Source organism: Xanthomonas vasicola (genome assembly GCF_000772705.2).
Taxonomy (GTDB): Bacteria; Pseudomonadota; Gammaproteobacteria; order Xanthomonadales; family Xanthomonadaceae; genus Xanthomonas; species Xanthomonas vasicola.
In genome coordinates, this window is the sequence record NZ_JSBW02000054.1 from 1 (window position 1) to 115,343 (window position 115,343).

The 115,343-nt window shown below is 63.8% G+C and carries 82 protein-coding genes, 4 other RNA genes, 4 pseudogenes and 1 riboswitch (1 of these 91 running past the window's edge); of the genes and pseudogenes, 45 read left to right on the forward strand and 45 right to left on the reverse strand.

Annotated elements, in window-relative coordinates:
- Positions 1–370: 370 nt before the first annotated feature.
- The 6 genes from NX05_RS15400 to NX05_RS15425 form a co-directional block, all read right to left on the reverse strand.
- A complete protein-coding gene (locus NX05_RS15400; RefSeq protein ID WP_039434282.1) occupies positions 371–1,972 on the reverse strand; it encodes a rhamnogalacturonan lyase B N-terminal domain-containing protein in 1,602 nt (533 codons plus the stop codon).
- A gap of 360 nt (positions 1,973–2,332) precedes the next feature.
- Positions 2,333–2,686 (reverse strand): hypothetical protein, encoded by a 354-nt coding sequence (locus NX05_RS15405; protein ID WP_039434285.1) that lies wholly within the window; start codon positions 2,684–2,686, stop codon positions 2,333–2,335.
- Positions 2,687–2,797: 111 nt separating this feature from the next.
- Positions 2,798–3,214, reverse strand: coding sequence for a ribosomal maturation YjgA family protein (locus tag NX05_RS15410; RefSeq protein ID WP_039434287.1), 417 nt, complete (start codon positions 3,212–3,214; stop codon positions 2,798–2,800).
- Positions 3,215–3,277: 63 nt separating this feature from the next.
- Positions 3,278–3,793, reverse strand: a complete 516-nt coding sequence (locus tag NX05_RS15415; protein ID WP_230597628.1) for a hypothetical protein — start codon at positions 3,791–3,793, stop codon at positions 3,278–3,280.
- 140 nt (positions 3,794–3,933) lie between these two features.
- Positions 3,934–5,214 (reverse strand): amidohydrolase family protein, encoded by a 1,281-nt coding sequence (locus NX05_RS15420; protein WP_039434290.1) that lies wholly within the window; start codon positions 5,212–5,214, stop codon positions 3,934–3,936.
- On the reverse strand, positions 5,211–6,620 hold the full coding sequence (locus NX05_RS15425) for an amidohydrolase (RefSeq protein ID WP_039434293.1): 1,410 nt from the start codon (positions 6,618–6,620) through the stop codon (positions 5,211–5,213). The genes NX05_RS15420 and NX05_RS15425 overlap by 4 nt, the downstream gene beginning before the upstream one ends.
- Before the next feature lie 131 nt (positions 6,621–6,751).
- On the opposite strand from NX05_RS15425, the gene NX05_RS15430 reads away from it, so the two are divergent.
- Positions 6,752–7,318 carry a DUF924 family protein gene (locus NX05_RS15430; RefSeq protein WP_010377852.1) on the forward strand — a complete coding sequence of 189 codons (567 nt, stop codon included), beginning with the start codon at positions 6,752–6,754 and terminating at the stop codon, positions 7,316–7,318.
- A 155-nt stretch (positions 7,319–7,473) separates the two neighbouring features.
- Here the strand turns inward: NX05_RS15430 and NX05_RS15435 are convergent.
- Both NX05_RS15435 and grxD read right to left on the reverse strand, forming a co-directional pair.
- A pseudogene (locus tag NX05_RS15435) lies at positions 7,474–8,342 on the reverse strand (hypothetical protein).
- 166 nt (positions 8,343–8,508) lie between these two features.
- Entirely contained in the window at positions 8,509–9,435 is a 927-nt protein-coding gene (grxD, locus tag NX05_RS15440) for a Grx4 family monothiol glutaredoxin (protein WP_017121288.1), read from the reverse strand.
- 45 nt (positions 9,436–9,480) lie between these two features.
- Here grxD and NX05_RS15445 point away from each other — a divergent pair, with 45 nt between their 5' ends.
- Complete coding sequence (locus tag NX05_RS15445; RefSeq protein ID WP_172645715.1) at positions 9,481–10,278, forward strand: polysaccharide deacetylase family protein; 798 nt, start codon at positions 9,481–9,483, stop codon at positions 10,276–10,278.
- 149 nt (positions 10,279–10,427) lie between these two features.
- Here the strand turns inward: NX05_RS15445 and NX05_RS15450 are convergent, their stop codons facing one another.
- From NX05_RS15450 to NX05_RS15460, 4 genes are all read right to left on the reverse strand, one after another.
- Positions 10,428–11,099, reverse strand: a complete 672-nt coding sequence (locus tag NX05_RS15450) for a methyltransferase (protein WP_039434301.1) — start codon at positions 11,097–11,099, stop codon at positions 10,428–10,430.
- Positions 11,100–11,407: 308 nt separating this feature from the next.
- Positions 11,408–11,476: non-coding RNA, sX9 sRNA (locus NX05_RS22825), on the reverse strand.
- A 67-nt stretch (positions 11,477–11,543) separates the two neighbouring features.
- Positions 11,544–12,194, reverse strand: a complete 651-nt coding sequence (locus NX05_RS15455) for an SGNH/GDSL hydrolase family protein (protein WP_039434304.1) — start codon at positions 12,192–12,194, stop codon at positions 11,544–11,546.
- Positions 12,194–13,465: a pyridoxal phosphate-dependent aminotransferase gene (locus tag NX05_RS15460; protein WP_039434306.1), complete on the reverse strand. Its 1,272-nt coding sequence runs from the start codon at positions 13,463–13,465 to the stop codon at positions 12,194–12,196. The genes NX05_RS15455 and NX05_RS15460 overlap by 1 nt, the downstream gene beginning before the upstream one ends.
- A gap of 153 nt (positions 13,466–13,618) precedes the next feature.
- On the opposite strand from NX05_RS15460, the gene rsgA reads away from it, so the two are divergent.
- The 3 genes from rsgA (at position 13,619) to NX05_RS15475 (ending at position 16,805) form a co-directional block, all read left to right on the forward strand.
- Positions 13,619–14,710 carry a ribosome small subunit-dependent GTPase A gene (rsgA, locus tag NX05_RS15465; protein ID WP_039434309.1) on the forward strand — a complete coding sequence of 364 codons (1,092 nt, stop codon included), beginning with the start codon at positions 13,619–13,621 and terminating at the stop codon, positions 14,708–14,710.
- Positions 14,710–15,972, forward strand: a complete 1,263-nt coding sequence (locus NX05_RS15470; RefSeq protein ID WP_039434313.1) for a flavohemoglobin expression-modulating QEGLA motif protein — start codon at positions 14,710–14,712, stop codon at positions 15,970–15,972. Before rsgA ends, NX05_RS15470 begins: the two co-directional genes overlap by 1 nt.
- Before the next feature lie 152 nt (positions 15,973–16,124).
- A complete protein-coding gene (locus tag NX05_RS15475) occupies positions 16,125–16,805 on the forward strand; it encodes a type 1 glutamine amidotransferase domain-containing protein (RefSeq protein WP_039434316.1) in 681 nt (226 codons plus the stop codon).
- A gap of 170 nt (positions 16,806–16,975) precedes the next feature.
- Here NX05_RS15475 and NX05_RS15480 read toward each other — a convergent pair whose 3' ends face one another.
- Positions 16,976–18,892, reverse strand: a complete 1,917-nt coding sequence (locus NX05_RS15480; protein ID WP_039434319.1) for an alpha-amylase family protein — start codon at positions 18,890–18,892, stop codon at positions 16,976–16,978.
- A gap of 34 nt (positions 18,893–18,926) precedes the next feature.
- Entirely contained in the window at positions 18,927–21,383 is a 2,457-nt protein-coding gene (locus tag NX05_RS15485) for a TonB-dependent receptor domain-containing protein (RefSeq protein ID WP_039434322.1), read from the reverse strand.
- Positions 21,384–21,652: 269 nt separating this feature from the next.
- Between NX05_RS15485 and NX05_RS15490 the strand changes: the two genes are divergently transcribed.
- Positions 21,653–22,972 (forward strand): MFS transporter, encoded by a 1,320-nt coding sequence (locus NX05_RS15490; RefSeq protein ID WP_039434325.1) that lies wholly within the window; start codon positions 21,653–21,655, stop codon positions 22,970–22,972.
- A 120-nt stretch (positions 22,973–23,092) separates the two neighbouring features.
- On the opposite strand, the gene NX05_RS15495 is transcribed toward NX05_RS15490, so the two are convergent.
- From NX05_RS15495 to NX05_RS15515, 4 genes are all read right to left on the reverse strand, one after another.
- Positions 23,093–24,124, reverse strand: a complete 1,032-nt coding sequence (locus NX05_RS15495; protein WP_017121777.1) for a LacI family DNA-binding transcriptional regulator — start codon at positions 24,122–24,124, stop codon at positions 23,093–23,095.
- A gap of 249 nt (positions 24,125–24,373) precedes the next feature.
- Positions 24,374–25,114: an acetoacetyl-CoA reductase gene (gene phbB, locus NX05_RS15500; RefSeq protein ID WP_039434328.1), complete on the reverse strand. Its 741-nt coding sequence runs from the start codon at positions 25,112–25,114 to the stop codon at positions 24,374–24,376.
- 118 nt (positions 25,115–25,232) lie between these two features.
- A complete protein-coding gene (locus NX05_RS15505; protein ID WP_039434330.1) occupies positions 25,233–26,561 on the reverse strand; it encodes a CitMHS family transporter in 1,329 nt (442 codons plus the stop codon).
- 231 nt (positions 26,562–26,792) lie between these two features.
- Positions 26,793–27,986: an OprO/OprP family phosphate-selective porin gene (locus tag NX05_RS15515; protein ID WP_017118234.1), complete on the reverse strand. Its 1,194-nt coding sequence runs from the start codon at positions 27,984–27,986 to the stop codon at positions 26,793–26,795.
- 272 nt (positions 27,987–28,258) lie between these two features.
- Between NX05_RS15515 and NX05_RS15520 the strand changes: the two genes are divergently transcribed.
- From NX05_RS15520 to NX05_RS15860, 5 genes are all read left to right on the forward strand, one after another.
- Entirely contained in the window at positions 28,259–28,960 is a 702-nt protein-coding gene (locus NX05_RS15520) for a response regulator transcription factor (RefSeq protein WP_039434336.1), read from the forward strand.
- On the forward strand, positions 28,953–30,338 hold the full coding sequence (locus NX05_RS15525; protein WP_010365499.1) for a sensor histidine kinase: 1,386 nt from the start codon (positions 28,953–28,955) through the stop codon (positions 30,336–30,338). The genes NX05_RS15520 and NX05_RS15525 overlap by 8 nt, the downstream gene beginning before the upstream one ends.
- Positions 30,338–31,387, forward strand: a complete 1,050-nt coding sequence (locus NX05_RS15530) for an ABC transporter substrate-binding protein (protein WP_010365498.1) — start codon at positions 30,338–30,340, stop codon at positions 31,385–31,387. The genes NX05_RS15525 and NX05_RS15530 overlap by 1 nt, the downstream gene beginning before the upstream one ends.
- 39 nt (positions 31,388–31,426) lie before the next feature.
- Positions 31,427–32,065 (forward strand): response regulator transcription factor, encoded by a 639-nt coding sequence (locus tag NX05_RS15535; RefSeq protein ID WP_010365497.1) that lies wholly within the window; start codon positions 31,427–31,429, stop codon positions 32,063–32,065.
- Positions 32,066–32,348: 283 nt separating this feature from the next.
- A non-coding RNA gene (locus NX05_RS15860) (sX9 sRNA) lies at positions 32,349–32,424 on the forward strand.
- Positions 32,425–32,436: 12 nt separating this feature from the next.
- On the opposite strand, the gene NX05_RS15540 is transcribed toward NX05_RS15860, so the two are convergent.
- From NX05_RS15540 to NX05_RS15550, 3 genes are read right to left on the reverse strand one after another with little or no spacing between them, the layout of a single operon-like run.
- Entirely contained in the window at positions 32,437–32,805 is a 369-nt protein-coding gene (locus tag NX05_RS15540) for an Atu4866 domain-containing protein (RefSeq protein ID WP_039434447.1), read from the reverse strand.
- An 11-nt stretch (positions 32,806–32,816) separates the two neighbouring features.
- Positions 32,817–33,362: a nuclear transport factor 2 family protein gene (locus tag NX05_RS15545; RefSeq protein WP_010365495.1), complete on the reverse strand. Its 546-nt coding sequence runs from the start codon at positions 33,360–33,362 to the stop codon at positions 32,817–32,819.
- A 16-nt stretch (positions 33,363–33,378) separates the two neighbouring features.
- Entirely contained in the window at positions 33,379–34,449 is a 1,071-nt protein-coding gene (locus tag NX05_RS15550; protein WP_039434340.1) for an aldo/keto reductase, read from the reverse strand.
- A 300-nt stretch (positions 34,450–34,749) separates the two neighbouring features.
- Here NX05_RS15550 and NX05_RS15555 point away from each other — a divergent pair, with 300 nt between their 5' ends.
- Positions 34,750–35,652, forward strand: coding sequence for a LysR family transcriptional regulator (locus NX05_RS15555; protein WP_039434344.1), 903 nt, complete (start codon positions 34,750–34,752; stop codon positions 35,650–35,652).
- Here the strand turns inward: NX05_RS15555 and NX05_RS15560 are convergent.
- From NX05_RS15560 to NX05_RS15575, 4 genes are all read right to left on the reverse strand, one after another.
- Positions 35,644–36,411 (reverse strand): substrate-binding domain-containing protein, encoded by a 768-nt coding sequence (locus NX05_RS15560; RefSeq protein WP_207895311.1) that lies wholly within the window; start codon positions 36,409–36,411, stop codon positions 35,644–35,646. The genes NX05_RS15555 and NX05_RS15560 overlap by 9 nt on opposite strands.
- A gap of 8 nt (positions 36,412–36,419) precedes the next feature.
- Positions 36,420–37,769: an MFS transporter gene (tcuC, locus tag NX05_RS15565; RefSeq protein ID WP_039434352.1), complete on the reverse strand. Its 1,350-nt coding sequence runs from the start codon at positions 37,767–37,769 to the stop codon at positions 36,420–36,422.
- A gap of 313 nt (positions 37,770–38,082) precedes the next feature.
- Complete coding sequence (locus NX05_RS15570; protein WP_039434354.1) at positions 38,083–40,728, reverse strand: hybrid sensor histidine kinase/response regulator; 2,646 nt, start codon at positions 40,726–40,728, stop codon at positions 38,083–38,085.
- A gap of 319 nt (positions 40,729–41,047) precedes the next feature.
- Entirely contained in the window at positions 41,048–42,220 is a 1,173-nt protein-coding gene (locus NX05_RS15575) for an OprO/OprP family phosphate-selective porin (protein ID WP_039434358.1), read from the reverse strand.
- A 283-nt stretch (positions 42,221–42,503) separates the two neighbouring features.
- On the opposite strand from NX05_RS15575, the gene NX05_RS15580 reads away from it, so the two are divergent.
- On the forward strand, positions 42,504–43,877 hold the full coding sequence (locus NX05_RS15580) for a dicarboxylate/amino acid:cation symporter (RefSeq protein ID WP_039434361.1): 1,374 nt from the start codon (positions 42,504–42,506) through the stop codon (positions 43,875–43,877).
- A gap of 199 nt (positions 43,878–44,076) precedes the next feature.
- Positions 44,077–46,386 (forward strand): NADP-dependent malic enzyme, encoded by a 2,310-nt coding sequence (locus tag NX05_RS15585; protein ID WP_039434364.1) that lies wholly within the window; start codon positions 44,077–44,079, stop codon positions 46,384–46,386.
- Between the two features lie 356 nt (positions 46,387–46,742).
- Here the strand turns inward: NX05_RS15585 and NX05_RS15590 are convergent.
- Positions 46,743–50,106, reverse strand: a pseudogene (locus tag NX05_RS15590) (GH92 family glycosyl hydrolase).
- Positions 50,107–50,413: 307 nt separating this feature from the next.
- Here NX05_RS15590 and NX05_RS15595 point away from each other — a divergent pair.
- From NX05_RS15595 to NX05_RS22830, 4 genes are all read left to right on the forward strand, one after another.
- Positions 50,414–50,611 (forward strand): zinc-finger domain-containing protein, encoded by a 198-nt coding sequence (locus NX05_RS15595; protein WP_010364353.1) that lies wholly within the window; start codon positions 50,414–50,416, stop codon positions 50,609–50,611.
- Between the two features lie 10 nt (positions 50,612–50,621).
- Entirely contained in the window at positions 50,622–51,734 is a 1,113-nt protein-coding gene (locus NX05_RS15600; protein ID WP_039434366.1) for a glycosyltransferase, read from the forward strand.
- Complete coding sequence (locus NX05_RS15605; RefSeq protein ID WP_039434369.1) at positions 51,715–53,049, forward strand: O-antigen ligase family protein; 1,335 nt, start codon at positions 51,715–51,717, stop codon at positions 53,047–53,049. Before NX05_RS15600 ends, NX05_RS15605 begins: the two co-directional genes overlap by 20 nt.
- Before the next feature lie 75 nt (positions 53,050–53,124).
- Positions 53,125–53,191, forward strand: a non-coding RNA gene (locus NX05_RS22830) — sX9 sRNA.
- A gap of 80 nt (positions 53,192–53,271) precedes the next feature.
- On the opposite strand, the gene NX05_RS15610 is transcribed toward NX05_RS22830, so the two are convergent.
- Positions 53,272–54,192, reverse strand: coding sequence for an LpxL/LpxP family Kdo(2)-lipid IV(A) lauroyl/palmitoleoyl acyltransferase (locus NX05_RS15610; protein ID WP_010364362.1), 921 nt, complete (start codon positions 54,190–54,192; stop codon positions 53,272–53,274).
- Between the two features lie 76 nt (positions 54,193–54,268).
- On the opposite strand from NX05_RS15610, the gene waaA reads away from it, so the two are divergent.
- Positions 54,269–55,585, forward strand: a complete 1,317-nt coding sequence (gene waaA / locus NX05_RS15615; protein ID WP_039434373.1) for a lipid IV(A) 3-deoxy-D-manno-octulosonic acid transferase — start codon at positions 54,269–54,271, stop codon at positions 55,583–55,585.
- Positions 55,586–56,074: 489 nt separating this feature from the next.
- Here waaA and NX05_RS15620 read toward each other — a convergent pair whose 3' ends face one another.
- From NX05_RS15620 to NX05_RS15630, 3 genes are all read right to left on the reverse strand, one after another.
- Entirely contained in the window at positions 56,075–57,457 is a 1,383-nt protein-coding gene (locus tag NX05_RS15620) for a TolC family outer membrane protein (RefSeq protein ID WP_039434376.1), read from the reverse strand.
- A 20-nt stretch (positions 57,458–57,477) separates the two neighbouring features.
- Positions 57,478–58,134: a protein-L-isoaspartate O-methyltransferase family protein gene (locus NX05_RS15625; RefSeq protein WP_010364369.1), complete on the reverse strand. Its 657-nt coding sequence runs from the start codon at positions 58,132–58,134 to the stop codon at positions 57,478–57,480.
- A 127-nt stretch (positions 58,135–58,261) separates the two neighbouring features.
- Complete coding sequence (locus tag NX05_RS15630) at positions 58,262–58,915, reverse strand: TetR/AcrR family transcriptional regulator (protein WP_039434379.1); 654 nt, start codon at positions 58,913–58,915, stop codon at positions 58,262–58,264.
- A 215-nt stretch (positions 58,916–59,130) separates the two neighbouring features.
- Here NX05_RS15630 and NX05_RS15635 point away from each other — a divergent pair, with 215 nt between their 5' ends.
- Positions 59,131–62,133: a two-component regulator propeller domain-containing protein gene (locus NX05_RS15635; protein WP_039434382.1), complete on the forward strand. Its 3,003-nt coding sequence runs from the start codon at positions 59,131–59,133 to the stop codon at positions 62,131–62,133.
- Between the two features lie 345 nt (positions 62,134–62,478).
- Here the strand turns inward: NX05_RS15635 and NX05_RS22835 are convergent.
- Together NX05_RS22835 and NX05_RS15640 are read right to left on the reverse strand one after the other, a co-directional pair.
- Positions 62,479–62,555: non-coding RNA, sX9 sRNA (locus tag NX05_RS22835), on the reverse strand.
- A 61-nt stretch (positions 62,556–62,616) separates the two neighbouring features.
- Complete coding sequence (locus NX05_RS15640) at positions 62,617–63,501, reverse strand: LysR family transcriptional regulator (RefSeq protein WP_010364377.1); 885 nt, start codon at positions 63,499–63,501, stop codon at positions 62,617–62,619.
- Between the two features lie 120 nt (positions 63,502–63,621).
- Between NX05_RS15640 and leuC the strand changes: the two genes are divergently transcribed.
- The 4 genes from leuC (at position 63,622) to leuB (ending at position 67,667) form a co-directional block, all read left to right on the forward strand.
- Positions 63,622–65,061 (forward strand): 3-isopropylmalate dehydratase large subunit, encoded by a 1,440-nt coding sequence (leuC, locus tag NX05_RS15645; RefSeq protein WP_010364379.1) that lies wholly within the window; start codon positions 63,622–63,624, stop codon positions 65,059–65,061.
- Between the two features lie 66 nt (positions 65,062–65,127).
- The gene (gene leuD, locus NX05_RS15650; protein WP_010364381.1) at positions 65,128–65,775 is read left to right on the forward strand and encodes a 3-isopropylmalate dehydratase small subunit; all 648 of its coding nucleotides are present in this window, start codon (positions 65,128–65,130) and stop codon (positions 65,773–65,775) included.
- Positions 65,772–66,557 (forward strand): class I SAM-dependent methyltransferase, encoded by a 786-nt coding sequence (locus NX05_RS15655; RefSeq protein ID WP_039434385.1) that lies wholly within the window; start codon positions 65,772–65,774, stop codon positions 66,555–66,557. The genes leuD and NX05_RS15655 overlap by 4 nt, the downstream gene beginning before the upstream one ends.
- A 36-nt stretch (positions 66,558–66,593) precedes the next feature.
- Positions 66,594–67,667, forward strand: coding sequence for a 3-isopropylmalate dehydrogenase (gene leuB / locus NX05_RS15660; RefSeq protein WP_039434387.1), 1,074 nt, complete (start codon positions 66,594–66,596; stop codon positions 67,665–67,667).
- Positions 67,668–68,574: 907 nt separating this feature from the next.
- On the opposite strand, the gene NX05_RS15665 is transcribed toward leuB, so the two are convergent.
- From NX05_RS15665 to ilvC, 5 genes are all read right to left on the reverse strand, one after another.
- Entirely contained in the window at positions 68,575–70,137 is a 1,563-nt protein-coding gene (locus tag NX05_RS15665) for a 2-isopropylmalate synthase (RefSeq protein ID WP_039434390.1), read from the reverse strand.
- Positions 70,134–71,258, reverse strand: coding sequence for a threonine dehydratase (locus tag NX05_RS15670; RefSeq protein WP_039434392.1), 1,125 nt, complete (start codon positions 71,256–71,258; stop codon positions 70,134–70,136). Before NX05_RS15670 ends, NX05_RS15665 begins: the two co-directional genes overlap by 4 nt.
- Positions 71,259–71,333: 75 nt before the next feature.
- On the reverse strand, positions 71,334–71,591 hold the full coding sequence (locus NX05_RS15675; RefSeq protein ID WP_010364392.1) for an ACT domain-containing protein: 258 nt from the start codon (positions 71,589–71,591) through the stop codon (positions 71,334–71,336).
- Entirely contained in the window at positions 71,575–73,296 is a 1,722-nt protein-coding gene (ilvG, locus tag NX05_RS15680) for an acetolactate synthase 2 catalytic subunit (protein WP_039434395.1), read from the reverse strand. The genes NX05_RS15675 and ilvG overlap by 17 nt, the downstream gene beginning before the upstream one ends.
- A 43-nt stretch (positions 73,297–73,339) precedes the next feature.
- Complete coding sequence (gene ilvC, locus NX05_RS15685; protein WP_010376783.1) at positions 73,340–74,341, reverse strand: ketol-acid reductoisomerase; 1,002 nt, start codon at positions 74,339–74,341, stop codon at positions 73,340–73,342.
- A gap of 657 nt (positions 74,342–74,998) precedes the next feature.
- Between ilvC and ggt the strand changes: the two genes are divergently transcribed.
- Both ggt and NX05_RS15700 read left to right on the forward strand, forming a co-directional pair.
- On the forward strand, positions 74,999–76,708 hold the full coding sequence (gene ggt, locus NX05_RS15690) for a gamma-glutamyltransferase (RefSeq protein ID WP_039434397.1): 1,710 nt from the start codon (positions 74,999–75,001) through the stop codon (positions 76,706–76,708).
- A gap of 77 nt (positions 76,709–76,785) precedes the next feature.
- Positions 76,786–78,619 (forward strand): annotated as a pseudogene (locus NX05_RS15700) (methyl-accepting chemotaxis protein).
- Between the two features lie 168 nt (positions 78,620–78,787).
- Here NX05_RS15700 and NX05_RS15705 read toward each other — a convergent pair.
- Positions 78,788–79,779, reverse strand: a pseudogene (locus NX05_RS15705) (TonB-dependent receptor domain-containing protein); the annotation flags it as partial.
- Positions 79,780–80,169: 390 nt separating this feature from the next.
- Positions 80,170–80,267: riboswitch (TPP riboswitch) on the forward strand.
- Between the two features lie 91 nt (positions 80,268–80,358).
- On the opposite strand from NX05_RS15705, the gene thiC reads away from it, so the two are divergent.
- From thiC to NX05_RS15725, 4 genes are all read left to right on the forward strand, one after another.
- The gene (gene thiC, locus NX05_RS15710) at positions 80,359–82,236 is read left to right on the forward strand and encodes a phosphomethylpyrimidine synthase ThiC (protein WP_039434404.1); all 1,878 of its coding nucleotides are present in this window, start codon (positions 80,359–80,361) and stop codon (positions 82,234–82,236) included.
- 421 nt (positions 82,237–82,657) lie between these two features.
- Complete coding sequence (locus tag NX05_RS15715) at positions 82,658–85,012, forward strand: winged helix-turn-helix domain-containing protein (RefSeq protein WP_039434407.1); 2,355 nt, start codon at positions 82,658–82,660, stop codon at positions 85,010–85,012.
- Positions 85,013–85,122: 110 nt separating this feature from the next.
- Positions 85,123–86,016, forward strand: a complete 894-nt coding sequence (locus NX05_RS15720) for a helix-turn-helix domain-containing protein (RefSeq protein WP_039434411.1) — start codon at positions 85,123–85,125, stop codon at positions 86,014–86,016.
- A 47-nt stretch (positions 86,017–86,063) separates the two neighbouring features.
- A complete protein-coding gene (locus NX05_RS15725; protein ID WP_010377176.1) occupies positions 86,064–88,949 on the forward strand; it encodes a TonB-dependent receptor plug domain-containing protein in 2,886 nt (961 codons plus the stop codon).
- Between the two features lie 474 nt (positions 88,950–89,423).
- On the opposite strand, the gene NX05_RS15730 is transcribed toward NX05_RS15725, so the two are convergent.
- Positions 89,424–90,572 (reverse strand): HDOD domain-containing protein, encoded by a 1,149-nt coding sequence (locus NX05_RS15730; RefSeq protein WP_026112542.1) that lies wholly within the window; start codon positions 90,570–90,572, stop codon positions 89,424–89,426.
- 112 nt (positions 90,573–90,684) lie between these two features.
- Positions 90,685–91,221 (reverse strand): inorganic diphosphatase, encoded by a 537-nt coding sequence (gene ppa / locus NX05_RS15735; protein WP_010364408.1) that lies wholly within the window; start codon positions 91,219–91,221, stop codon positions 90,685–90,687.
- 198 nt (positions 91,222–91,419) lie between these two features.
- Here ppa and NX05_RS15740 point away from each other — a divergent pair, with 198 nt between their 5' ends.
- Positions 91,420–91,902 carry a hypothetical protein gene (locus tag NX05_RS15740; RefSeq protein ID WP_010364412.1) on the forward strand — a complete coding sequence of 161 codons (483 nt, stop codon included), beginning with the start codon at positions 91,420–91,422 and terminating at the stop codon, positions 91,900–91,902.
- A 290-nt stretch (positions 91,903–92,192) separates the two neighbouring features.
- Here the strand turns inward: NX05_RS15740 and NX05_RS15745 are convergent, their stop codons facing one another.
- The gene (locus tag NX05_RS15745) at positions 92,193–94,220 is read right to left on the reverse strand and encodes a sodium-translocating pyrophosphatase (protein ID WP_039434417.1); all 2,028 of its coding nucleotides are present in this window, start codon (positions 94,218–94,220) and stop codon (positions 92,193–92,195) included.
- 247 nt (positions 94,221–94,467) lie between these two features.
- Here NX05_RS15745 and NX05_RS15750 point away from each other — a divergent pair, with 247 nt between their 5' ends.
- Positions 94,468–94,992, forward strand: a complete 525-nt coding sequence (locus tag NX05_RS15750; protein ID WP_126922748.1) for a hypothetical protein — start codon at positions 94,468–94,470, stop codon at positions 94,990–94,992.
- A gap of 250 nt (positions 94,993–95,242) precedes the next feature.
- Here NX05_RS15750 and NX05_RS15755 read toward each other — a convergent pair whose 3' ends face one another.
- Positions 95,243–96,499 (reverse strand): 6-phosphofructokinase, encoded by a 1,257-nt coding sequence (locus NX05_RS15755; RefSeq protein WP_039434423.1) that lies wholly within the window; start codon positions 96,497–96,499, stop codon positions 95,243–95,245.
- A gap of 158 nt (positions 96,500–96,657) precedes the next feature.
- Here NX05_RS15755 and NX05_RS15760 point away from each other — a divergent pair, with 158 nt between their 5' ends.
- The 4 genes from NX05_RS15760 (at position 96,658) to NX05_RS15775 (ending at position 100,604) form a co-directional block, all read left to right on the forward strand.
- Complete coding sequence (locus NX05_RS15760) at positions 96,658–97,221, forward strand: adenylate kinase (protein WP_010364422.1); 564 nt, start codon at positions 96,658–96,660, stop codon at positions 97,219–97,221.
- Positions 97,222–97,607: 386 nt separating this feature from the next.
- Complete coding sequence (gene mpl, locus NX05_RS15765) at positions 97,608–98,975, forward strand: UDP-N-acetylmuramate:L-alanyl-gamma-D-glutamyl-meso-diaminopimelate ligase (RefSeq protein WP_172645697.1); 1,368 nt, start codon at positions 97,608–97,610, stop codon at positions 98,973–98,975.
- Positions 98,975–99,571 (forward strand): LON peptidase substrate-binding domain-containing protein, encoded by a 597-nt coding sequence (locus NX05_RS15770; RefSeq protein ID WP_017119549.1) that lies wholly within the window; start codon positions 98,975–98,977, stop codon positions 99,569–99,571. The genes mpl and NX05_RS15770 overlap by 1 nt, the downstream gene beginning before the upstream one ends.
- Positions 99,572–99,719: 148 nt before the next feature.
- On the forward strand, positions 99,720–100,604 hold the full coding sequence (locus NX05_RS15775) for a bestrophin family protein (RefSeq protein WP_039434425.1): 885 nt from the start codon (positions 99,720–99,722) through the stop codon (positions 100,602–100,604).
- A gap of 654 nt (positions 100,605–101,258) precedes the next feature.
- Here the strand turns inward: NX05_RS15775 and NX05_RS15780 are convergent.
- A complete protein-coding gene (locus NX05_RS15780; protein ID WP_039434427.1) occupies positions 101,259–103,346 on the reverse strand; it encodes a bifunctional DedA family/phosphatase PAP2 family protein in 2,088 nt (695 codons plus the stop codon).
- 150 nt (positions 103,347–103,496) lie between these two features.
- Between NX05_RS15780 and NX05_RS15785 the strand changes: the two genes are divergently transcribed.
- The 3 genes from NX05_RS15785 (at position 103,497) to NX05_RS15795 (ending at position 106,439) form a co-directional block, all read left to right on the forward strand.
- On the forward strand, positions 103,497–104,156 hold the full coding sequence (locus tag NX05_RS15785) for a serine/threonine-protein kinase (RefSeq protein ID WP_010364430.1): 660 nt from the start codon (positions 103,497–103,499) through the stop codon (positions 104,154–104,156).
- A 135-nt stretch (positions 104,157–104,291) separates the two neighbouring features.
- Positions 104,292–105,107, forward strand: a complete 816-nt coding sequence (locus tag NX05_RS15790; RefSeq protein WP_039434429.1) for an SDR family oxidoreductase — start codon at positions 104,292–104,294, stop codon at positions 105,105–105,107.
- A gap of 378 nt (positions 105,108–105,485) precedes the next feature.
- The gene (locus tag NX05_RS15795; protein ID WP_039434430.1) at positions 105,486–106,439 is read left to right on the forward strand and encodes a YiiG family protein; all 954 of its coding nucleotides are present in this window, start codon (positions 105,486–105,488) and stop codon (positions 106,437–106,439) included.
- A gap of 286 nt (positions 106,440–106,725) precedes the next feature.
- Here NX05_RS15795 and NX05_RS15800 read toward each other — a convergent pair whose 3' ends face one another.
- Complete coding sequence (locus tag NX05_RS15800; protein WP_039434432.1) at positions 106,726–107,598, reverse strand: ion transporter; 873 nt, start codon at positions 107,596–107,598, stop codon at positions 106,726–106,728.
- 72 nt (positions 107,599–107,670) lie between these two features.
- On the opposite strand from NX05_RS15800, the gene NX05_RS15805 reads away from it, so the two are divergent.
- A complete protein-coding gene (locus tag NX05_RS15805) occupies positions 107,671–108,897 on the forward strand; it encodes an acetylornithine transaminase (RefSeq protein ID WP_039434434.1) in 1,227 nt (408 codons plus the stop codon).
- A 275-nt stretch (positions 108,898–109,172) separates the two neighbouring features.
- Here the strand turns inward: NX05_RS15805 and NX05_RS15810 are convergent, their stop codons facing one another.
- Positions 109,173–109,790, reverse strand: coding sequence for an HAD-IA family hydrolase (locus NX05_RS15810; protein ID WP_017112966.1), 618 nt, complete (start codon positions 109,788–109,790; stop codon positions 109,173–109,175).
- A 293-nt stretch (positions 109,791–110,083) separates the two neighbouring features.
- On the opposite strand from NX05_RS15810, the gene NX05_RS15815 reads away from it, so the two are divergent.
- From NX05_RS15815 to NX05_RS15835, 5 genes are all read left to right on the forward strand, one after another.
- Positions 110,084–112,366: a TonB-dependent receptor gene (locus tag NX05_RS15815; protein ID WP_026113180.1), complete on the forward strand. Its 2,283-nt coding sequence runs from the start codon at positions 110,084–110,086 to the stop codon at positions 112,364–112,366.
- Positions 112,367–112,435: 69 nt separating this feature from the next.
- The gene (locus NX05_RS15820) at positions 112,436–114,043 is read left to right on the forward strand and encodes a flavin monoamine oxidase family protein (protein WP_039434438.1); all 1,608 of its coding nucleotides are present in this window, start codon (positions 112,436–112,438) and stop codon (positions 114,041–114,043) included.
- Complete coding sequence (locus NX05_RS15825) at positions 114,040–114,465, forward strand: c-type cytochrome (protein ID WP_017112969.1); 426 nt, start codon at positions 114,040–114,042, stop codon at positions 114,463–114,465. Before NX05_RS15820 ends, NX05_RS15825 begins: the two co-directional genes overlap by 4 nt.
- Positions 114,466–114,489: 24 nt before the next feature.
- Positions 114,490–114,993 (forward strand): RidA family protein, encoded by a 504-nt coding sequence (locus tag NX05_RS15830; protein WP_026113179.1) that lies wholly within the window; start codon positions 114,490–114,492, stop codon positions 114,991–114,993.
- A gap of 29 nt (positions 114,994–115,022) precedes the next feature.
- A protein-coding gene (locus tag NX05_RS15835) for a pyridoxal phosphate-dependent aminotransferase (RefSeq protein WP_017118858.1) crosses the window boundary here: on the forward strand, positions 115,023–115,343 show its start. Its footprint extends 882 nt past the window's final position; only the first 321 of its 1,203 coding nucleotides appear in the window; its start codon is at positions 115,023–115,025; the stop codon falls past the right edge of the window.

Genomic DNA, 115,343 nt, shown 5'->3' on the forward strand with positions numbered 1-115,343 from the left:
ACCTCACGCCGCGTCCGCTTGCGCTTGCCGTTGTACTCCGCATCGCCGAAGGTCAGTTGCATCGTCGTTGTCCGTTGCGTCTGTGTGATTGTCGCAGGATCAAGGGGAGTTGTTCAGAGTTTCCCTAATGTGCGGGCCTGCACCGCGGGCATGACATGCGAATAGCATTTTTTTCTTGATTCGGCCAAGTGCCATGCAGCGCGCGTCATCAAGCGAGGTGCATGGCGCGTGGTGATTTGGAGTTGCCAACAAGCGTCGCTGTGGTGCGATGCTGGCTCGGAGAACTTGGCAATGGTCAAGCACTGCATACCGATGCAGCGCATCAGCAGCACATTGCCTGGCTAATGCACGGTCGTGTTGCCGGTCGCTGTCACAACGCGACCAGCTGGATGCTGTCGAACACGATTGCCGGGCTGAGGTAGCCGTTGTCCGGGGAGCCGGAGGCAATGCCGATCTCGATGCGGTTGCTGCCGGCCTGCAAGGCAGATGCGGGAATGTCCACTTCGTACAGGGTGTTGTTGCCGCGCGTCGTGCCGCGCGTGATACCGCGTGTCTTTGGTTGCGTGGGGGCAGCAGGCACCGGGCCGTTCCAGTGGTCATTCACGCTGATTTGTGGGCGTGCGCTGACCTGTGCCAAGGGCACGAAGATGCGCAGGCGATAGCCGCGTACCTCGGTGGCGGCCAGGCTGAAGTCGATCCGGCTAGGGGTATTGATGCCGCGCCACTGCACCGCCGGGAAGCTGCTTAGGCTGCTCGACCCGACGGTGTAGGTCGCCGGAGACCAGCGCATGCGCGCATCGGAAGGGTGCGCATGCGGTAACAAGTCCGCGTGCAGAAACCCCGCCGGTGTGCCATCAGGAATGCCGATCTGCCATTTCAATGTGCCGGGTAAGGCGACCGCCTGCAGTGTGGCTTGTGCGGTGGCATTGGCGAAGATATCGATATCGCCCTGCGTCACTTCCAGTTCGTTTTGGTAGAGCGTCATGCGATAGCGCCCTGGGCGCACACCGGCAACCTGATAATCGCCGCTGCCATTAGCGGTAGCCCAGTATTGCGCCTGCGCGTTACGCAAGCCGATGACGGCAGGCTGGCCGGGCAGCACGCCGCTCACGCGCCCACTTACTCCACCGCGCCCGCTCGCTGGCAGATAGCCGCTCAGGCCTAACGTGGCATCGACGAAATCGGTATTGAGCTGCGCATTGGGCGGCACGCCGCCATCGGTGAACAACAGCCCGTACACGCCATGCAGGCCGCCACGAAACGCTTCGGTCTGGGTGTGGTCGGAATACATGTAGTTGTAGAGCTCATGTGTCACGCTGGTCTTTTGCGTGGCGATGTCCTTGAAGAATGGCCCGCCCGCGCTGTGCTCGCGGTTGCCCATCAGCATAAACACGGCAACGCCGGAGCCGCTGACGCCATGCACCTGGTCATCCATCATTCGACGTGCGGAATAGAATTTGGAACTGGTGCGCCCATCCGGCAGCAGAAAGACATCCTTGCCTTCGATCGCTGTGCCGACGTTGGAATCTGGTTCCTGCTGCGCATTCGGTAACTTGGATACATTCAAGCGGGCGACGAAGCGCAATTCGCCTATCGGCAGCAAAGTTGGCGCATAGGTGGCCATGTAGATCGCGTTGCGGCCCTTGCGCACGATGTAGTACTGGATCAGATCGCCGGCCTTTGCCGACACTACAACCGTTCCACCGACGACGCGTGCGTCCACGCTGGCATTGCCGAGCCCCGATGCGATGTGCGAGCCCTTCGATTCGGTTGTCTGCAGTTCGTTGTCGCGGTAGCGCATCGACACGATATCGCCATTATTTGCATTGACCGAAAACACCAGCTCGGCGCCGCTGTCGACGATCACGCGGTCGCCGCTGCGCGTGACTCCGAATTCGGCCAGCGCAGGTGCGCTGACGCCGGCATAGAGCAATAGCGTGCAGGCAAAGCTGCGCAGGCGATTACGCGGCATGGTGGTTACCGTGCGGAAGCAGGACATCGTTGCGATGCATGCGCGCAATGCTAGGCGAGCGTCGGAGACAGAGAACGTGCGCACTGTTCGAAATTCCAGCAATCAAGGTTGGAGGGGTTGGCCCAATGCGGGCATCGCTGACCGATTGTACGTTGCGCAACTGCAACTGGGACAAGTCGTACACGCAGTTGGAGAGGCCACCAAAAACATAGCGAGCCATTGCCAGATAGGAGTGCATAGTGCGCGGCAATCGAAGTGCACGCGCTGTACTGCCGCACCGAGCACCGGCCGCTCCCGGCTGGCGGTGGTGACGGTCGCTTTGCTGATTGTTCCTGTGACGCGCCGGTTTCATGACACCGCTCAGCGCAACGCATCCCGCACCGAGGCGATGTCAGCCATCCATTGCGTGCGCTTGCCGATCGCGAAGCGATATTCGTTTCCGTCGCCCAACCGCACCGCCAACGATGTGGGCGCGACCGGCAGCAAGCCGAATAGGCGCGTCCAGCAGGGCTGCATCGCCACGATCTGCTGCAGAGGTACGCTCAGCGACTGGGTCTGCACATTGAACGCATGTGGCTGAAACAGCAGCGCATCGGCGGTGAGAATCAGACGCCCGCCCACCGCCTCCATTCCGCGCTGAAGATTGGCGGGTGCCTGACGCAATACGTCGCGATCAATCGAACGTAAGCCGCCACCTTGGAAGAGCGAGCTCACGGGCGTGCAGTGGCGATGTGGGCACGTGGCATCTGCCAGGGCGAGACGCCGCGGCTGCCGAGCGGTGCCAGGAATGAAACCGAAAACATGCGATAGGCCTGATGGGCTACATCACTGCAGCGAACGCCGCCGGCAAGACGTGGTAGCACACCATGACATCACATCGCTTGTGTACGCCAGGCTACCGCCGATCAAGTACATCAACAGATCGTACAGGGTGGCGGTATTGCCGAGCGCAATGTAGCCCGCGCTGCCAGGGCGCAGCCCCAGGCGGTCGGCCAGGTGGATCGCCTGCAGGCCCTCGATCAAGCACCCGGTAGCCACGGCCAGCACGCAGGCCCAGCGTGGTGACAGCGCCAGCAATCCACGCAGCCCGCAGTAGACCGGGATCACCGCCAGCACATCGCCCAGGCTGCCGCGCACCCACAGACCGCCAAGTTTGCCGGCGCCGATCGCCACTTCGATGGCCAACACGGCGAACGCCAGCAGCAGGTAGAGCGTGCGGACACGCATCGAAAGACGGCTCATCGCGCTTTTGCACGCCTGCGTTGGCGGCCCTGCGTATAGGTGGTGCTGGGCGGGATGCTGATGCTACGGTGGCGGTCGGTGAACGTAACCTTGCACCTGCCAACGGCCCGGCGGCGCGCTCGCCTCGGCCCGTGCGGTCATACCGACGTGTGCGAGGAAAACATTGCGCGGATTACCGCTGATTGATCCTTGTAGGCACGGTGCATCAACTGCGTTTTGCTCGGCATGTTCGGTGGGGTCGATCACCCGGATGCTGCATACCACATCGGCGCGCTGCTGCGCATCCAGGCCAGGATTGGAGAGAAACATCAGCGGGAACAGCGAATCACCGGCGCTGACATGATCCACTTCGCTGAAGTGCGGCGTGGTGTCGCTGGGCGTGTTCCACTTTGCCGCCCAGTCGGCATCCGAGGTCAGCAGCAGGCTGGCGCCGAGTCCCTGGACCATCTTGCGGCTGGGCGAATCCGCAATCGCCTCGCCCTGCTGGTTGATCCATCCCGATTGGGCACGGGCCGATAGCGGCAGCAACGGTAGCGATACCGCGAATAGCGACGACAGCAGGGTATGTGGCAGGCGCATGAGCAATCCTTGGCGAGCGCGTTCCGCTGAAACGGCAGCGGAGCCGTGAAGCAGTGTGCCTGCACGCACTGGGCGCCGGCATATCAATGATGAAGCGCGATTCTGACGAGCCCAGCGTACACAGGGCACGCCGCAGGCCCTTACTTCAGATAGGCACGCGGCAGCGGGCCGGCTTGCTGCATGTAGCGGTCGCGCAGCTCGCTCTGGCGCGAGCGCATCGGCATGTCGCGACCGCCAAGCCAGACCTGTTCGGCGTAGTGGGCAACATCCAGCGGGTCGCCTTCCCACAGCACTAGATCGGCCTGCTTGCCCACCGCAATGCTGCCGATGCGATCGCCCACGCCGAAGATGTCCGCTGGCACGCGGGTCACACCGGCCAGGCCAGCTTCCCACGGCAAGCCGTTGGCGACCGCGTTGCCTGCCAGCTGGCGCAGCTTGCGTGCGTTGTGCGAGGCATCGCCGTTCTGGGTAAAGCTGACCTCCACACCGGCGGCACGCAGACGTGCGGCGTTTTCCAGCGTTGCGCCAATCTGGTCGAAAGTGGATGGCAGATCCGCCAATGCATCCACCAGCACTGGCACCTTGGCCTGCGCCAGTTGTGGCGCGAGCTTCCAGGCTTCGGCGCCACCGGCAATTGCGATGCGCACCTTCTCACGCTGCGCCCAGCGCAATAACTGGCGGATGTCGGCGGCGCGTTCCACCTGCACCACGATGCGGCCCTGGCCGGCCAGATACTTCGCAAGGACGCCGCGGCCGACCGGGGTCAGCAATGCGTGCGGTGAGTCTGCCGGGATGCGTCCACGCGCCTCGGCGACCAGTTGATCGAGCAGCATCCACTGCGCCGCACGCGAGCTGCCGGTGAGGTCGGATGCCGCCGCGCCGATGCGGAGGAACAGCGCATGCGGGCCTAACGGATCCGGGCTGCCATCCAGCCGTACGATGCCGCCCTGGCCAGCGATAAACGCACCGCTGGTGGTCGCACCCAACGCGGTAAAACCAATGCCTTCCACACGCGCCACCGGCACCAATACCGATTCGGGGTTGTAGGCCAGGGTGACGTCGAATTCCGGGCGCATCGGTTGGTCGGCCAATTTGACGCCGCTGTCTACCGTGGTCTCTTCGCCGGACACTTCTTCGATGCCGATCTCGGTGATGCCGCCGAACAAGGCCGGCGTCAGCGGGCGGCCTTTTGCCTCGACCACACGGCCATCGCTAGGTGCCGCCAAGTTGCGGCCGATGGCGCGGATCACGCCGCCCTGCACCAGCACGTCGGTGTTCTGCAGCGTGCCCTGCGCGGTGGCGGTGTGCACGGTGGCGCCGCGAATCAACACCTGCTGGCCGAACGCGGGAAACGCCAGCGCGGCGGTAATCAACGCCACGATCGCGCGCAAACGCGGGCGCACAGCAGTTTCGCGGCTCATCGTGCCACCTCCTGGCCGAGCATGAAATCCGACACCGGCTGCAGTGCGCGGTGATGCCGGTCGTAAACCTGCGCGCCGTCGATATACACCTGCTCGGCCAGCGCATACGAGCTGAAAGGGTTGCCGTTCCACACCACCACATCGCCCATCTTGCCCGGCTCCAACGCGCCAGTCTGCTGTTCGATGCCGAGCGCCTTGGCGGCATTGCTGGTGAGCCAGCGGATGGCACGTTCGGGCGGGATTTCCATGCCGCTGCGGCGCGCGTTGGCGATCACCTTGGCAGCTTCCTGGTTGAGCCGCTGGATGCCTTCTTCCGAGTCCGAATGCACGATGGCGCAGCTGTTGGCCGGGCGATCAACCAGTGCGATGTTTTCCTGGATGCCGTCGAAGGCTTCCATCTTGAAGCCCCACCAATCGGCCCACAGTGCCCCGCAGATGTTTTCCTGCGCCAGGCGGTCGGCCAGCTTGTAGGCCTCCACGCCGTGATGGAAGGCGGCGATGTGGAAGCCGAATTCCTTGGACAGATCCAGCATGGTCGCCATTTCATCGGCGCGGTAGCAGTGGATATGCACGCGGATATCGCCGTTGATGGCGCCGGCCAAGGTGTCGAGCTTGAGATCGCGCTTGCCGCGGGCATCGCCGCTGCTGTCGTTGTCGCCGCCGCTGCTCCACCAATGACGCTTCTTGGCGTCCTTCTTTTTCGGTGCGTTCTTCTGCAAGTACTCGGCTGCATCGATAAACGCAGCGCGGTAGCCGGCCACGTTGCCCATCCGAGTGCCGGGGCCACCTTTCTCGCCATACACCCGTTTGGGATTTTCGCCGCAGGCCATTTTCAGGCCCCACGGTGCGCCCGGGAATTTCATGCCTTGGTAGGTAGTGGATGCCACGTTCTTGAGCGTGACGCCGCGCCCGCCAATCAGATTGGCCGAGCCTGGCAGGATCTGCAGCGAGGTGATGCCACCGGCCAACGCGGTGCCGAAGCCGGGGTCCTGCGGCCAGATCGAATGCTCTGCCCACACGTTGGGCGTGACCGGTGCGGTCATCTCGTTGCCATCGCTGTGCGCGCTGACGCCCGGGCTGGGGTACACGCCCAGATGTGAGTGCACATCGATGATGCCGGGAGTCACCCACTTGCCGGTGCCGTCGATGCGACGCACATCCGCGGGCGCCTCGAGCGCCTTGCCGACCGCAGCCACCTTGCCGTCGCGCAGCAGCACGTCGGCATCGTCCAAGCGCTCGCCGGTGCCGGTGAGTACGGTGGCGTGCTGGATCAGCACCGGACCGGACGCAAGCGCGCGGTAGGTGCTGGGGTAGGGGTCTTGCACGAAGCGCGATGTGGTCGACGCCGCAGACGCAGGCCCGCACAGCACCGCCGCGCCCAGCGCGGCGAACAGAATGGAACGCATGGATTCCCCGGTGAAACGAAAACGTCAGCGGCAAACCTAGCCGTCGGCGGCGTGCTTGCCAAGTGCGGAACGTCGTGAGCGGCGGCCTCATCACACGCGCCAGTGCATGCTACGCAGAATTCGTCAGGGGAATGCCGATGATTGCCAAAACAGAGCGCAACAAGCAGGCCGATGTGGTGCTGGCTTTCTGGGAACTGGCCGGCTCGGCTCGCTGGTTCACGCACAACGACGCGTTCGATGCCAATGTTCGCCAGCATTTCAGCGAGCAGCATTTTGCCGCGGCGCGTGGCGAATACACGCAGTGGATGGCGCGCGCTGAAGATGCGCTGGCTTTGCTGATCCTGCTTGATCAATTTCCGCGCAATGCCTTTCGCGGCAGCGCGCATGCCTATGCCACTGACGGCCTGGCGTTGCGGCATGCAAAGCAAGCGCTCGCCAGCGGCTTCGATCAACAGGTGTCGGCGCAATTACGCTTGTTTTTCTATCTGCCATTCGGGCATGCCGAAGACGTCGATGAGCAGGCGCGTGCGGTGCAGCTGATCACTGCACTGGGCGATACCGAGAGTACTAACTCGGCGCTGGAGCATCAGCGCATCATTCAGCGCTTTGGCCGGTTTCCACACCGTAATGCGGTGCTGGGACGTGAGACCAGGGCAGAAGAACAGCAGATTCTGGATGAAGGCGGGTTTGCTGGTTGAAGACCGGCATCGGTGAGTTGCATGACGGCGGTTGAGGTCTGTCGTGCAGCGTCTGCAACGGCTGCGTTATCGTCGAACACGCGCATGCATTGCAGAAGGGGGAGGTGTGCCACGCGCGATGCCGCAACAGCGATCGCGCATGTACCTAAAACCGATCAGCAGCCGCCCGGCAATGCTTGCGAACGCCATGTTGCGCCTTCGCCGAGCAGCAGAGAGAACCCGTAACTTTCATAGCCGCTTTCCGACAGCACGAAATCGAGCGTGCCGTTGCCGTCGATATCGCCGAACTGCAACAGATGCGTGCGCAGCGGCAGGTCTTCGCAATCGTCGCAGCCACTCGCAGCGTGGCCCTTGCGGAACTGCCAGCGGCCGCCGTCATGTTCGAAGATCGCAAGCACGACCAGCACGCCGGTCGGGTTCTCTGCGTTGCCGGTCTTGATCGGGTGGTTGGAGGTCAGCACGGCCACGCGCCGCTGCGGTTGCTGCGCGTCGGTGATGATCTGCAGCGCCGCCAGATCCTGTGCGTGGTCGGCATTGAACGCCGCCAGTGCCTGCGTCAGTGCGCCCGGTTTGACGCTCTGGCGTAGCTGGGCGGTATTGCTCACCTGAGCAAACAACTCGGTCTGTTCGCTGGTAGTTGCTGCCCGGCCGGCGAAGCGCTTGCCGGGGTTTATATCCACCGTCGACAGTAATGGCGAATTGGACAGCGTGGGGTTGCCTTGATGCGCAGCTTGGCGGTGCCGCCACACATGCTGTTGTCGTCCACCGTCAGCGCCGCAAGCCGCACGTTGCCGGTGGAAACGCCTGCGTTGAAGACCTGCAGCGGCTGGCTCAGCAGCGCCTTGGGCAGGGTCGATTCCTCTGCCACGCCTTTGCCGAGCCAGACCGGGACGTATTCCAGCGGATCGTCGGTTGGCTGGTTGTCATAGGTCTGCACCAGCAGTACCGCGCGCGACGGTTCTGCAGCGTGTGCGGCCAGCGGCAACAGCGCGGCCAGGGCGAGAGAGAGCAGGCGGGTGTGCATTGCAGCTGTGTCCTTGTGCAGGTTGATCCATGAAAAAAAACGGACGCTCCAAGGAGCGCCCGTTTCGGTATGCGGTGTGCCAGGGAAGCTTACATCTGTGCAAGCCGTGGGCACACGGGTGACGCGAGCGCTGCACTCTACATGTGCGGCCGCCGCTCGGTGTTGCTCAGTATTTCGCCACACCGTTGTCCACTTCGTCCGACCACGCATCGATGCCGCCGGTGACGTTGTAGACGTTGGTAAAGCCCAGGCTGCGGAAATGTTCGGCCGCCTGCAGGCTACGGCCGCCGCGGTGGCACAGGAACGCCAGCGGGGTGTCCTTGGGCAGTTGTTCGATCGCGGCACGCTCGTGCGCATCCAGGGTGCGGAACGGCGCAGCCACGGCAGCCAGCGCACGCTCGTCGGCCGGGCGCACGTCCACCAGGGTGATGCTGCCGGCCTTGAGGCGGTCGTCGGCATCGCGCACCGACAGCTCCTGCACCGGCTTGGGCGCATTGGGGTTGTCGATGGCCAAGCCACGGCCGCGGATATCGTCCACCCAATCGATGGTGATGCCGTCGGCGCGGCGCGCGCTGGCCAGGTCGAACTGCACGCGCAGACCGTTGGATTCAGCGGCAATGGCGTTCGGATTGGTCGGTGCCAGTTGGAAATTGGGCTGGAAGTTGGCATCAATGGACAGCGTCAACGAGGCATCCGGCGCGTCAGCCAGCGCACCCTTGAGCATCTCGACTGCGGCCGGGGTAATTGTGATCTTGGGCGGGCTGCGGTCGGGCGCCTGCAGGCCGAGCATGCTGCTCAGCTCGCCGCTATCGGCCATCTGCAGGATGATGTCGCTGCCGCCGATCAGCTCGCCGTCCACGTACAGCTGAGGAATGGTCGGCCAGTCGCCATAGGCCTTGATGCCCTCGCGGATTTCCTGGTCGGCCAGCACGTTGACGTGGGCATAGTCGATGCCTAGACCGTCCAGCACGCCGACTGCCTTGGCAGAAAAACCGCATTGCGGCATGCCGGGCTGGCCTTTCATGAAGAGCACCACGCGGCTGGATTGCAGCAGCGTATCGATACGGGAACGCAGGGCGGGATCGAGGGACATGGCGGCACTTCGGTGGGGGCGTAGAGGGCGTTCATTCTACGCCGCATGGCATCATGCGGCATGACCACGCCGGAAACGCTGTATCGCACCCCTTCGCACCCGCACCGCTGGGTAGGCCTGTTGGCCCTCTCGCAGGCAGCGGTGGCGGTGCTGTGGTGGCACCTGGGCTGGGCCTGGGGGCTGTTTGCGCTGCTGCTGTCGCATGCGCTGTTCGTGGTGCCGGTGTTCCTACCGCGCGCGCGGCTGTATGCGCCGGTGCTCGCGCGGTTACCCGGTCGCATGCCGCATGTCTGGCTGACGATCGATGACGGCCCGTCCGACGACACCCCGGCCATCCTCGACCTGTTGGATGCGTACGACGCCAAGGCCACGTTTTTCGTGGTCGGCGCACGTGCCGAGCAGCGGCCCGAGCTGGTGCGCGAGATGGTGCGCCGCGGGCATGGCATCGGCAATCACAGCCACACGCATCCGCAGGCTTGGTTCTGGGCGCTGGGGCCGCGCCGCATGGCGCAGGAAATCGGCCAGGCGCAGCGCGTGCTGGCCTGCATTACCGGCCAGGCGCCACGGCTGTACCGCTCGGTAGTGGGCATGACCAATCCGTTCGTCGCCTCGCCGCTGCGTGCGCACGGCCTGACGCGCGTGGCCTGGAGCGTGCGCGGTTTCGACGGCGTGCGGTGCGAGCCGGACACCACCATCGCCCGTATCGTGCGCGACCTGCGGCCCGGCGCCATCGTGTTGCTGCACGATGGCGCTGCGCATGGCCACAACCTCACCATCCTGCGCGGCGTGCTGGAGGCGATGCAGGCACGTGGGTTGGTGGGGCGACGGCCGGATTCAGAATAACCACGAAAACGACCGCGCTCACTGCAAGGTGGTCAGTGTTGGTGACGGCATGTACCGCCTGTACACGCCAATTTCTTCGCGCTCCATGTCTGGTCGACGATTGCTAACGAAGGGTAGCGCGTCGCTCGTAGCGCAGTGCTTAGCGCGGCTCAGCCACGATCAGCCACGATCAGCCAATTGTTGAATGGCGTGTTGCCGTACAACGGTGCAAACGTGGCGCGCAGACCGGCCGCCTCCAGATGCGCTTGCAGACTGTCGCGGGTGGGATAGCTGCGCGGCATGCGCTGCATCCAGCCACTCAGATGCGCCAACACGTCTGTGATGCGGCTGGCGCGACCGCGGCTGCTGGCATCGCCCAGTGCGCTGCGGATCACCAGCTTTGCGCCGGGTGTGAGCATCTGCGCCACGCTACGTAGCAGGCTGGCCTGCATGTCCGACTGCAGATACTGCAGCACATCCAGAATGGTGACGCTGCCCTGATGCTGCGGCCACGCCACGCTCAGATCGACCACGTCGAACTTGGTGTTGCCCAGGTTCGAACGCTGCGCAATGTGCTGCGCGCGGCGGATCTTGGACGCATCCACATCCACACCGTGATACGCCAACGCCTGAGCATCGGCGCGCAGTGCATGCGCAAGCAGGCCCAGCCCGCAACCCAGATCCAGCACCGGCGCAGTGGTATTGCGCAGCTCGGCCAGCACGCCGGGGTACAGCGGGTCGGTGCGCAGTTTGGCTTGCGTGTAGTAGTAGTCGTAGCGGTTACCCAGCGGATGCGGCGGCAAAAACGCGCTTGCAATTTTCAGCGCCTGCGCGCGGCTCATCGGTTGGGTGGCAGTGGTGTGCAATGTCGTTCCTTGGCAATCAGGCGTGCTGCGCGGCTAGCTTAGGGCCTGTCGGGCTGATTGCGGTAGGGCCGGATGGCACCTTGCGATGCGCGGCTGCGGATGCACTGTTGCCGAGTGGCCACATTGCGCGTGTTGATGAGAGGCTGCGGTGCGTGCGTCTGCGCAGCGACGCACAAGACGGCTGGCAGATAGCGCGTGCAGCATCTCACGCTGCAGGCCAGGTTCGGAGCCGCATTCGCGAAGACATCACACAGATGGGCGCCGAACAACGCTGCGACTCAGGGAGCTAACAAAACGTAGCGAGCAGTGATCAGATGGATGTGCGCCGCGCAAGAACCGCAGCGGACACGCGTAGTGAATGCCGATTCCGGGCAGCGGACACGCCCGCCTGACAGCTTCGCAGTCGTCTGTTAGCTACTCTCAGGCGATCGTATCCACAGATCCAACCGCCCCGAGCGCATCACGCGCCGCCGGCAATGCCAGTGCTGTCCAACGTGCATACATCGCGCCGGAGGGATGCACGCCGTCGTCCACCAACATATCTACGGAATCACCGCCATCGCGGCTGGTGGCGGTGATATCGACAAAGCGCACGGCATGCGCGCTGCAGCGATCCGCGGCGATTGCGTTGAAGGCATCGATCTGCGCGCCGATCAGCGCGGCATCGCGGCCTCGCGCACGCGCAAACGGGGTCAGCCCCCAATCGGGAATCGACAGCACGAACACGCGTGCGGCATGGCCGCCTGCAAATGCAATTGCACGCAGCAACAGCGCATCGAATTGCTGGCAGTACTCATCCAGCGAGCGCCCGCGATATTGGTTGTTGGCGCCGATCAACAGGCTCACCAGCGCGAACGGGGCTTGCGGTGCGGCAGTGTCGATACCGGCCTGCAATTCGTCGGTGGTCCAGCCGGCGGTGGCGATGATCTGCGGCGGCGCCACGTCCCAACCGTAAGCGCGTAAGCCGTCGACCAGTTGCAATGGCCAACGCTGGGCAGGCGCAACGCCTTCGCCGATGGTGTACGAATCGCCGAGCGCCAGATAGCGCAGCGGCGTGCCAAGCGCAGCCATCAGGCCACGCTGCGTGGCTTGAGTGGAACCACCTTGGTGACGGCCTCGGCGCGGCGCGCCAAGGCACGGTCGATGCGCGCAAACACATCGCGCATCACACTGGCTTCCGGCATCAAGGTCACGCGGAAATGATGGCGATACGGCACGTTGAAACTGGAGCCGGGGACCACCAGCACGCCTTCTTCATTTATCAAATCAAGTGCGAACTCGTGATCGTCGAAGTTGCGCGCCGCCGCACCCACCACTGCCGGGAATGCGTAAAGCGCACCGGCCGGTACCACCAGCGACAAATGCTCGCTGGCCGCGCAGGCGTCGATCACTGCGCGGCGGGTTTCATACAGACGCCCGCCAGGCGCGCATAGCGCCGAGATGGTGTCCGGCCCGTTCACCGCCGCATCAATGGCGTACTGGCCCGGGACGTTGGCGCACAGGCGCAGCGCGCCGAGCAGGTCCATCGCGTTGCGCAGGTCGTTGATGCGCGCCTGGTCGCCCGACAGCAGCGCCCAGCCCACGCGCCAACCGCAGGCGCGGTGCACCTTGCTCAGCCCGCTGAAGGTGATGCACGGGTGCGCGCCGGCCAGCGGCGCGACTGGCACGAACGCAGCGCCGTCGTACAGCACCTGGTCGTAGATCTCATCGACCATCAGCAGCAGGTTGTGCTTGGTGGCAATCGCCACGATGCGCTCCAACAGCTCGCGCGAATAACTGGCGCCGCTGGGGTTGTTCGGATTGATCAGCACGATGGCGCGGGTGCGCGAGGACACCAGCGTCTCGATCTCCACCGGGTCCGGCTGGAAGCCGTTTTCCGGGGCGCAGCGGTAATACACCGGGCGGCCGTCATTGAGAATGGTCGCGGCCGACCACAGCGGATAGTCGGGCGAGGGCACCAGCACTTCGTCGCCGGGGTTGAGTAGCGCACGCAGCGACAGATCGATCAGCTCGCTGACACCGTTACCGATGAAGATGCGGTCCGGATGCGCGTCGGGATGTTGGCGCCGCGCGTACGCCTTGGCGACCGCTTCGCGCGCCTCCGGCAGCCCTTGCTGATGGGTGTACGGGTCGGTGCGACCCATGTCGTCGGCAATCGCTCGCTGCAGATGCTCCGGCGCACGGAACCCAAACGCACCCGGGTTGCCGATATTGAGCTTGATCAGCTTGCGGCCCTGCGCCTCCAACTCCCGCGCTCGCCGCGCCAGTTCGCCCCGGATTTCGTAGCGGACTTCGGACAGACGCTCGCGGATGGCGAGCGGCTTTTGCGGGGCAGTGGACATGCGACGGGCCGGTTGTAGGCGTGAGACTTGGCATGGTATCGGAAATATGACAAGCGGACATGCTTGCATCGGTAACGATGTCAAGTGGCACGTGAGCCGCCCGGCAGGACCCGACTGCACGAGCCGTCGCGGCCAGCCAGCTAGAATCCCCCCATGAGCGACACATCCCCCGATTACCCCACCCTCCAATCCATCGGCTGGCCCTGGCCGGGGCCGCCTGAAGAGGCTGCCTGGCAGGCGGTCTTGGCCGCGCATCCGCAGGCGTTGCCGGCGCGGGTAGTGGAGCAGCACCGTACCGGCTATGTGGTGGCCGATACGCCGGAGGCCAGCCTGAAGGCCGAGTCGTTGCCGGAGTGGCAGCGGCCGCGTTTCCCGAGCCATGAGCGGGCGGCGGTGGGCGATTGGGTGTTGATGGAGGGCAAGCGCATCGTGGCGTTGCTGCCGCGGCGTACTTCGATCAAACGCGGGGCGGCCGGCGAGCATTACCACCAGCAGGTGATCGCGGCCAATATCGATACGGTGTTCATCGTGTGCGGGCTGGATGCGGACTTCAATCCGCGCCGCATCGAGCGCTATCTGTTGCTGGTCGGTGGTGGCGGTGCGCAGCCGGTGGTGGTGCTGACCAAGGCTGATCAGACCGAATACGCCGAAGACGCGTTGGCGGTGCTGGAGGAACTGGAGGCGCAAAACATTCCGTTGCGCGCGGTCAATGCCAAAGATCCAGAGAGCGTGGCTGCATTGCGGCCGTGGCTGGGCGATGGCCGCACGGCGGTGTTGGTGGGCTCGTCCGGTGCGGGAAAATCGACCTTGACCAATACCTTGCTCGGTACGCAGAAGATGAAGACCAACGCGGTGCGCGAAAACGATTCGCGCGGCCGCCACACCACTACGCATCGCGCGTTGATTCCGTTGCCCTTCGGCGCATGTCTGATCGATACACCCGGCATGCGCGAGCTCAAGCCAACCGGCGAAGAAGATCTGGCCGAAGGCGGTTTTTCGGACGTGGAAGCCTTGGCGGCGCAGTGCCGCTTCAATGATTGCGCGCATATCGCCGAGCCGGGCTGCGCGGTGCAGGCGGCAATCGAGGCGGACACGCTGGACCCGGAGCGCGTTGCCAATTACATGAAGCTGCGGGTGGAAGTGGCTAGCGCTGCCGAAAAGCTCGCCACCCGCGTTGCGCAGAACAATCGCGGCAAGGGATCGGGCAAGCGGCCGGCCAGCGTCGATCGCCCCGGACGGCGCTGATGCCATCGCGCAAGGGGCCGCCGGACATCGTCCATCACGCGGCGCTGGATGCGCGCCTGGTCAAGGCCGTACGCGGTGTGCGCCTGCTGGCTCTGGCCAGTTGGCCGTGCTCGCTGCAGGAACCTTTTTTGCACAGCGTGGCGCGCGGGCAGCCGGAATTGCCGCAGGTCGACTACCCAGCACTGGATTTCGGCGACACCCGGCGCGAGCTGGCCGCCATTGCCAAGGACGCCGACCCGCATCATCCCATCGGCGCGTATCTGATCGATTCGGCGCACAGCTGGAGCCTTGCGGCCGGCTTGCTGGAATCGTTGGGCACCCGCGCGGTCAGCGATTACTCGGCGCAGTTGTTCGGCGTGCCCGACGACCCCATGCCCGGCAATGGCCCGACCACGCGCGAAGCGGCGCGGCATTTCATCCAGATTGCGCAGGAACTGGATCGCGAGCTGATGGCGCCGGAAGAGCAGGTGCCGGTGTCGGCGACGGAATTGCGCATGCAGTTGCAGAACGATCTGGATGCGTTTTTCGAAGGGCGCGTGATCACCGTCGTGCTCGATCCGGATTTGCTCGCCAAGGCGGCTGCCGGCGCGCACCGTATCCGCTTGCGTACCGGTGCGACATTCAGCGATTACGACCGGGCGCAACTGTTCCATCACGAAGCGCTGGTGCATTCGCTCACTGCGCTCAACGGGCGCGCGCAGGTGCGTCTGCCCAGCTTAGGGATTTCCTCGCCGCGCACTACCGCGACGCAGGAAGGCTTGGCCACGTTTGCCGAGCAAATCACCGGCAGTATCGATATCGAACGCATGAAGCGTATTAGTCTTCGCATCGAAGCGATTGCGATGGCACGCTCGGGTGCGGATTTCATCGAGGTATTTCGCTATTTCACCGCAGGTGGGCAGAGCGCTGCAGAAAGTTTTTCGTCGGCGCAGCGCGTGTTCCGCGGCGTGCCGACCAGCGGCGGCGGAGCCTTCACCAAGGACGCGGTGTATCTGCGCGGCCTGGTGGCGGTGCACACTTTCTTCCGCCACTCATTGCAGCGTGACCAGCTGCAGCTCTGCCGTTATCTGTTCGCCGGCAAGATGGCGCTTGGCGATGTGGCGCGCTTTGCGCCGTTGTTCGACAGCGGCGTGCTGGTCCCCCCACGCTGGTTGCCGCCGTGGGTGAGCCGCGTCAGCGGGCTGGCTGGCATGCTGGCGTTCTCGTTGTTCGCCAACCGCATCCGCATTGATCAGCTGCAGCCGCCGGCAATGAATGTGTAAGGCAAGCCGCGGCCCGCAGCTGTACCGAATTGCGACGCACACTACATTTGTGAACAAATTCACTGCACGCCGCGCGCCCTACACGAGGCTGCAACGGGCTGGACTGCACACTCGCTGCCTTGCCCAATCGGGCCATGACACGAGGCAATGCGATGAAGGTTTTGATGGTGCTGACTTCCCACGACCAGCTCGGCGACACCGGCAAGAAGACCGGCTTCTGGCTGGAAGAATTCGCCGCGCCGTATTACGTGTTCAAGGATGCGGGCGCTGACATCACCCTGGTCTCGCCCAAGGGTGGCCAGCCGCCGCTGGACCCGAAGAGCGACGAGCCCGACGCACAGACCGACGCGACCAAGCGCTTCAAGCAGGATTCTGAGGCGCAGAAGGCGCTGGCAAGCACGCAGCGCCTGGCCGACGTCAAGGCCGACGATTTCGATGTGCTGTTCTACCCGGGCGGCCACGGCCCGCTGTGGGATCTGGCCGAAGATGCGGATTCCATCGCGCTGATCGAAGCGTTCGCCAAGGCCAACAAGCCGCACGGCCTGGTTTGCCATGCACCGGGCGCGCTGCGTCGGGTCAAGGGCAGCGACGGCAAGGCGCTGGTCAACGGCCGCCGCGTCACTGGTTTCACCAACAGCGAAGAAGAGGGTGTGGGCCTGACCAAGATCGTGCCGTTCCTAGTCGAAGACGTGCTGAGCGAACTCGGCGGCAAGTACGAAAAGGGCGCAGATTGGGGCGTGCATGTGATCACCGACGGCACCCTGGTCACCGGCCAGAATCCGGCGTCGTCGGAGAAGACCGCAGAAACCTTGCTCGAATTGGCGAAGCGCTGATTTTGCAGGCTTACTGATCCTACGAAAGCGCTTCTCCCGGTAGGGAGCCAAGCCCCGCACGCGCGCCACTACTGGCGCGCGTGCCGTGGTGCATCGCGGGGTTTGGGGCGCGGGTACGATTTGCCCGAAACGCTGCAAATTACTGCGCAGCCCATCACCGCGCGTACGCCTTAGGCCCCACGCTCCAACCAACGCACGCCGTAAGCCGGCATCACAAGCGATACGCGATCACTCGATGCGGCGGACTCCACATCATCGTCAATCGCCAACAGCTTCCAGCCACCACCGATCGTCGCAAGCTCCACTTCAAGCCGTTGATCGCTGAAGTTATGCACTGCGATAAAGCTGTCGCCACGCGTCAACACGAACAAGCGCGGATCGCTCAACGCGATGCTGCCCAGTGCCTGATCTGCTGCTAATGCGCCTAACTTGGCACGCTGCTGGATCAGTCCACGCAAACGGTGGTAGACCGTGCCGCTCAGGCTCTCTGCAGCGTGCCGTTGCGCAGCAAGCTGCCAATCCATCGCCGGCCGATGCAACCAACGGCCTTCGTGCTGGCGATGCGGATCGTCGCGATAGCCGGTGTCATTGAGCATCGCCAATTCGTCGCCCATGTAGATCAGCGGCACACCTGGCATGGCAATTGCAATGGCATACAGCAGCACCAGCCGATTCACCGCAATCGCCAGCGCTGCAGCATCGCCTGATTCCTGCGCGGCCTGGATACCGGACAGTGCGGCAGCCATGCCGTTGGTGCCATGCACACCGTCGCCGCTGCTCTGGAAACTCTCGCCGCGCGCGTAACTGCCCGGCACGTCGTTGGCATAAAAACGTGCCACATCGCGTAGCGAAAACGGCGGTTGCGACGCACTGCCCGAAGCTTCGTGCTGCAGCACATTCCAGCCGATATCGTCGTGGCAACGCACATAGCTCAGCCACGCACAACCACGCGGCAACGGCGGGCTGTGGGCAATGACGTTGTGCAGGATATCGCCGCGTTGCAATGCCAGTGCCGACCAGCCCGCCGCCATCAAGGTGCTGTGGTACGCCAGATGGCATTCGTGGCCCTGGTCTGCGCCGCTGCCGAAGTACGGCGGCAGTTGCGTCATCGGCACGATGGCTTCGGCCTTCATCACCACTGATGGCGTGACGATATCGGTGACCGCGCGCAACGCCACCAGCAAGGTGTGCGCCTCGGGCTGGTTCATGCAATCGGTGCCGGTGCGCTTCCATAGATACGCGGTGGAATCCAGGCGAAATGCTTCCACGCCCAGATTGGCCAGCCGCAACATCGCCAGCGCCATCTCGCCAAATACAGCGGGGTTGCTCCAGTTCAAATCCCATTGATACGGATAGAACGTGGTCCACATCCACTGTGCGGTGTCACCCACCCAGGTGAAGTTGCCGGGCGCAGTGTGCGGAAACACCTGCCGTAAGGTGCTTTCGTACTGGTCGGGCAGTGTGCGGTCGGCAAAGTGCTGGTAGTAATCCAGATAGCGTGCATCGCCGGCGCGCGCGGCCAGTGCCCAGGCATGATCGTCGGCGGTGTGGTTGAGGACGAAGTCCGCGCACAGGCTGATGTCAGCCTCGCGCAGGCGGGTGGTGAGTGCGACCAGATCGTCGTTGGTGCCCAGACTGGGTTCCACTTGGCCGTAATCGCTGACCGCAAAACCGCCGTCGTTGTCACCGGCACGTGCGCGCATGAATGGCAGCAGATGCAAATAACGCACGCCCAGTTCCTGCAGGTACGGCACGCGTTCGGCCACGCCTTGCAGCGTGCCGGCAAAGCGGTCTGCGTAAGCGCTGTAGCCAAGCATGTGCTGCGCACCGAACCAACCGGCCTGCCGTGTGCTGTCGAGCGTGTGCAGCGCGTGCGGGCGTTGCCGGGCAATGTTGCCCAGTGCGCCCAGCCACTGCGTCAACCACGTCGCATAGTCGGCACGCTGGCCGTACAGCGTCTGCAAGGCATCCAGCAGACGCGGTGCGTGCTGGTCGTAGCGCGACATCACAATGGCGGCGCGTTGCGGATCCAGCGGCGCGGCAAAGGCCGCGCGTAGTTCAGTGGAATCTATGGGGGGGGTGCTCATTAGAAGCCGCCGGGCAGGACCCGGCGCGGGGTCCTTAAAAGTCGTAACGCAGGCTGACGCTGGTGGTGCGGCCGGCAATCGAACGCGCGCGGATGATGCCATTGGCCGGAATGGTTGCTTCTTCTGCTTCGGTCAGGCCAAAGGTGTTGAACAGGTTGTTGACGTTGAGCGCTACGGTGAGCGCATCGGTCACGCGGTAGTCGCCGAACAGGTTCACCTGCGTGTAGCCGGGCATCTTCAGCTGATTGGAATCCTGCGTGTAGGCATCGGTAGTGCCGATCAGGTTGACGCCAAATTGGTAGTGATCGCCGCGGTAGCTGGGTGTGAGCTGCCACACCACATCGGCCTGCCGACGCGGCACATTGCCGCTGTTTTCCGGGGTGATCTGGTCGCGGGAGATTTCTGCATCGGTCCAGGTCAGGCCGCCGTTGACGGTGAAACCTTCGTAGCGGTAGCTGGCTTCCAGCTCCACGCCGTGCGCTTCGTAGCTGCGGTTGAAGAAGCGCTGGCTGGTGATTTCGAAGTTTTGTTCCTGGGTGCGTGCAGAGAACGCGGTGGCAAACAGGCTCAGCCCGTCGCGGCGCCACTTCAGGCCGGCTTCGGCCTGGCGCACCACGTTGACGCCTTCCTCGGCAGACACCGAGCCGTCGTCGCGGACCACGCCGAACAGCAACCGGTCTGCGTTGGCGCGTGCGCCGCGGCTGATGCGTGCAAAGGCGCCCAGGTCATCGGTGATCAAGTAGTTGCCGCCCAACGAGTACGACAAATAGTTCCAGTCGTAGTTCACCGGGCGTGAGTTAGCGGTGTCGACGGTGGCCACGCGCTGTTCCACCGGTTGGATCACACCATCGCCGTTGACGTCCAGATTCTGCGCGATGGCGGTGCCGTTATAGCTGCCGCGCGCATCGCCCATGTCGTAACGCAGGCTGCCATCGACGCTGAACTTGCCGCTGTCGAAGGTGAGCGCAACATAGGGCGCGTTGACGTCGTAACGCACGTCGTAGCTGCGGGTGACGCAGCAGTCGCCCCAGAACGGGGTGCCGTAGGCGTACAGGCCGCCACGCGACAGCGAAGTGCCGTTGGCATCGACGACATTGAGCAAGCGCGACTCGCGGCCCAGGCTCTGCACGTACGAATCCCAGGTCCAGTCCATATCGATGGTTTGGCGCGATGTGTAATAGCCCATGCGCAGATTCAACGTGCGGCCATCGCCACCGAATTCGCGCGAGATGCTCAGGTCGTTGACCACGTTGCCCAGGTCATTGATCGCCACGTTGAACAAGTGTGTGCGCACGGCCAATCCGGAGTAGGCCTGGCCAACCTGCGGGCCGGTGGCCTGGATCAGCTGCGCACCGCTGCCGCCAATGGCGGCTGCCAACGTTGCAGCGTCGCTGGCTTCGACCGGGAAGGGGCTGACGAAGCGGCCACTGTTGTCGGCGATGCGGAATTTCTCGCTCAGGTTCCAGCCGTTGCCAATGTCGAACCAGGCTTCGGCGCCCAGCGTGCGCGAGATGGGATGCATGCCATCGCTGAGGTTGGTGCTGCGTGGCCCGTTGTTGCCGTCCAGGCCGATGTCACTGCGGAAATTCGGGCTGTACAAGGTGTCGCGGCCGGGATCGAAGCCGGGCAGGCGGCCCAGGTCGGGCGAGCCGTCGCTGCCGCGCACCGAGGTTGGCGCCGGCAGGTAGGCGGCGGCGCGATCGTTGAGGTATTTGCCGTATAGGCGCACGTAGCCGTTTTCGAATAGGCGGGTGAGGTTGGCCTTGAGCTGGCCGCCTTGGTCGGTGCCGTAGCCGGCGTCGCGAATGCCGTCGCCCTGGCGAAAGAAGCCGCCGACATTGAACTGCCACTGCTCGGCGAACGGGGCGCCGTAATCGAAATCGATGCGGGTGTTGTCGTAGTCCAGGCCGCGGCTGACGCCGACGCTGCCGCCTGCGGTGTCGCCGGTCTTGCTGATGAAGTTGATGATGCCGCCGGGCGCATTGCTGGTGAAGGTAGACGCTGAGCCGCCGCGGATGGCTTCGATGCGGTCCAGGGTGAAATCCGAACGCAGGAAGATGTCGGAGTTGCCGAAGGCGATATCGCCGAACTCCATCACTGGCAGACCGTCTTCCTGCAACTGCAGGAACTTGGCGCCACCGGAGGCCACCGGCAAGCCGCGCACGGCAATGTTTGCATTGCCTTCGCCACCGCTGGATTCGGAGCGAATGCCGGGAATATTGCGGAAGATTTCTGCGGTACTGCGCGGCGCCGATTGTTCGATCGCCTCGGCGCCGACGGTGCTGACCGAGACGCTGGATTTCAGTTTGGTCGTGGCGGTGGAGGTGCCGGTGACGAACACCGAATCCAGGTTGACCGCGGCGCTGTCGGCAGCCGGCGGCGTGGCCGGCGCAGCGGCGGCGGTGTCCTGGGCCAGCGCGGCAGGCGCACACAGGCAGGAAACGACCGCACAGGCCAGGGCATGCAGGCGCAGGGTGTGCAAGGTGGACATTGCGATTCTCTCTCTCACGGATGGTGGTGTACCGACGCCTGCATCGTCCCCTCCCGGGGAGGGGACGTATGGCCTGCAGTGGGAGCGCAGTAATACGCGGCAATACAATCGATTGCAATCTTGCATTGCAGCATGCACGTCGCGCGAATGGGCCAGCGACGAGAGGAGTACTGCAATGTGCTGCGGTGCAGCGTTACAATCGATTGCAATAACGGCAGGGTACAGTGCGATGCGGCCACTGGGAGCCGCATCGATGCCCAGGGCTCTGCATGTCGTCGACCGTTCCTCCGCTTTCTTTCGTGCGCATCCTGGCGCTGAACGCCGGATTTTTCGGCGTGCAGTACAGCTTCGGGCTGCAGCAGAGCAACATGAGCCCGATCTACAACTACCTGGGCGCCGATCACGCCAACCTGCCGTACCTGTGGCTGGCCGGGCCCATTACCGGCTTGGTGCTGCAGCCGTTCGTGGGGGTCTGGAGCGACCGCTCGGTGACGCGTTGGGGCCGGCGCATGCCGTACATGGTGCTGGGCGCGCTGGTATGCAGCCTGTGCCTGCTGGCGATGCCGTTCAGTACCGCGCTGTGGATGGCGGTGTGCCTGCTGTGGGTGCTGGATGCGGCCAACAACGTGGCCATGGAGCCTTACCGTGCGCTGGTGAGCGATGTGCTGGCACCGCCGCAGCGGCCGCTGGGCTATCTCACGCAAAGCGCGTTCACCGGCCTGGCGCAGACGCTGGCCTACCTCACACCGCCATTGCTGGTGTGGATGGGCATGAACCAGGATGCCGCCAACGCGCATCATATTCCTTACGTCACCATCGCCGCGTTCGTGATCGGCGCGGGTTTTTCTGCAGCGTCGATTCTGCTCACTGCGCGCAGTGTGCGCGAGCCGGTGATCCTGCCCACCGAGATCGCACGCATGCGTCACAGCGGTGCCGGCCTGGGCGCCGTGGTGCGCGAGATCGGTCGTGCACTGCGCGACATGCCGCCGACCATGCGCCAGTTGGCACCGGTGATGCTGTTCCAGTGGTACGGGATCTTTTGCTACTGGCAGTACATCGTGCTGTCGCTGTCGACCACGTTGTTCGGCACCACCGATGCCACTTCGCATGGTTTCCGCAAGGCCGGTCTGGTCAACGGGCAGATCGGCGGTTTCTACAATTTCGTCGCGTTCTTGGCGGCATTTGCGATGGTGCCGGTGGTGCGTCGCTTCGGCCCCAAATACACGCATGCGGCGTGTCTGGTCGCCGCCGGCATCGGCATGTGGCTGCTGCCGGGCATCGAGAACCGCTGGCTGATGTTGCTGCCGATGATCGGCATTGGCTTGGCCTGGGCCAGCATGATGGGCAACCCCTACCTGATGCTGGCCGACAGCATCCCGCCCGAGCGCACTGGCGTGTACATGGGCTTGTTCAACCTGTTCATCGTGCTGCCGATGTTGATCCAGATCGTCACCTTGCCGCTGTATTACGACCTCCTGCTGCACGGCGACCCGCGCAACGTGATCCGCCTGGCTGGCGCACTGATGCTGGCAGCGGCATTGGCGATGCTGTGCGTGCGCTTGCGTAGGCCGAAGGCAGTGGTGGCGTAGTCACCACGACTACGTTGCTGCAAACCAGGGTGCCGTCGAGTACTAGAGCGACAACGCTTAGCTGCGAGCGGTTGCGCTCAGCTCGCCATCACGCACGATTCTCAATTCCCAATTCCAGCCTCACGCCGACTCGCGCACCACCAGCTTCACCGGCATCTCCACCGATTGCACTGGCTCGCCGGCAATCAGTGCGAGCAGGCGGTCCACCAAGAGTCGCGCGGCCAGCCCTAGATCTTGCTGCACGGTGGTCAATGGCGGCTGGCTGTGCGCAGCCAGCGGGATATCGTCGAAGCCCACCAGCGAGATGTCCTGCGGTACGCGGTGTCCGGCCTCGACCAGGGCGCGGATCGCGCCCACCGCGATCACGTCCGAGGCAGCGAACAAGCCATCGGGCGGGTCGGCCTTCTTGAGCATCGCGCGGGTGAGGCGGTAAGCATCTTCGCTGACGAAATGGCTGCGTGCATGCAGTCGCGTGTCGAATACCAGCCCGTGCCGTTCCAGCGCGTGACGATAGCCGGCAAACCGCGGCGCCACTTCCGGCAATTGGTCATCACCCAGGAAGGCAATGCGCTGGCGGCTGCTGGCGATGAGATGTTCGGTGGCGAGCACGCCGCCCTGAAAATTGTCACTGCCCACGCTGATGTATGACTGCCCATCGATCCGGCTGCCCCATACCGCCATCGGCAGGCCATCGCGTGCGGCTGCATCCAGCGCGGCATGTTCGGAACTTTGCCCCAGCACGATGACGCCATCGGAGCGGCTGCCGCGCGCAAGTTGTTCTACCCAGCCGTCCTGATGCCGGTCCAGTTTGGAGAGCAGCATGCTGTAGCCGCGACCGGTGAGTTCTTCGGCCAGCAATGCCAGCATGGTCATCAAGAACGGGTCCGAAAGCGGCTGATCCAGCGCATGCATCATCGGGACCGCCACGCTTACCGTGTTGGAGCGTTTGGCGCGCAGGCTGCGTGCCACTGGGTCGACCTGGTAGCCGGCATCGGCGGCAATCTGCTTGATGTAGGCACGCGTGCGTTCTGCCACGACCGGGCTGCCGGCCAGTGCACGCGACACGGTGGATTCGGAAACACCGGCCATGCGCGCGATATCGGCCATCTGCGGACGGGCAGTGAGCGTGGTGCGTTCTGAAGGTTTGGCCATGGCAGCGCGCTGCGGAAAAGCCAGAGTGTAATCAGTTCGCACTAGAGGCGGGTTGTTCGCGCGGTGGCGGCCGCTTGTGCGCAGATGCGCTAAGCCATCGCGCAGCTGCGGGGGGGGTATGTGGCGTGATGCTTGCCGCCGTGCGACGGTCGCGCCGGCTGCGCAAGCCCGGCGCTTTGATGCTGGCGTGACGTGGCATGCATGGCCCATGACGTCTCATGTCAGAAAGTGCGCAGCCGTGCTGGTACTTCAGCCCATGTAGAGCCCGCCATTGACCGCGTAATCGGCACCGGTGATATAGGCAGCCTCATCAGAAGCAAGCCACGCACATAAGCCGGCAACTTCGATGGGCTTACCGAGCCGGCGCACCGGCACCGAGGTGGCCAGGCGATCGAGCACATCCGGTGGAAAGCTGCTGATCGAGGCGCTGGCGATATAGCCCGGCGAGATGGTGTTGACGGTGACCCCGCGCGAGGCGACCTCTTGCGCCAACGCGCGACTGAAGCCGTGCATCGCCGCCTTGGCAGTGGCGAAATTGATCTGCCCGACCTGGCCCTTGTGCGCGCTGACCGAGCCGATGTTGACGATGCGCCCCCAGCCACGCGACGTCATGCCATCGACCACCTGCTTGGTGATGTTGAACAAGGAATGCAGGTTGCTGGCGATCACCGCATTCCAGTCGTCGCGTGTCATCTGCCGAAACAAGGTGTCGCGGCTGCCGCCGGCGTTGTTCACCAACACATCGATCTCGCCCACTTCGGCCTTGACCTTGGCGAAAGCGGCCACGGTGGACTCCCAATCGGCAGCATTGCCTTCCGAGGCCACGAAATCGAAGCCCAGTTCGCGCTGCTCGCGCAACCATGCCGCCTTGCGCGGCGAATTGGGCCCGCAACCGGCAACCACGGTATGCCCGCTGCGCGCCAGCTTCTGGCAAATCGCGGTACCGACACTGCCCATGCCACTGGTGACGTATGCGATGCGGAGAGTCATTGGGTGGAACTCCTTTGGAGTTGGGATTTGGGATTGGGGGGTGGGGGGGGCGCAACAGCGGTCATTAGCGTTCGCTTTTGCGAATCACCAATCCCGAATGCAGAATCCCGTCGCGCGGCTAGCGCGCCAAAGGGAAGAGACCAAACAACAGCCCGCCGCCCAGCATCACCAGCGAAATCAGCACCGCCCATTTCAGCGTGAAGCGTTGGTGGTCGGCGAAATCGACCTTGGCCATACCGACCAGCAGATAAGTCGATGGCACCAAGGGGCTGAGCAAGTGCACCGGCTGGCCGGCGAGCGAGGCGCGGGCCATTTCCACCGGCGTAATGCCGTAATGGCCGGCGGCTTCGGACAGGATCGGCAGAACGCCAAAATAGAACGCGTCGTTGGACATGAAAAACGTAAATGGCATGCTGACGATCGCCGTGATCACTGCCAGATACGGGCCCCAGCTGTCGGGAATGACGGCCAGAAAACTGCGCGACATCGCGTCGACCATGCCGGTGTTGGACAAGATGCCGGTGAAGATGCCTGCAGCGAAAATCAGCGACACCACCGAAAGCACATTGCCGGCGTGGTTGACCAGGCGGCGGCGCTGCTCGGCCAGATTCGGGTAGTTGATCATCAGTGCCAGCGCGAAGCCGATCATGAACAACACTGGCATCGGCAGCACGCCCACTACCAGTGCGCCCATCAAGGCCAGCGTCAGCAGCAGGTTCACCCACAGCAGCTTGGGCCGCTTCATGTCCTCGGTGTCTTCCACGCGCGGCAAGGCGTCGTTGTCTTCGGGGATGCTGGTCTCCAGCCAGTTGCCGTCGACCGGCAGGCGCACCACGCCGAGGCGGCGCCGTTCGCGCATACCCAGGTACCACGCCAGCGCCAGGATGCCGGCGATCGCCAGCAGCATGGCCGGCACCAGCGGCACGAACACGTCGGCCGGATCCACATGCAATGCGGTGGCCGCACGCGCGGTGGGGCCGCCCCACGGGGTCAGGTTCATGACGCCGCTGGCCAGGATGGTGACGCAGGTGAGGTTGAGCGCGTTCATGCCCAGGCGCTGGTACAGCGGCAACATCGCAGAGACGGTGATCATGTAGGTGGTGGAGCCGTCGCCGTCGAGCGAGATCAGCATCGCCAGGACCGCGGTGCCCATCACGATCTTCAGCGGGTCGCCCTTGACCAGGCGCAGGATGCGGCCGACCAACGGATCGAACAGCCCGGCATCGATCATCACCCCGAAATAGAGGATGGCGAACATCAGCATCACGCCGGTGGGCGCGATCTTCTTGATGCCTTCGAGCATCATCTCGTTGATGCCGGTGCCGAAGCCGCCCAGCAACGCGAACACGATCGGCACCATGATCAGAGCCACCAGTGGCGACAGCCGCTTGCTCATGATCAGGTACATGAAAGTGATCACCATTCCGAAACCGAGCGCGGTCAGCATGCGGGCAAATCCTTTGAGACGTACAGCAGGGGGAGGGTGGAGCTCATCGCTACGCAGGGTGTGCAGCAGTGACGAGGCAGGTATGCAGTTGCGATAGCTGCTGCATGCGTGCGATGTCGCTGAAGCGGTGCGCTACGCCGGTGAATGGCGAAGAGGCGGCATGTCGCACCATGCGCACAACCGATGTGCGTGCATCAGTCTCGCTAGCCGCACGTGCAGCGCAGCTGCGCATCAGAAGTCGTATTGAAAGCGGCCGGTCACCGCCTGCGTGTGATCGACCACTGCGTCGGAGATGCGGTTGCGATTGTGGCTGTCGATCAGGTTGAGCATCACGCGCAGGTTCGGCTTGAAATACCAGTTGCCGCCCAGCGTCCACGATTGCGTGCTGGCATTGATGAAGTCCGGTTGCCCATCCAGATGCTGGTCGCCGCGCATGTAGTCGTAGCGCAATGCCAGCTCGAACGCACCGGAGGGGCGGTTGGGCGTGGCGATGCGGCTGAAGCGGCCGGTCTTGCGGTCGTAACCACGCGATTCGCCGGTGACGAACCAGCTGACCAACCCGTAGCTGGCCAGCACCTTGGCGTGCTGCGCGCCATCGTCGAGCAGGCCGCCACTGAATTCACTCTGCCACGACCATGGGCCGAGCACTTCGGCATATTCCAGCGACCATTTGTCGAAATCGGTGTCGCGGCCATCGGCAAAGCGCGCCAGGGTGATGCGGCTATTGTTGGCTAGATCGTTTTCCGGACGCGGGCGGATCAACAGCGATGCCGCGCCACCAGTGCCGGGATGCGAATAGCGCTCATGCGCCAACGAGATGCCTAGGTGACGCAAGCGCGCCTCGCCCATTTCGGGGGCGTAGGTCAGACGCGTACCGAGCGCACCGCCCTTGGTCGACGAATTGTCGATGCTTTCCAGGCTGTAGGCAGACGTGGACCAGGTCGCATCCGGGCGATTGGTCTGCCACGAAATGGCCTTGCGGTAGATCGGCGCCAGCGTGGTCGAGGCGTAGCCGCGTTCCAGAAACGGCCCGTAGTTGGAGCCAGTGCGATCGTCCAGCGAGAAGTACTGTTTGAACTGGCCAACAGTCAGCGTGCCGGCCGAAAATTTCTTGGCGATATACACATCGCGCGCCAGGATGCCGCGGCTACCGGCTTCGTACTGCAGGCCGGCGAAATCTGCCTCGGCCTTGTAATTGAACCCGTAGAACTTGCCGGACACATCCAGCCATACGCGGCGGAACTGGGTGTCGTTGGGCTCGCGCGCGCCGCGGTCGTCGTTGCCGAACACGGTGAAGTCCCAATGCACACGCCCGCCTATTTCGGCAGTGATCGGGCCGGCTTCATCGGCTGCATAGGCCGTTGGTGCCAGGCAGATCGCCGCGCAGGCGCCGAAGGCACGCAGACGCAAAATGTCGTTGCTCACAGACCCTCCCAGGTACATGTGTGAATCACGTTAGCGATGCACCGCACAACCGCCGCGGCGCGTTGGCAGCAGCCTATTCCCGGGAAGCTGTCATGGACCTGTCAGTACGCGGGAATCGGGAATGGGGAATCGCAACAGCGGGATCGCAACAGCGGGATCGCGGCAGCGGAATTGCCGAGGCGGAGAAGCTTTTGTTCGTGAGGCCTGTTACCTTCCGGCCGCGACCCACCGCCGTTCCGATTCCCCATTCCCCATTCACGATTCCCATCCCAATGCGCCTTCTGCTAGTCGAAGACAATGCCGATCTCGCCGATGCCATCGTGCGGCGCATGCGCCGTAGCGGGCATGCGATGGATTGGCAGGCCGATGGGTTGGCGGCGGCCAGTGTGTTGCGGTATCAGAGTTTCGATCTGGTAGTGCTGGATATCGGCCTGCCCAAGCTCGATGGGTTGCGGGTGCTGGCTGGCATGCGCGAGCGGGGCGACACCACGCCGGTGTTGATGCTGACCGCGCGCGATGGCATCGAAGACCGCGTGCAAGCGCTGGATGTCGGTGCGGACGACTACCTGGGCAAGCCGTTCGACTTTCGCGAGTTCGAGGCGCGTTGCCGCGTGTTGCTGCGGCGCAATCGCGGCCAGGCCAGCGAGGTGGTGCAGATTGGCGGCTTCGTGTTCGACAACGCCGCGCACACGTTGACGCTTGACGGCGTGCCGATCGAGCTACCCAATCGCGAATATCGCCTGTTCGAAATTCTGATCGGCCGGCTCGGGCAGGTGGTTGGCAAGGACGAGATCGGCAACGGCTTGTTCGGCTTTGACGACGATGCCGGCCCCAATGCGATCGAGTTGTATGTCGGCCGTCTGCGACGCAAGTTGGCCGCAGCGCCGTTGCGTATCGTCACCGTGCGCGGCGCCGGCTACAAACTCGAAGAAGCCGACCCGCATGCGCCGGTGGAGCCAGGCATCGATGGCTGAGTCGCTGACGGTGGCACCGTCGATCCGGCGCACCTTGCTGCTGTATCTGGGCAGCCTGTCGCTGCTGGGCGCGGTGGTGCTGTTCTTTGCCGCGCGCCATTACGGTGAACGCGCGGCCAATCGCTCCTACGATCATCTGCTGGTGTCCTCGGCCTTGTCGATCATCGACAGCGTGGCGTTGGTCGGCGGCGATTGGCAGGTGGACTTGCCATACGCCTCGCTGGATCTGCTCGGAATGGCGCCGGAAGACCGTGTGTTCTATCGCGTGTTCGATGCGCAGGGCCGCACCATTACCGGCGAAGACACGCTGCCGCTGCCGCCGCGCTCGCCCCGCGACGAGCGACCGCTATTGTTTGATGCGCAATACAGTGGCGAGCCGGTGCGCTTTGCGGTGGTGATGCATCGGGTGGCGTCGGCATCGGAGCAGGGCGAGGTGCGCGTGCAGGTTGGCCAGACCCGTCGCGCACGCGATGACGTCGCGCGCGACGTGGTGCTCAACGCCCTGGTCGCGATCGGCGTGCTGTCGCTGTTGGCGCTAGGGCTGGTGTGGCTGGGGGTCTACCGCGCGTTGCGGCCATTGCAGCGCATCGAACACGATCTGTCGCGGCGCGAACCCTCCGACCTCAAACCACTCAACGTCCCAGCACCGCAGGAGATGCAGTTGATGGTGGCTGCGCTCAACCGTTTCATGGCAAGGTTATCGTCCAGCAATGAAACCCTGCGCGCGTTCATGGCCGAGGCCGCGCACCAGATGCGTACACCGCTGGCGGCCTTGCGTGCGCAGGCGCAGCTGGCGATGGACGATGACGACCCGTGCGAGATGCAACGCAGCCTGGTGGCGATCGAGCGTAACGCCAACCACATGAGCCGGCTGCTCAACCAGTTGCTCAGCGACGCCAGCGTGATCCATCGCTCCAATCTTCAGCGCTTTGCCACCGTGGACCTGGCCGAAGTGTTGCACCAGGCCTTGTACGAAGCGCTGCCGCGCAACGAGGGCGCACCGCGCGTGCAACTGGCGATCGACCCGCAGCCGGCGCTGCTGCGTGGCGATGCCTTGCTGCTGCGCGAGGCGCTGAAAAACCTGATCGACAATGCCTGCAAATACGGCGGCGGTGCACCGCTGCAAGTGGCGCTCACCAGCGACGGCAACCATCATGTGCTGACTATTGCCGACCACGGCCCCGGCATTCCGGCTGCCGAAGCCGAGCGTGTGTTCGAGCGTTTCGTGCGTGGCCCGGATGCGCCTGCCGGCGGCGCGGGGCTGGGGCTGGCTATCGTCAAGCGCGTGGTGGAAGCGCATGGCGGGCGTATCGATCTGGCCAACCGCATCGGCGGCGGCTTGATCGCCTCGCTGCATTTTCCCGGAGGAACTGCGTGATGCGGCTGATGTGGATGCTGGTAGTGCTGCTGATCCATGGCAGCGCTTGCGCGGAGCCCGGCGAGGTGCGCCGCTTTCCTGCGCAGGGCCCCGTGCAAGTGCAGTTGCGCGTGCAGGGCTCCACCGATCTGGAAGTGTTCGGCGCCGTCATCCAGGACTACCAACGGCTGAATCCGGGCACCGAGGTGATCTACGAAGACGTGATTGCCTGGGATATCTACGATCACTACGTGCACCCTGCCCGGAATGCGGTCAAGGCAGACATGCTGATCAGCGCCAGCATGGATCTGCAGACCAAGCTGGTGAACGATGGCCACGCGCTGGCGCATCGGTCCGCACAGACCGAAGCATTGCCGGCGTGGGCGCAATGGCGGCATGAAGTGTTCGGCATCAGTTACGAGCCGGTGGCCATCGTCTACAACACGCGCAAGCTGGATGCCGCCCGCGTGCCGCGCACGCGCCGACAATTGCTGGCGTTGCTGCGCGCCCCCGATGCGCCGCTGCGCGGCAAGGTGGGCACCTATGATGTCGAACGCAGCGGTGTGGGGTATCTGTTCGCCACGCAGGATGGGCAGGTGGGCAGCATCGCCGGTGCGTTGCTGGCTGCGCTGGGCGCCAACCGGGTGGCGTTGGAAGAGCGCACCGGCACCTTGCTCGACCGCGTCAGCCGTGGCGAATTGTTGCTGGCCTACAACGTGCTCGGCTCCTACGCGCAGGCGCGCATTGATGCCGGCGCACCGCTGGGCATTGTGCAGCCGCAGGACTACACGCTGGTGGCGCTACGCACCGCGGTGATCCCCAAGACCGCGCCGCACGCGCTGGAAGCACGCAGATTTCTCGACTATCTGCTCTCGCCGAGTGGCCAGCAGGTGCTGTCGCGCGAGGCGCGGCTGATGCCGATCCTGCCGGCCGCCGGTGGCCGCGGTGGTTCGGCGCAGCCACCGTTCCGCCCGATCCCGCTCGGCCCCGGTTTGCTGGTGTATCTGGACAAACTCAAACGCCGCCAGTTTCTGGATGCCTGGCGTGCGAGCACGCAGCCGCCGCACTAGGGCAAGGCTGCGGCGGCGGCCATGTGCCAGACTTGGCGCATGGCCGATCTCACCATTCTCGTCGCCGACGACCACCCGCTGTTCCGCGCTGCCGTGATCCACGTGCTGCAGCAGACTCTGCCGCACGCCAATGTGGTGGAAGCTTCCAGCGCCGCCACCTTGAGCGCGATGCTGCGTTCGCACCCGCAGGCCGAGTTGGTGCTGCTGGATCTGGCCATGCCGGGCGCACGCGGTTTTTCGGCGCTGCTGCATGTGCGTGGCGAGCACCCGGACATCCCGGTGGTGGTGATCTCCTCCAACGATCATCCGCGCGTGATCCGGCGTGCGCAGCAGTTCGGCGCGGCCGGTTTCATTCCCAAATCCACCCCGGCCGAATCGATCGGCACTGCGGTGGCGAGTGTGCTGGAGGGCGGTACCTGGTTCCCGCCAATGACCGCCGAGCGCTCCGAGGCTGACGCGCAACTGGCCTCAAAACTCGCTCAGCTCACGCCGCAGCAGTTCCGTGTGTTGTTGAGCCTGGCCGATGGCCTGCTCAACAAGCAGATCGCGCACGAACTGGGCCTGGCCGAGAACACCGTCAAGGTGCACGTCACTGCGATCCTGAAAAAGCTCGACTGCTACAGTCGCACCCAGGCTGCGGTGCTGGTCAAGGCGCTGGAGCCGGAAGGCGAGGGTTGATCCAGCGTTGAGCTGCCGGTTGCTGCGCATTGCCGTGTGCAGCACGCATGACACACCTCGCGCAGACATAACGCATGCCGGTGTTGCGCCTGCTCATTAAGAGCGACTACCAAACGTAGCGCGTAGTCGTCAGGCGAGCATGGATGGGCGTGCTCAGAATTGCGATGGAGGCGCGGGTAACTGCCGTGCCGAGCATCGTGGCGCCTGCGCAGTCGCTGCTTAGAGCGGCTAACAAAACTACTGCGCAGCCGCCAGGCGGGCGCGGCCTGTGCTCGGAATCCTCATGTACCACTCGTACACTCCGGTTCCTGTGCGCCGTCCGCACCCACCTGACGACTGCTCGCTACGTTTTGTTAGCTGCTCTTAGTCGCTTAAGCAGACGGCTGCCGATAAAACACCATGCCGCCATGATGCAACTCGTCGTCGGTGACGAAGCGACCATCGGCGGTAAATCCGGTGTCGTCCCAGTACTCAATGTACTTGCCGGTGATTTTGTAACGGCCCTGGTAGGCGCTCTGGCGTGTGCCGCGCGCTTCGTCGTAGCGGCCATTGGGCAGTAGTTCCTGCCGGATCCGTCCGTCGCCGGTGACCCACATGCCGAGATAGGGATGCGCTTGCATGGGATGTCCTGGTTGCTGTGTCGATACGGTGGTGGGGGCGCTGGAGCGCTGCGCAGCCGCCGCGAGCGGACAAGCGAGCGCCGAGCCTGCGCCAAGTGCGACCGCGATGGCGGCTCTCATCGGCATCTCGCTCATGGGCTGGCTCTGCGTTGCATTTGGCTGCGACCGCGCTGCAGCACGGCGTCGTAGGCGGGCAGGTCCAGGAACGCATTGACCTCGACCGCCTTGCCGTCGCGCATCCGCATGATCCATGCGTAGCGATTGCGATAGCTGCCGCCATCGCGCAGCGTTGCCACGCCTTCCCACTGCACGATGACGTGATCGCCATCGGCCCAGATGCGGTGCTGCACCGGCCGCAGTGGCGAGGCCAGGCGCTCGCTCAGCGGGCGCACCGCGGTGTCGACCAATATATCGCGACCACGCAAGGTGCCGGCGCTCGGGCCGGAGCCTTCGATGGTCCACACCACCTCGGGCGACAGCAGGGTCTCGAAGATGCCGCTGCCACCGGCCTGCCATTGCGCAAAGGCCGCTTCGACGATGCGCTTGTTGCAGGCGGGCACCGGTTGCTCTGCACAGGTGTCTGTGGATGCCGTGTCTTGTGATGTGGCACCGGTGTTGCCTGCGAACGCTGCGGCGACAAGCAGCGCTGTCGCTGCGATGGTTGAAAGTCTGGTCATGCGTGCTCCGTGGTGATCAGCTGCGCAGCCGCACGTGGTGGGTGCCGTAGATCAACTGCTGCGCCATCGGCCTGCCGATGAAGCGTTCCGGGAAAATCGGCGCCACTGCGCTGGCGGCATCCAGGCGCGCGAGTTGGTCGTCGCTGAGCACGATCTCCAACGCGCCGAAGTTGTCTTCGGCCTGTTGCAAGGTGCGTGCGCCCATCACCGGCGAGACCACGGCCGGGTTGCGCAAGGTCCAGGCCAGCGCCACCTGCGAGCGCGACGCGCCCAGTTCATCGGCGACCGCACCGACCACATCCGCAATCTCCAGCGAGCGCGCATTGAGATGCCCGGTCGAGGCGATCACGCCCTTGCGGCTGCTCGATACCTCTGCCGCATTGTCGTCGGAGAGATCGGCGCGGCTGTACTTGCCGGTAAGGATGCCGCCGCCCAGCGGCGACCATGGCAACACACCCAGACCGAGTTCGCGTGCCATCGGCAGCAGCTCATGTTCGACGCTGCGTTCGACCAAGCTGTACTCGATCTGTAGCGCCACCAACGGCGACCAGCCGCGCAGATCGGCCAGGGTCTGCAATTGCGCCACGCGCCAGGCCGGCGTGTTACAGATGCCGAGATATAGCACCTTGCCCGATTGCACCAGGTGCTCCAGCCCGCGCATCACTTCGTCCGGTGCGGTGGTGAAATCCCAGGCGTGCAGGTAGAGCAGATCGATCCGGTCGGTGGCGAGCTGGCGCAGGCTGGTTTCCACCGAGCGGATCAGGTTCAGGCGATGATTGCCGCCGGAATTGATGTTGTCCGCATCGCGCGCCATGGTGAATTTGGTGGCCAGCACGAAGCGTTCGCGGCGGTCCTTGATCAACTCGCCGAGGATGCGTTCGGAGCCGCCGTTGGTGTAGTTCACTGCGGTGTCGATGAAATTGCCGCCGCGGTCTGCATAGGCATCGAAGATGCGCTTGGCTTCGCCTGCGTCTGCGCCCCAGCCCCATGATTCACCGAAGGTCATGGTGCCCAGCGACAGCGGCGAGACGCGCAGGCCCGAGCGGCCGAGCAGGCGGTAGTGGTCCAGTGAGCGTGGCTGATGCATGCGTGCTATCTCCCGGTAGTGGCGTGGTGCGTGTTGCTAGCCACTGTGCCGCGGCGGGGGGAGGGGGCGTGAGCCCGGTTATCCGGCATCCTTGCCTGATTGTCCGAATGGTCGATGCAGCGCCATCGCACAAAGCAATGGCTTGCATGGTGTGGTGCAGCGGCGCGTGCGATGTCAGTGGCGGCTCTGCCAATTCATACGCACGCACGACACCCAATGACGCTTGCAGCGTCATACGCAGCGCAACAGGCAAGGGTCTATGCTATGGCGACCGCCATCGAACACTGAAGCTGCGGCATCGTGACCATCAAATTCGACCTCAACGATCTGCAGGCATTCCGTGCAGTTGCCGAAAACGGCAGCTTTCGCCGCGCTGCCGAACGTATTCGCATCACGCAGCCTGCGCTAAGCCGCAGGATCGACAAGCTCGAGTCGGCGTTGAACGTCAAGCTGTTCGAGCGCACCACGCGCAAGGTTTCGCTCACCACCGTCGGCCAGGCCTTCATGCCGCAAGTCGAGCGGATGCTCGACGATCTGGATATGGCGCTGATGAGCATCGGCGATGCAGGCTCCAGCAGGATGGGCGCGGTGACCGTGGCGTGTGTGCCATCGGCGGCGTACTACTTCATGCCGCAGGCGATCCACGGGCTGCATCAGCTGTTTCCGAAAATCCGCATCAGGCTGCTCGATGGCAGTGCCAGTCACGTCAGTGCAGCAGTGGCCTCCGGCGAAGCGGATTTCGGCGTCAGCTTCAGTGGCAACCTGGCGCCGGAGGTCGAGTTCGAGCCATTGCTGCAAGAGCGCTATGTGATTGCCTGCCGCCAAGACCATCCCTTGTCCGGGCGCGCACAGGTCAGCTGGCAGGAAGCGTACGGTTACGACTACATCACGCTGGACAAGACATCGGGCAACCGGCTGGTGCTGGATCGGGCGCTATCTGCATTCACGCCGGACAAGCCGAGCATCTGCGAGACCCGGCATGTCACCACGTTGCTGGGGTTAGTGGAGGCCGGCGTCGGTATTGCCGCCGTGCCGTCGATCGCGATGCCGTCCGGCCCGCATCCGGTGCTGGCGACGGTGCCGCTGGTCGAACCGGAGGTGTCGCGCAACGTGGGAATCCTCAAACGTCGCGGACGGACGCTGACACCGACCGCGCTGGAACTGGCGGAGCTGGTGCGACGGATGCCCGCACGCTCAGGGTGAGACTGGGTCCAGGCCAGTCGCGCGCGCAGCCGCCTGCGCATTACCCGACTGCAGGTAGGCAAGCAGGCGCTTGGCCGCCTCCGGATGCTCCGCGTTGACCGGAACACCCGCCGCATAGCGCGTGATCGACTGCAGCGGTTCGGGGATCTTGCCAACAAAATCCACGCCTGCCACCGGAAGCAGTTCGGCCACCTGCTGAAAGCCGAGCTGGTAGCTGCCATCGGCCACTACAGTGCCCACCGGGATGCGCGGAATCTTCTTGCTCTTGGCCATCATCGGGCCTTCGATCTGCAACTTCTTGAACAGCGTGGTTTCGATGTAGACGCCGCTGGCGCTGTCGGAATAGGCCACCGAATCGGCGTGCAGCAACGTCTGCTTGAAGTGCTCGACGCTGTCGATCTTCGGCTTGGGTGCACCGCTGCGCACCACCATGCCGATCCTGGAATCGGCCAGCTCTACCCGCGATGCCGGGTCGACCACGCCTGTGTCGATCAGCTTCTGCAGCGCGCTGCCGACCATGATCACCACATCAGCATGCTCACCGTGTGCGAGCCGGTTGGGAATGGCTTGTGGCGTCTCTCCCATCGAAGGACCGAGCAGGGTGGTGACCTTCTCCCCGGTCTGCTTGGTGTATTGCGGCGCCAAGCGTTCAAAGGCCGCCGTGAAACCGCCGGAGGTCATCACGGTCAACGCCTGCGCGCTTGCCGCTGTGGGCAGCAGCGCCGTTGCAACAATCGCAGCCAGTACTTTTTTCCATATTTTCCGCATCATTTCGTGGCTCCTGCAGCAGCCTCAAAACCGGTCGCCGTCGCTGCGTTGCTTTGGCGGCGATACAAAAACAACGTCGCCATCAGCGCGCACACCGATGCGAAGATCAGCCAGTAACCAGGCGCCGCCTTGTCGCCTGTGACATGGATCAGCCAGGTGGAAATCACCGGCGTAAAGCCGCCAAACAGGGCGGTCGCCAGGCTGTAGGCGAGCGAGAATCCTGCCACCCGCACATGCGCCGGCATCCGTTCGGTGAGCGCAGGAATCATGGCGCCGTTGTAGATGCCATAGATAAAGGACAGCCACAGCAGCGCCTGCAACATGTGCGCAAAGCTCGGCGCGGCCGCAAGAAACGCAAGCACCGGATAGGCGGTCAGGATGCACACCACCGACATGGTCACCAGCAGCGGCTTGCGGCCGAAGCGGTCGCTGAGCGCGCCGCCGATGGGGAGCCAAATGAAATTGGACACGCCCACCAGCAGCGTCACGATCAATGCATCGCCGGTGCTGAGTTTGAGCACGGTCTTGCCGAACGTCGGTGCGTACACGGTGATCAGATAGAACGCGGTCGTCGTCAGCGCGACCATCAAGCCGCCGGCAATCACGATGCCGGCATTGTTCGCCAGCCCACGCATCACCTGCTTCATCGTGACCGGCTGCCGGCGCTGCGCAAACTCGGCAGTCTCTTCCAGGCTTCGCCGCAGCAAGAAGATGAAGGGAATAATGGCGCAACCGATGCCGAAGGGAACCCGCCAGCCCCATTGCGCCAGATCCTGCGGCGCCATGAGCTGATTGAGCGCAAACCCGATCGCTGCCGCAGCGACGATGGCGAGCTGCTGGCTGGCCGATTGCCAACTGGCATAGAAGCCGCGCCGACCCGGCGTCGCCATCTCAGCCAGATACACCGACACACCGCCCATTTCGGCGCCCGCCGAGAAGCCCTGCAGCAAGCGGCCGAGCAGGACCAGTGCCGGTGCCCACAAACCGATGCTGGCATAGCCTGGCACCAGCACGATCAGGACAGTGCCGCTGGCCATGATCGCCAAGGTGACGATCAAGCCTTTACGACGTCCGACATCGTCGATGTAGGCGCCCAGGATCACCGCGCCCAGCGGCCGCATCAAAAAGCCCGCGCCAAACACGGCGAAGGTCATCATCAGCGACGCGAATTCGTTGCTCGCCGGGAAGAAGGTCGCGGCGATCTGCGTTGCGTAGAAACCGAATAGGAAAAAGTCGAACTGCTCAAGGAAGTTGCCCGAGGTCACCCTCAGCACCATCCCAAGTTTCGACTGCTTTTTTGCCTCAATGCGGGAAGTCTGCATCAATCGCCCTCCACGATAGGTATGCACGAACGGATGACATCCGAGGCACCCGATTCTGGTCGAGATGGTCGATGTTGATAATTGCTGCTTTCTCATCAACTGATGTGGATTGAACATCAGTCGCGCTGAAGCCGTGCTAGCGCTCAGTCGCCTGGCTACCGCAGGCACGACGCGCGTGCTGGCTACCGCTCGAGTTCCTTGACCGGCGTAGCGGCTGATCGGTCTGCGCTACTGCCGCAAGCGCTCTCTCGTTTTGACGATACGCCGATCAACCTGGATCAGTGCATGCGCTGCCGGTGTCGTGTCAGTGCGGCCAGGCAGGTAGCGCTGGCCGCTGCGCCTATCCGCGCCGCATCAGCATCTGCGTCACCAGCGCACGCAGGGCGGGGGGGCGGACCGGTTTGGACAGGAAGCCCCAGCCCAGGTCCAGCGCACGCTCACGCAGGGCGGGGTCGGGTTCTGCGGTGACCAGGATCACGCGCGGTTCGCGTTGCCAGCGTTCCACCAACTGGGGCAGCAGCATGGGGCCGTCGTGCGTGCCCATGCGCACATCTAGCAGCAGCAATTCCGGTACCTCGTCGGCATTGGCAGCGTTCACTGCCTCCTCCGGGCCGCCGGCAAAATCCACGCGGCATTCCCAGCGTTCCAGCAGCGTGCGGGTGGCCTCGCACACCAGTGGCTCATCGTCCACGCACCACACGCGGCAGCCATGCAGGATTGGATCGTTGCCGTGTTCGGCCGTGCTGGCAGGCGCTGGCAACTGCCGCGCGATTGCGGCGCGTTCGCCCAGCGGCACAGTCACTGAAAACACGCTGCCACTGCCAAGCGTGGAACGCAGCCCGATGCGATGGCCGAGCAGACGGCCGATACGCTCGACAATGGCCAGGCCCAGACCTGCGCCGCGGTCGTTGGCCACGCCATCGTCCAGGCGGCGGAATTCTTCGAAGATCTCGTGCTGCAAGGCATCGGGAATGCCGGGGCCCTGGTCGTGCACTTCGATGCGCAGCCAACCGCCGCGGCGACGGCAACCGATCAGCACGCGTCCGCGCGGTGTGTAGCGGATGGCGTTGGAGAGAAAGTTCTGCAGGATGCGGCGCAGCAGGTTTTCATCGCTCAACACCACTGCCGAGGTAGGCACCGATTCCAGCACCAACCCGCGGTCTTCGGCCAGGATGCCGAACTCGCGCGCCAAGGTGTCCAGCAAGGGCGCCAGTGCAAAGTCGCGCACCTGGGTCTTCAGGCTGCCGGCTTCCAGGCGCGAGATATCGAGCAAACTGTTGAGGATGGCGTCCTGTGCCGCCAGCGCGCCGTCGATGCTGTCGACCACGCGCGCACTGCCGGGCTCATGCACCTGCCCACGCAAGACCGAGACGAACATGCGTGCTGCATTGAGTGGCTGCAGCAGGTCGTGCACCGCCGAGGCGACGAAGCGGGTCTTGTAGCGGTTGGCGCTTTCGGCCTCGCGCTTGGCTGCCGCCAGATCGCGGGTGCGCTCGGCCACGCGGTGTTCCAGCGCATCGGCCAGCGAGCGCAGTTCGCGTGCGGCATTCTTGTAGCTGGTGATGTCGGCATAACTGGTGACAAAACCGCCATCGGGCAGCGGGTTGCCGCGGATTTCCAGCACGGTGCCGTCTTCTTTTTCGCTTTCGCGCATATGCGGTTTTCCGCTGCGCAAGTGATTCAGACGCCGCTCGATTGCTGCTTCGATCGGGCCCGGCCCCAGCAAGCCGCGGCGTGCATTGAAGCGGAACAGGTCTTCGATCGGGCGGCCGATCTTGAGTAGTTCCGGCGGGAAACGGAACAACTCCACATAGCGCGAATTCCACGCCACCAGATTGAGCGCCTCGTCGATCACCACCACGCCTTGTGGCAGATGTTCCAGGCTGCGGCTCAAGCCGGCATTGGCCTGCTGGGCGGCGGTGACCACGCCGTCCTGCGCGGTGCGCAGTTCTTCGGCGTGCTGCTGCAACAAAGTTTCCAGTTCGTGCCGGCTACGCTGGCGCAACGCCGACAGCCGCCGCCGTTGCTGCACGAACAACCACAACAAGGCCAGTGCCAGCCATGCGCCGGCGGCAGCGATTGCCGCGGCGCGGCCGGCAGCGGCACTGGCGCGGGTGTCGTGCAGCAGATGCAGGCGCCAGCCGCTTTCGGGCACTTCCAGGGTCTGCCACAGCACCTGCGCGCCGAGCGGCGGGTCGCGGATGTCGGCCAGCACACCGCCGTAGCCGGTCTGCTCGATCAGCCGGCGCCGCAGCGGCAGCAGCTCCTGATCGGCGTACTGGCGGGTGCTCTGCAGTTCGCGACGATCGCGGTCGCTGAGCGGGGCCAGCACGCGGTAGCGCCATTCCGGCCGGCTGGCCAGAAACACCACATCGTGTGCGTCCGACGCCAGCACGATATCCGGGGTCTGCAGCCATTCGCGTTCCAGCGCGGCCAGCGCAATCTTGATCACCACCACGCCCTGCACCTGGCCGGCGCCGTCCACAATGGCCTGTGACAGAAAATAGCCTGGCTCGCTGGTGGTCATGCCGATGCCGTAGAAGCTGCCGCTGCCGGTGGCCAGCGCCTGCTGGTAATACGGACGGAAGGCATAATCCACGCCGACGTTGCTGCGTGGCGCCCGCCAGTTGCTGGCCGCCAGTGCCACGCCATCGCGGTTGATCAGCGTGAGCGTGGACGATTGGGTGACGTTGTTGGCGCGTTCGAGCTTGCGATTGAGCCCATCCACCTGTGCCGGCGACAGTGGGCCGGACACGGCGGCGCGTAGCTCCGGGTCCACCGCCAGAATCTGCGGCAGCGTGCGATAGCGGTCGATGCGCTGCTGCAGCGCCTGCGCGTACAGACGCAGCTGGCGGCGCACGGTGGCACTTTCATCGTGCAGCGCGCTTTGCTCGACGAAGTGGCCGGCCGCAACCATGGCCACCACCATGCCGCCCAGCACGATGGACAGGGTGAGCAGCAGACGGCGGCGTTGCGATGCGTACATGGCCGCAAGTATGGCGGTCTGCCGGCGGATCGCGCAGCCATCACCTGAGAGCGGCTAACAAAACAACTGTGCTCATCGCCGATGGGCCGGCCGGTGCTTGGTGCGGCAGGTGCCACTCCGACATTGCAGTTCCAGCGCGGTCCACACCCGCCTGACGGCTGCTCGCGACGTTTGATTGGTGGCTCCCATCGCACGTAGGCAAACGCCAAAATGACAACGGCCGCACCCCTGAAGGATGCGGCCGTGTCGAACGCCTGTTGCGGTCGCTGCAGTTGGCGCCGGACCAAATCGCTGGCGCGCTGCAGTGCCTCAGCGCTGCTTAGAACTGCACCTGTGCACGCAGTTCCATCACGTGCGGGGTTTCATGCACGCCCCTGCGCGAGGAATCCACCCAGCTGTAGTTGGCCTGGAATTTGAAGTGGCTGGTGAGGTACCAGTTGGCGCCGATGGTGGTGTCGTGCTGACGGCCACCGTGCACATTGTTGTCTTCCAGGTTCAGGCGGCTGTAGCGGGCGGTCAGCTCGACTGCGCCGTAGTCATGCGTCGGCTTGATGTTGCCTGGCACGCCGCCGGCATAGCTGCGCGACTCGCCGGTCAGCGTCCAGGTGCCGTAGATGTACTGGCCCTGGGCGATGAAGTGCGGCTGGTCCTCGTTGCGCGCCACTTCGGCACGCAGCGCTTCGCTCTGCAGCGAGAACGGGCCATGGATCCAGACCGCTTCCACGCCGGTGCGGATCACATGGTCCACGTCGAGGATGGTGCCAGTGTCGATCAGACGGATGTCGGTCAGGCCGGCTTCCGGGCGCGCACGCAGGCGCACACGTGGGCTGAACGACACGCCGCGGCCGTCGCTGTAGCCGCGCGGGTTTTCGATCGAGCCGGCGATGCCCAGGTGCAGCACGTCGCCTTCGGCCTTGAACGGGGTCCATGCCACGTGCACGGCCTGGGTGGTGCCCGGGTTGTCACCCTGCAGATCCTTGCCGCCGTAAGCGCCGGCCTGCAGCAGGTACTGCTGACGTTCCAGCGTCCATTCTGCGCCGGTACGGCGACCCTGGAACACCGCCTGGATCGGCAGGCCCAGTTCCATGAAGCTGCCCGCACGTGAGCTCTGCACCGCTTCCAGACCCACCGGCACCTTCATGTAGCCCAGGCGCACGCGGCCGTAATCCTGGCCGAACAGGGCCTTGGTCTCGAACCGGTAGAACACGTCCAGCCACAGCTTGGACTCGAAGTCGTAGTACACCATGGCGTCGTAGACGCCCTTCTTCTTGATGGTGGCGCCGAATTCCTTGCGGCGGAAATCGGTGCGGTCTTCCAGACGGTCGTCGCCGGAGAAGTTGTTGTCGTCGTAGGCGTAGTTGCCGGTCAGACCCAGCTCGGTGCCATCACCGAAGGTGTACTTGGTCGGCCAGTTTTCGATCGAGGTTGCTGCATTGGCAGCGGCGGGGATGATGGCAGCAGCCAACGTCAGGACAAGCAGATTGAGGCGCATAGGTATGGTCTTCGGCAGTGAGAGGGGCCGGGCGTCCTGCCATGGCGTTTGCAATGAATGTCTTCAGCAAGCGCGCAGGGTCCGGACGACGGCAGCACAGAAACGGTGTCTGCGTTAAACGGAATTAACGGCCGGCGGCGGCGCGGCTGAAGTGTAAGCCGACGTTTAGCTGCTGGACATGAGGTAGTACCAATGGGCTATCGGCCAGGGCTGTGACGTACGGCCAGAATGCGTGCAACGGGTACCTGCTCAGGCACCCCCTCTCGTCCCTCGGAGTGGTGTCATGCACATCAGCAAACCTGCCGGCCCCCTGCCGGCGTCCGTCCCCTTCTATCGCCAGCTGTATTTTCAGGTGGTGGTGGCGATCGTTCTGGGTGCCCTGTTGGGCCATTTCGAGCCCGCCTTCGCCGAAAGCCTCAAGCCGCTAGGCGACGCCTTCATCAAGCTGGTGAAGATGATCATCGCCCCGGTGATCTTCCTGACCATCGTCACCGGCATCGCCAGCATGACCCACCTCAAGACGGTGGGCCGGGTGTTTGGCAAGGCGATGGCCTATTTCCTGTTCTTCTCCACCTTGGCCTTGGTGGTCGGTCTGGTCGTTGCCCATGTGGTGCAGCCCGGCGCCGGCATGAACATCAACCCGGCCGATCTGGATCAGAGCGCGGTCAAGAGCTATGTCGAGAAGTCGCACGACCTGACCCTGGTCGGCTTCCTGATGGACATCATCCCCAACTCGCTGATCGGCGCGTTCACCGGCGACCAGGTGGTCAACGGCAAGCTGACCGGGCCGAACATCCTGCAGGTGCTGTTTGTGGCGGTGCTGTTCGGTGTGTCGCTGGCGTTGGTGGGCGAGCGCGGCAAGCCGGTGCTGAACCTGCTGGAAGCGCTGATCGCCCCGGTGTTCAAGCTGGTGCACATCCTGATGCGTGCTGCGCCGATCGGCGCCTTCGGCGCGATCGCCTTCACCATCGGCAAGTATGGCGTGGAGTCGCTGGTCAATCTGGCCTGGCTGGTGGGGTCGTTTTACCTGACCTCCTTGTTGTTCGTGCTGGTGATCCTGGGCGTAGTGTGCCGGTTGTGTGGGTTTTCGGTGCTCAAGCTGATTCGCTATCTAAAGGCGGAACTGCTGCTGGTGCTGGGCACGTCCTCGTCGGAGTCGGCGTTGCCATCGCTGATGGAGAAGATGGAAAAGGCCGGTTGCGAGAAGTCGGTGGTGGGCCTGGTGGTGCCGACTGGGTACTCGTTCAATCTGGACGGCACCAACATCTATATGACGCTGGCGGCGCTGTTCATCGCCCAGGCGACCAATACCGAGCTGACCCTGGGCCACCAGATCGCGCTGCTGGCTGTGGCCATGCTCAGCTCCAAGGGAGCGGCCGGCGTCACCGGTGCCGGCTTCATCACCCTGGCCGCCACGCTGGCGGTGGTGCCTGAGGTGCCGGTGGCCGGCATGGCGTTGATTCTGGGCGTGGATCGCTTCATGAGCGAATGCCGCTCGTTGACCAATTTCATCGGCAATGCAGTGGCCACCGTGGTGGTCTCGCGCTGGGAAAACGCTTTGGACCGCGACCGCCTCAAGCTGGTCCTGGACGGCGGCGAGCCGCCGTTGCTGGCCCCGGTCGGCCAACCCGGCGTGGCGCCTGCCAGCCTGCGTTGATGCTTCCTACGGCCCTGTCTTCCGTCGGTATTGCCGGCGGGATGCAGGGCCGTTTTCGCTTTGAGCCAGACCCCGGCCGCCGGGCACGCCACGCCGCAACATGCGATCTCCCTGCCGCGCTGACAGCTGCGCGACAGGCCCTTGTTCAGGCAGGAGGGTAGAATCCAGTTCTCCTGCGCCTACGAGACACACACAGCCGATGTCCACCGACGACTTCAAACAGGCCGCCCTCGACTATCACCGCCAGCAGCCGGCGGGCAAGATCAAGGTCACCGCGACCAAGCCGATGCTGACCCAGCGCGATCTGTCGCTGGCGTATTCGCCGGGCGTGGCCTTCGCCTGCGAGGCGATCGTCGAAGAACCCACCCAGGCCAGCGAGCTCACCGCACGCGGCAATTTGGTGGCGGTCATCACCAACGGCACCGCGGTGCTGGGCCTGGGCAACATCGGCCCGCTGGCCTCAAAGCCGGTGATGGAAGGCAAGGGCGTGCTGTTCCAGAAGTTCGCCGGTATCGATGTGTTCGATATCGAAATCAACGAGAACGACCCGGACAAGCTGGTCGACATCATCGCCAGCCTGGAGCCCACTTTCGGCGGCATCAATCTGGAAGACATCAAGGCACCGGAGTGCTTCATCGTCGAGCGCAAGCTGCGCGAGCGCATGAACATCCCGGTGTTCCATGACGACCAGCACGGCACCGCGATCATCGTCGGCGCCGCCGTGCTCAACGCCCTGGTGGTCACCGGCAAGAAGATCGAGGAGGTCAAACTGGCCACCACCGGCATGGGCGCGGCCGGCATCTCCTGCGTCAACATGCTGGTGTCGCTGGGCCTGAAGCCGGAGAACATCCTGGCGCTGGACCGCGACGGCGTGATCCACACCGGCCGCACCGATCTGGACCCGGACAAACAACGTTACGCACGCGATACCGATAAGCGCACCCTGGCTGAAATCGTCGAAGGCGCGGATATCTTCCTGGGCCTGTCGGCGGCCGGCATCCTCAAGCCGGAAATGGTCGCCACCATGGCGCGCCAGCCGGTGATCTTTGCACTCGCCAATCCCAATCCGGAAATCACCCCGGAAGCAGCCAAGGCGGTGCGCCCGGATTGCATCATCGGCACCGGTCGCTCGGACTACCCGAACCAGATCAACAACGTGCTGTGCTTCCCTTACCTGTTCCGCGGCGCGCTGGACGTTGGCGCCACCGGCATCAACGAAGAGATGAAGATCGCCTGCGTCAAGGCGATCGCGGCGATGGCGCGGCGCGAGGCCTCCGACCTGGGCGCAGCCTACGGTGGCGAGACCCCGAGCTTCGGCCCCGAATACCTGATTCCGCGTCCGCTCGACCCGCGCTTGCTGGTGGAACTGTCGTCTGCCGTTGCACAGGCGGCGATGGATTCGGGTGTGGCTACGCGCCCGATCACCGACATGGAAGCGTACCGCGACAAGCTTGGCCAGTTCGTCTACCGCACCAGCCTGATGATGAAGCCGGTCTACGACCGCGCCCGTGCCGACAAGCAGCGCGTGGTGTATGCCGAAGGCGAAGAAGAAGTGGTGCTGCGCGCGGTACAGAACGTGGTCGACGAAGGCCTGGCGTTCCCGATCCTGATTGGCCGCCCGGACGTTATCGAAACACGTATCGAACGCATGGGCCTGCGCCTGACCGCCGGCGTGGACTTCGAAATCACCAACATCCTCGACGACCCGCGCTTCAACGATTACTGGCAGTACTACCACGCGCTCACCGAGCGTCGCGGCGTAACTGTCACCGCGGCCAAGGAACTGATGCGCTCGCGTCCGACCCTGATCGCGGCCGTCATGGTCGCGCGCGGCGAAGCCGACGCGATGCTGTCCGGCGTGGTCGGCCGCTTTCACAAGAAGCTGGGCTATGCGCGCAGCGTGATTCCGTTGGAACCACGCGTGAGCTCCACCTCGGCGATGACCGGTGTGATCAACCAGCTCGGCGTGTTCTTCTTCCTGGATACCCATGTGCAGGAAGACCCGACTGTTGAACAAGTGGTGGAAGCCACGTTGCAGGCGGCGTATCGCCTCAAGCTGTTCGGCATCGAACCGAACATCGCACTGCTGTCGCATTCCAACTTCGGCAGCCACGACTCGCGCGATGCGCTGAAGATGCGCCAGGTGCGCGAAGCCTTGCTCAAGCGCAAGCCCGAGCTCAACATCGACGGCGAAATGCAGGGCGACACCGCGTGGGATGAAGCGCTGCGCAAGCAGATCATGCCCAACAGCACCTTGAAGGGCCGCGCCAACCTGTTCGTACTGCCGAACCTGGAAGCGGCCAACATCGCCTACAACCTGGTGCGCGTGTTCACCGACGGCGTGGCGATCGGCCCGATCCTGATGGGCATCTCCAAGCCGGTGCATATCCTCACCACCAGCGCCACCTCGCGCCGGGTGATGAATATGACCGCGATTGCCGCGGTGGATGCACAGATCCGCCGGCAGCGCGATGCGGAAAAAGCGGCGGCCGATAAAGCTGGCGAATGAGATTTCTGGTCGCTGGGAAGCAGCGACCAGCGACGTGCCTTTGACCTGTTTGCTCGCCATCGCAACACAGATCGCCACGGGGCACTGACTGCCGCGTGGCAATGCTCAAAGCCTGTCTCCCCTTGGGGTGAAGAGGCGCGATTTGCGCGCCGCTGGCGCGCATGCCTTAGAGCGCTCCGCTGCGTGCGCGAGCCGGAGCGCGAAATGGCGCTGGAGTGAGGTTTTGGTCCGGCCTTAGAATTGAATCTGCGCCGACTAGCGAAAACGTCGACACCGATAACACTGATTCAACGTAAGCAGACGCGCTGGCCGATTAGCTGTCCGCAAAGAACCAATCGCGCCAAACCTGCCGGACGTCACCGCGTCTGCGGTAAATCACCCAGCAACTCGATTTCCGCAAGTTCCGCACGCGCCGGCATCTTCAGCCGCAGCCGATATTCCGCATACGCACCAGGCGTCGTAATCCGGAACGGACGCGTCTGCAGCGGCCATTGAAACCGCTCGTCGCTGCGTTGATCGACGATCTTCCACGCACCGCCCGCAGTACGCGCTTCCAGCGTCCATGCACTGGCCCCAATTGCCGCAGTGCCGCTGGTCAAGGTATACAGCGTCGGCGTGCCGTGCGTGAGTCCACTCAAGGTGATGGTGGACGCACGCAACACCGCTACCACCGTTCCCGCATCGTCGTCATGCAATGCCGTTGCCTCGCGACCATCGTCCAGCGAAACGCGTGCATCTGCACCCAGCAGATCGCCCAACGGGGCAGGGCGCTTTCCCTGCGCGGTCAGCGACGGCGGCACATCGTCCGGCCCGCTGCCCCAGCGTGAGGGCGTCGGCCCCATCTCGAAGTCCAGCGTCGCACCCTTAGCAATCGCCGCATGCGGCAACCAGGTCTTGCGCCACGGTTTGCCGTTGAGTTTGAGCGATTGCACATACACATTCTGCGGCGAATTCTGTGGCGCATTGACGGTCAGCATGCCGCCGCCAGGCAGGCGCACGCGCGCTTGCTTGAACAGTGGCGAGCCGATCACGTACTCCGGCGCGCCCATGCGTAGCGGATACAGCCCCAGCGCAGCGAATAGATACCACGCCGACATCTCGCCATTGTCTTCGTCGCCGGCATAGCCCTGGCCGATTTCGCTGCCTAGATACAAGCGCGCCAAAATTTCGCGGGTAATGCGCTGTGTTTTCCACGGTTGCCCGGCATACAAATACATCCACGGAATATGGTGCGCAGTCTGATTGCTATGCGCGTACATGCCCATGCGCACATCGCGCGCTTCGGTCATCTCATGAATGGTGTTGCCATACGAGCCTGCAAACCGCGCTTCGGCAGTCTCGGGCGTGGCGAAAAACGTGTCCAGTTTTGCGGCCAATGCCGCGCGTCCGCCATACAGTGCAGCAAGACCTTCGCCATCGTGCGGCGCAGTGAACGCAAACGTCCAGCCGCTGGATTCGGTGTAATCGTTACCCCACACGCGCGGATCGTACTGCGCCGCATCCACGCGCCACGCACCATTGGGCTTGCGCCCCTGGAAGAAGCCGATTGCCGGATCGAACAGCGCCGCATACCCGGCTGCGCGATGGCGAAAATACAGTGCCTCGGTCGCATAGCGCTCGCGCGCTGCCGCCGTGGTGGCCTGGCTGGACAACGCCGCGGCCATGTTGGCGATGCCGAAGTCGTTGAGCGCACCTTCCATCGACCACGACATGCCTTCGTGCGTGTCGGTATCGGTGTAACCGCGGAAGGTCGAGCGCGCCATGCCCTTACGTCCGACATGCCGGTCCGGCGCAACCACCGTGGCGTTTTTCAGTGCAGCGGCGTAAGCCTCGGTGGGGTCGAAGCCTCGCACGCCTTTTCGCCATGCATCGGCAAACGCCACATCGGAACTGGTGCCCACCATCAGGTCAGCATAGCCGGGCGATGACCAGCGCGCGATCCAGCCGCCCGCCCGCGACTGCTCCACGAACCCCTCCACCAAGGCGCTGGCATCATCGGGCGCGAAGAGTGCGTAAGCCGGCCATGCTGTGCGAAAGGTATCCCACAGCCCGTTGTTGACATACACCCGGCCATCGCGGATCGGTGCGAAACTGCGCACCGCGCTGCCGTCGATATTGTCGTCAGACCAGCTGTTCTGGCTGGCATAGCGCCAATCTGGCGCACCCGCAGTGCCCACGTTTTCATGCGCCGAGTTCGGGTACAGGTACAGCCGGTACAGGCTGGAATACAGCGTGGTCTTCTGATCGCCAGTGGCATCGGGCACTTTGAAGCGCCCCAGTAATGCATCCCAGGCGTCCTCCGCGCGCGCGGCGATCTGCTCGAAACTCGTGTCTGCGGCAATCTCCAGTTCCAGATTGTGCTTGGCCTGATCCACCGAAATCAGCGAGGTGGCGATACGCATCTGCACCTGTCGCGCGTTGCCGGCATCGAACTTGATCCAGCCGGTCGGGCGGCCAGTGTCGAGCAGGCCGCTGCTGTGCCAGGGCCTATCGAAGCTGGCATAGACATACATGCGCGTCGCGCCCGTCGACAGACCGCTGCGCACATCGGTGTAACCGGACAGTGTCTGGGTGGCCGCATCCAGCGTTAGCCCGGCGCGCGCATCCACGTTGTCGAACAGCAGATTGGCATCGCCGCGCGCCGGGAAGCGAAAACGAAACAGCGCCGCGTGATCGGTCGGTGCGATCTCGGCATGGATGCCGTTGTCCAGTTGCACGGCGTAGCGATAAGGACGTGCAACTTCGTCGTCATGCGAAAACCCCAGCGCACGCTTGCTGCGATCGGCTTCCGGCGCGCCGGCCGCGAGCGATGGCATCACCTGAAACGTCTGCCGGTCGCCCATCCACGGGCTAGGCTGATGGCTGAGCGACAGCGCCTGCAGGCGTGGGCGATTGTCAGCAGCATTGTGTTCGTTCCAGCGATACAGCCAGGTCAGCGTCCCCGCATCGGTCACCGGCGTCCAGAAGTTGAAGCCGTGCGGCACGGCCGTCGCAGGAAAATTATTGCCGCGCGAAAACATGCCATTGGATTGCGTGCCACGCGTGGTCAGCACCCAATCCGAGGGCCACCCTGGCGCTACCAGCGGCACCTCTGCAATGGCGATATCGTCGATCCAGCCGGCCGCGCTGGCGCCTGCCGGCGGCGCCACGTCCAGCTCGATGGCACGCACGCGACGCCCACGCAACCCGGACACATCTCCCAGCCGCACCTGCTTGCGCGCCCACTGCTGCGGGTACAGGGTCTTCGAATCGCCTTGCGCTTGTGCACCTAGCGCAACGCCGTGCTGATCGCGCGCCGCGCTGGCAGACATGCGCGTGCCGTCATCCAACAACAGATCCAACGAGACATACGTGGATGCCACATGGTCGTTGCCGACGCTTTCCGGCAAGACCATCCACGACAGCGTGGTCTGCGTCTCGATCAGTAGATCGGTGGTGAACAACGTACGCCGCCCACCCGCACCGTTGCTCGCGTAACGCAACGCCTGCACTCCGCTGTAACCGGCGTTCGGCTTGGCGGCGTAAAGGCGCTGCCGGGCCGGTGCCGATGGCAACTTGCACGGCAGTGTCCGTCACATGTACCGGCAACGGGTCACCATCCTCGAATGCGCTTGCGAAATGCGTCGCTGCCAGGGCCGGCAGCGCGGCGGTACAGAGCAGGGCAGCAGCGATGGTGCGCGGCAAACGACGCGGATCCAGCAGGGCGACAGGCAAGATCACGGGACGGGTGTCTCCTTGGGGGCAGCAGTGCGTGCGCTGGGCCGATGGTGCGCCAGTGCGGTTCACGTCGCCGGTTGGCAAAGCGCTGACTCCCGATGATAGGCGGCATACTCGGTACGGTGTCGTTGCGCAGCGCTGCCGATTGGCGTGCGCTGCATATCGCTGCATCCACAGCGGCCTCGGCGATTGGTATAGCCAAACTCTTGCAACTACCGCCCGCGCGGCCCGGGGCTATCCGGTCGATGGGCCGATCACCGCGCAGGCTGCTAGAATCCGCGCTCTGCCTTTGCCTTCCGACAGCACCGCCATGAGCCAGACCGCCACCGCGCCCGCCAATGCGCAAACGCGTTACACCGTGCACCGCGGCGATCTGCCGCTGAGCTGCCCGACGCCGCAGATGGCGTTGTGGAACTCGCATCCGCGCGTCTACCTGCCGATCGAAGACGAGCCCAACGGCGAAGCCAAGTGCCCGTATTGCGGCGCACTGTTCGTTCTCGCCGACTGATCCTGGCCGGATGCACCGCCTGACCGTGGTGCAACTGCTGCCGGCGCTGCAGTCCGGCGGCGTGGAGCGCTCCACGCTGGAAATCGCCGCCGCGCTGGCGCGCGCCGGTCATCGCGCCGTCGTTGTGTCGGGCGGCGGGCGCCTGGTGCAGCCGTTGCTGGATGTGGGTGGCGAGCATCTCACCCTGGAGATCGGCCGCAAGTCGCTGCTGACACTGCGGCATGTGCTAGGTTTGCGCCGCTTGTTCGCCGAACTTGGGGCCGACATCGTGCATGCGCGTTCGCGGCTGCCGGCCTGGCTGGGGTGGTACGCACTGCGCGGCATGCCGGAAGCAACGCGGCCGCGCTTCGTTACCACCGTGCACGGACTCAATTCGCCCAGCCGCTACAGCGCGGTGATGACCTACGGCGAGCGGGTGGTTTGCGTGTCGCAGACAGTGCGCGATTACGTGCGCGTGCACTACCCGCAGACCGATCCCAAGCGCCTGCGCACTATTCCGCGCGGGGTCGATATCGCACAGTTCCCGCGCCGGCTGCAGCCGGACCGCCGCGCGCGCGCGTGGGCGCAGAACCTGCTGCCTGGGCTGCCTGCCGAGGCAGCGCTGCTGTTGCTGCCGGGCCGCGGCACGCGCCTGAAGGGGCATACCGATGGGCTGCAGCTGCTCGCCGATGTCCGTGCGGCCGGTATGCCTGTGTTCTTGTGGTTGCCCGGCGCGCGCGAACCGGGGCGTGAGGCCTATGTGCGTGAGCTGGAAGCCGACGCCGCAAGGCTAGGCGTTGCCGACGCAGTCGCCTTTACCGAGCCCACTGACCGCATTGCCGAGGCGTATGCCGCCAGCAACCTGGTGCTGCAACTCTCGCGCAAGCCGGAAGCCTTCGGCCGCACCGTGGTGGAGGCGCTGTCGGTCGGCCGCCCGGTGCTGGGCTGGGCGCACGGCGGCGTCGGCGAATTGCTGGCCGAATTGCAACCCAGTGGCGCGGTTGCCGCCTTGGATGCCCAGGCTCTATGCGCGCATGCGCTGGCGCTGCTCCAGCAACCCCCGGCTGCGCCGGCCGTCATTCCCTACACGTTGCAGGCCATGCAAGCGGCCACACTGAAGGTCTATGACGAACTCCGCCACTGAGGCCCTACCGAGGGCGCCCGGGTTGACGCCCGATGCCGGCCGCTGGGCGCCGCTGTGGGTGATCGTGTTCGTGGCGCTGTGGCCTACGCCCGGCCTGGCCGAAACGGTGTTGTCGCTGGGTGCGTTGTTCGCGGCGTATCGCCTGTTGCATGCGCGCTTTCGCGGCGGCACGCTTCTGCTCAGCGGCGCGGCCTGGGCGCTGTCCAGCGTGTTGTTCCTGGCGTACTGGTTGCCGCAGATGCTGTCGGCGTTCGATGCGGTGGATGCCGGCCGCGCGCTGCGCAAGTCGGCCACCGATCTGCGCTACCTGCCGTTCATGTGGTTATGCGCCATCGCCGTGGCCAATGCGCAACGTCGGCGTCGCACCTTTACCGGGCTGGCGGTCATCGGTGCAGTGTGGACGCTGGACGCGCTGCTGCAGGCCGCGTTCGGCACCAGCCCGTTGTTCTTCGGCATCGATCAGATCAAGCAGCTGATCAGCGGCCATGGCCTGTGCACCGCCCAGGAGCTGGCGCTGGTGGATCGGTTGAGCGGCGTGCTGGGGCCCTGCAATCTGAAATTCGGCCAGACCCTGGCCAGCCTGTCGCCGTTCCTGTTGCTGGGATTGGGGCGGCGTCATGCCTGGGCCTGGGCGGGCGCTGCGGCGGCGGTCGGCATCGTGTTGGTGTTGGCAGGTTCGCGCGCGTCGTGGATCACCTATGGCGTGATCATGTTTCTGTCCGGTTGGCAGCTGCTGGGCGGGCGTCGCTTGCTGGCTGTGGCGGTAGCCGGCGCACTGCTGGCCATTGCGGTGGTGGCGGTGGCGCCACAGGCGCGCGAGCGTATCCAGCGCACCACGCTGGCGTTCGGCAATGGCGGACAAGGCGTGGACCAGGCCTTGTCCGGCCGCGCCCAGATCTGGGGCGCGGCGCTATGCATGATCCGCGAGCATCCGCTCAACGGCGTGGGCGCCCGCGGGTTCCGGCAGGCCTATCCGGCGTGCAATCCGGCACCTGGCCAAGCGCCCGCATGGGGCGGCGGGCCGGCCTTTCATGCGCATCAGATCGTGCTCGAAATCCTGGCCGAAACCGGCGTGATCGGCTTGCTGCTGTGGCTGGCCGGCGCGGCGCAGGCGTGGCGCGCGTGGCGCTACTCAAGCATGGTGGCGCGCGAGCAGGCGCGGCCGGCAATGATCGCGCTGGTGGCCACAGTCTTTCCGTTCAATACCCATCTGGCGTTCTATTCCAGCTTCTGGGGCGGGCTGAGCCTGATGCTGGCCGGGCTGTATGCCGGTGCCTTGCTCAACGACGATGCGGATCGGATGCCGCAGCAGTAACGCGGTGCGTGTTCGGAGCAGCAAAGAAGCGACGGCGCAGTTACCAGACAGGCGCAGCCCGCGCTAGGAACCGCCATGTACCACACGTGTCCTGCGCCCTGTCCACAGCGACCTAACGACCGCTTGCTACGTGTTGTTAGCCGATCTTCATCGACATGTCGTCGATCCGCGCGCTAGAAACCCTGATTTCCAGATGCCCATGGCAGCATCCGCCGACCGGCATCAGTTATAGAACGCGCTACGTCCGCCCGGCTGGCGCTTGAAGCGCCGATGGATCCATAAATATTGGTCCGGCGCCTCGCGCACCATGTCTTCGATCGCGGCATTGACCTGCGTGGTATCGGCGATCACATCGTCGGACGGAATGTCGGCAAGTGGCGGCGCGATCTTGAGGATGTAACGGCCACCTTCGCGGCGATGGAAGTACGGCACTACCGCGCAGCCGGTCAGCCGCGCCAGCTGATGCGTGGCGGTAATGGTGGAGGCCGGATGCCCGAAGAACGGCACGAACACGGTGTCCTTGCCACGCATGTCTTGATCCGGCGCATACCACAGAAAACCGCCGCGCTTGAGATGCTTGATGGTGGCGCGCAGGTCTTCGTTGGCGAACATGTGCGTGGCATAGCGCAAGCGCCCACGCTTGACCGCCCATTCGAACACCGGGTTGCGATGCCTGCGGTACATGCCGGCCAGCGGCACGTGGTCGCAGAGCAGGCGCCCACACATTTCCAGCGTCATGAAATGGCCCGACACCAGCAGTACGCCGCGTTTCTGCTCCTGCAGCTGCCGCAGATGCTCCAGGCCTTCGATCTGCACGCCCGGGCGAATGGCATCAATGCTGCCCCACCAGGCACGCGCGAACTCGAACAAGCCCACCCCGAGTGCGTCGAAGCTGTCGCGCAATAGTCGCGCTCGCCACGCATCGTCCTGCTCGGGGAAACACAGTTTGAGATTGACCTCGGCCGCACGTCGACGCGTGCCTGCCAAGCGCATCGCAACCCAGCCCACGCCGCGGCCTATTGCACGCTGCAGGGTCCAGGGCAGGCGCCCGGCCGCGACCATCACTGCCAGGCCCAAATACATCGGCCAGTGCTTGGGGTTGCGCAGGGAGGGGCGGACGGCGACGTTGACTGACTCGGACATGCGCCAATTCTAAGGGATTGCGCCACGCGGGCAGCGTGCACATGCGCACGCACGGACGCTCCCGTATCCTGCACCGATGCGGAAAGACCCCATTGAATGGCTGTTGCGCGGGCTGTACTCGGCGCTGCTCTACCTGTTGTTGCCGGTCACGGTGTACCACCTGGTGTGGCGCGGCTTTCGTGTGCGCGAATACTTCAATCGGTGGAACGAGCGCTATGCGTCCTACACGCACGCGTGCGGGCGTCCACGCGTGTGGGTGCATGCGGTGTCGGTGGGTGAGGTCAATGCGGCCGCGCCGCTGGTCAATGCGCTACGTGCGCAGCGCCCGGATATCCGCTGGGTCATCACCACCATCACCCCGACCGGCTCTGAGCGGGTGCGCGCGGTATGGGGCGATGCGGTGGACCATGTGTATCTGCCGTACGACGTGCCGGGCAGCGTGGGGCGGTTTCTCGAACACTTCCGCCCGCGTCTGGCATTGATCCTGGAAACCGAGCTATGGCCGAACATGTTGTTCGGTTGTCGCGATCGCCAGATCCCGGTGTATATCCTCAACGCGCGGTTGTCGGCGCGTTCGCTGCGTGGCTATCGGCTGCTGGCGCCGTTGATCAGTCGCGCGCTGCAAACGGTCACCTGCGTGGCGGCGCAGTCGCAGGACGATGCCGAACGGTTCATCACGCTGGGCGCCCGCCCGGATCAGGTGATCGCGCTGGGCAATCTCAAATTCGATATCGCCGCGCCCGCGCAATTGCAGGCGCTGGTCGCGCAGTTCCGCACCCACGTGCCGGCCACGCGCCCAGTGTGGATCGCCGCCAGCACGCACGAAGGCGAAGAGGCTGCTGTTGCCGACATCCACGCACGTTTGCTGCCGCAATTTCCAGAGTTGCTGTTGTTGTGGGCGCCGCGCCATCCCGAGCGCTTTCCCAAGGTCGAGGCGCTGGCGCGCGAGCGCGGCTGGCGCGTTGCCACGCGCAAGGCGCAGCAATGGCCACAGGCAAGCGACAAGGTGTTCGTCATCGATACCCTGGGCGAGTTGATGAGCTTCTATGCGTGCGCGCAGGTGGCCTTCGTTGGCGGCAGTCTGCAGCCGATCGGCGGGCACAATCTGCTCGAGCCGGCAGCCGTTGGGACACCGGCGATCACCGGCCCGCATCTGCATAACTTCTCGGAGATTTCGCGGCGCATGCGCGAAGCCGATGCGGTCACCATCTGTGAGGATGCCGATTGCGTGTACCAGGCGTTGGCGCGTTTGCTTGCCGACCCCGATCAACGCGGGGCGATGACCACCGCAGGCCTGGCACTGGTCGCCAACGGCAAGGGCGCAGTGGCCCGCACCCTGGTACAGATCGCCGCGGATTTGCCGCCGGTGGTTGGTGATGTTGTGGCGCCTTGAAGATGTAGCTATGAACTTATTACATTATTTGTGCGAGATTTGTGCGAGTCACAAGCCGCGCTGGGCCCACGCAAGATCTCATCGCCGCTCTCGGGGTAAATGCTGAAGCACTGCATGCACTCGGTGACGGTATCCATGTTGTCGTAGGTTCCGGTAAGCGGCTAGGACACTGTCTCCGTCCGTTGGCTCGCTGTTTTTTATTAACAGCGATGCGCACTGACCATCTGGACTATTCCCTCCTGCTCACCGTCGCGGGGCCTTACGCGCCGTGAATGCTGCGTAGAAGCTGACATGGACGTACGTGCAGCGTGTCCCGCGATGGTGGGCGGGCAAGGGCTGCGGCCAGTCACCGATCACCCGCCGTGCAACCGATACATCCATAGGGTCCAAGCCGTCCATGCCAGCCGGGATATCACTGCTGAAGTGGCTGACAATCGCGCACAAAAAAGCGGGCCTGAGCCCGCCTTTTTGCTTTACATCTCAGATCGTTTACTGCAACGAACCGCTGCCCTGCAGTTTGGACTCTGCATCCTGCGACAGCAGGCGATTCACGTCCTGCAAGTCGGTGATGTCTAGCTTGCCGATGGCCTGGCCCAGCAGCAGACGGTTCTGCAGGAAGTTGTAACGCGACTGCGCGTAGTTCAGCTGCGCCTGGAACAGCGTGCGCTGGTTCTGCACGACGTCCAGCACGGTGCGCGTGCCGACTTCCAGACCCACCTGCGAGGCATCGTAGGCGGCTTGCGCCGATACCACGGCCAGACGGCGGGCTTCCACCTCGCTGATGCCGGCAACCACGGTCTGGTAGGCATTGCGGGTGTTGCGATCGAGCGCGCGCTTCTGCTGCTCGTAGGTGTCCTGCTGGATGTCGCGCTGCGACAGTGCCTGACGCACGGCCGACTGGGTCGCGCCGCCGGCAAAGATCGGAATCGTCAGCGTGATGCCGACCGAATCGGTGTCGATATCGCGGCCCGCGGTGGTGAAGTTGCCTGCCGCCTCATCGACCGTTCCCTGACCGCCCCAGCTATTGCTGCGGCCGACATTGGCACCCAGGCTCAGCGTCGGCAGATGGCCGGCACGCGCGGCACTGACCTGTGCCTCGGCAGCGCTGACCTGCAACTGCTGCGCCTTCAATGCGGGGTTATCGGCGATCGCGGTGGCGACCAGCTGATCCACATTGCTGTAGGCGGCCGGCACTTCCGGGCGAAACTCTTCCGGCAATGCGCGCAAGCCGACCACAGGCTGGCCGGTGAGCTCGGTCAGGGCCTGGTAGTAGTCCTTGAGCGTATTGCGGGCATTGATGGTGTCGGCGCGTGCCTGGTCGTACTGGGCGCGGGCTTCGTGCACGTCGGTGATCGGTGCCAGACCCACTTCCAGACGCTTGTCGGCATAGTCGAATTGCTTCTTGGCTGCCGCCTCGTTGGTTTCGGCTGCCGCCAGCGACTCGATCCCGACCAGTACCTGGAAATACGCCGCCGAGGTACGGGTGATCAGGTCGTTGTTGGCCGATGCCAGGGTGAAATCCGCCGCCTTGGCAACTTCGCGCTGCGCACGCAGGTTGGAAAACTGCGCCCAGTTGAAGATGGTCTGGCTGCCCTGAATCGCGTACTGGCGCTGCTTGGTCGTGGAGCGGCCATCGATGCCTTCCAGTTCACGATGCGACTGGGTATAGGCGGCGCTGCCGTCCAGCTGCGGCAACAACGCCGCACGCGCCTGCACCTGACCTTCCCGATTGACCAGGCGCGTGGACTCGGCCACGGCCAGCTGCGGATCGCCGTTGCGGGCCATTTCGTAGACCTGCAGCAGGTCGGTGGCGTGCGCAGCCATGGGAGACAGGGCGGCGGCCAGGGCCAGAACGAGGGATCGGCGGATCATCGGGGAAGCTTCCTTGGGAATCAGAATTGGAATCGGGGCGTCGGTGCGGCGCCCTGGAGATAGGCGAGGTCGGTTTCGAACAACGATTCGATGCGCGGGGCGTTGACGTCGCCACGCACCAGGACCGCTTCCATCACCGGGTCGTGGCCGCGCACGACAAACAGCCGGCCGTTCGGGCGCAACCACTGCAGCCACTGCACGGGCAGCGTATCGACCGCGCCGGTCACGCAGATGGCATCGAAGCGACGCTCGCTCTGCCAGCCGAACACGTCGGCGGTTTCGATACGGACATTGCTGCCCATGCCGGTGCGATCCAGATTGGCGCGCGCGGCGGCGGCCAGCGCCGGGTCGATCTCCAGGCTGAGGACTTCGCGCGCGAGCGCGGCCAGGCAGGCGGTGGCAAAGCCGCTGCCGGTGCCCACTTCCAGCACGTCTTCGCCCGGCTGCAGATCCAGCGCTTGCAACATGCGGCCTTCGACAACCGGCTTCATCATCTTGTGACCGGCCGACAGCGGAATTTCCACGTCGACATAGGCCAGCGTCTTGTAGGCCTCCGGCACGAACGCTTCGCGTGGCATGCGCGCCAGCACGTCGAGTACGCGCAGATCCAGCACGTCCCACGGCCGGATCTGCTGCTCGACCATCTTTTCGCGGGCCTGGGTGAAATCGATCGTCATGGTGCGGTTATCCAACGCGGTGGGGCGAACATTTTACCGGTGCGCGAGGCGCATGGCGCATCTAGCATCGCCGCGCGCTGCCATTCGGCGCAGTGCCGGAAGTCATCGCCACCAAAGGCCGGGGCCCTCAGCGCGGCGCATATGCCCTCAAAAAGAAGTCCACGCTGGCGTCGATGTGCTCATCCACCTCGGCGCGGGTGGGCTGGCCGTGCAGGCCGCACATCATCAAGGCGTAGAGCTCGCCCTTGAGCAGGCAGAAGAATTGCAACGCGGCGCGCGCGACGTCCGGGATCTCCAACTGGCCGTCGGCCACCCGCGCAGACAGGAAATCCGCCAGCGCCCGCTGGGTGCGTTTGGGGCCTGCATCCCAGAACATCTCGCGGATATGCACGTCGCCGGTCCCGGGCGCCATCATCATGCGGTGGGTGGAGATGGCCGACTCGGTGCTGACCATGGCGAAGAACGCATGGCCGATCTCGGTGAGCTGGTCGCGCAGGGCGCCCTTGGGGGCGTGGTCGAACAGGTCGTCCGGCATCATATGCTGGCACTGCGCACGGATCGCTTCAGAAAACAGGCTCTCCTTGTCGCCGAAGTGGCTGTAGACCGTCAGTTTGGAGACGCCGGCCTGCGCGGCGATCCCATCCATGCTGACCCCTGCATAGCCCTGTTCCATGAACATGGTGCGGGCGGCATCCAGGATGGCGGCACGCTTCCCAAGATCCTTGGGACGGCCGGGGCCGTTACTCTTGGCCTTGGAGGTGGGTGTGGGCGAGCTGGACATGCGCCAATACTAGACCATCGGGTTCTATATTTATACTCGGCGCCCACGCGTTACGTTAACGATTCTGTCTGTCTGGCTCTCGGTGTCATGGCACTCCCGGCAGCTGTCAGGGATCCACCGAACGCGGCGCAAAAACCCCGGTGATAAATTTGCCGGAAGCCTGCCAGTGCATACCGCAGGCATCTCCAGCGAACACGGACGAGGGGACGGAGAGCGTGGACAAGGTCGGTACGCAGGCGCATACAAGCTGCGTTCGCAGCACGTATGTGCCGCGGATCGGGCGCGCGTTGCGATGGCTGCTGGCGTGCTGCCTAGTGCTTGGCGCCTGGCCGGCCGGCGCGCAGGCGCTCAAACATACGTCATACCACACGGTCACGCGCTGGAACATGGACGATGGCCTGCCGCACAACCTGGTGCACGCCGTGGCGCAGGGCGAAGACGGCCTGATCTGGCTGGGCACCTGGGAAGGTGTGGCGCGCTTCAATGGGCGCGACTTCACCGTGTATGACCGCCAGAACACGCTCGGTGTCGAGCTGGGTGGGGTGTTCGTGGTGGTGCGCGACAGCACTGGCGGCATGCTCTTCGGTACCGCGTTCGACGGCGTCTACCACTATCAGGACGGCCACTGGCAGCAGCTGGGCGACGCCTCGGCGCGGCATCTGGCGGTGAGCGCCTTGCTGCGGCGGACCGATGGCGCGCTGTGGGTGGGCACGCCGCAGACGCTGTACCGCATTGAGGGCGACGGGCGGGTGGTCGATGTCGGCCGCCAGGCCGGGTTGCCGCGTGCGCGCATCACGGCGTTGTTCGCAGACGAAAGCGGCGACCTCTGGGTTGGTACCGAGGTCGGTCTGTATCGCCTGCCACGCGATGGCGGCCAGGCTGCAGCCTGGGGCAGGGCGCACGGGATGCGCGATGCGCCGGTGCGGCGGCTGGCCAGCGACCGTCAGGGCGGCCTATTGGTGGCCGGCGACGATGGCGTGTGGTGGTGGAGCCGTGGCGGCGGCCTGCAGCGGTTCCGTCAGGGACAGCGCGTGGATTCGCTATTGCTGGACCGGCGCGGGCATCTATGGATGAGCCTGTCGTCGGGCATGCTGGTGGTGCACAGCGGCCCGGATGACCCGGACGAGCAGATCGCCATTTCCGGCGTCGCCAGCCCGGCCCTGCTGGAAGACGCCGAAGGCCTGATCTGGGTCGGCAGCACGCACGGGCTGTTCCGGGTTGCCGAGGGTGCCGCACATGGCATCACCCACGACGAAGGCCTGAGTTCGGACTACGTGCGCTGTGTGCTCCAAACCGGCAACGGCACCGTGTGGGTGGGCAGCGCGGTGGGGCTGGATCGCTGGCGCAACGACTCCATCAGCCGCGTATCGCTGTCGCCCAGCGAAGGTGGGCCCGTGCTTGAGCAATCGGTGCTGGCGCTGGCCGATGCCGGCGATGGCGGCGTCTGGGCCGGCACCTACAGCCAGGGCGTGGTGCGTCTGGATGCGCAAGGCCACATGTTGGTGCGCATCGGCGCGGCCGATGGCCTGCCGTCGACGTCGGTACGCGCGGTGCTGCCAGATGGCGACAATCTGTGGATCGGCACCACTGCCGGGCTGGTGCGCTGGCGCAACGGCAAGGCACGCCGCTACACCGCCGCCGACGGTGTGCCGGACGGCGCCGTGCAGGGCTTGTACCGTGACGCGCAGGGCATCGTGTGGATCGGCACCGATCGTGGCATGACCGCGCTATCGCCGGACGGCAGCACGCGCGCCTGGCTGGGCGATCGGGATTTCCCCGGGCAGAACGCGTTCGACTTCCTGCGCGATGCCGCTGGCGATGTGTGGATTGCCAGCGATCGCGGGCTGCTACGTTTGCGCGGTGAGAGTTTTCGCGTCTACGACCACCGGGTCGGGCTGCCGCGCGACAAGGTGTTCCGGGTGATCGACGACGGTCGCGGCTATTTCTGGTTGTCGAGCAACCACGGCGTGTTCCGCATCGCGCGCAAGAACTTCGACCAGATCGATGCGGGCACGCGCGAACAATTGAGCGTGGAAGTGGTCGACCGCAGCGACGGTATGCCGAGCAACCAGGGTAACGGTAGCAGTGCACCGGCCGGCTGGCTGACCCAGTCCGGGCAGTTGCTGTTTCCCACCGCTGCAGGCCTGGGTGTGATCGACCCGACGCGGGTGGGCACCTTGCAAGGCCATCGGGTGCCGATCGTGTTCGAGCGCCTGCTGGTCGATGGCATGGTGCAGCCATTGAGCGGCCCGCATCGGTTCGGTGCCGAGACCCGGCGTATCGCGATTGGCTATGCGGGGCTGAATTTCCGTGGCCCGGACAAGGTGCGGTATCGCTACCGACTGGAAGGCTTCGACCCGGATTGGGTGGATGCAGACAATGCTAGCGAAGCGGTCTACACCAATCTGCCGCCGGGCCGCTTCCGCTTCCGTGTGCAGGCGATGTCGCTGCCGGTGGATTGGCGGCAAAGCGATTTGTTGGGCGAAGCCAGCCTGGTCATCGCACTCGCGCCGCCGTGGTGGCGCCGGGGCGAAGTGATCGGTCTGGGGATCCTCGGCCTGGCCAGTGTGATCTACGGGTTTTATCTGTGGCGGACTGCCAGTTATCGCCGGCGTCAGCGCCAGCTCAATACCGTCATCGATCGCCGCACGCGCGAACTGAGCGACAAGAACCTGGCGCTGCAGCAGGCCAGCCAGGAACGCGAAGCGTTGATGCGCCAGCTGGAATACCGCGCCAGCCACGACGTGCTGACGGCGCTGCCGAACCGACGCGAAGCCGAGCGTGTGCTGCAGCAATGGTTCGATGAGGCGCATGCAGGTGGCGCCGCACTGGCGCTAGCGCTGATGGATATCGATCACTTCAAGCGTATCAACGACGACTACGGGCACGAGGTTGGCGATGCAGTGCTGTTCGCCATCGGCCAGGTGTTGAGCGAGCAGGATCAGGCGCACTGCTTCGCCGCGCGGCACGGTGGCGAAGAATTCCTGCTTGCGGCCATAGGGCTGGATGCGGCGCAGGCGCGCGCACTGTTCGAGCGCGTGCGGCAGCGACTGGCCGATATCCAGGTCGATGCGCAAGGCACGCCCGTGCGTTGTACCGCCAGCATGGGCATGGCGATGAGCGACGAAGCGCCGAGCCGACGCGAACTGCTGGCGTTGGCCGATCGTCGGCTGTATGACGCCAAGCGGCAGGGGCGGGATCGCTTGATCGGGCCGTAAGGTATTGCACGGAGTGCAAGCCGCAGTCTCGATGCATTGCACGTGTTCTTGCATGAGCCGGGTGATGCGTGATGAAAACGACATCCGCAGCAAATCGTTGTTTCGCCTGCCAAGCGCATCGGTCTTCAGCAGTTCGCGAAATGCGTTGCACTGGCGCGTGCCATGTCGGCCCGGACCGAGATGGCGTCTTTTTTGATCGACTTGATCGGGCCAACCTTGCAAGCCGATCAGCGTGCCGGCGTTGCCGGCAACAGCAGACCAATGTTGACCGGTGAATCGAACAGGCGCTGACCACCGCGGCTGCTTGAATCTCTGCAACATGCAGTTCGCCTGTGCAGTAAGAGCGGCTAACAACACGTAGCGAGCAGCTGTCAGGTGGCCGCGGACGGCGCGCTCAGAACCGCAGTGTACGCGTGGTACATGCCAATTCCGAGCACCGGCCACGCCCGCTTGGCGGTGAGCGCAGTCGTGGTGTTAGCTGCACTAAACCCGCGCTTGATCCGCCTGCGCACGCAACAATGCGACAAACGCCTGCGCCGCGCGCGACAAGGTGCGCCCGCCATGCGTGACGCAACCCAGCTCGCGCGATAACGCCACATCGGCCAACGGCAACGCTACGATCTGATGGTCGATCATGCGCTCGGGCAACACGCTCCACGCCAAGCCCACCGACACCAGCATCTTGATCGTTTCCAGATAATTGGTGGTCATGCGCAAACTCGGTGCCAGGCCGCGTTCGGCAAATAGATTGGCGACGATGCGATGAGTGAACGTGCCCGGATCCGGTAAGACCGCCGGGTGCGCAACCACATCGTCCAGCGACACCGCGCGCAGCGCTGCCAACGGGTGATCAGGCGCAACCACGAACTGCAGGCGATCGTGCCAGATCGGCTGCGCACGCAGCGGCGCGCGCGTGTCGGGCGCCAGCGTGGTCACTGCCAGTTCCACCTCGCCACGCAGCACCGCGGCGTACGCCAATTCCGAATCCAGGAACTGGATGTCCAGTGCCGCCTGCGGATGTTGTGTTGCGAAACCGCGCAACAACGCAGGCAGACGGTGCAAGCCCACATGGTGGCTGGTAGCCAGGCTCAAACGACCGCCAACCGCCGCGCCTAGATGCTCAAGCACGCGGCGGGTGTCCTGCAGCTCGGCCAGGATGCGTTGCGCGCGCGGCAACAGCGCCTGGCCGGCTTCGGTGAGCACCACTTGGCGGCCCAGGCGGTCGAACAGCCGCGCCGACAGTTGTGCCTCAAGCAGCGCGATGCGTTTGCTTACTGCCGGCTGGGTCAGGTGCAAGGCCTCACCGGCTGCGGAGAAGCTGCCGCTCTCGGCGATCGCCACGAACGCATTGAGGCTCGCCAGGTCCATAGGTATTCCTGAAATTCATTTCTTGAATAAACAATATGAATTTGCGTAATCCAAGGCAAGCTCCTAGCATCGACCTCAGCCAGGTGGGCGCACCCACCATCCGCCACTCGGATTGCCGCGATGACTGCCAAAACCCTGTACGACAAGCTGTGGGAACTGCACGAGGTCACACGCCGTGACGATGGTTCGTCGTTGATCTATATCGACCGCCACATCCTGCACGAAGTGACCTCGCCGCAAGCCTTCGAAGGCCTGCGCCTGGCCGGGCGCAAGCCGTGGCGCATCGACGCCAATATCGCCACGCCCGATCACAACGTGCCGACCACACGTGCAGAGCGCCAGGGCGGGCTGGAGTCGATTTCTGATGAGGTGTCGCGCCTGCAGGTGCAGACCTTGGACGAGAACTGCGACGACTTCGGCATCCTCGAGTTCAAGATGAACGACGCGCGCCAGGGCATCGTGCATGTGGTCGGCCCGGAGCAGGGCGCCACCTTGCCGGGCATGACCGTGGTTTGCGGCGATTCGCACACCTCCACGCATGGGGCGTTCGGCGCGTTGGCGCATGGCATCGGCACCTCCGAGGTCGAGCATGTGCTGGCCACGCAGTGCCTGATCGCCAAAAAAATGAAGAACATGCAAGTCCGCGTGGAAGGCACGCTGCCGTTCGGGGTGACCGCCAAGGACATCGTGCTGGCGGTGATTGGCAAGATCGGCACCGCCGGCGGCAACGGGCATGCCCTGGAATTTGCCGGCAGCGCCATTCGCGCGCTGTCGATGGAAGGCCGCATGACCATCTGCAACATGTCCATCGAGGCCGGTGCGCGCGTGGGCATGGTGGCGGTGGATGACAAGACGATTGCCTACGTCAAAGGTCGCCCCTTCGCCCCCAAGGGCGCCGACTGGGATGCAGCGGTGGCGTTGTGGACCACGCTGGTCTCCGACCCGGACGCGCACTTCGACACCGTGGTGGACCTGCGTGCCGAAGACATCAAGCCGCAGGTCAGCTGGGGCACTTCGCCGGAAATGGTGCTGGCTGTCGATCAGCACGTGCCCGATCCGGCGACCGAGCAGGATCCGACCAAGCGCGATTCGATCGAACGCGCGCTGAAATACATGGGCTTGAAGGCCAACCAGCCGATCACCGACATCCGCCTGGATCGCGTGTTCATCGGCTCGTGCACCAACTCGCGCATCGAAGACCTGCGTGCCGCCGCCGCAGTGGCCAAGGGCCGCAAGGTCGCGTCCACCATCAAGCAGGCACTGGTGGTGCCGGGCTCTGGCTTGGTCAAGGCGCAAGCCGAAGCCGAAGGCCTGGACAAGGTGTTTCTGGATGCCGGTTTCGAGTGGCGTGAGCCGGGCTGCTCGATGTGTCTTGCCATGAACCCGGACAAGCTGGGTAGCGGTGAGCATTGCGCTTCCACCTCCAATCGCAACTTCGAAGGCCGCCAGGGCGCCGGTGGTCGCACGCACCTGGTTAGCCCGGCGATGGCCGCGGCAGCAGCGGTGAGTGGGCATTTTGTCGATGTGCGTGGCCTGCAGGGAATCGAGAATCGGGAATAGGGAATCGCCAAGTCCCGCTTCCTGCTCTGCCTATTCCAACCCCCATTCCCCATTCCCGGCACTCCAATGACTCCTTTTACCCAACACACCGGACTGGTCGCGCCGCTGGATCGCGCCAACGTCGATACCGACCAGATCATTCCCAAGCAATTTCTCAAGTCGATCAAGCGCACCGGCTTCGGGCCAAACCTGTTCGACGAGTGGCGTTATCTGGATATCGGCGAGCCCGGCCGCGACAACAGCACGCGCCCCTTGAATCCGGAATTCGTGTTGAATTTCCCGCGTTATCAGGGTGCCAGCGTGCTGCTTGCACGCGAGAACTTCGGCTGCGGTTCTTCACGCGAGCATGCGCCGTGGGCGCTGGACGAATACGGGTTTCGTGCGGTGATCGCGCCGAGCTTTGCCGATATCTTTTACAACAACAGTTTCAAGAACGGTCTGCTGCCGATCGTGCTTGCCGAAACGGAAGTGGATGCATTGTTCGAACAATGCCTGGCCACCGAGGGCTACCAACTCACCGTGGATCTGGCTGCGCAACGTGTGTGTCGCCCCGATGGCGTGGAGTACAGCTTCGACATCGATGCCTTCCGCAAACACTGCCTGCTCAACGGGCTGGACGATATCGGCCTCACCTTGCAGGACGCCGATGCGATCAGTCATTTCGAGCAAGGCCATCGCGCACGCCAACCGTGGTTGTTTGGCGCACTGCAGTGAATTCGGTCGCCAGAACCACTGATCCGTCTGCGCTGAGCGAACACGTCGCCGCGCAGTTCGGGCCGCAGGCGCACGCCTATCTGCACAGCGACGTGCATGCACAGGGCGCCGAGTTCGCTGAGCTCCGTGCTGGTCTGGCGGGTCATCGCAATGGGCGATTGCTCGATCTGGGCTGCGGTGCCGGGCATGTGAGTTTCCAGCTGGCGCCATTGATGGCCGAGGTGGTTGCCTACGATCTCTCAGCAGACATGCTCAAGGTCGTGGCGGCGACTGCCGCCGAACGAGGGCTGACACAGATATCAACGCTGCAAGGTGTCGCCGAGCGCCTTCCGTTCGAGGCGGGCAGCATGGATGCAGTGGTCAGCCGCTATTCGGCGCACCATTGGAGCGACCTGGGGCAAGCACTGCGCGAAGTGCGGCGCGTGCTGCGTCCGGGCGGTATCGCAGCGTTTATCGATGTGGTGGCGCCGGGGCTGCCGTTGCTGGACACACACCTGCAGGCAATCGAGTTGCTGCGCGACACCAGCCACGTGCGCGACTACAGCGTTGCGCAATGGTTGCAGATGGTGGGCGATGCTGGCCTGCAGGTGCAGCGGCATCAGTGCCAGCGCCTGCATTTGAACTACGCAAGCTGGGTGGAGCGCATGCGCACTGCGCAGGTCATGCGTGAAGCAATCCGCGCATTGCAGGACGCGGCGGTAGATGCGGTGCGCGACCATTTCCAGATCGATGCCGATGGCTCTTTCAGTACCGATGTGCTGGTGCTTTGGGCAGTACGTTGATTTCAATGGCGCTGCGGCGTCACTCACGAGGATGGCATGAGCAAGCAGATTCTGATTCTTCCCGGCGACGGGATCGGGCCGGAGATCATGGCCGAAGCGGTTAAGGTGCTAAAGCGCATTGATGCGCAGCACGGCCTGGATTTCGAGCTGGTGTATGACGAGCTGGGCGGTGCGGCTTACGACAAATACGGCAGCCCGTTGGCCGATGAAACGCTGGAGCGTGCGCGTGCTGCCGATGCGGTGTTGTTGGGCGCAGTGGGTGGCCCGCAGTGGGACACCATCGACCCGGCGCTGCGGCCGGAACGTGGCTTGCTCAAGATCCGCTCGCAGTTGGGTTTGTTCGCCAACCTGCGCCCGGCGCTGCTGTATCCGCAGCTGGCCGATGCGTCCACGTTGAAGCCGGAAGTCGTCTCCGGGCTGGATCTGCTGATCCTGCGTGAGCTCACTGGCGGCATTTACTTCGGTCAGCCACGTGGCACGCGCACCTTGGACAACGGCGAGCGTCAGGCGTACGACACCTTGCCGTATAGCGAGAGCGAGATCCGTCGCATCGCCAAGGCGGGCTTCGAGATGGCGCGTTTGCGTGGCAAGAAGTTGTGTTCGGTCGACAAGGCCAACGTGCTGGCATCGAGCCAACTGTGGCGTGCAGTGGTCGAAGAAGTGGCCAAGGACTACCCCGATATCGCGCTGTCGCATATGTACGTGGACAACGCGGCGATGCAGTTGGTGCGCGCGCCCAAGCAGTTCGACGTGATCGTGACCGACAACATGTTCGGCGACATTCTGTCCGACCAGGCATCCATGCTCACCGGCTCGATCGGCATGCTGCCTTCCGCCTCGCTGGATGCCAACAGCAAGGGCATGTACGAGCCCTGCCATGGCTCGGCGCCGGACATCGCCGGCAAGGGCATTGCCAATCCGCTGGCGACGATCCTGTCGGTGGCGATGATGCTGCGCTACACCTTCGCGCAAGCCGGTGCAGCGGATGCAATCGAACGCGCAGTCGGCAAGGTGCTCGACCAAGGCCTGCGCACTGCCGACATCTGGTCCGAAGGCACTACCAAGGTCGGCACCGTGGCGATGGGCGATGCGGTGGTGGCTGCGCTGTAGGTTCTGCGTGTGTCGTTGCGATGATTGCACTGCTGGCGGCTATCGTTTGGCGACGATGGCCGCTTTTGTTTGTCTTGGTTGAGCTAGGCATTGTGTTGTTTGAAACGACCAGCGTGTGACTAGGACTACCTGCGCTTAAACAATTCCGCGCCGGTAGTGATTGCCTGCCAGGTTGGTCGAGGCGCGGTCGTATCCGGAGCCGGACACGCCGTGGATCCATCCCTGGAGGCTCGTTGGCGGCGTCCATGCCGCCAACTGTCCCGGCCCCGGATACGGCACCACGCTCATCAGTGCGTCCGCTGATTTGAAAGCAATGCGTTCAAGCGCAGAGCTGAGCGAGGCAGCCTAACGCTATTCAGCAGCGCCGCCACAGCTTCTTAGTCGCAGCGGCGTTTGCCGCGTGCAACCAACACGCGATGAGGTGTGGTACTCGCGGCTGTGGGTCGCATGTTCCTGTCTATGCCGATGCACGGCATAGATTAGGAGCTCAGCCCCACTCGGCGTCGCTCTCATGCGTGCCCTGTTCGGTTAGCTGCAGTGTCTGTCTCAAGCTTGCTAAGCCAGAACGCAGTAAAACCCGGCAGCGCAACAGTCGTCAGCGGATCAAGAGCATCACTGCTCGCCCATCAGTTGCCGTGGTAATGAGCGGTGCTTGCACGCGTGCTGGCGTGGGACGTTGAGCGGCATGGATGCCGCGCCAGAACCTACATGGACGTACTTGCGGCGTGTCCCACGCCGGTACGCGTGCAAGCACCCGTAGCAAACTGAAGCTTTGCCACGTTGGCATGCACGCAAGCGTCAGCAGCAAACCAACGCACGCGTGAAACAGTTCGAACATCAAAACCAAAACAGCCAGCAGATCACTCTGCTGGCCGTCAGGTTTGCATCGTCCAGCGACTGCGCGGCGTTACGCCACCGCAGCCGTCTTGCTGGCGACCACGCCACGCTCGCGTTGCCGCAACAGGCGGTTGGCCACATCCAGCCATGCCAGCGCGCTGGCTTCGATGATGTCCTTGCTGGTGCCGGTGCCTTCGTATTCCACGCCGTCGTGGCGCACGCTCAGGCTGGCTTCGCCGCGCGCGTCTGCGCCGATGCCCACGCTGTGCACCTGATAGCTGTCCAGCTCCAGTTTCACGCCGGTGGCCGAGGCCAATGCACCGAACAGCGCATCCACCGGCCCGTTGCCCTGCGCGGTTTCGGCCACGCGATTGCCTTCCGGATCGGACAACTCCACCAGCGCATTGGCGCGGCTGCCGACATCGCTGATGGTCATCGATGCCAGACGGTAGCCTTCCTGCACGGTGGCATCTTGCATCAATGCCTGCAGATCGGCGTCGGTGACCACACGCTGCTTCTCGCACAATGCCTTGAACTGTTCGAAGACCAGCTTGACCTCATCTTCTTCCAGCAGATACCCCAGCGCGCGCAATCGTTGTTCAACCGCAGCGCGGCCGCTGTGGCGGCCCAGCACCATCTGCGACGATTCCCAGCCCACGTCTTCCGGGCGCATGATTTCGTAGGTACCGCGATGGCGCAGCATGCCGTGCTGATGGATGCCCGACTCGTGCGCAAACGCGTTGCCGCCCACCACAGCCTTGTTGCGCTGTACCGGCATGCCGACCAAGCGCTGCAGCAACTGCGAGGTGGACACGATGCGCGGGGTATTGATCGCCGAATCGATGTTGTAGAAGGCGCCACGCACTTTCAGCGCCATGGTGATTTCTTCCAGCGCGCAATTGCCCGCGCGCTCGCCGATTCCGTTGATGGTGCATTCGACCTGACGTGCACCGCCTTCGATGGCGGCCAGCGAGTTGGCCACCGCCAGACCCAGATCATTGTGGCAATGCGCGCTGAAGATGACCTTGTCGGCGCCTTCCACGCTGGCGATCAACCGCGAGAACATGCCGCGGATCTCTTCGGGCGTGGTGAAGCCCACTGTGTCGGGCAGATTGATGGTGGTGGCGCCGGCGGCGATCGCCACGCGGGTGACCTCGGCCAGGAAATCTCCTTCGGTGCGGGTTGCATCTTCGGCAGAAAATTCCACGTCGTCGATGTAGCTGCGCGCCAGCGTCACGTGCCGGTGCACCGATTCCAGCACCTGCTCGCGGTTCATGCGCAGCTTGTGCTCGCGGTGCAGCGGGCTGGTGGACAAAAACACATGCAGGCGGGGGTTTGCGGCTGCTTCCAATGCCTTGGCCGAGATTTCGATATCGGTCTGCAGGCAGCGCGACAACACCGCCAGGGTGGGACGGCGCAGTTCGCGGCCCATCATCGCCACCGCTTCGCGGTCGGAATGCGAGCTGGCAGGAAACCCGGTTTCGATGATATCCACGCCGAGCTCATCCAGCGCGCGCGCCATGACCAGCTTCTGCTGGGGCGTCATGCTGCAGCCGGGGGATTGCTCGCCGTCGCGTAGGGTGGTGTCGAAAATTCGGATATGCGGGGTCTGGTTGGATACGGTCGTGTTCACCAGGAAGACTCCTCTGCGGCGATGGCGGTGACAGGCGTTGAAGCGACTGCGGATGGGCGGGAAAGAACGGGTGTATCGGATAGTGGCTTGGCGCTACGTTCGTTGCGAAGTCGCTCGGTATTGCGACGACGCGGCTTGCGTGGCGGACGCGGCCGCACCTCGGACAAGAGTGTGGCCAACACGGTTGCGTCGATATTACCGCCAGAGACCACCGCACATTTGCGTTTCCCGGAAACGCGTCTGCCGGCGGCCAACGCCAGCGCGCCAGCGCCTTCGGCGATGACGTGCTCTTCCAGCGCCAGACGCACTAACGTTTCGCGTAATTCGGCCTCGCGCACGATCACCACATCGTCGAGCAGGCTCGAGCACAGACGACGCGTCAGGAAGCCGGGGATCTTGACCTTCACACCGTCTGCCAGCGTTGCAACCGGGGTGATCTCGCGCAGATCGCCGCGTACGGCGCGCGCCATCGAGTCGACGCCTTCCACCTGCGCCCCGACCACACGCACGCCCTGCGACTTCAATGCCAGCGCCACGCCGGACGCCAGCCCACCGCCGCCGATCGGCACGATCACCACGTCCGGCGCATGCGCCGCCAGTTCGATGCCAACCGTACCCTGGCCGGCAATCACATCCGGGTCGTCGAAGGCCGACAGGAAGCGATAGCCATTCTGGTCGGCCAGCTCGCGCGCAAACGCGAATGCCTCGTCGTAGCTGCTGCCATGCTGGCGCACAGTGGCGCCCCAATGCGCGACACCGGCAATCTTTGTCCGCGGCGCGCCGTAGGGCATCACTGTGATGGCCTGCACACCCAGCCGATACGCCGACCACGCCACGCCTTGCGCATGATTGCCTGCCGAGGCGCAGATCACCGGGCGCTCATCGCCGCGCTCCAGCCCGGCCAGCAATGCATTCAATGCGCCGCGCACCTTGTAAGAGCCGGTGCGCTGCAGGTTTTCAAGCTTCAACCACACGCCGAAGCGTTCGGCGTAATGCAGCGGCGTGGGCGACAGGTACTTGCGCAGGCGTGCCTGTGCCGCCAGCACGTCGGCCACGCTGACGGCTACGTCGCTTACCTCTGGCTCCTGTGCCGAAGCGGAAGGGCGGCCGGAATCAGGCATTGCGGCACGCGCGCGGCCGATCCGGAAGAAGACACCTCCGAACGGCAGTTTGATCGTCGCGCGAGGTCTGCATGCTCATGCCGCAGCCTCGACCGACTCCAGTGCAGTGATCACCACCGATTCGCAGTCGTACACTTTTTCCAACTGCAGGCGCAGCGTTTCCGCCGGACGGCTGCTGTCCACATCTAGTTGCAGATGCCAGCGCCCGGCATCGTCCGGTGCTGCTACGCCCTGAATCGCGCACGGGCGGAAGCCGCGGCGCTCGGTCATGCCGATCACCCGCACCAGCGCGCCTTCTGCCGGCTTCAGCACCAGATCAAGCCGGTAACGCATGCGATGTCTCCTTGGCCGCGTGTGCGGGGTTGCTGTCCAGCATGGTGCTGTTGGCGTTGTTGGGCGGCACCAGCGGCCACACGTTGGCGCGTGCGTCGATGGCGACATGCAGCAGGCCGGGACCGGGCTGCGCCAACAACTCGGCTAGCGCCGCATCCACATCGCCGCGCGCGATGATGCGCTTGGCCGGGATGCCGAATACCTGCGCCAACGCCGCAAAATCCGGGTTGTCGGACAGATCAATTTCGCTGTAACGCTCGGCAAAGAACAGTTCCTGCCACTGCCGCACCATGCCCAGCGAACTGTTATCCAGCAGCACGATCTTTACCGGCAGCTTGCAGCGCGCAATCGTCACCAGCTCCTGCACGTTCATCATGAAACTGCCATCGCCGGAGACCAGCACCACGGTGCGATCGGGGCAGGCAAACTGCGCGCCCATGGCCGCCGGCAGGCCGAAGCCCATGGTGCCGAGCGCGCCGCTGGTGAGGTGATTGCGCGGGTCGTTGAAGCGGCAGTGCTGGGCCACCCACATCTGATGCTGACCTACATCGCAAGCAATGATGGTGTCGGCTGGGGCTACTTCGCTCAGGCGCTTCAACAGCGCCGGTGCGTAGATATCGGTACCGGGCGCGTCGTAACGCGCGCCGAATTTTTCACGGTTGGCAAAGCAGCGCGTGCGCCAAGCCTGGCAGTTGGCGCGTGCCGCACTCAAGGCTTTCAAACTCACTGCCACGTCGCCGGGCACCGCGATATCGGCGGTGCGCAGCTTGGAAATTTCATACGCGTCGGCATCCAGATGGATGACGCGCGCAAACGGGGCAAACTCGCTCAGCTTGCCGGTTGCACGGTCGTCGAAACGCGCACCGACGACGACCAGTAGATCGCATTCCTGGATCGCCATATTGGCCGCACGGGTGCCGTGCATGCCCAGCATGCCCAGGTAATCCGGATGTGCATGCGACAACGCACCCAGGCCGCGCAAGGTCAACGCGGTCGGGATGCCGGTGGCTTCGACAAAGCGCCGGAATGGCTCCACTGCACCGGCCAACGCGATCCCGCCACCGCCGTACACCACCGGGCGTTCGGCACTGGCGATCGCTGCCAGTGCTTCGGCCAATTTCGCGTCCGCCGGCACCGGCGGCGGCAACACCGCTGCCGGCACATGCGCGGGCAGATGCGAGGCATCGGCCACCTGCACGTCCTTGGGCAGATCGATCAACACTGGCCCGGGACGTCCTTCGCGCGCAATGCGAAACGCCTCGCGCACCATCTCCGGAAGATCCTCCACCCGCCGCACCAGAAAGCTGTGCTTGACGATCGGCATGGTCATGCCGAATACGTCCAGTTCCTGGAACGCGTCGGTGCCCAGTAACGGGGTGGCGACCTGGCCGGTCAGGCACACCATCGGCACCGAATCGAGCATCGCGTCGGCGATGCCGGTGACCAGATTGGATGCGCCCGGGCCGGAGGTGGCCACGCACACGCCGACCCGGCCGCTGGCACGTGCATAGCCGTTGGCAGCGAGTGCGGCGCCCTGTTCGTGACGAACCAGGATGTGCTTGAGCCTGGAATCCACCAGGGCGTCGTAGAACGGCATGATGGTGCCGCCCGGATAGCCGAACAGCGTTTCCACGCCTTCGGCTTCCAGGGCCTGCGTCAGCCAGCGCGCGCCGTTACGGGGCGTGCTGTGTGCGGAGGTGTTCATGCGTTGCGGACCTTCGGTTTAAGCGGTGGGGGAGGCGGCGGCGTTATGCCGCCTGTTGATTCGCCGGTGCGGCGGCGGCTTGCTGTTCGCCGTTGAGCCACACCATCTTGGCGCGCAGCTTCTTGCCCACTTCCTCGATCGGGTGTTCCAGATCGGCCTGTTTGAACTTGTTGTAGCTCGGCAGCCCGGCTTCGTATTCGGCCACCCAGTTCTTGGTGAAGGTGCCGTTCTGGATATCGGTCAGCACGTCCTTCATGCGCGCCTTGGTGCTGGCATCGATCACACGTGGCCCGCTGACATAATCGCCGTATTGCGCGGTTTCGGAAACGAACTCAAGCATGCGGGTAATGCCGCCTTCGTAAAACAGGTCCACAATCAACTTCAATTCGTGCAGCACTTCGTAGTATGCGATTTCCGGCTGATAGCCGGCTTCCACCAGCACTTCAAAACCGGCCTGCACCAGCGACGAGGCGCCGCCGCACAGCACCGCCTGCTCGCCGAACAGATCGGTTTCGGTTTCTTCCTTGAAGGTGGTCTTGATGATGTTGGCGCGCGCGCCACCCAGGCCGCCGGCATAGGCCAGTGCGAGGTGTTCGGCCTTGCCGCTGGTGTCCTGGTACACCGCATAGATGCACGGCACGCCGCGGCCGATTTCATACTCGCGCCGCACCAGCGCGCCCGGGCCCTTGGGCGCAACCAGCACCACGTCCAGATCGGCGCGCGGCCGGATCATGTCGAAATGTACGTTCAAGCCATGCGCGAACAGCAGGCAGGCGCCCTGCTTCATGTTCGGGGCGATGACGTCTTCATAGAGCTTCTTCTGCACCATGTCCGGGGTCAGGATGGCGACAAGATCCGCGCTCTTGACCGCCTCGGACGGCGCCACGACGGTGAAGCCATCGGCCTGCGCCTTGGATTCGGTCGGGCCACCGGGGCGCAGGCCGACAGTGACGTCGAAGCCGGAATCGCGCAGGTTCAGCGCATGCGCGCGGCCCTGGCTGCCGTAGCCGATAATCGCGATTTTCGGTTGGGTGTCGTTGCTCATGGGTTGTCCTTACGGGGTTGGCAGTTGAGATTGGCAGTGGATAAACGGATCAGCCGGCAGTGCAGACACTGGCCGGCTGAGCAAAGCGGGGATGAGCGATGGCACTGCGCGGGCAACCACAAACATCAGCGTCTGACTGGGCAGTGCTGGGTCGTTTGGCGGAAGTGGCAGTGATGTCGTTCATGTCATTCGAAACTTTTGGTGGTCCCTGAAACGCGAAACCCCGCGCCGTTGCCGGTGCGGGGTCTGATCGAAGCCTTGTGTGTGTTGCCTACACGAAGTCTCGTCCCGCACCGGTTGGCGAGGTAATAAGTACGAGCACGAGAAGCGACGCAGCCAGCGCGCCGGAGGGCGCGGCCATCAGAGCGTTCGAGGTGGTGTAGCGGTGCGTCATGGGCTTGAGATAACCATCGCAGCAACTAGGGTGTCAACCCTTGCGCATGAAACATCCGCATCAATTTGCAAAGTCGCGTGCAAAGCCCCGTGGCAGCTGCATGGTTACCGTTGAAACCGGATCGATGCAGCACAAGAAGCGCTGACGACGGTCACCATCTGCGCGGCATCGAGTGCGTTGCCAAGTGTCGATTGGACGGCGGGGCACAGCCCCGCTGGTATGGTTAGAAGTTCATTACTTTAGTTTCATGGGGGCCATCAGTGATGCGTCGCGTACCTATGTTGTTGGTGTCTGCTCTGGCGCTGCTTGCGCCGCCCCTCTGCGCTGCCGACCGCGTCACCGGGCAGCCGTTTGCCACCCGCTCGGAAGTCATCGCGCCGCATGCCATGGCCGCCACCTCGCAACCGCTTGCGACCCAGATCGCATTGGATGTGATGAAGGACGGCGGCTCGGCGGTGGATGCGGCGATTGCAGCCAACGCGGCGCTGGGCCTGATGGAGCCAACCGGCAATGGCGTGGGCGGAGACCTGTTCGCGATCGTCTGGGACCCCAAGACCCACACGCTCTATGGTTACAACGGCTCGGGCCGCTCGCCCAAGTCGCTGACGCTGGCCGAGTTCCAGCGCCGTGGCTTGAAGGACATTCCGCCGACCGGCCCGCTGCCGGTGTCGGTGCCCGGCGCGGTAGATGGCTGGTTTGCGCTGCACGAGCGCTTCGGGCGCAAGCCGATGGCGCAGAACCTGGCGCCGGCAATCCGCTACGCCGGCGAAGGCCATCCGGTGGCCGAAACCATCGCCTATTACTGGGACCGCTCGGTGCCGCGCCTGTCGCAGTACCCGGGTTTCAATGAACAATTCACCATTGACGGCCATGCCCCGCGCAAGGGTGAGCTGTGGAAGAACCCCAACCTGGCCAACACGCTACAGCAGATCGCCGATGGCGGCCGCGATGCGTTCTACAAGGGCGACATCGCGCGCACCATCGGTGCGTACTTCAAGGCCAATGGCGGCTACCTCAGCTATGAGGATCTGGCCAGCCATACCGGCGAGTGGGTCGAGCCGGTGTCCACCAATTACCGCGGCTATGACGTATGGGAGCTACCGCCCAACAGCCAGGGCATCGCGGCGTTGCAGATGCTCAATATTCTGGAGGCCTACGATTTCTCCAAGATTCCGTTCGGCTCGGCCGAGCATGTGCACTTGTTTACCGAAGCCAAAAAGCTCGCCTTCGCTGACCGTGCGCGGTTTTACGCCGACCCTGCATTTCAACCGGCACCGTTGGCAAAATTGATTTCCAAGGAGTACGCCAATCAGCGCCGTGCGCTGATCTCGATGGATAAGGCGCTCAAGGAAGTGCAGCCGGGCACGCCCAAGCAACTGGAAGAGGGCGACACCATCTATATGACCGTGGCCGATGCCGACGGCATGATGGTCTCGCTGATCCAGTCCAACTACCGCGGCATGGGCAGCGGCATGGCGCCGCCGGGGCTGGGCTTCATCCTGCAGGACCGCGGCGAGATGTTCGTGCTGAAGAAGGATCACCCCAACGGCTACGCGCCGGGCAAGCGGCCCTTCCAGACCATCATCCCGGCCTTCGTCACCAAGGACGGCAAGCCGTGGCTGAGCTTCGGCGTGATGGGCGGTGCGATGCAGCCACAAGGGCACGTGCAGATCGTGATGAACCTGGTGGACTTCCATATGAACCTGCAGGAAGCCGGCGACGCACCGCGCATCCAGCATGAAGGTTCCACCGAGCCTACCGGCCAGGCCACTGCGATGAGCGATGGCGGCGAGGTCAATCTGGAAACCGGCTTCTCCTACGACACCATCCGCGCGCTGATGCGCAAAGGCCACCGGGTGATCTTTGCCGATGGCCCGTATGGCGGGTATCAGGCGATCGCCCGCGACCCGGTCAGCGGTGTGTACTACGGTGCTTCGGAAAGCCGCAAGGACGGCCAGGCGGCCGGATACTGAGCGCGCGTTACGGCCGAGGTTGTCGCTCAACTCCGGCCGCCGCGCGCCGCTAATCAAAGGATGTAGCAGGAGCCCTCATGAACTCGATGCAACAGCCGGACCCGTCGTCGCAGACCCAGCCGGCCATGCTCCCGGATGCGCCGGTCGCGTTGTTGCGGCTGTCTGCCGAAGCCTGCCTGGTGGCCTGCAACCGCGCCGGGCTGGATGTGCTGGGCAAGACGGCGGCCGAACTGCAGGGCGCGCCGGCCTCGGTATTGTGGGGATTAAGCGCCGCCGATCTGGTTGGCGAAGAGGGCGTCTGGGCTGCCCCGGGCGACGGCGCGGCGCGTGCGCTATGTGCGCGACCGTGAGCACGGGGGCTGGATGCTGTCGCTGCCGCATGTGGAAACCGCGATCCTGCTGCGTGAGGCTACCCGTCTGGCCGACGGCAGCCGGCCGGTGCCGATCTCGCCCCTGCTGCAGCCGCTGGTAGCGCGCCTGCAGGCCGAACACGAAGACCGCACGGTGCTCGAGCGCACCGCGCAAGCGCTGGCCAGCTGCGAACTCGACCTGCTGTTGCCGCCGGGGCTGGCGGAAACCGAGATGGGTCGCCGACTGCAGGCCGGGTTCGGCAATCTGGCCGAGGCCATCCGCCAGGCGGTGGCCTTGTCGGTGCAGATCGCCGCCGAAGTGCCGCCGCTGGTGGCCGAAAACGATGAGATGGTGCGCCAGTCGCAGGCGCAAAACGAGGCGCTGGATGGCGCGCGCACCGCGGTGGTGCGGCTGTCGTCGAGCCTGCAGGACGTTAACACCGAGTTGGCGCAGGTCATTGCGCTGGCCGCCAATGCCGATGACAGCGCACGGCAAGGCGTGGCCGCGGCGCATGCGCTCGGTCAGGCCATGCACGAAGTGGAGCGCCGGGCGTCACGTGCAGGCGAAGTCATCGAAGTCATCGATTCGGTGGCGTTCCAGACCAATATCCTGTCGATCAATGCCAGCATCGAAGCCGCGCATGCCGGCGATGCCGGCCGTGGCTTTGCAGTGGTCGCCACCGAGATCCGGCGTCTGGCCGAACGCGCCGCCGCGGCGGCACGCGACGTCCGCGCGATTCTGGCTGAAACCAGCGCCGCAGTCGGCGAGGGTGCGGCTTCTGCACGTGGCACCGAAGCGGTGCTCGATGGCATCACCCGCGTCCTCGGGCAGGCCAGCAGCGCGATGACCACGGTGGCCGGGCGCATCCAGGCCCAGGACGGTGAGATTCGCGGAATTGAGCGTGCGGTGGACGGTGTGGTTGCATTGGGCCGCAGCAATCTGCAGCACGCCGCGCATGTGGCCGAACGCAGCGAAGCGCTGGAACGCGGTACCGAAACTCTGCGCGATTGCGTTGGCTTGTTCCGGCTGCCGCCGGATCAGCTGCAAGTGCCCAGGCACGCGCAGGTCAAGGAACTGGCTGTCGCCACTGCCGGCAAGATCGGCACAGCACTGGCGCAAGTGATCGCGCGCGGGCAGATCGACGAAGCGGCGTTGTTCGCGCGTACCTACACGCCAATTGCCGGCGTGGAGCCGCCCAAGTTCAGCACCGATTTCGATGCGGTCTGCGATCAAGTATTGCCGGCGTTGCAAGAGCCGCTGCTGGATGCGCACCCGTGGATCGTGTTCGCCATCTGTGCCAATCCCGATGGCTATGTGCCCACCCACAATCTGCGCTTCACCCAACCACTGACTGGCGATGCCAAGCGCGATCTGGTCGGCAACCGCACCAAGCGCAAGTTCACCGACCGCGTCGGCCGCAGTGTGGGCGCACACACCGACCCGTACCGCTTGCAGGTCTATCGTCGCGATACCGGACAAATCATGTTCGACCTCTCCGCGCCGATCTTCGTCGGCCGCAAGCACTGGGGCGGGCTGCGGGTGGGCTATACGCTGGAGTGACGCCGTAGGGTGTACCCGCGCGCTCAAAAAAAGCCGCCGAAGATCGGCGGCAGGGAGAGAGAGCAGGTTTCTTGTTGTAGTGACTGCAGGGTAGCGGTGTGATGTGCCGTGGAAATGTCTGCGCATGTCGCCATCGCTCTGCCATGTGCCAGTCGCTCGCTTGCGTGTTATCGCGCTGGTGTAGGAGGTGCTATTGGTCGAGCAAGGATCGGAATAGGTATCGAAGCTGTCCGATGCGCCCAGATACAGATCTTCGATCGATGGTGCGCGGAAACCGGTGGCGTAATTGCCGCGAATCAATAGGTCGGCGACCGGCTTCCACTTGAAGCCGAACTTGCTGTTGGTGGTGCTGCCGAAGGTGTTGTAGTCCGAATAACGCACTGCTGCGCTCAATTCCAGCAACTGCTCACCGGGCACGTCTTTCAGCAGTGGGATGGCCATTTCGGTGTAATAGTCGTTGAGCGTGTACGAGCCAGAGGTGGGTGTGAACGAATTGCCAGAGGTGTAGCCGGCCGAGATCAAGGCATCCGGTGAGGAGAATCCGCTTTCCCCGCGGTGTTCGACACCGGCGGCAAAACTGATCCATCCGGCGGGCAGCTCGAACAGATCGCCGGTGAGGTTGGCGGTGAAACTGCTGTTCTTGTATTGGTACGTGTTGTGTGCGGTGAACAGGATGTAGTCCAGCATTCCTCCGGTCACGCCACCGGCCGGCGACAACGGATTAAACGGCACGCAGCCGGCAATGACGGCGCCGCCACTGTCCAGGCACACAAGGTGCCATTGACGATGCCCGATGCACCGAGCGCGTTGCTGAGGTTGAGCAGGTTGACATCGCCGTACTGGGTTTCGGTCTGGTCGGTCTGATTGTGCCCAAAGCCGACATCCCAGCTGAACTGCCTGTCCGCAAACTGGAAGTCGCCTTCCAGCCCGGTGTACACGTGCGAGGTCTTGACGTCCTGCTGGTAGGTGCGCGCGAATGCGGTCAATCGATGCGACCAGCCGACATCGCGCCCATCGCCACCGTAGGCGCTGTTGTAGGGGTTGTAGTAGCTGTCGCCGCTTGACAGGATGCCGGTGTTGACCGAGGCCAGCGGAAAGCCGGCCAACTGCTGCGACGACTGGCGGCGGTTATAGAGTCCATCGAACTTGAAGCGCACGTTGGAGCGTTGTCATAGTCATATGTACGGCGGTTTCCGGTAGAGGAGGAGCGACAGCGCGATCCCCGTTGAATGGCACACCTGCGTGCGGTGGCATCGGCAACACGTAGGCTTAGCGGGAATTTAACAAGCGGGTTCCGCCGCCGTTTTTCGTTAATCGGCACCTTGTTGCGTTACGACGCGCGCAACGCATGCGCGCGTCACCCAATGCCTGAGCGAGGCTGGGCGTGTGCTGCCACGGCGTGGGATGACCTGCGCAGACATATGTCGCGGTGACGCGCGACAACCTCGCTGCGCTCAACAGCAGCTATGTACGCTCGCTGCGTTACGGTATGCGTTGTGGATAGCCCGTGACATTGTTTTCGCCGTGCAACCCGCGATGTGGTTTAATCGCCGCCGAAGTGGGGGTACCGCAGCGCGCTGCGGTTGAGATAGTCCCTTGGAACCTGATCCGGCTGATACCGGCGTAGGGAAGCTTCGTCAGATGCGATGGTTCGTGCGTGCACGGGTCATCGGTATCGAGCGCCGCCGCTTCGTCCGCACTGCGACTCCTTCGCAGCGCCAGCCATTAGGACGAATGCCATGAACGCCGCGCCCACCGTTTTGCAGCAACAAGCCCAGTCGTTGTCCGAGGCTGTGACTCAGCCGATTCCCGGTTCACGCAAGATCTTCGTGCAAGGCTCGCGCGCGGATCTGCAGGTACCAATGCGCGAGATCGCGTTGACGCGTACGCCCACCTTGTTCGGTGGCGAAGAGAATCCGCCGCTCAGCGTCTACGACACCTCCGGGCCCTACACCGATCCCCGGGCGGCCATCGATCTGGCCGCTGGTCTGGCGCCGCTGCGCGCGCAGTGGATTGCCGAACGCGGCGACACCGTAGCGCTGGAAGGGTTGAGTTCCAGCTTCGGGCGTGGCCGCGAGCACGATGCGCGCCTGGATGGCGTGCGCTTTCCGGCACGGCGCTTGCCGCGGGTCGCGCGCGAGGGCGCCAACGTCACTCAGATGCATTACGCGCGCCGCGGCATCATCACGCCGGAAATGGAGTACGTGGCGATCCGGGAAAATCAGCGTCTGGAGGCGGTGGCCGATGCGAGCTTGCGCAAGCAGCATCCGGGTGAAGCATTCGGCGCCTCGATCCAGCAACGCATCACACCGGAGTTTGTGCGCGACGAAATCGCGCGCGGGCGCGCGATCCTGCCCAACAATATCAATCACCCCGAAAGCGAGCCGATGATCATCGGCCGCAATTTCCTCACCAAGATCAACGCCAATATCGGCAACAGCGCCGTGTCTTCGGGCATTGCCGAAGAAGTCGAAAAGCTGGTGTGGTCGATTCGTTGGGGCGGCGATACGGTAATGGATCTGTCCACCGGCAAGCACATCCATGAAACGCGCGAGTGGATCATCCGCAACTCGCCGGTGCCGATCGGCACGGTGCCGATCTATCAGGCCTTGGAAAAAGTCGATGGGCGTGCCGAAGCGCTGACCTGGGAAATTTTCCGCGACACCTTGATCGAACAGGCCGAACAAGGCGTGGACTACTTCACCATCCACGCCGGCGTACTGCTGCGCTACGTGCCGCTCACCGCAAAACGCGTCACCGGCATCGTGTCGCGTGGCGGTTCGATCATGGCCAAGTGGTGTCTGGCGCATCACAAGGAGAATTTTCTCTATACGCACTTTGAAGACATCTGCCAGATCATGAAGGCTTATGACGTGGCGTTTTCGTTGGGCGATGGCTTACGCCCGGGCTGCATTGCCGATGCCAACGACGCGGCGCAATTTGGCGAACTGGAAACGCTGGGCGAATTGACCAAACTGGCGTGGAAGCACGATGTGCAAACGATGATCGAAGGCCCCGGCCATGTGCCGATGCAATTGATCAAAGAGAACATGGACAAGCAGCTGCGCGAATGTGGCGAGGCGCCGTTTTATACCCTTGGGCCGCTGACCACCGACATCGCGCCGGGCTACGACCACATCACCAGCGCGATCGGGGCGGCGATGATCGGCTGGTTCGGCACAGCAATGCTCTGCTACGTCACCCCGAAAGAGCACCTGGGTCTGCCCAATCGACAGGACGTGCGCGATGGCATCATGGCCTACAAGATCGCTGCGCATGCGGCCGACCTCGCCAAGGGGCATCCGGGCGCGCAGGTGCGCGACAACGCCCTGAGCAAGGCGCGTTTTGAGTTCCGTTGGGATGACCAATTCCATCTCGGCCTGGATCCGGAAAAGGCCAAGGAGTTCCACGACGAAACGCTGCCCAAGGACGCGCACAAGCTGGCGCACTTCTGTTCGATGTGCGGGCCACATTTCTGCTCGATGAAGATTACTCAGGACGTACGCGATTACGCGGCCGAGCACGGCATGGGCGAGGCGCAAGCGTTATCGACAGGAATGCAGGAAAAGTCGGCGCAGTTCTTGGCGCAGGGTGCGCAGGTGTATCGCCCCACGTGATGCGTTACATCGAGGCGTTTCATAAACACCATGCAGCGCCCGCTTAGGAAAAATTCAGTTTGGTATTGCCAGATCGCATCGCGGTGCGCAAGTGCCGCGGTGCGGTTGGATTGCAAGCGATTACAGCGGATAAGGGTTTCAGCGGGTTTAGCTGAATCGCAGATAAAAAAATCGCGCCAAAGGCGCGAAGGATACGTCGTAATTATTTGAATTCGTCGGCGAGAGAGAGAGAGCCTGACGCTGCCGCCTGTCATAGGAAGCAACGAGGCATAGCGTAAAATTTGCACCAAATGGATGCATGACACAGTCAGTCGTGGTCCTTTGCCGAATTTGGCGTTTCGCGCGTTGTGCGATGCGCTCTTGTAGTCCTTTGCATGCCAATGCGTGTTTTTTGCCGATGAGTGTTCCTCCCGTTACTGCAATGCCATCGGACCGGCTGCGTGTCGGTCAGTGCGTGGTCGACGTTGCCTCGCGCGAGGTACACGCGCCGGGTGCAAAGCGACCGCTGCGTCTGGCGCCCAAATCCCTGTCGGTATTGCTGACCCTGGCGCGACAGCCGGGCCAGGTGGTCACGCGTGAGCAACTGCTTGCCGAGGTCTGGCCCGATACCTTGCCGACCAACGATGTGGTGACCCAAGCGGTCACGCAGCTGCGCAAGGCGTTTGCCAGCCACGGCGGGCAGCGTTCGGAGCATATCGAGACCATCGCCAAGACCGGGTATCGCTTGATGGCGGCGGTTGTGTGGGAAGCGCATGCAGCGGTATTGACGACTCTGCCGCATGAGGCATCTGGTGTGCACTCGCCGCAGCCGGCGCAAGCGGACGATGGGGCTGTATTCGCATCCTTATCGGTGTCCGAGCAGTCCGGCACTGCGCAACATATTCACTCCTACGCCACGCCCACGCAGCCTGTAGAACCAGTCGCTGCGCGGCCGGCCGCGCCACGGCAGCGGCGTTGGATGGCGCTGGCAGTTGCCGGTGTGGCGTTGCTGGTCGTGCTGGGCCTTGCAGTACAGACCATGTGGCATCGGGGTCCGGCACCTGAGGCTGCGCAAGCGCCTGCCGTCTTGGGCAGCCCCAAACGGCCGTATCAAGTAATTACCGCAGGCGGTGGATTCGATCTCACCCCGAGCCTGTCGCCGGATGGTGCGATGGTGGCGTATGCCTCGCTGACCGGCGATCGCGCCGGCACTTCGATCCTGGTCAAAACTACCGACAACGCCTATCCCCGCGTACTGGAAACGCCGGCGCCAGGCAGCTCCGATCGCTTGCCGGCGTGGTCGCCGGATGGGCGTGAGATCGCGTTTTCCCGGCAGGCGCGCGATGGGGTTTGCCGGGTCATGATTGCCGCCGCCACCGGGCCGGCTGCGGCACGCGAAGTAGCGCGTTGCGACGGTGCGGACATGCTGAGCTTCAGCTGGTCGCCGGATGGGCGCGCACTGGTGTTTGGCAGCATGACCGGCACGCATGGCGCGGCACGCCTGCGTCGCCTGGATTTGGAAACCGGGCAGTGGCAGACGCTGGATTATTCTGCGCAGGCCAGTGATTTCGACTACGCGCCGCGTTACTCGCCCGACGGGCATTGGATGGTGTTTGTGCGTAATCCGCAGCTTGGCGATCTGTGGCGGATTCCGGCTCAAGGCGGTGCTGCCGAACGGCTCACCCATGACAACGCCGATATCCGTGGCTGGAGCTGGTTGCCCGACGGCAGTGGGCTGATCTTCGGGCGTCGCGTGGACAGCGAGGCGCGGCTGTATCGGCTCGATCTGATTGACAGCAGCCTGCACGACCTGGGCGTAGACGATGCGCAGGCACCGGATGTGGCGCACGGCCATCTGGTGTTCGTGCAACGCAAACCGCAATTCGGCGTGTATCAAGTCATTCACGACAGCATGAATGGTGGCTACATTCGGCGCCGCTTGTTTCCTTCCAGCGGGCGCGACGATCAGCCGATGATCGCGCCGGATGGACACCAGCTGATCTTTGCCTCCAATCGCTCCGGTACGTACGGGCTGTGGTGGGGCGATGTCAGCAAGCCCAGCTCGGTGCGCCTGATCGAAGGGCTGCGCCCGGATTCGCGTCAGGCCGCGGACTGGTCGGCCGATTCGCAACGTGTGCTGGTTAGCGGCAGCGATGCGAACGGACATGCTGCACTATTCGAAGTGTCCCCAAGTACCGGCAAGGTCGTGCGACTGGCGGTGCCGCAACCGCGCCCATTGCAGGCGATCCATCTTCCCAATCCCGCGCACTTGCTGGTACTTGCCGCCGCAGACGACGGGCATACCTTCGCAACGCTCTACGACCGGCGCAGCAGCCCGTGGCGTGCGCTGGCAACGCTGCAGGACGTGTCGCAGTTACGACTGGACCGCGTCAGCGGACACGTGCTGCTGACGCGTCTTAGCGGCGGTGGCGTCTGGCAGATCGCGCCATCGCTTGCCGCAAATAGCTTGCAAGCCGTCGATCCGCAGCAGCCATCGCGCTGGCGCTATCGCAGTTGGGCGCCGGGAATGAATGGCCAGCTGCATTACCTGTCTTCGACTGATACCTGCGCCACCTATGACGGCGAGTTGCGCAGCGGTCGCGGCCAGTGTCTGGACGCGGCAAAGTTCTCCACGATCAACGGTTTTAGTCTGGACCCGCACGACGGTGCACTGTATGTGGCGCTGGCAGAAGAAGATGGCAGTTCCCTTGCCTACATGCCGCTGCCGCAGCGTTCCGTTGCGTCCATCGGTGTCTTGGCTAACCTGTTGTCGGTATTGAGAAAAATCGCCTCGTAAGTTCTTCGGAAAGGCTTCGTGGCAATTTCGGCACAGTTTCGTCAGAACTTCCTGACTGACGCCGCATTCGGCAAAACACTACGCCCTCTTTTGTACAGGGGGCTGCCAACATGCAACAGGTCATCACCGCAGATCGTGGGCTTGCGCTCGCGCTGGATAGTGCCAACGAGTCCACATCGACGACCTGTCTGGCGGTCTCTCGGCTCGGCAGCATCCGCACCAACGCAGCAACGTTCACGTTGTGGGTGCAGCTGCGTGGACGCGCGTGGGTGGAATCCAAGGAGGGACGGTTCCGCTTGCATGCTGGCGACTGGATCGCCTTCGACAAAGACTCCCATCCCACCGTGCAGGCAGACCGCAGCGCGCTGTGTGTGGGCGTCAGCCTGGACAGCGATAGTCTGCAATCACTCACCGAGCTGACCGACGCCACGTTGTATCCGGGCCGCGCCCAGTTGTCGCGCAGCGATCTGCGCATTGCACTGCGGCTGTGGCGTAACGCCGCGGCACAGAGCGGTAGCGCCCCCGCCCGCCCGTTGCTGCTGCATCTGGCGGCGATGCAGCGGGACTTCACCGAACAAGAGCAGCGTTGCCCTGGCCGCTCGCGTAGCCGTCGGCGTCAGGTGTTCGGCCGCATGCAGCGTGCTCGGCTTTATCTGGAAGGCAATAGCGACCGCGTGGTGCGTATCAGCGAACTCGCGCAGCTGACCAACTTCTCCAGCTGGTACGTTTCCAAGACATTTCAAAGCTTGTACGAAGAAAGTCCGCAGGCGCTATCGGCACGCTTGCGCTTGGAACGTGCCTCCGATCTGTTGCGCGATACCTCAATGATGATCGGCGAGGTTGCAGCTGCAAGCGGCTTCGACAATTGCTGCAGTTTCGCGCGTGCGTTTCGTGCGCGCTTCGGTGTCTCCGCATCGTGCTACCGCGACCAAATGGCAAATCCGCCAGATTCGGCAAAGCCACGTAGCGTGACGCGCAAAGCGACGGCGTTCACGCAATCGTAATTTGCACAGCGGCGTTAACGCGCCACTAACGAACCCTGGAGAGATTGATGAACCTTCGCACCTCCGCAGTGCGGCTGGGCCTGTTGCCCGCCGGTATTGCGATCGCGTTGACGCCGGCTTTCGCCGCCAACGCACAAGAGCAGTCCGCCCCGTCGACCACGACGCTGGATCGCATTGAAATTACAGGCTCGCGCATCCGCTCGGTCGACGTTGAAACCGCCCAGCCCGTGTTCACCGTGACCCAGCAGGACATTCAGAAGTCGGGCCTGGTCAGCGTTGGTGACATCCTCCAGAACCTGTCGATCGCCGGCACCCAGACCTATAGCAAGGCTGCCGTGCTGACCTCCGACCCGGAGCAGGGCGGCCAGTACGTCAACCTGTATAACTTGAACGAAAACCGCACCCTGGTGCTGGTGAACGGCAAGCGTTGGACCAGCAGCCTGAATGGCCTGACTGACATGTCCACCATCCCGAGCTCGCTGATCGAGCGCATCGAAGTGTTGAAGGACGGCGCCTCGGCCATCTACGGCTCCGACGCCGTGGCCGGTGTGGTCAACATCATCCTGCGCAAGAACTACGACGGTGCGGAAGCCTCGGCATACTTCGGCCAGAATGGCCGTGGCGACGGCTCCAAGGAGCAGTACTCCTTCACCGCCGGCACCACCACCGACCGCGCGTCGCTGGTATTCGGTGTCAACTACACCAATGAAGATCCGGTGTGGGCCAAGGACCGTACGCTGACCCGTTACTCCGCTGGTCCGAACCACATCGAAGATGGTTTGAGCGCAACCGGTCCGTGGGGTCGTTTTAACTCGAACGACGAAACTTACATCCTCAACCACACCGGTTCGTTCGACGGTAAGGGCGTGGGTGCGGATTCGCGCAATCTGGCCAACTACCACAACGACATCACCACCGACGACTACTTCAATTCCATCGACCAGATGATGTTGCAGCAGTCCAGCAAGAATAAGTCGATCTTCACGACCGGCAGCTACAACCTCACCGACAGCCTGACCTTCAAGTCGACCGCGATGTACTCCGAGCGCGATTCGAACCGTCAGATCGCCGGTTACCCGCTGCAGGCTGCATCGCAGCCGCAATTCCCGGTGGCCATCAGTGGCAGCAGCTACTACAACCCGGTCGGCCAGGACATCAACAGCTGGTTCCGCCGTACGGTTGAACTGCCGCGTACCACCGAAAGCAACGTCAAGACCCTGCACTTCGACGCAGCGCTGGAAGGCGTGTTCGACGTCGGCAGCCACGGCTGGAACTGGGACGTGGGCTTCAACTACAACAAGTACGATGTGACGCAGGTTTCGCGCGGCAACATCAACTTGCTGGCACTGCAGAAGGCGCTGGGTCCCTCGTTCCTCAATGCACAGGGTCAAGTGCAGTGCGGTACCGCGGCTAGCCCGCTGCCGTTGGGCACCAGCAATGCGCTGGGCCAGTGCACCCCGTTCAACATCCTGGGCGGCCCGTCGGCGTCGACCCCGAACGCGTTGCAGTACATCAACGCGCTGGGTCAGGCCACGCAGCAGAGCCTGAGCAAGCAGTGGACCGCCAACCTGACCGGCGGCCTGTTCGATTTGCCGGCCGGTGAGCTTGGCTTTGCAGCAGGTGTCGAACACCGCCAGGTCAGCGGTTACGACTACCCGGATCAACTGTCCAGCGCTGGTTACACCACCGACCTGGCTGCACAGGCAACCGAAGGTCGCTACCAGACCAACGAAGCCTACCTGGAGTTGTTGATTCCGGTGCTGAAGGACCTGCCGGGTGCCAAGGAACTGTCGTTCGACGTTGCCGCGCGTTACAGCAACTACAGCCGCTTCGGCGACACCACCAACAGCAAGTTCAGCTTCACCTGGAAGCCGATCGACGACCTGCTGGTGCGTGGTACCTACGGCACCGGTTTCCGTGCACCGACGCTGTCGGACACCTTCGGTGGTGGTTCGCAGACGTTCGACACTTTCACCGACCCGTGCGATGCAACCTTCGGTTCGTTGGGCAACGCCGGTGTAGCAGCGCGTTGTGCTGGGCAGGTGCCGGCTGGCTTCCGTCAGACCGACAGCGCAGGCAACCCGGTGACGCGTCGCGACGTGCAGGGCAACGCACCGTTCAATTCGGGCGTCGGCAATGCAGAGCTGGAGCCGGAATACAGCATCACCCGTACCGTGGGCATGGTGTATAGCCCGCATTGGGTGCAGGGCCTGGACTTCTCGCTGGATTGGTACCGCATTTCGATCTCCAACATCATCACCGCGCTGTCGGCCAATGATGTGTTGAACAACTGCTACCTCAACAACCTGGAAAACTATTGCGCCAACTTTGCGCGTGATTCGGTCACTGGCCAAGTCACCACGCTGAGCCGCGGCAACGTCAACCTGGGTCGTCTGGAAACCGAAGGCTACAACTTCGGCGTGCGTTACCGCATGCCGGAAACCGCCTACGGCAAGTTCGCGGTCAACCTGGACACCAACTACCTGGCGACCTACAAGTCGCAGGCACAGTCGGGTGCGGAGTGGTCGAACGCCGCTGGCTACTGGAACTTCCCGCGCGTGCGTGCCACCTTGGGTCTGGACTGGTCGCTGGGTTCGCTGTCGGCTAACTGGGATCTGCGTTACTACGGCGGCTTCCGCGATTACTGCTGGGATGCATCGGCAGGTATCGAGTGCAACGACCCGACCTACCAGACGCCGAACCCGGGTTGGGGTGGTGGCACCGGTTCCAACAAGAAGGGCTCGATTTCCTATCAGGACGTCTCGGTCACTTGGCAGGCTCCGTGGGATGGCAGCGTGACGGTTGGTGCCCGCAACATCTGGAACAAGCAGCCGCCGATCACCTATTCGATCACCAACAGCAGCACCGCTGCGATCGATCCGATGCTCGACTACGACCGCTTCCTGTTCGTGCAATACAACCAGCGCTTCTGATCACCGAAGTGGTGTAAGTAAGTAGAAAAAGCGGGCCGAAAGGCCCGCTTTTTTGTGTTTGTTATTGGCCGTGCCGAGTGTGCTGCGTGCCTGAGGCGCGGCGATTGCTTGGTGGTACATAGGCAATCGGAACGCTGCCGGAATGACACGACCTGCCTCCGAAATTCGGTCGAAGGCTCAAGGCCCACGGCGCTACACGCAAACGTGCGATTGCAGACAATTCGAGTGCGACGCTCTATGGTCGATCAGAGCAATATGGGTGCCGATCTGGACAGCGGTTATTTCAGAGGCCGTATCTCGGTAGCTTGCCGATCGCCCGATCCCGGCGCTGCAGGTCCACACCCTACAGCGTCCGTCATGCATCCTGCTGGCGCCAATCCCGAGTGCAACGCACAGCGACTAAACGCCAAAGAAAAAAGGCGCGATGTCATCGCGCCTTTGGTGACTTCAATCGCTGCTACCCAACGATGCCGCTTACGCCTCGGCAAGCCCCAGCAACGTGTCGGCCTGTTCGCGCCAGCTCGGCAGGCGGGTAATGACGCCGACCTTGGTCAGATACTCTTCGTCCACGCTTTCGCCGCTGGCCAGTGCCATGGCCACATGCACTGCGCCGGTGACCCAGAAGCTACGCAAGCTGGAACGCTGTGGATGGCGATGGAAGGCCACCGCTTCGATGATCGGCATGGGCAAACCCCACAGGCCAAGCAGATACGCACCGGCCTCCGTGTGACCCAATCGCTCGTCGCCGCCTTCGGCTGGCGGTTCGCGCTCGTCGCGCACGCCGGGCAGCAACAGGCCAATATCGGCCAGCAATGCGGCGGTCGAGCCGAGTTCTGCGCTGGTTGGCGGCAACACCTTGGCGGCCAGGCGCGAGGAGAGCAGGGCGCGGCGCTGCATTGCGCTGCGCTCTGCCGGGGTGAGTGTCTGGACCGAAAAGACTTCGCTGGCCAGCACCAGATCGCGCAGCGTCGCCACACCCAGGCGGGTTACTGCGGTGCGCAGATCGGTAATGCTGCGGCCGCCGGAAAAGAACGCCGAATTGCACAGTTGCAGCACTTTCGCCGCAATCGCCGGGTCGCCGGCGATCAGCTTGGCGATATCGGCCGCGTCGGCGCCTTCGTCTTCTTCCAGCGCATGCATCAGGCTCAGATACAGGTGCGGTGGCGAAGGCAGTTTCTCGATGCGCCCAATCGCCGCGCGCAGGCGCGGATTGCTGAGCAGATCGCGCAGCTCTTCCAGGCTGGTGACCGCTTCGAGCAGTACTTCCGGTGCCAGCGGCATCGGCAGGAAGCGGTGTGCCACGCCGATGATGCGGGCCGGCGGCGTGCGCTGGCCGTCCTGCGCATCGATCAGCGCAATACGAATGGTGTCCGGGCGCAGCGTGCGGATCTGCCCCAGCAAAGTGGCAGCAGTCAGGTCCGGCAATACGGGCGCAACAATGACGGCGTCGAATGGCGACAGTGCGGCAGCTTCAATCGCCGAATTACCATCGGCCACCTGCTGCGCCTGCCACTGGTCGCCCAGATCGGCAACGTAAGCGACAAGGTGGGACGGAAGACTGGCTTCGTCCCCAACAAACAGAATACGCAAGACACTTCCCCAGAAGTCACCGGTGGCAGACACCGGCCAAACGCAGTCGGCAATGTACCCAATTTGCCGACTGCGGTCACCGGGATCACGCAAAAAGCGTGATCCCGGTCACCCCGCATGTGCGGGTGGCATCACGATCAACGGATCATGGTGCATCGGAATTGTAGCGTTCCACCGACTCCACCAGGATGCGCTTGGCCTCAGCCGCGCCGCCCCAACCGTCCAGCTTGACCCACTTGCCCTTCTCCAAGTCCTTGTAATGCTCAAAGAAGTGGCCGATGCGCTCCATCCAGTGGCTGGACACCTGGTTGATGTCTTCGATATGCGCGTAGCCGGAGAAGATCTTCTCAACCGGCACGGCCAGGATCTTTTCGTCGCTGCCAGCTTCGTCGCTCATGCGCAGCACCCCGACCGGGCGGCAGCGCACCACCGAGCCCGGCACCAGCGGCAACGGCAGCACCACCAGCACGTCGGCCGGGTCGCCATCGCCGCACAGGGTGTTAGGCACGTAGCCATAGTTGCAGGGATAACGCATCGGGGTCGACAGGATGCGGTCGACGAAGATCGCCCCGCTGGCCTTGTCCACTTCGTACTTGACCGGCTCGGAATCCTTGGGGATCTCGATGACGACGTTGATTTCTTCCGGCAGATTCTTGCCAGAGGTGACCAGTTCAAGGCCCATGCGGGTAGCTCCGAGGCGTCAGTAGTGTGTGTGGAGCGCGATTCTACGCGTTCGGCTGTTGCGCTGCAGCGACACTGAATGGGCAATGTTCTGACCATCGTGTGCGGCGTAGCCCTCGTTCATCATGGGTGGCTCCCCGATCGTTCCGGCCCGATCGGCGGCGCACGCTGCAGGCTCATCCACTGCATAGGAAGTGCCATGTCCAGGCTCGCGCGTTTGCTCCTTGTTTTGCTGCTGTCCCTCACCGCCCAGGTTGCTGCTGCGGCCACGCCTCCGCCCACCTTCGTGGATGCGGTGGATTGGCCCGCGAATGGCGAAGGCTGGGAGGCATTCTTCGATCTGGAGCAGCGGCTGGATCGGGGTTTCGACAATATTTGCGGCGACACCTTTTGCGCCGGCGAATTCAGCGACTACCAGCCGCTGCGCTTCCGCTGTTCGGTGCATCGCGTCACCGGGGTGGTGCGTAGCTGCATCTGGACCTTCGGCGCCAGCGAGGTCAGCGTCGACCCCCGCAGCGGTTACCTGCGCTCCGACAGTCGTGTCTGGCGCTGCACGGCGCCGCTGAAGGCTGGCACACGCCTGGATGAGATGTATCGCACGCTTGCAGTCACTAACCCGCTGTTCGAGCCACTGCCTGGCGGCGCACCGCCGATCTATGACGGCTTGATTGGCTGCCTATGATCGATGGCCGAAGCCGAAAGCCGTGCCAGGGCTGGCAGATACCTTCGGGTGAGCGACGTCATCTTCCTATCGAAGATGGCTCGCCATGGCAGGCGAGAGCGTCACGTGGATCGCGAGCCGGGCAGTGCCGTTGACGGGCGAGTTGGCCCAGCGGCTTCTTAAACGACGTCTTCCCTACGCCGTAGTGCTGTCTTCAACGCAATGCCGGTTGCGGTTTGCAACTCACGTGGTCGGTCTACTGCTTCCCGTCAGCATGGCCGCGGGTCACCCGACCTGCGGCCACCGCACCGCTACAGCAGCGGCACGAGCAACAAGGCGACGATATTGATGATCTTGATCAACGGATTGATCGCCGGCCCCGCGGTGTCCTTGTACGGGTCGCCGACGGTGTCGCCCGTGATCGCGGCCTTGTGCGTCTCGCTACCCTTGCCGCCGAAGTGGCCGTCTTCGATGTATTTTTTGGCGTTGTCCCATGCACCGCCGCCGGTGGTCATCGAAATGGCCAGGAACAAACCAGTGACAATCGTGCCGATCAACAAGCCACCCAGCGCACGTGGCCCAAGCAGCAGCCCGACCACGATGGGGACCACCACCGGCAACAACGAAGGCACGATCATTTCGCGGATCGCCGAGCGGGTCAGCATGTCGACGGCGCGGTCGTACTGCGGCTTGGCCGTTCCGGCCATGATGCCGGGGAGCTCGCGGAACTGGCGGCGCACTTCTTCCACCACCGCGCCGGCCGCGCGGCCGACCGCTTCCATCGCCATCGCACCGAATAAGTAGGGAATCAGTCCGCCGATCAGCAGCCCGATGATCACCGTGTGGTCGGACAGATCGAAGGCGAACACCTGGCCGGGATTGGCCGCCTGCAGGTTATGCGTGTAGTCGGCAAACAGCACCAGTGCGGCCAATGCTGCCGAGCCGATCGCATAGCCCTTGGTCACTGCCTTGGTGGTGTTGCCCACCGCATCCAGCGGGTCGGTGATGTTGCGGACTTCCGGCGGCAGCTCGGCCATTTCAGCGATGCCACCGGCGTTGTCGGTGATCGGCCCATATGCGTCCAGCGCAACGATCATGCCGGCCATCGACAACATCGCCGTTGCGGCGGTCGCTATGCCGTACAAGCCGCCGAAGTGAAACGCCCCCCAGATTGCCGCACACACCGCGATCACCGGTAGTGCAGTGGACTTCATCGAAATGCCGAGCCCGGCGATGATGTTGGTGCCATGGCCGGTGGTACTCGCTGATGCAACGTGCTGCACCGGTGTGTATTGCGTGCCGGTGTAGTACTCGGTGATCCACACGATCAGGCCGGTGAGCACAAGGCCGATCAGTGCGCACACATACAACGCCGTTGCACCGTGAATGTTGTCGCGCATCAGCGATTGGGTGATGGGCCAGTAAGCCAGCGCCGCAAGCACGCCCGACACGATCACGCCTTTATACAGCGCGCCCATGATCGAGCCGCCGGCTTTGACTTTGACGAAGACCGCACCCACGATCGATGCAATGATCGACACGCCGCCCAACGCTAACGGATACAGCACCGCATGCGGCCCGGTTTCGGCCAGTGTCAGGCTGCCAAGTAGCATCGTGGCGATCACGGTCACTGCGTAGGTTTCGAACAGATCTGCGGCCATCCCTGCGCAGTCGCCGACATTGTCGCCAACGTTATCGGCAATCACTGCCGGGTTGCGCGGGTCGTCCTCGGGAATGCCGGCTTCAACCTTACCAACCAGATCGGCGCCCACATCCGCGCCTTTGGTGAAAATACCGCCACCCAGGCGCGCGAAGATCGAGATCAACGACGACCCGAACGCCAACCCGACCAAGGCATGCAGGTTTTGCTCCAGCGGTAGGCCCAGCGCTTGCAGCGTCGCAAAATAGCCGGCCACCCCAAGCAGCCCGAGGCCGACCACCAGCATGCCGGTGATTGCGCCGCCACGGAACGCCACATCCATCGCCTTGCCGATACCATGCCGCGCTGCTTCGGCGGTACGGACATTGGCGCGCACCGACACGTTCATGCCGATATAGCCGGCCAATCCCGATAACACCGCGCCAAGCGCAAACCCGATCGCGGTATACCAACTCAAAAACAGCCCTACCAACACGAACAGCACCGCGCCAGCAATTGAAATGGTGAGGTATTGCCGATTGAGGTAGGCACGCGCACCTTCCTGGATCGCGGCGGCGATCTCCTGCATGCGTGCATTGCCGCTCGGCTGCGCGATCACCCAGCGCGCCGACACAATTCCATAGACGATTGCCAAGACCGCACAACCCAGTGCAAGCCACAACCCGTAGTGTTCCAGCATGACCCCTCCCAAAGAATGGATGTCGTCCGGTCGGGACGAACCAAGGGCGATGCACACAACGAGTTAACTGACGAATACGGACTCGACGGCCATGGGCCGTAATGCGCGTCGCGAATGTTCAGGTGGCCGGATCGCGACCGAGTATGCGCCGCAGCGTGCATGGCTACCAGCGCTGCGGCTTTGGCGCGTCGTTCAGTTGCGGCATGACAGCCTGCGGCCAACGTGATCCGGTCGACCAGGAGTCTCCATGTCTCACCATGCTGCGCAAAAATATGCCGCGATGCTTGCAACGCTGTTGCTGACCAGCCAAGCGTTTGCGGCAGATCCGACGCCCGAACTCAAGCAGCGTCCGCCAGGCACTGCACAAGCGATTGGTGCGGTGCATACCTTGCGTCAGATCCCGGAAGCCTGTGCGCGTCTGGAAGGTGTGTTCACCGGCAATGCTGCACAGCCGTACACATTGTCGGTGGTACGCAGCAGTCCCACCTGTCAGCCGCGCGCACGCTTCGTAGATTTCGCCAAGGCTGCGCCGAGCGTTGCTTCGGGGTGGATCTTCAACGATGTGATCCGTGTACCAAGCGCAGCGTGCCCGTGGCAGCAAGCGGTCGTGCGCGTGTGGCGTAAGCCGGTGGACGCGAAACCGCAGCTAGATGGCCAGGGCCAATCACGTATCTATCTGGAAGACGCCAAACAACAAGCTGCTGCCGGAAAGATCCCGCAGGTGCCGATGTTCGCTGCGCAGATGACGGTAGAAGGTAAAGCCTGTCAGTAAGCCGGTCATCTGTTTCTCTGCCCCCATAACAACGACCCCCGGCCACGCCGGGGTTCCCTCTATTGGCGTGCAGTGTGTGGCAGTAAAGCGGCAGTCGCGCAGCCAAAGCATTTTCATGATCTGGTCGTAGTGATCTACGACGCCAGTCAGCGTGACCTTTCTCCTTCGGACGCAATGCGAGGGCGTGAGCCAATGGGTTCGCCGCGAACTGTGCCGACGTAGTCCGGTACGCCTCCGCAATGCTTCGAAACTACCCCGCCCAAGCCGGCAATTTCTTCGCCACCGCCACATTCTTCAGCGTCACATATTTCGGTAAGCCATCGCTGCCGTAGGCCAGCGGGGCTTCGCCCTTGACCAATGGGGCGAAATAGCGGCGGGCGCGTTCGGTGATGCCGAAGCCGTCCTTGCGCAGGAAGCTGGGCGGCATCTTCTTTTCGTGGTTGGCCACCTTGTGCAGGGGCGCGGGCATGATCTTCCAGCGGTACGGCGCGTCGCTGACGCGTTCGATCACCGGAATCACTGCGTTCATGCCCTTAAGTGCGTACTGCACGGCGGCTTTGCCGACGGCTTGCGCCTGTTCCCAGTCGGTCTTGGACGCGAGGTGGCGCGCGGAGCGTTGCAGGTAATCGGGCAAGGTCCAGTGCACCTTGTAGCTGAGTTCCTGTTTGACCTGTGCAGCCAGGAACGACGCCACGCCGCCGAGTTGCGCGTGGCCGAACGAGTCGGCCGCGCCGCCGGCATCGGCGACGAACTTGCCGTGTGCGTCCTGGATGCCTTCGCTGGCGACCACCACGCACCAGCCGACTTTTTCCACTACCTGCTTCACCTTGGCCAGAAACGCGGCTTGGTCGTAGGCACGTTCGGGCAGCAAAATGATCTGCGGTGCGTCGTCCGGGCCTTGCCCGGCCAGCCCTGCCGCGGCGGCAAGCCAGCCGGCGTGGCGGCCCATCGCTTCATAGATGAAGACCTTGGTGGAGGTGTCGGCCATGGCGGCAACATCCAGCGCGGCCTCGCGCACCGAGACTGCGGTGTACTTGGCCGCCGAGCCGAAGCCGGGACACGTGTCGGTTACGGCCAAATCGTTATCGATGGTCTTGGGCACGCCGATGCAGTGCAGCGGGTAGCCATACGCCTTTGCGAGTTGCGAGACCTTCCACGCGGTGTCGGCCGAATCGTTGCCGCCGTTGTAGAGGAACCAGCGCACATCGTGCGCGCGCAGCACATCGAGCAGGCGCTCGTACTTGGCGCTGTCCTCTTCCAGCGATTTGAGCTTGTAGCGGCACGAGCCGAATGCGCCGCCGGGCGTCTGCGCCAATGCGGCAATGGCCGCAGCGGATTCTTTGGAGGTGTCGATCAATTCCTCGCGCAAGGCGCCCAGGATGCCGTTGCGTGCAGCCAGCACCTTGATCTTGCGGGCGCGCGCTTCGGCGATGACACCAGCTGCGGTGGCGTTGATGACAGCAGTGACGCCGCCGGATTGGGCATACAACAAGTTGCCAGTAGTCATAAGGGGACGGGCTCCTCACATGGAACATGGCGCAGGGGACAGTGCCGGGACATTCCCCGGATGCGGTAAGCTGCACGACCATACGGTCAGCGCTGGCGAAGAAGTGAGTCTAACGCCGCCAACCGCACCGCGTTTTTATTCGAAAGTGGAGTCCACTGATGCGATTGGTTCTGTTGGGACCGCCTGGTTCGGGCAAGGGCACCCAGGCGACACGTCTCAAAGACACGTTTGAGATCCCGCATATTTCCACCGGCGACCTGTTACGCGCCGAAGTGGCCGCCGGTTCGCCGCTGGGTTTGAAAGCCAAGGAAGTGATGGCACGCGGCGACCTGGTGTCCGACGACATCCTGCTCGGCATGCTCGAGGCGCGCCTCGGCCAGGCCGATGTGGCCAATGGCTTCATCCTGGACGGCTACCCGCGCAACGTGGCGCAGGCCAATGCGCTGGATGCCTTGCTCAGCGAGATCGGTCAGCCGCTGGATGCGGTGGTGCAGCTGGATGTAGCCAGCGAATTGCTGGTCGAGCGCATCGCCGGTCGCGCCAAGGCCGAAGGCCGCGAAGACGACAATCCGGAATCGGTGCGCAAGCGTCTGCAGGTCTATACCGATTCCACCGCACCGGTGATCGGCTTCTACGAGCAGCGCGGCAAGTTGGCGCGCGTGGACGGCGTGGGTTCACTGGATGAAGTGCTGGAGCGCATCCGCAAGGCGCTTGGCCGCTGAGTCGGCATGGAGCGGGCGCAAGTCCCGGTCCTTCGCAGTCGCGGCAGTTGGCCGCACTGCTGTTGCGAAGGGGCGAGCGCGTTGAATGCCACGCGCAGGCTGAGCCGCGTGCGTGGGATCGCCCAAAAGAAAACCCCGGACGTACAAGACGCCCGGGGCAGAATAACGCCAGTAGTAGGCTTGCTCAGAGCCCCGACAGCATGAGCTCCCTGGGGATTTGGCCTCTTGGGGAGTAGGACCAAAGGGATGCTGCGACTGGCGTTTAGTATGGTGATGGATGTGACGCAGTTCGCATATCGGGAAATTTCCGACAGTACGGTAGGAATTTCCCGACACCTGAGCTCGCGTTGGATCGGAATGTCCCGCAACTCCGGCGATCAGCGACAATGAGCGGCATGACCAAACTCCACATTCTCGGCATCGCCGGAACTTTCATGGGCGGTGTGGCCGCCCTGGCGCGTGAGCTGGGCTGGCAGGTGGAAGGCAGCGACCAAGCCATCTATCCGCCGATGTCCACACAGCTGGAAACGCTGGGCATTGCGCTGGCGCAGGGTTATGCGCCGTCCAATATTTCGCCGGACGCGACCGATGTCGTCGTCGGCAATGCCTTGTCGCGCGGCAATCCGGCAGTGGAAGCAGTGCTGGATGCCGGGCGCCGCTACACCTCCGGCGCGCAATGGCTGGCCGAGCAGGTGCTGCCTGGCCGCGACACGCTGGCAGTCGCCGGCACCCACGGCAAGACCACCACCACCACGATCCTGAGCTATCTGTTGGAGGCCGCCGGGCGTGCGCCGGGGTTTTTGATCGGTGGCGTGGCCGAAGACTTCGGCGTGTCGGCACGGCTGGGCCAGGGCTGCGAATTCGTGGTGGAAGCCGACGAGTACGACACCGCCTTTTTCGACAAGCGCAGCAAGTTCGTGCATTACCGCCCACTGGTGGCGATCCTCAACAACCTGGAATACGACCATGCCGACATCTTTCCCGACGTGGCGGCGATCCAGCGCCAGTTCCATCATCTGGTGCGCACAGTGCCGGCACGCGGGCGACTGATCGTCAATGGCGAAGACGCGCACCTGGCCGAGGTGCTGGCGATGGGCTGCTGGACGCCAGTGGAGCGCTTCGGGGTCGATGCATCGCTGGACTGGAGCGCGCGTTTGATCGCGGCCGATGGCAGCGCGTTTGCGGTGCTGCACCGTGGCGTGGAAATCGGTCAGGTGCAATGGCCGTTGGTCGGGCGGCATAACGTATTGAACGGGTTGGCGGCGCTGGCGGCGGTACATGCGGTTGGCGTAGATCCGGCCACGGTGATGCCGGCGTTGGCGCGCTTTCAGAGCGTCAAGCGGCGGCTGGAAGTCATCGGCAACGCGCACGGGGTCACCGTGTACGACGACTTTGCGCACCATCCCACCGCCATCGCCACCACGTTGCAGGGCTTGCGTGCGAAGGTCGGTGCAGCGCGTGTGGTGGTGGCGATGGAGCCGCGCAGCAATTCAATGCGGCTGGGCGCGCATGCGCAGGCGTTGGCGCCATCGCTGCACGATGCCGACGCAGTGGTGTTTCTGCATCGGCCTGAACTGGCTTGGGACGCCGCACCGATCATTGCGCAGGTGCGCGGTGATGCACATGTGGCGCACGACGTGGACGCTTTGTTGCAGACGCTGGGCGAGATCGCGCAGCCGGGCGACCATGTGGTGTTTATGTCCAATGGTGGCTTCGACGGTGCGCCGCGACGTTTCCTGGCGCAGCTGTCCTGATGGTGCCTCTCATGCCTGCCGCCGAGACCAGCGCGTTGCCGTTGTTTCCGTTGCACAACGTGTTACTGCCGGGCGCGGCAATGGGGTTGCGTGTGTTCGAGCGCCGCTATCTGGATCTGGTGCGCGAGAGTGGCCGCAATGGCACGAGCTTCGGTGTCTGCCTGATCCTGGACGGCACCGAAGTCGGTGCGCCGGCAACGCCGGCTGCCTTTGGTACCGAAGTGCGTATCGAAGATTTTGATGTCGGCGCCGACGGTGTGCTGGTGCTGCGCTCGCGCGGCACGCGTCGCTTCCATGTGCAGCGCTCGCGCATACGCCACAACGGCTTGGTGGTTGGCGAGGTGCGTTGGTGCGAGCCCGACAGCGACGACGAATTGCGCCCCGAACACAGCCTGCTGGCCACCCTGCTCGAGCGCATGCTCGAACAGGTGGGTGGCGAATTCGCCTCGGTGGGGCCGGGCTTGCTGGATCAAGCCGCCTGGGTGGGCTGGCGGTTGGCCGAGCTGTTGCCGCTCACCGAACAGCAGCGTCTGTTGTTGTTGCAGCAGGACGATCCGCATCAGCGGTTGGATCAAGTGCTTGCGTGGATGCCGTGATGTGCTGACGCAATGGCGCAGGCGCGCTTCATCATTGCGCTTGCACCGCTGCAACGGCACACTCCTGCGCTTGAGTACGCTGTCGATGGCATCCACGCACTGGATGCGCGTAATGGCCGCACTCGCTATCGATCCACTGGAGTGAGCCTTGATCATCGATGTCAAACCGCGTCTAGCGGATGTATTCAACCAGGTCTGGCGGACCCTGGCGGTGTTGTTCGTATGGGATGTCTTGATCACGATCATCTACTACGTGCTGCCGTTCCGCGCGCCAGCGTTGCCGCTGACCATCTTCGGCTCGGCGTTGGCGTTATTCCTGGGTTTTCGAGCCAATTCCACCTATCAGCGTTGGTGGGAAGGGCGCGTGCTGTGGGGCCAGATGATCAATGCATCACGTAACTTGGTGCGTTTGAGCGTGAGCATTTTGTCTGCGCCGGAAGCTGCGGCGCTGGGGCGTGCGATTGCGCTGCGTCAGATCGCTTACGTCAACGCGTTGCGCTGCCAGTTGCGCCGGTTGCCGGTCGCGACGGCGTTGGAGTCGCGTCTGGATGCCGATGAAGTAACCGCAGTGATCACCCGCACCAATGTAGCCAACGGCTTGCTCGACATCACAGGTCGCAGTGTGGAGCAGGCGCGGCGCGATGGCTGGATCGACAGCATCCAGCAGGCCAGCGTAGAGCGCATCCTGGTGGATATTGCCAACGCGCAGGGCGGCATGGAGCGCCTGAAAAATACCCCGCTGCCGTACCAATACCGCTTCTATCCAAACGTGTTTACGCGGCTTTTCTGCGTGCTGTTGCCGATCGGGTTGGTAGAGACGCTGCAATACGCCACCCCGGTCGGTTCAACCGTGGCCGGCTTGATGTTTCTGGCGGTGTTCAAAATCGGCGATGAGCTGGTTGACCCATTCGCCAACACCATCCACGACCTGCCCCTGGACACGATGTGCCGTACGGTGGAAATCGATGCCTTGCAAGCCATTGGTGAGCAAGCGCCGGAGCCGATGCAGCCAGTGGGTGGTGTGTTGTGGTGAGGTACGCGCGCTGATTCAACGCGGCGTTTGCATATCCGAACGGCGCTGATTCCCAGTGCTCCAATCGCTTTGAAAGGCGATTGAACGGCGCTGACAGTTGCGGAGCCGATGATCCGCGGCGTTGCTGCAGGGCCCTTGCCCGCCCACCAGCGCGGGACACGCTGCAAGTACGTCCCTGGAAGCTCCGTGGCGGCCTCCATGCCGCCAAGGGTCCTGCGACGGTGAGCGGGCAAGACCAGTCGAGATGGTCGGTGTGTCAGTGCAGGCGACAGGCGATGTGCGCTGGCGATGTCAATAAGCGTTGGGAGTTGGCAGTTGGCAACGCCCAAGCACTAAGCCGCACACCGCCTTCGCACCACGAGCCGCTTTTATAAAGCCGCCGACCAACGTACTTGTCCGATGTCCTGGTCGCTTGCGGGACCGTTGGCGGCATGGATGCCGCCATCGAGCCCCCATGGACGGGTTTACGGCGTGTCGCGCAAGCGGTGAGGGCATCGCGCACTCGATGCACGAGGCTTTTGTTCTGAAGTTTCAGCTGCATCCAGACGCCAGCATACGATCGCCATCGATATAGGGTGTAAATAGCGTTGCTGGCAGCCCGGACCTATAAAAAACCGCGTGATTTCAGGCCGGTCGCGGTTATTGCCAGATCGATCAACGACGCCGCTGTGACGGGTCCGATGCAGCAGCACCGGGCGCAGTGGTTCCCGCCTGCGGTGCAGTGTTGTCTTTGTTCTCGCCACGCACTGCGCTACCCGAGGTGGTGTCGATCAGGATCACCGGCACCTGCGAGCGACGACGCTGTTCCATGCGATGCGGCAGTGGGCCGAGTGCGTCGCGCAATGCGCTCAATGCAGGATCGACGCCGCGCAACGGGTACCACAAGCCGATCAGGCTGAAGTGGCGGCTGTAGCGCAAGGTCTGGGTGCTGCCCACCCACAGGGGTTGTGCATCCGGTTGCAGACGCGCGGCGGCGGGCCACAGGCGCAGCACATGCACATGGCCGGGCGCGGCATGGCGCACCATCAACAGCGCTTCGACCTGGGTGTCCAGCGTGGCCGGCAGAATCGGCACTTCGTCCGGGCGGCCGCTGACATCGAGCAGATGCAGCGCCTGTTCCCAGCCTGCTTGCGGCTGGACCTGCCAACCGCGCGCTTCGAGTTGGTGCTGCAACGGGGCAAGCGGACCGGCCAACTGCACGTCCAGCGGCCAACGCTGATCGTCGTCGAATTCGTTGCGGCGTGCCGGCAGCAGGCGCCATTGCCTTTCCCACCACTCGTTTGCCGGCAACTCCATCAGCAACTGCGGCGGCGGTTCGAACTTCGCCAGCTTGGCGTCGAGATTGCGTGGCGCAAAGAAGATCGCGCAGCTCACGAACACGCCGTAGAAGATCCACGATACTGGCTTGACCCAGAACGCGCGCGTGGCGCGGCGGCGGTAGGCAATGCCCAGCACCAGCAGCCAGAAGATGCCGAACAGCATGCCGCCAACGACGTCGCTGAGCCAATGTGCGCCCAGATACAGGCGTGCGAAACCGATCAACGACACGATGGCACCGCTGACCAGATATGGCCACACGCGGCGGCGGCCGGGCAACTCGCGCGCGATCAGCAGCGCGAAAAAGCCAAAACCAATTGTGGCCATGGTGACCGCGACCGATGGAAACCCAAAGCCGCTGCTGGCCGCAGGCGGGCGGACCACCTGCACGGTGGCGCCAAGCAGTTGGGTCAGCGCAAGGCCGAAGGCCAGCGCGATGACCCAATGCGCCACGGCCATCCAGCGACGGCGCCAGGCCAGGTAGCCCATCGCGGCGGCAATGGCCGGCAACAGCACTTGCCAGTCGCCCAGCGAGGCCAGCGCCACCATCGGGTAGTCGGCCAGCGGGTTACGCAGCGCCAGCATCAGGTCGTGCACGGCCAGGTCCACGCGCAGCGGCTCGCCATGCGCCAGCACCACCATCAGCAGCACGAACCAGCCCCAGCCGAGCAGCAACAGCATCAAGGCCATCATTGCCAGTGGCACCGATTCGCGACGGCGCGGATCGAATACGCCGACCGACCAATTTCCCAATACCGGATGCCGATGCGACCACTCCAGCAGGCGTGCCAGCAAGGCATCCAGGTGGCCGGCGGACCAACGATACGCATACAGCACCACCGCCCAGGCGAGCCCGATCACGGCCGCGAGTAACGCGACCACCACGAACAGCCGCCCGGCCACCGCCGCGACTGCATCGTAGGCAGTGCCCAGCACCCAGCCGGGCACCAGGAACAACAGCGCCCACGAGATGCAGGCCAGCCCGCTGGCGAACAGATAGCGCTTGAACGGCATGTGCGACATGCCGGCGATTGCTGGCACGAACGGCCGCACCGCGCCCACATAGCGGGCAATCAAGATGCTCTTGAAGGCGTTGCGCCGGAACAGCAGCTCGCCGCGTTCCAGCAATTGCGGATAACGCCGGAATGGCCAATAGGTGTGCAACTGGTGGCCCCAACGGTGGCCGACCCAGAAGCTCAGCGTGTCGCCGACGAAGGCGCCCAGCGTGGCGCACGCCACTGCGTAGGGCCCGTTGATCTGCCCGAGCCCGATCAGCACGCCGATGGCAAATAGCAATGGCAGCGCGGGCACGATGGCGCCCAGCACAATCACCGCATCACAGAATGCGATGGCAAAGATCACCGCGCCAGCCAAGATGGGGTGGTGTCCGATCCACTCCAGCGTGGCGTCGATCCATGAGTTCATCGCTGAATTATAAAGGTGCGCAGCAGTGGTTGATTGCACCGTCCTCACATGGAGGGATGGGCTTCACCTCAGGTTGCGACCACGCAGATGCCGCCCGCGCGCGCGCCACAGAGACGCGCGGGGAGACAAACCAGCCGCCTACAATGGGGCATGAGTCACGACCCCACTGGCAATCTGCCGCTGAAGTCCGATACGTTCGGACGCATTTTGTTGATCCGCGATGGCGAGCACGTGTTCGTGCGTCGCGACCTGAGCGTGGCGCCATTGCTGTTGCGTGGCGTGGCCTGGTGGCTGGCGCGACGCGAGGCGCTGGCCTTGCGCCAGCTGGATGGCTTGCCGCGCACGCCACGGTTGCTGCACTGGGACGGGCGCCATCTGGACCGCAGCTACCTGGCTGGCGCGGCGATGTATCAGCGTCCGCCGCGCGGCGATCTGGCCTATTTCCGTAGTGCGCGCAGGCTGTTGCAGCAGCTGCATCGTCGTGGCGTGGCGCACAACGATCTGGCCAAGGAAGCCAACTGGCTGGTGCAGGACGACGGCAGCCCGGCGGTGATCGACTTCCAGCTGGCCGTGCGTGGCAACCCACGCGCGCGCTGGATGCGTCTGCTTGCCCGCGAGGATCTGCGCCACCTGCTCAAGCACAAGCGCATGTACTGCCCGGCCGCACTCACTCCGGTGGAACGCCGCGTGCTCAAACGCACTTCCTGGGTACGCGAGCTCTGGTTCGCCACCGGCAAACCGGTCTACCGCTTCGTTACCCGCCGCGTGCTGCACTGGGAAGACAACGAAGGGCAGGGGCCGAAGCCGTGAACGGCCGGGAATCGGAAATCGGGAGTGGGGAATCGGTAGAGCGCACCGGGAGAGCTGTTTGTTCGTCGGTTGCGGGATGTTCAAGGCGTTAAGCTTTTGCCATTCTCGATTCTCGATTCCCGATTCCCGATTCCCATGACGTTATCAGGCAAAACCCTGTTCATCACCGGTACCTCGCGCGGGATTGGCTTGGCGATTGCGTTGCGGGCGGCGCGCGATGGGGCGAATGTGGCGATTGCGGCCAAGTCGGCGGTGGCCAATCCCAAATTGCCAGGAACCATCCATAGCGCAGCTGCGGCGGTGATTGCTGCCGGTGGGCAGGCGCTGGCGCTCAAGTGCGATATCCGCGAAGAAGATCAGGTGCGTGCGGCGGTGGCGGCGACGGTCGATGCGTTCGGCGGGATCGATATCCTGGTCAACAACGCCAGTGCGATCTGGTTGCGCGGTGCGCTGGACACGCCGATGAAGCGCTTCGATCTGATGCAACAGGTCAACGCGCGCGGCAGTTTTCTGTGCGCGCAGGCCTGCCTGCCGCATCTGCTGCAGGCGGCTAATCCGCACATCCTCAGTCTGGCGCCGCCGCCGTCGCTGAATCCTGCATGGTGGGGCGCGCACACCGGCTACACGCTGGCCAAGATGGGCATGAGCCTGGTCACCCTGGGGCTGGCAGCAGAGTTCGGCCCGCACGGCGTGGCGATCAATGCGTTGTGGCCGCGCACGGTGATCGCCACCGATGCGATCAACATGCTGCCTGGCGTGGACGCCGCGGCCTGCCGTCGGCCGGAGATCATGGCCGATGCCGCGCATGCGGTGCTGACGCGGCAAGCGGCCGGGTTTCACGGGCAATTCCTGATCGACGACGAGGTGCTGGCCCAGGCCGGCATCACCGACTTAAGCGGTTATGCAGTGGATCCGTCGCGTGCGTTGTTGCCGGATCTGTTTCTGGACTGACGACAACAACCTGGCGGCTGGATGCTCGCAGCGCAGTTGCGTTACGCGCGGCTGCATGTACCGCACGTGCATCCGCGCGACAGCATGAGTGCCGCATGCGTCTGTGCGCATTGCGACGCTGAAAGTCGTCGTCGCAGGCATGCTGTGGCACGCACGGAGAGTTCACAGCCCGGTCTGCTACCGTGCGCGCCTGAAAACGCTTCCAACAAGGATGTTTCGACGTGACTCTCAACGTCTTGCGGCCAATCAGCCGCAGGCTGGCCCGTGAGGACACGCGCCAGCATGACCACGACGACCAATGCGCAAGGTGAGCCTCTGTTCTCACCCTCGATGATCGCACTTGCGCTGAATCCGCAGGCCATGCCTTAGACACTTCCCATGGAAAGCCACATGACTCATCGCCTTCGTTCTGCGCCGCTGACTGCGGCAATCGTTCTTGCCGCGCTGCTTGCCGGCTGCCAGAAAAGCGCATCCGCCGCCGCGGTGGAGGGCGCCGACAAGATCAATGCCTACGTCGCCTGTTTCAATGGTGTCGAACAGCCGATCCATGAGAGTTACCAGACCTATATAGGCTGGATGCAGGACCCGCAAGCCGGGCCCACCGGCAAGGAGCGCGGGATTCGTGCACCAGGCACGGTGCTGTCGCATCGGGTCGAGGCGTGCGGTGCGCCGATGACCGCCGCGTTGGCGCAGCAACCGGTCAACGCCGAGCTCGACCCGGTTGCCAAGACGTATCAGGAACGCTTCACCACGCTCAATAAGCGTATCGGGGAGACGGTGCGCTACTACGGCCGTGAGGATTATCTGCGCGACGAAGGCAAGGGCATGCGCGCACTGCACGCACCGCTGATGCAAGCCTATGCCGCGTTCTTCGAGGCCGGCGAAGCGATGAACGCGGCGTTGGAACACAACGAAGACACGCGGCGCAAGGCGCAGATTGATGCGATCGAAAAAGCAGAGGGCCACAGCGCAGCGTGGTATCACCTGAAGATCATCGGCGAGGGCAAGCAGCTGGTGAAGGTGCTCGACAGCGACACGCCGGATCTTGCCGCGGCGCAAGCGCAATTGGCCAACTACCAGCGCATTCTGGAAGACGCGCAGAAGGCCAAGGCCGGCCAGGGCGATGCGATGTGGGGTCACATGGAACGTGCTGCAGACAAGCTTGCGCGTGACTCAGGACGTCTTATCGAGCGCATTCGCAGCAAGACCCCGCTGAGCAAGAGTGAGCAGATGCAGCTGGAAAACGGCTCGATGCCGCCGGATGGTACCCGTCAGGCCGTGCTTGCCAGCTACAACGACCTGATCGACATGAGCAACCGCATGTTGCAGTGATGCTGTGCACGTATCGCTGGGGAATGATGCGAGTGAGCTCAACTGCTGATTGCGTTGGTGACCTCTTCGCGCTGCGAGCGCTGGCTGCCCATCAGCGATCAACACGATTGCAGCCGAACCACAGCCCATCTGCTTTGCAATCGAACTCCCACGCAGTATGCAGTTGGGCAGGGACGGCGGACTCGGTACCGGCATGTAGGTCTGCTACATGCCGTGGCGCGCAAGGGCGATGGCCGCCCGGCAACTGCGGCCTAATCTTTACCTCATCGTGGTCCACAGCACCGCATCAGCCATTGGACACCTTCGGCAGCGGCTCGGCGCATTGCCTGCAATAGCGTGCGTCCGCTGCGTGGCCTTCCAACCCGCAGCGGGCGCAGTAGCGTACATCGCGTTTGCCGGTGTGGCGGCCTTCGCGCAATGAGCTGGCCAGCTCGGCGGTGTAGATGCCGGTGGGCACGGCGATGATGCTGTAGCCGATCAGGATCAAGGCCGAGGTCACGAAGCGGCCCAGCGTGGTCTGCGGCACCAGATCGCCGAAGCCCACCGTGGCCATGGTGACGATGGCCCAGTACATGCTGGTCGGGATGCTGGTGAAGCCGTGCTGCGGGCCTTCGATGATGTACATCGTGGCGCCGGCGATCACGGTGATGGTGAGTACGCTGAACAGAAACACCGACACCTTGCGCCGGCTACGCCAGAGCGCGTCCAGCAGTTGCCCGCTCTCTTCGATGTAGCGGGTGAGTTTGAGAATGCGGAACAACCGCAGGATGCGCAGCACGCGCACCACCAGCAGCGTCTGCGCGCCGGGCACGAAGAAGGAGAGATAGCTGGGCAGGATCGACAGCAGATCGATCACGCCCCACACGCTGAGCGCGTAATGCAGCGGGCGCCGCACCACCGCCAGACGCAGCGCGTATTCAATGGTGAAGATCACCGTGAACGCCCATTCCAGCGGCACCAGCCAGTCCGCCGCATGCGAATGGATGCGCGGCACGCTGGCGATCATGATCACCATCACGCTCGCCAGGATCGCCACCACTAGCATCAGGTCGAAATTGCGCGAGGGACGGGTGTCGTGGCGGTAGATGATGTCGAACCACTGCCGGCGCCAGCCATCGTCGGTGGCGGCAGTGAGTTGCGGATCGGAGAAAGGGCGCATGCGCGCATTGTGCCGCAGGCCGGCGAATGCGCGAGAATGCCGGTTCTCCCTCCGCTTCTGCGACCCATCCTTATGAGCACCGCTGCCGATTCGCCCCTGTCCCTCGCGCACTACTACCTGCCGGTGTATCGCCCGCGCCAGGTGGTGCTGGAGCGTGGTCAGGGCAGCCGCGTGTGGGACGATGCGGGACGCGAGTATCTGGATCTGTCGTCGGGCATCGCGGTCAGCGGACTCGGCCATAACGATCCCGATCTGGTGGCTGCGCTCACCGAGCAGGCCGGCAAGCTGTGGCATACCAGTAACGTGTTCTTCAGCGCACCGCCGCTGAAACTGGCCGAGGAGCTGGTGACTGCCTCGCGTTTCGCGCACAAGGTGTTCCTGTGCAATTCCGGCACCGAGGCCAACGAGGCGGCGATCAAACTGGTGCGCAAGTGGGCCAGCAGCCAGGGCCGGCCGGCCGACAAGCGCGTCATCGTCACCTTCCGCGGCAGTTTCCATGGCCGTACGCTGGCATCGGTCACCGCCACCGCGCAGCCCAAGTACCAGGAAGGCTACGAGCCGCTGCCGGGCGGTTTTCGCTATGTGGATTTCAACGACGTTGCAGCGCTGGAAGCGGCGATGGCCAGCGGCGATGTGGCGGCGGTGATGGTCGAGCCGATCCAGGGCGAGGGCGGGGTGATGCCGGCCGCGCCGGGCTTCCTGAGCCGTGTGCGCGCGCTATGCGATCAGCACGATGCGCTGTTGCTACTGGACGAAATTCAGTGCGGCATGGGCCGCACCGGCACGCTGTTCGCGCATTGGCAGGAACAGGTGACGCCGGACATCGTGACCCTGGCCAAGGCGCTGGGTGGCGGTTTCCCGATCGGCGCGATGCTGGCCGGGCCCAAGGTGGCCGAGACCATGCAGTTCGGCGCGCATGGCACCACCTTCGGCGGCAATCCATTGGCTGCGGCGGTGGCGCGCGTGGCGCTGCGCAAGCTGGCCTCGCCGCAGATAGCCGACAACGTGGAGCGGCAGTCGGCGGCGTTGCGCGCGGGTCTGGAAGCGCTCAATGCCGACTTCGGTCTGTTTGCGCAGATTCGTGGACGTGGCCTGATGCTGGGCGCGGTGCTGGCGCCGACGCACGCGGGGCAGGCCGGGGCGATCCTCGACCTGGCAGCCAAACATGGCTTGCTGCTGCTGCAGGCCGGCCCGGATGTGCTGCGCTTCGTGCCGGCACTCAATCTGACCGACGTCGAGCTGGCGGATGGTCTGGCGCGTTTGCGTCTGGCGCTTGCCGAGTACGTCGCGCAGCCGTGATGGTGGGCTGTGCTTGCGCGTCTTCTCGCCGGCACTGCGCCGGTTAGAAGCGTGTTGGAGATGCGTGGTGTGCAGCGTGCATCTCACGCAGGGTGCGTGGTCTTTTGACTGCCTGGGTGGAATGGCTGTCTTCCGCCGTACCCTCACCCCAGCCACCATTCCACGCTCCGGCCCGCGCTTGCGACGCGGGCGCTCCAAGGCACGCACGCCGGTGGCGTGCAATCTTTCTCCGTACCCTCACCCCAACCCCTCTCCCGGGGGAGAGGGGTTTTGTCTTATGCAAGTCCGTAGCGTTTGAGCACCCGCCGCAACGCGCGGGCATCGCGCACGGTGTCGGCGTGCAGGCCGGCCGCGCGTGCGCCGCGCACGTTGACGAACAAGTCGTCGACAAACAGCGTGTGCTCGGCGCGTTGCCCGAGTTGTGCCAGCGCGCGCTGATACACCTGCACATCGGGTTTGCGGCCGCCGAGCGCGCCGCTGCACAGCACGCGGTCCTGCAATAGCGGAAACAACGACGGCACGACCCGCTCGATCGCGTCGAGCATCAGCGGGCCGTTGTTGGTGAGTACCGCCACAGCGGTGGTTGCCGACACCGCCAACACCTGTGCCACAACCGAAGGATCGGCGCGGCACGCGGCGACGCGTGCCGTGATCCAGGTAGCGCGATCGATCGGGTGCCTCAGCTCTTCGCTCAACTGCGCCAGATATGCGTGCGTGTCGATCGCACCGGCATCGTAGGCGCGCTCCAGGCCCTGCGCGAACAACACCTCATGCACGCGCTGCGGTGAGCAGCCAGCCGCTGTCGCAAGGGCGGCCATGCGCCGTGGCCGCGCGTAGTGCGCGAGCACGCCGTCGAAATCGAGCAATAGCAGCGACGTGGGTGTAGGCGACATCTGCGTACTCGTGTGGTGAGTCTGCAGCCTTGTCGATTCCGCGCTGCATGGCAAGCGCGCGACCTGCAATGCCAACACTGCACAGGTAGGCGGCAGAAGTCCCTATTCAGAGTTTTGAATTCGGTGGCGACCTACCCACCTGCATCGATCCCACCCTCCGCACTGTCGTTGCGGAGCAACTGCCCTGGTTATGGTCACCGCATGCCGCATCCGCGGCATCAACCGGTCTCGGGGGAGCGCCCGGTTACTCAGTACGCCACACATCTCCAGGGGTTGATTGCATGCGAAAGTGCTTGAATACCGATCAAGTGGCGGCCTCGGTCGCCACCATCCTCACCACTGCCCGCTCGCGCCACACGCTGGCGTCGATGACTTTGTTGCTGGCCGGTGCACAGAGTGTGCCCGCTCTGGCACAGGAAGCGCGCACGCTGGACGCCGTCAGCGTGGTGGGCACCGGGTCGACGCGCACCACCGCGTCCATCTCGGTTGACGAGATTCAGGCGCAGGTGCCCGGGGTGGCGCCGCAGCAGCTGTTGGCCAGCCTACCCGGTGTGAACGTGCAGACCACCGATCCGTTCGGGCTGTACGAGTTCGGCAATTCAATGACCATCCGCGGGTTTTCCGCCAACCAGATCGGCGTCACCTTGGACGGCATTCCGATCGAAACCTTCGACACTCGCGAAGGCGGGCCGATCACCCGTTACGTCTCCAGCGAGAACCTGCTCGACGTCACCGTGTCGGCCGGTTCGGGCGATGTCACCCAGCCCTCGTACCACGCACTCGGCGGTGCGATCCGTTACACCAGCCTGCCACCGAAGGGCGGCGACAGCTGGAGCGGCAATCTCACCCAGACCATCGGTTCGGATGATCTGGTGCGCACCTTCGTGCGCCTGGATACGCCGAATTGGTGGGAAGGCGGACCCAGCGCGTATCTCTCCGCCTCACGTACGCAAGGCGGTGTGTGGGACATGGAGCCGGCCACGCAAAAGAGCGATCACTTCGAAGCCAAGATTCGCCAGGCCTGGGATGCGGGCAGCCTGACGCTGGGCTGGATCTACAACAACCGCAAGGACTACGACGTACAGTCGTATAACTCCGACGGTTCGGTGTCATCGGATCTGCATGAGCGCATCACCGGCAACCCGGAAGTGGATGCCAAGCATTACAGCCAATGGCAGAACGGGCGGCGCGATTCCTTGCTCAGCCTGCACGGCGATTTTCTCTTCAACGATGCGATCGGTTTCACTTTCACCGGCTACTACGAAAACAAGCACGGGTACGGCGTCGGCGGCGCTCCGCCGAGCACGGCGACCGGCTTGTACAACGATGCGATCGCCGGCACGCCAGGGCGCACCGACATCGCCATCAACGACCCGCAAATTGTCGATGCCAACGGTAATGTCACCCACGTCGGTGCGATGACGCGGCGCGAAGAAGTCATAGGGGGCGATCGCTACGGCCTAACCGCGGCAGTGTCGTGGGAGACCGAGCACAACAAACTCGAAGCCGGTGCATGGTACGAAAACTACGACTTCGATCAGGTGCGCCCGCTGTACAACCTGGACCCGGCCACCGGCGCTTTGCTCAAAGGCTCGCTGCCGATCGTCATCTACTACGACAACCACTTCTCCACCGAAGTGAAGCAACTCTACATCAAGGACACGCTACGCCTGCTCGATGATCGCCTCACCATGGAGTTCGGCGCTAAGGGGCTGGATGTCAAACGCGACTACAACGGCACCGCCAATCTCGATGACTTTAATGTCGGTGTGCGCCGCGATGTCACCATCAAGAACAGCGATTGGTTCCAGCCGCAGGTCGGTGCCAGCTTCCAGCTTGCCGAGGGCGTGCAGGTGTTCGCGAACTACGCGGAGAACTTCAGCTCGGCGCCGCGGCTGGCCTTGACATCAGGGGCATTCAACCCGGATATCGCGCCGGAAGAATCCACCAATATCGATATCGGCATCCGCGCCGAATCCACACAGTGGAGCGGCTATGTCGCCGCCTACAAGATCGATTACGAAAACCGCATCATCGCGCTGATTGATCCGGACCCGCTGGTGGTTGCGCCCACCGTCTACGCCAACGTCGGCGACGTACAGACCTACGGCGCGGAAATCTCCGGCATGTGGAAACCGGCGCCGGGCTGGCGGCTGGGTGCATCGCTGACCTGGAACAACTCCGAATTCCAGGACAACTACTTCGGCCCGGTCAGCGGCAGCCTGGTACAGGTGAAAGGCAACGACGTACCGGATGCGCCGAAGGTGATGTTCAGCGTCAACGGCGGTTGGGAAGGCGAGCATTTCTTCGCCAATCTGGATACCAAATACACCGGCAAGCGCTACGGCGACACGCGCAATACCGACCAGGTGGATGCCACCTTCATCGTCAACGGCAGCGTCGGTTACCAGGGCGACAGCAGTGGGTTTCTCGCCGGTGGCCGGCTGCAGTTGTCGGTCTACAACCTGTTCGACAAGGACGATGCAATTGGTGCAGTGTTTCCCAACGAAAGCTCGGGTTCGTATCAGTTGATCGCACCGCGCCAGTTGTTCGCCAGCCTGGCCTGCAAATTCTGAGGTGCAGCCGCGGCCGCTAGGATTGCCGGCCGCATGCGCTCGTCCATGACATGCAGGGGAAGTGCGTTGATGCAAGGCAATCACTCGGGAGCGATGACGCGTCGGCAGTTGCTGGCGCGCATCGGCATGACCGCCGGTGGCGCGATGATGTATCAGGCGATGAGCAGCCTGGGCATGGCAGCCGAATCCAATTTCAAAGGCCCACTGCAGTTGGATGGCGACCCCAAGGGGGCCTCGGTCTTGATCCTCGGCGCCGGGCTCGCCGGCATGAGCGCGGCCTTCGAGTTGCGCAAGGCCGGTTACCGCGTGCAGTTGCTCGAATACAACGACCGCCCTGGCGGACGCAACTGGACCCTGCGCGGCGGTGACCGCTATACCGAGTTGGGCGGCGCCACACAGCATTGCCAGTTCGACGACGGTTTGTATCTCAACCCCGGGCCGTGGCGCATTCCGCACCATCACAAGGCGGTGCTGAGTTACTGCAAGCAATTCGGCGTGGCGCTGGAAGCCTTCAATCAGGTCAATTACAACGCGCTACTGCATAGCGAAAAAGGCTTCGGCGGCAAACCGCAGCGCTTTCGCGCCATCGATGCCGATTACAAGGGCCATGTGTCCGAGTTGCTGGCCAAGTGCACGCAGCAACACGCCTTGGACAAGACGGTCAGCCGCGAAGATCAGGAGCTGCTGCTGGAATCCTTGCGCACCTGGGGGGCGCTCGACCAGAAGTTCGGTTACGTCAAAGGCAAGGACAGCAGCGAGCGGCGCGGCTTTGCGCGTTACCCTGGTGGCGGGTTGTCGGGCAAGCCGGAATTCTCCGATCCCTTCAGCGTGCAGGATGTGCTGCGCTCACGCCTGTGGACCACGCTGGCAGTAGGCAATAAGTACGAAATGCAGACCACCATGTTCCAGCCGGTGGGCGGCATGGACCAGATCGGCAAGGCGTTCGCACGCCAACTTGGCGATGCGATCACCTATAACGCCAAGGTCACCAAGATCGATCAGGACGGCAGCGGCGTGCGTGTGTCCTGGCAGGATGCGGCGCGTGGCGGCGAAGAACGCATCGCCACTGCGGACTGGTGCATCTGCACGATTCCACTGTCGGTGCTCAGCCGTATTCCGGTCACTGCCAGCGATGCGATGACCACCGCGATCGGCAAGGTGCCGTATGCGGCATCGGTGAAAGTGGGCCTGCAATTCAAGCGCCGTTTCTGGGAAGAAGACGAAGCGATCTATGGCGGCATCAGCTATACCGACCTGCCGATCACCTTGATCAGTTACCCCAGCACCAACTACCACAGCCCCGGCAAGGGAGTGCTGCTCGGCGCCTATGTGTGGGGGCTGGACGCGTACCAGTTCACCGCGATGGCGCCCGAGCAGCGTGTGCGCAAGGCGGTGGAATACGGCACGCAGCTGCACCCGCAGTATCCACGCGAATTCGAAAACGGCATCGCAGTCGGCTGGCACCGCGTTCCGTTTACGCATGGTTGCTATGGCATATGGAGCGAGCAGGCGCGCGCTGAGCACTACACTCCGCTGTGCCAGATCGATGGACGGCTGGCGTTGGCTGGTGAGCATGTGTCCTACATCCCGGCCTGGCAGGAGGGCGCAATTTTGTCTGCGCACGATGTCGTCGGCCGCCTGCACCGCAAGGTCATTGCCGGAGGAACGCGCGCATGAGCCTTTTGCCAAGAATGTGCGGTGCCACCGTTGCGCTTGCCATCCTCGCCTTGATGCTGCCGCCCACTGTGCGCGATGCGCACGCACAAAGTTCCGATGCCACGCAATTATTTCCTCAGCAAGGCTTCGCCAAAGCGTCTGGACAGGATGTTTACCAGGCGATCTGCCAGGGCTGCCATATGTCGGCCGGGCGCGGCGCGCAAGGCGCCGGCGACTATCCTGCACTTGCCGACAATCCCAAACTGGCTGCCGGCCCGTACGTGACCATGATGGTGCTCGACGGCCACGCCGGCATGCCGGGTTTCGGCGACATGCTCGACGACCGTCAGGTGGCCGAAGTGGTGAGCTACGTGCGGACTCATTTCGGTAACGACTATGCCGAGCACGTGACCATCGAAGACGTCAAATCGCTACGCCACTGATCTTTTCTCACACAAGGAATTGCCATGCTCCGTCCCATGACCACCTTTCTTACCGTTGCCGTGCTGTGGTCTTCCAGTTTCGGCGCTGCGCACGCCGCCGAGGTGATCCGCCACAAGATTCCCAATAGCGATTTCCCCATTGCCGCCGCGGTGGAAATTCCCGCCGGCAAGGCTACGGTGTATGTCAGCGGCAAGGTGCCGGCGGTGATCGATACCAGCGCGCCGAAAGACTCTGCTGCTGCCTATGGCGACACCAAGGCACAAACGGTGAGCGTGTTGAATCAGATCAAACAGCAGTTGGCCACGCTTGGGTTGGGTATGGGCGATGTGGTGAAGATGCAGGTGTTTCTGGTCGGCGACCCGGCCATGGGCGGCAAGATGGATTTCAACGGTTTCATGGAAGGGTATCGCCAGTTCTTCGGCACCAAGGAACAGCCCAATCTGCCTGCGCGCTCGGCGTTCCAGATTGCTGCATTGGGTAACCCGCTGTACCGGGTCGAGATCGAAGTTGTCGCTGTGCGTCCCTGAGTTCGCGTCTTTATTTGCTGGAGATTGTCATGAAAACTGCTCTTTCGCGCCGCACGTTTGTACGCGACTGTGCGTTGTTTGCCGGCGCCGCCTGTGCAGGCAGCTTGCCGTTATTGGCCAGCGCTGCAGAGCGCTCCGCTGCCATCGCGCCGGCACCGGCAGCGGCATTGGCACCGGTGATGATCGACTCCAATGAGTTTCCGGATGGACCGTCTGCTGCCGCAGTGAAAGCCATCGCGCAGATCGCACCGCAAGGCGGGCGTTACCTGCGCGAGGTACAGATGGAATTGATGACTACGCTGGCTGCCGAGCTCAAGCTGCCGGTCGATCATTTGATGGCGTATGCCGGG

Excerpts from the sequence above, each read along its gene's own strand:
- NX05_RS15400 (WP_039434282.1), bottom strand. The coding sequence starts at position 1,972 with ATGCCGCGTAATCGCCTGCGCAGCTTTGCCTGCACGCTATTGCTCTAT.
- NX05_RS15410 (WP_039434287.1), bottom strand. The coding sequence starts at position 3,214 with ATGAGCCGTCTTTCGATGCGTGTCCGCACGCTCTACCTGCTGCTGGCG.
- NX05_RS15415 (WP_230597628.1), bottom strand. The coding sequence starts at position 3,793 with ATGCGCCTGCCACATACCCTGCTGTCGTCGCTATTCGCGGTATCGCTA.
- NX05_RS15420 (WP_039434290.1), bottom strand. The coding sequence starts at position 5,214 with ATGAGCCGCGAAACTGCTGTGCGCCCGCGTTTGCGCGCGATCGTGGCG.
- NX05_RS15425 (WP_039434293.1), bottom strand. The coding sequence starts at position 6,620 with ATGCGTTCCATTCTGTTCGCCGCGCTGGGCGCGGCGGTGCTGTGCGGG.
- NX05_RS15430 (WP_010377852.1), top strand. The coding sequence starts at position 6,752 with ATGCCGATGATTGCCAAAACAGAGCGCAACAAGCAGGCCGATGTGGTG.
- grxD (WP_017121288.1), bottom strand. The coding sequence starts at position 9,435 with ATGTCCCTCGATCCCGCCCTGCGTTCCCGTATCGATACGCTGCTGCAA.
- NX05_RS15445 (WP_172645715.1), top strand. The coding sequence starts at position 9,481 with ATGGCATCATGCGGCATGACCACGCCGGAAACGCTGTATCGCACCCCT.
- NX05_RS15450 (WP_039434301.1), bottom strand. The coding sequence starts at position 11,099 with ATGAGCCGCGCGCAGGCGCTGAAAATTGCAAGCGCGTTTTTGCCGCCG.
- NX05_RS15455 (WP_039434304.1), bottom strand. The coding sequence starts at position 12,194 with ATGGCTGCGCTTGGCACGCCGCTGCGCTATCTGGCGCTCGGCGATTCG.
- NX05_RS15460 (WP_039434306.1), bottom strand. The coding sequence starts at position 13,465 with ATGTCCACTGCCCCGCAAAAGCCGCTCGCCATCCGCGAGCGTCTGTCC.
- rsgA (WP_039434309.1), top strand. The coding sequence starts at position 13,619 with ATGAGCGACACATCCCCCGATTACCCCACCCTCCAATCCATCGGCTGG.
- NX05_RS15470 (WP_039434313.1), top strand. The coding sequence starts at position 14,710 with ATGCCATCGCGCAAGGGGCCGCCGGACATCGTCCATCACGCGGCGCTG.
- NX05_RS15475 (WP_039434316.1), top strand. The coding sequence starts at position 16,125 with ATGAAGGTTTTGATGGTGCTGACTTCCCACGACCAGCTCGGCGACACC.
- NX05_RS15480 (WP_039434319.1), bottom strand. The coding sequence starts at position 18,892 with ATGAGCACCCCCCCCATAGATTCCACTGAACTACGCGCGGCCTTTGCC.
- NX05_RS15485 (WP_039434322.1), bottom strand. The coding sequence starts at position 21,383 with ATGTCCACCTTGCACACCCTGCGCCTGCATGCCCTGGCCTGTGCGGTC.
- NX05_RS15490 (WP_039434325.1), top strand. The coding sequence starts at position 21,653 with ATGTCGTCGACCGTTCCTCCGCTTTCTTTCGTGCGCATCCTGGCGCTG.
- NX05_RS15495 (WP_017121777.1), bottom strand. The coding sequence starts at position 24,124 with ATGGCCAAACCTTCAGAACGCACCACGCTCACTGCCCGTCCGCAGATG.
- phbB (WP_039434328.1), bottom strand. The coding sequence starts at position 25,114 with ATGACTCTCCGCATCGCATACGTCACCAGTGGCATGGGCAGTGTCGGT.
- NX05_RS15505 (WP_039434330.1), bottom strand. The coding sequence starts at position 26,561 with ATGCTGACCGCGCTCGGTTTCGGAATGGTGATCACTTTCATGTACCTG.
- NX05_RS15520 (WP_039434336.1), top strand. The coding sequence starts at position 28,259 with ATGCGCCTTCTGCTAGTCGAAGACAATGCCGATCTCGCCGATGCCATC.
- NX05_RS15525 (WP_010365499.1), top strand. The coding sequence starts at position 28,953 with ATGGCTGAGTCGCTGACGGTGGCACCGTCGATCCGGCGCACCTTGCTG.
- NX05_RS15530 (WP_010365498.1), top strand. The coding sequence starts at position 30,338 with ATGCGGCTGATGTGGATGCTGGTAGTGCTGCTGATCCATGGCAGCGCT.
- NX05_RS15535 (WP_010365497.1), top strand. The coding sequence starts at position 31,427 with ATGGCCGATCTCACCATTCTCGTCGCCGACGACCACCCGCTGTTCCGC.
- NX05_RS15540 (WP_039434447.1), bottom strand. The coding sequence starts at position 32,805 with ATGAGAGCCGCCATCGCGGTCGCACTTGGCGCAGGCTCGGCGCTCGCT.
- NX05_RS15545 (WP_010365495.1), bottom strand. The coding sequence starts at position 33,362 with ATGACCAGACTTTCAACCATCGCAGCGACAGCGCTGCTTGTCGCCGCA.
- NX05_RS15550 (WP_039434340.1), bottom strand. The coding sequence starts at position 34,449 with ATGCATCAGCCACGCTCACTGGACCACTACCGCCTGCTCGGCCGCTCG.
- NX05_RS15570 (WP_039434354.1), bottom strand. The coding sequence starts at position 40,728 with ATGTACGCATCGCAACGCCGCCGTCTGCTGCTCACCCTGTCCATCGTG.
- NX05_RS15575 (WP_039434358.1), bottom strand. The coding sequence starts at position 42,220 with ATGCGCCTCAATCTGCTTGTCCTGACGTTGGCTGCTGCCATCATCCCC.
- NX05_RS15580 (WP_039434361.1), top strand. The coding sequence starts at position 42,504 with ATGCACATCAGCAAACCTGCCGGCCCCCTGCCGGCGTCCGTCCCCTTC.
- NX05_RS15585 (WP_039434364.1), top strand. The coding sequence starts at position 44,077 with ATGTCCACCGACGACTTCAAACAGGCCGCCCTCGACTATCACCGCCAG.
- NX05_RS15595 (WP_010364353.1), top strand. The coding sequence starts at position 50,414 with ATGAGCCAGACCGCCACCGCGCCCGCCAATGCGCAAACGCGTTACACC.
- NX05_RS15600 (WP_039434366.1), top strand. The coding sequence starts at position 50,622 with ATGCACCGCCTGACCGTGGTGCAACTGCTGCCGGCGCTGCAGTCCGGC.
- NX05_RS15605 (WP_039434369.1), top strand. The coding sequence starts at position 51,715 with ATGACGAACTCCGCCACTGAGGCCCTACCGAGGGCGCCCGGGTTGACG.
- NX05_RS15610 (WP_010364362.1), bottom strand. The coding sequence starts at position 54,192 with ATGTCCGAGTCAGTCAACGTCGCCGTCCGCCCCTCCCTGCGCAACCCC.
- waaA (WP_039434373.1), top strand. The coding sequence starts at position 54,269 with ATGCGGAAAGACCCCATTGAATGGCTGTTGCGCGGGCTGTACTCGGCG.
- NX05_RS15620 (WP_039434376.1), bottom strand. The coding sequence starts at position 57,457 with ATGATCCGCCGATCCCTCGTTCTGGCCCTGGCCGCCGCCCTGTCTCCC.
- NX05_RS15625 (WP_010364369.1), bottom strand. The coding sequence starts at position 58,134 with ATGACGATCGATTTCACCCAGGCCCGCGAAAAGATGGTCGAGCAGCAG.
- NX05_RS15630 (WP_039434379.1), bottom strand. The coding sequence starts at position 58,915 with ATGTCCAGCTCGCCCACACCCACCTCCAAGGCCAAGAGTAACGGCCCC.
- NX05_RS15640 (WP_010364377.1), bottom strand. The coding sequence starts at position 63,501 with ATGGACCTGGCGAGCCTCAATGCGTTCGTGGCGATCGCCGAGAGCGGC.
- leuC (WP_010364379.1), top strand. The coding sequence starts at position 63,622 with ATGACTGCCAAAACCCTGTACGACAAGCTGTGGGAACTGCACGAGGTC.
- leuD (WP_010364381.1), top strand. The coding sequence starts at position 65,128 with ATGACTCCTTTTACCCAACACACCGGACTGGTCGCGCCGCTGGATCGC.
- leuB (WP_039434387.1), top strand. The coding sequence starts at position 66,594 with ATGAGCAAGCAGATTCTGATTCTTCCCGGCGACGGGATCGGGCCGGAG.
- NX05_RS15670 (WP_039434392.1), bottom strand. The coding sequence starts at position 71,258 with ATGCCTGATTCCGGCCGCCCTTCCGCTTCGGCACAGGAGCCAGAGGTA.
- NX05_RS15675 (WP_010364392.1), bottom strand. The coding sequence starts at position 71,591 with ATGCGTTACCGGCTTGATCTGGTGCTGAAGCCGGCAGAAGGCGCGCTG.
- ilvG (WP_039434395.1), bottom strand. The coding sequence starts at position 73,296 with ATGAACACCTCCGCACACAGCACGCCCCGTAACGGCGCGCGCTGGCTG.
- ilvC (WP_010376783.1), bottom strand. The coding sequence starts at position 74,341 with ATGAGCAACGACACCCAACCGAAAATCGCGATTATCGGCTACGGCAGC.
- ggt (WP_039434397.1), top strand. The coding sequence starts at position 74,999 with ATGCGTCGCGTACCTATGTTGTTGGTGTCTGCTCTGGCGCTGCTTGCG.
- thiC (WP_039434404.1), top strand. The coding sequence starts at position 80,359 with ATGAACGCCGCGCCCACCGTTTTGCAGCAACAAGCCCAGTCGTTGTCC.
- NX05_RS15715 (WP_039434407.1), top strand. The coding sequence starts at position 82,658 with ATGCCATCGGACCGGCTGCGTGTCGGTCAGTGCGTGGTCGACGTTGCC.
- NX05_RS15720 (WP_039434411.1), top strand. The coding sequence starts at position 85,123 with ATGCAACAGGTCATCACCGCAGATCGTGGGCTTGCGCTCGCGCTGGAT.
- NX05_RS15725 (WP_010377176.1), top strand. The coding sequence starts at position 86,064 with ATGAACCTTCGCACCTCCGCAGTGCGGCTGGGCCTGTTGCCCGCCGGT.
- ppa (WP_010364408.1), bottom strand. The coding sequence starts at position 91,221 with ATGGGCCTTGAACTGGTCACCTCTGGCAAGAATCTGCCGGAAGAAATC.
- NX05_RS15740 (WP_010364412.1), top strand. The coding sequence starts at position 91,420 with ATGTCCAGGCTCGCGCGTTTGCTCCTTGTTTTGCTGCTGTCCCTCACC.
- NX05_RS15745 (WP_039434417.1), bottom strand. The coding sequence starts at position 94,220 with ATGCTGGAACACTACGGGTTGTGGCTTGCACTGGGTTGTGCGGTCTTG.
- NX05_RS15750 (WP_126922748.1), top strand. The coding sequence starts at position 94,468 with ATGTCTCACCATGCTGCGCAAAAATATGCCGCGATGCTTGCAACGCTG.
- NX05_RS15755 (WP_039434423.1), bottom strand. The coding sequence starts at position 96,499 with ATGACTACTGGCAACTTGTTGTATGCCCAATCCGGCGGCGTCACTGCT.
- NX05_RS15760 (WP_010364422.1), top strand. The coding sequence starts at position 96,658 with ATGCGATTGGTTCTGTTGGGACCGCCTGGTTCGGGCAAGGGCACCCAG.
- mpl (WP_172645697.1), top strand. The coding sequence starts at position 97,608 with ATGAGCGGCATGACCAAACTCCACATTCTCGGCATCGCCGGAACTTTC.
- NX05_RS15770 (WP_017119549.1), top strand. The coding sequence starts at position 98,975 with ATGGTGCCTCTCATGCCTGCCGCCGAGACCAGCGCGTTGCCGTTGTTT.
- NX05_RS15780 (WP_039434427.1), bottom strand. The coding sequence starts at position 103,346 with ATGAACTCATGGATCGACGCCACGCTGGAGTGGATCGGACACCACCCC.
- NX05_RS15785 (WP_010364430.1), top strand. The coding sequence starts at position 103,497 with ATGAGTCACGACCCCACTGGCAATCTGCCGCTGAAGTCCGATACGTTC.
- NX05_RS15790 (WP_039434429.1), top strand. The coding sequence starts at position 104,292 with ATGACGTTATCAGGCAAAACCCTGTTCATCACCGGTACCTCGCGCGGG.
- NX05_RS15795 (WP_039434430.1), top strand. The coding sequence starts at position 105,486 with ATGGAAAGCCACATGACTCATCGCCTTCGTTCTGCGCCGCTGACTGCG.
- NX05_RS15800 (WP_039434432.1), bottom strand. The coding sequence starts at position 107,598 with ATGCGCCCTTTCTCCGATCCGCAACTCACTGCCGCCACCGACGATGGC.
- NX05_RS15805 (WP_039434434.1), top strand. The coding sequence starts at position 107,671 with ATGAGCACCGCTGCCGATTCGCCCCTGTCCCTCGCGCACTACTACCTG.
- NX05_RS15810 (WP_017112966.1), bottom strand. The coding sequence starts at position 109,790 with ATGTCGCCTACACCCACGTCGCTGCTATTGCTCGATTTCGACGGCGTG.
- NX05_RS15820 (WP_039434438.1), top strand. The coding sequence starts at position 112,436 with ATGCAAGGCAATCACTCGGGAGCGATGACGCGTCGGCAGTTGCTGGCG.
- NX05_RS15825 (WP_017112969.1), top strand. The coding sequence starts at position 114,040 with ATGAGCCTTTTGCCAAGAATGTGCGGTGCCACCGTTGCGCTTGCCATC.
- NX05_RS15830 (WP_026113179.1), top strand. The coding sequence starts at position 114,490 with ATGCTCCGTCCCATGACCACCTTTCTTACCGTTGCCGTGCTGTGGTCT.